Genomic DNA, 114,282 nt, shown 5'->3' with positions numbered 1-114,282 from the left:
CTACCCATTCGGGAAGGCTCGCGATTCGACGGCCGAACCCTCGGCGACACGATGATGCGCACCAAGACAGGTGTGTCGGTCGTCGCGGTCATGCGCGCAGGTCAAGTGCAGCCGTCGCCCACTCCTGATTTCACGCTCACCTCCGGAGATCTGCTCGTCGCCGTCGGTACCGCCGACGGACTCGACGCTGCATCCAGGCTTCTCGGCAAAGCCTGAGAGACGACGGGCTGAGCCGATGGCCGAGAGCGCGCTCGCCCTCACCGAACTCGGCGCGGTGTTCTTCGCGCTCGGCCTCCTCGCGCGACTCGCAGGCAAGATCGGCGTGTCTCCGATCCCGTTCTACCTGCTCGGTGGGCTGTGCTTCGGCAACGGCGGATTCGTCAACCTCGCGGGCATCGACGAGTTCAGCGAAATCGCCAGCGAGATCGGCGTCATCCTGCTGCTCCTGCTGCTCGGGCTCGAATACACCGCCACCGAACTCGTCACCGGGCTGCGCAGATCCTGGTTGGCCGGTCTCGTCGACCTGGTTCTCAATTTCGTGCCGGGAGCTGTCGCGGCCCTGCTGCTCGGGTGGGGAGGCGTCGGCGCGCTCGTGCTCGGTGGCGTCACGTACATCTCGTCGTCGGGAATCGTCGCGAAAGTACTGACCGACCTGGGCAGGCTCGGCAACCGCGAGACACCCGTCGTGCTGTCGATTCTCGTGTTCGAGGACCTCGCGATGGCTGTCTACCTGCCGATTCTGACTGCCGTCCTCAGCGGTGTCAGCTTCCTCGGCGGTCTCGAAGCGCTCGGCGTATCGCTGCTCGTCATCACGATCGTCCTGGTCGTCGCGCTGCGGTACGGCAGCATCGTCTCGGCGATCGTCGACAGCCCCGACCGTGAGGTCGTACTTCTCAAAGTCCTCGGATCCGCGTTGCTCGTCGCGGGCATCGCGTCGGAACTGCAGGTGTCGGCCGCCGTCGGCGCGTTCCTGCTGGGAATCGCAATTTCAGGGTCGACGGCCGACAACGCGACCCGCGTCCTCGAGCCGCTGCGAGACCTGTTCGCCGCGATGTTCTTCGTCGTCTTCGGGCTGAGCACCGACCCGGCAACCGTTCCCCCGGTCCTGGGCTGGGCCATCCTGCTGGCCGCCGTGACGACTGCGACGAAGATGATCACCGGCGCGTGGGCGGCCGGGCGTTAGGGCATCGGGAGGCCTGGACGTCTTCGCGCGGGCGCGGCGCTGGTCGCCCGCGGTGAGTTCTCGATCGTCATCGCAGGCCTCGCGGTGTCCGCGGGAGCGGTCGAAGGCGAACTGGCCGCGCTGGCCACCGCATATGTGCTGCTCATGGCGGTTCTGGGTCCGGTTGCTGCGCGAGTCGTCGAGCCGATCGCGCGGACCATCGTTCGTTCCAAGCCTGCCATGTGATTGGCTAGCGCGATGGCCGAGAGACGTCGAACTGCGACTTCAGGCGTGTCCGCGCTGCGTCGACGACCGCAGCTGTCCGAGGACGTCGCCAACCATGTTCGGCATGTCGTCATGTCCGGCGAGATCCGGCCCGGTGACTTCATCCGGCTCGACGAGACAGCCGCGGAGCTGGGCGTGAGCGTCACGCCGGTGCGCGAGGCACTGCTGACGCTGCGCGGCGAAGGCATGGTCGAACTGGTACCGCATCGTGGCTACGTCGTGTCGCCGTTGACGCCCGACGACATCGTCGACATCTTCTGGTTGCAGGGCCAGATCGCCGTCGAGTTGGTCCGACGCGCGGCTCCCCGGATCACTCCCGACGTGATCGCCGAGCTGGAGAAGTTCAACGCCGAGCTGTCCGACGCGGTCGAGAAAAGTCAGCCGAACGAGGTCGAGATCGCCGAGTTCGAATTCCACCGCGTGCTCAATCGGCTCGCGGAGGCCAGCAAGCTCGCGTGGTTCCTGAACAACGCGACGCGCTACACCCCGACCAGGCTGTACGCCGTCGACCTGGACTGGGGACGCGAAGCGGTCCGCAGTCACGAGCAACTGATCGCGGCGCTGAAGGCGTCCGACGTCGACGAGGCATGCCGGTTGATGCAGCAGCAGTTCACCGATTGTGCGGAGCGGTTGGTCGCGTATCGCGACTCGTGAGTGCGAATGTACAGCGGGCTGTACATTCGCACTCACGTGCGACGAAGTCGCCTACGACCGTAGGGAGTTCGGCGCCTGGAACCGCGGGCCGTACTTCGCCGCGAGCTCGTCCGCACGCTCGACGAATCCGGCCTGGCCACCCTTGTAGCCGACGATGTACTGGTGCACGCCACCGGTCCACGCCGGGTAGCCGATGCCGAAGATCGAGCCGATGTTGGCGTCGGCCGTCGTCGTCAGGACACCTTCGTCGAAGCACTTCTGCGTCTCGATGGCCTCGATGAACAGCATGCGCTCGATGAGGTCCTCGAACGGGATCTCCGCCGTGCCGGACTTGAACGCGTCACGCAGTCCGGGCCACAGGCCGGTGCGCTTGCCGTCGGCGTACTCGTAGAACCCGGCGCCCTTGGCCTTCGACGGCCGCTCGAACTCGTCGACCATCTTGTCGATGACGGCACCCGCAGGATCCTCGGGCGGCGTCTGACCTGCTGCGACGAGCGCGTCGTACGTCTCCTTGCGGATCTTCTGCATGAGCGTCAGCGTCAACTCGTCCGAGAGCTGCAGCGGCGCAGCCGGGTAGCCGGCCTGCAGACCTGCCTGCTCGATGGTCGACGGCTCGACGCCCTCACCGAGCATCGCGATGGCCTCGTTGATGAACGTGCCGATGACGCGCGAGGTGAAGAATCCGCGGCTGTCGTTGACGACGATCGGCGTCTTCTTGATGGCCTGGACCAGGTCGAAGGCCTTCGCCAACGCCGCATCCGACGTCTTCTCGCCGCGAATGATCTCCACCAGCGGCATCTTGTCGACGGGCGAGAAGAAGTGGATACCGATGAAATCTTCCTGACGCTTCACACCCGTCGCGAGCGACGTGATCGGCAGCGTCGAGGTGTTGGATCCGAGCAACGCCGTCGGTTCGACGATGTCCTCGATCTCCTGGAATACCTTCTGCTTCAGTTCCTCGGACTCGAAGACAGCTTCGATGACGAGGTCGGCACCCGCGGTGTCCTGCGGATCGGCCGTCGGATGGATGCGTGCGAGCAGCGCGTCGGACTTCTCCTGCGTCGTCTTGCCACGCGAGAGGGCCTTGGCCTCGATGCCCTCGGAGTAGGCCTTGCCCTTCTGCGCGGCCTCGATGCTGACGTCCTTGAGCACGACGTCGATGCCGGCCTTGGCGCACACGTAGGCGATACCGGCGCCCATCATGCCTGCACCCAGCACGGCGACCTTGGAGAACGTCGTCTTCTCGATGCCGTCCGGACGGGACTTGCCCGAGTTGATGGCCTGCAGATCGAAGAAGAACGCCTGAATCATGTTCTTCGAGACCTGCCCGGTCACGAGCTCGGTGAAGTAGCGGGACTCGATGGTCGACGCGTTGTCGAAGTCCACCTGGGAGCCTTCGACGGCGGCCGCGAGGATCGCGCGCGGCGCGGGCATCGGCGCACCCTTGATCTGCTTGCGCAGGTTCGACGGGAACGCGGGCAGCACCGCGGCGAGCTTCGGGTTCGACGGCGTTCCACCCGGGATCTTGTAGCCCTTGACGTCCCACGGCGCGACGCCGCCCTCGGGGTTGGCCTTGATCCACGCCTTCGCTGCGGGCACCAACTCGTCGATGGTGTCGACGAGCTCGTGGACGAGCCCGATTTCCAATGCCTTCTCCGGACGGAACCGTGTGCCCTGCGCGAGGACGGTCATGAATCCGTTCTGGATGCCGAGCAGACGGGTGATGCGTGTGACGCCACCGCCGCCGGGAAGCAGGCCGAGCGACACCTCGGGCAGACCGAGCTGCACACCCGACACCTTCGCTGCGATGCGGTGATGCGTCGCGAGCGCGATCTCGAGACCGCCGCCGAGCGCGGCGCCGTTGATCGCCGAGACGACGGGCTTGCCGAGCTTTTCGAGGCGACGCAGCTGCGCCTTGATGCCCTGCACCTCGTCGAACACCTGCTGGGCGTCTTCGGGCTTCGCCTGGATCAGGTTGTTCAGGTCACCGCCGGCGAAGAACGTCTTCTTGGCGGACGTGATGACGACGCCGGTGATCGAGTCGACTTCCTTCTCCAGCCGATCGACGGTGGCTCCCATCGAATCCTTGTACAGCTGGTTCATCGTGTTGGCGCCCTGGTTGGGGTCGTCCATCGTGAGCACGACGATGCCGTCGGAGTCCTGTTCCCACTGAATCATGTTCTCGCTCATGGTATTTACCTCAGACTCGCTCGATGATGGTTGCGACGCCCATGCCGCCGCCGATGCACAGGGTGATGAGGGCGTACCGACCGCCGCGGCGCTCGAGCTCGTCGAGCACGGTTCCGGTGATCATGGCGCCCGTCGCGCCGAGCGGGTGGCCCATCGCGATGGCGCCACCGTTGACGTTGAGCTTCTCGTTCGGGATCTGCAGATCCTTCTGGAAGCGCAGAACGACGGACGCGAACGCCTCGTTCAGCTCGAACAGGTCGATGTCGTCGACGGTCAATCCCGCGGTCGCGAGAACTTTCTTCGACGCGGGGGTCGGGCCGGTCAGCATGATCGTCGTGTCGGCTCCGGACGTGGCGGTCGCGACGACGCGCGCACGCGGGACCATGTTCAGATCCTTGCCTGCCTGCTCGCTTCCGACGAGCACGAGTGCTGCCCCGTCGACGATGCCCGAGCTGTTACCGCCGGTGTGGACATGGTTGATCTTCTCGACCCAGTGATACTTCTGCAGCGCGACGTCGTCGAAGCCGCCCATCTGGGCGACGCCGGTGAACGCCGGGTTGAGCTTGCCGAGCGATTCGAGGGTCGTACCGGGACGCATGTGCTCGTCCTGATCGAGGATCAGCAGGCCGTTCTGGTCCTTGACCGGGACGACCGACTTGGCGAAGTAGCCACCCGACCATGCCGCAGCGGCGCGTTCCTGCGACTGCACGGCGTAGGCGTCGACGTCTTCGCGGCTGAACCCCTCGATCGTCGCGATCAGATCGGCACCGATGCCCTGCGGTACGAAGTACGTGTCGTAGTTCGTGGCCGGGTCCATCGCCCAGGCGCCGCCGTCACTACCCATCGGAACGCGGGACATCGACTCGACGCCACCGGCGATGACGACCTCGTCCCAGCCGGATCGCACCTTCTGAGCAGCCAGGTTGACCGCTTCGAGGCCCGACGCGCAGAAACGGTTGAGCTGGAATCCGCCGACGGTGTCCGGCATCTTCGCTTCGAGGACAGCGGTCCGCGCGATGTCGGCGCCCTGATCGCCGACGGGCGAGACGACTCCGAGGATGAGATCGGAGATGCGGTTCTCGTCGAGGTCCGGGAACCGGCGACGTAGTTCGTCGATCAGGCCGGTGACCAGCGAGATCGGCTTGACCGAATGCAGTGATCCGTTCTTCCCCTTACCGCGTGGGGTGCGGATGGCTTCGTAAATGAACGCCTCTGTGGACACAGCGTGCGCTTCCTTTCACCTGCTCGACTCGGCGGCACCGGGGCACCGCAGGACACGAGGAATACACCTCGGCTGCTACCACAGTAGAACGGGTTTCAAGCACTGATGAAGGACCGAAACGAGCGTTGTCCGTGACCGGTGCAATCGTTTGAGTTCGCGCGTGGGAGGGTAGACGACAGGTTCGACGCGGGGGGCATCGAGAAAGCAGGAGATGATGTCCATGGACACCCAGCAGCCGTTCGCGGTCGGCTCGCGCGTCAAGGTGCGCTACAGCGCCGATTCGAAGGCGCCGCGCGACCAGCGGCCCATGGAATCGGGTGTCGTCAAGGAGGACTTCGGCGACCTGTCCGCGGTTGCGGGTCTGAGGACGTGGGCCGTCGCGCATCGTTACGCCGTCGCACTCGACGACGGTCGCCTCGTGTTCGTCGATCCCGACGACATCGAACAGGCGTGAATGCGCGCTTTCGTGCTGGGTCCGCGCGCAAGCTTGTGCAGAGCTAGGACCCAATTCGGGGAGCTAGCACCCATATTGCTGAGCTATCACCCCTGATCAGGTCCGAACAGGGGTGGGAGGTCGCCAGAAAGGGTGCCAGCTCCAGCGCCTGGGCATCACTACTCCTTCAGAGGTGTGGCACCCAGTTCGGCCTGCAGCAATTCCATCGCGACGGTCTCGGGGTCGCGCCGGATCGTCGGGTCGGCGGGTTCGGCTGCGGCCTTGAGCAGCTCTTCCTCGTCTTCGGGTGTCTCCGGCGGCGGAGGCCCCGGCGGTTCGGGGTCGTCCGGGTAGTCCGGCGCCTCGGGCGGGGGAATGTCGTCGTAGTCGCCACCACCCGAACCGGAACGTGCGTCATCGGACGCGGGCCTGCTCTGGCTCGGCCGCGAGAACTTGGTGGGCGCGGACTTCGGCGGCTCGGGTGCCGCTTTCGCAACGGGTGCTTCCTCCACCGGAACCGCAGCTCCGACGACGCACGTCACCGCCCAGTCGACGCCGAAGACGTCACGTAGCGCGTCGCGGATGACGTCGGCGTTGCGCGGCTCCTGCAGTCGCTTCGCGAGCGGCGCGGAGTCGTGGCCGAGCGTGATGGAATTCGCCTCGACCGCACGCACCGATGCACCGGACAGCATGACCTCGACGGTGCGGCTGCGTTCGCGCACCTTGGCTCGCACCTCGGACCACACCGCACGTACTGCGGCGGCGTCGGGAGCGGTCGACCCGACGGGGGCACGCTCGGGTTCCGGCTCCGGTTCAGGCTCGGGCTCGGGTTCCGGTTCGTACGCCGGCTCCTGCGTCGACAGCGGTGGCGGGACGGGGTCCGGTTCCGGCTGCGGCGTCGGCTCGGGTTCGGGCTCCGGCGTCGGCTCGGGTTGCGGAGTGGGTCGCGGCACGGGTGCCGGTTCCGGCGTCGGCTCCGGTTGGGGCGTCGGCTCCGGTTCGGGGACGGGCGCGGGCTCGGGAGTCGGCACCGTGACTGCAGGAGGGGCCGCAGGTGCTGGAGGGGCCGCGGGTTCTGGCGGAGTTACGGGTGCAGGAGGGGCCGCGGGTGCTGCGGCGGCAGCCTCGGCAGCCGCACGTTGCGACGGCCGGACGAACTTCGGCGCGACCTCGTCGGCCGGGGCAGCAGCAGGCGCGGGTGCCGATTCGATCGGGCGACGCGTCGTTGCCTGCTGTACGGCTGCCTGCTCACCGGCGGGCAGAGTCACGTCGAGACGACGCTCGAGACGTTCCAACCGTTGCAGCACAGCCGATTCCGCGTCGGACGCCGACGGCAGAAGCATGCGCGCACACATGACTTCGAGCAGAAGCCGTGGAGCCGTGGCGCCGCGCATCTCGCCGAGTCCGGCGTGCACGATCTCCGCGTAGCGGGCGAGGGTCGCCGAACCGATGCGTTCGGATTCGTCCTTCAGACGTTCCAACACGTCGCCGGGGACGTCGACGAGACCACGCTCCCCCGCGTCGGGAACCGCGCGCATGAGAATCAGGTCGCGGAGACGCTCGAGAAGATCGGTCGCGAACCGTCGCGGATCGTGCCCCGCGTCGACGACCTTGTCGATCGTGCCGAACAGCGACGCACCGTCACCGACGGCCAGGGCGTCGACGGCTTCGTCGATCAGTGCGACGTCGGTGACGCCGAGCAGCGACAGCGCGCGCGAATACGTGACGCCCTCGGGCCCGGCGCCTGCCAGCAGCTGATCGAGCACGCTGAGCGAGTCACGCGGCGACCCACCGCCGGCACGAATGACCAGCGGATACACCGGATCCTCGACCGGAACGGATTCCTGCGTCGTGATCTTCTCGAGCAAACCGCGCATGGTCGACGGCGGCAGCAGTCGGAACGGGTAGTGGTGCGTCCTGGACCGGATGGTCGGCAGCACCTTCTCCGGCTCGGTGGTCGCGAAGATGAAGACCAGATGCTCCGGCGGCTCCTCGACGACCTTCAGCAAGGCGTTGAAGCCAGCCGTCGTGACCATGTGCGCCTCGTCGATGATGAAGATGACGTAGCGCGACTCGGCCGGGGCGTACACGGCCTTGTCTCGGAGATCACGAGCGTCGTCGACGCCTCCGTGGCTGGCCGCGTCCATCTCGACGACGTCGAGGTTGCCCGGCCCACCCGGGGCGAGAGCGACACACGAACTGCAGACGCCGCACGGCGTCGACGTGGGCCCTTCGGCGCAGTTGAGAGACCGCGCGAGAATACGGGCGGACGACGTCTTACCGCAGCCACGAGGGCCCGAGAAGAGGTATGCGTGGTTGATCCGACCTGCGTTGAGTGCGACGCTTAACGGCTCGGTGACGTGCTCCTGCCCGACGACCTCGGCGAACGTCGCTGGACGGTACTTCCGGTAGAGAGCCACGCACAGAAGGGTACCGGCGAGCACCGACACCGGCACTCATGGCCCACGCGCCCCCGCGCGACTCACTTCTTCTTCGCGGCCGCCTTCGCTGCCTTCTTGAACTCCCGGACTTCGAGGAGCGATTTCTCGTCCACGACGTCCGCGATCGACCGACGTGACCCCTCGTCGCCGTACGCGCCGGCGGCCGTGCGCCAGCCGTCGGGAGTGACGCCCATCTGCTTGCCGAGAAGCGCCAGGAAGATGCGCGCCTTCTGGTCGCCGTAGCCGGGTAGCGCCTTCAGTCGCTTCAGCACCTCGGCGCCGTCGGGATTCTCGCGTCGCCAGATCTCGTCGGGCTTGCCGTCGTAATTCTCCACGATGTACTCCGCCAACCCCTGGATCCGCTTGGCCATCGAACCCGGAAACCTGTGCACCGCAGGAGTTTCCGCGCACACCGCCGCGAACTCGTCGGGATCGGCGGCTGCGATGGAATCGACCTTCAGATCACCGAGACGGTCGACGAGCTTCTTCGGACCGGCGAAGGCGGACTCCATCGGCACCTGCTGGTCGAGAAGCATGCCGATGAGCAACGCGAACGGATCCTCGGCCAGCAATGCATCGGCTTCGACATCGCCGGTCAGGTGCAACGTGGGAGACATGGCCCCGATCTTCTCACGCAGCGCTAGGTGATCGAGACCATCTGCGTGATGTCGTCGAACGGCAACGGACCGTCGACGACCGCTCCGACGATCGTGTTGTTCAACGTGATCGCGCCGCCGTGGTTGTCGAGGAACGCCGTGTCGGCGGCGTCGCGCCCCGTCGCGATCCGGACCAGTGTCGACCTCGGTGCCAGGCAGGTGGCGTCGACCACCCGCCATGTGCCGTCGACGAACGCTTCCGCGACAGCGTGGAAGTCCATCGGATCACATCCCGGCGCGTAGACCGCGACGAGCCGCGCGGGCACGCCCACCGCGCGCAGCAACGCCACGACGAGATGCGTGTAGTCGCGGCAGACGCCTGCACCCGCCAGCAGCGTGTCGACGGCACCGTCGATCGGGTCACTGCTGCCCGGTACGTAGTTCAGGCGGGCACCGACCCACGACGACACTTCGGCGAGAAGCTTCTCCGACGGCTCGTAGTTACCGAATTCCGTTGCGGCGAAGCCGAAGAACTTGTCGGTCTCGGCATAGCGACTGGGTCGGAGGTAGAGCGACAGATCGTAGTCGGACACCGGCGCCGGCTCGGCGTGGCCGAGAACCGTCGCCGAATACGACACCTCGAGCTTCCCGACGCCCGCGCGCAGCGTGTGGATGCGGGTGCCGTGCGCACCTTCGATCTCGCGGACCTGAACGGGAGCGCCGTCGAGCGTGAAGGACAACTCCTCGGTGACGTCGGCGCCGGGGTGCGGCGCGACGGCGATCTGGAACTCGAGAACGCTGGCCTCGGTGACATCCACGTCGAGGTAGGCGGACACGTCACGTTTCATCGTGCCGATCCTGCCACTACCAACGAAATTCCGCTGTTCAAGCGTCGTCCGGACGCAGTTCACCGGTGACGAGGAAGTTGACTCGCCTCGCCACTTCGACGGTATGGTCGGAGAACCGCTCGTAGAACCGGCCCAACAGCGTGATGTCGACGGCAGCAGGAACGCCGTGCGGCCACTCCGGCGCCGACGTCAGCTCGAAGAGGCTGCGGTGCAGATCGTCCATCGCCTCGTCCTTGACGCGAAGCTGCTTCGCCAGGTCGGCATCACGGGTCAGCAACACCTCGCGTGCCGCGTCCGCCTGTTCGACGGCGACGCGCCCCATATCGGCGAACACGGCCTCCACCTCGTCGGGCAGCACGTGAGCCGGGTGGCGCCTGCGCACGAGTTCCGCGATGTGAATTGCGAGCCCACCCATCCGCTGCAAATCCGCGACGATATGGATGCCACTGACCATGATTCGAAGGTCGAGAGCCACCGGCGACTGCAACGCGAGCACCGAGAACGCATCCTGTTCCCACTGCGCGGCGAGCACGTCGATCTGTTCTTTGCTGCTGATGGTCGTCTCGGCCAACCCGAGATCCGCCGTCAGAAGGGCCTTCGTCGCCGACGCCATCGCGTCTTCCGCGAGCGTGCACATCTCAGCAAGATCAGCCGACAGCGCGTCGAGCCGGCTGTTGTAGTTCTCACGCACCTCGGACCACCGTCCTGTGCCCCGAAATCGAATTCATGCCCCATGTCCTCACCGTCGCGCCGCCGATTACGCCCTCTTCTGGACGGAACGATCTGCCTACAGACTGACACATCACGGAAAGTGCCGTCGCGCGACGGTGAGATCGGCGTCAGCAGTTGGTCGGAGCAGGCACGCCGTAGAAGCGGTCCTTCATCCAGTTCTGCGCTTCACCGAGGCCCAGGATGTCCGGAATCAGGTGCCCCGCACCTGATCCCGGAACGATGGCGGGAAGCTGCGCACTGCTGAGCTGAACCGTCGCACCCTTCCCGCACCACGCACCGCCGAGTTCGACGGCCTGACCATGAGGCACGATGTCGTCGGACGTGCCGGACTGGATGAGAACGGGCGCGTTCGGTGTCCGTTCTCCGATCTTGTTCTTGGCCAGGATCTCCTGCGCGACGGGCAGCCGGTCGAGCACCACGGACATCGGTTCACCGGTCGTCGTGTACTCCTGGGTCCGATGCAACCCGACGGTCAGAATCGTCTCTCCGACACATTGATTCGCAACGAGGTTCAGCATCGCCTTGCCCGCGTCGTTGATGTTCTCGTCGATGATCGGACGCAGCCCGGGATCCGATTCGAGCAAGCCGTTCAAGGTGTAGCCGATGACGCCGGTGAGAATCGTGCCGTCGACCTGGTCGAGCGTCTGCTTCAGATCCGCCGGGGGTGCGCCCGCGTACGTTCCGGCGATCTCGAGTTCGGGAGCATATTCACCGGCCAGCTCCGCTGCTGCCGCCGTCGCGCCACCTCCCTGCGAGTAGCCGTACAGACCGAGGGGTCCGCCACCGGACACCTTCGTACCCTGGATCTTTCGCGCCGCGCGCGCCGCGTCGAGCACCGCATGAGCTTCGGCCGCCCTGTTGACGTACGTGTGTGCACCGGGAGTACCGAGGCCTTCGTAGTCGGTGATGACGACGCCGTAGCCCTGCGACAACATCGAGTACGCCGCGAGCACCTCGTACTCGACCATGAAGCCGAGCGGCGGCGTGTACGTGATGACGTTGTTGAGCATCTTCGACGGCGCGCACTGATCACCCTGTCCCTGGGTGCCGGGGGCCAGTACGACGAGCGGACGTTCGCCGGGCCCGGTCCAGTTCGCGGCCGGGTCGATGTAGGTGCCCGTCACCACATTGGCATCGCCGTTGGAATCGGTGCTGCGGTACATGATTCGCGTGGCCTCGCCGGGAAGGGTGCCGCCGATACCCGGAACCGACAACGCGAGGTGCGACGGTTCGGTGCGGATCAGGTCACCCGGGGACCCCGCGGGAAGCGGGTTGGGCGGAACGTAGAAATCGGATTCGACGGTCGACCCGGTCGAGGGCGCCGCCGTCGCTATCGGCGTCAATGCCGTGGCGGCGATGACCGCAAGGCCCGCAGCCGATCCGAACACCCGTGACACACGCATGCAACAACCCCCGTCGTCTTCCAAGACCCCGCTTCTTACTCAGCGGTAGCAACACTCTCGACGGACCCTACGTGATGGGAACCACAAATCGGAAGCGTGTGTTTCACCGGCCACTACTACTAGTGAGATCTCACAACACCGATGCGGTACGACGTCGAGCTCCACCCGACACTTCCTGTGCCACCCGACAGTCAGCGCTTGCGACGGTGCATCGCCGTCTTGGCGACGAGAATCTCCTCGGAGGTGAATGCGCGGCCGGGAAGATCGCTCGCTGCTCCCGGTTCGGCGCGAAGGCCGTCGAGCACGAGAGTGAAATACCGTTTCCAATTCGCCGGCTCGACACTGCACGTGAATTCCGATGCTGCCCCGACCATTCCGATCAACGGAAAGAAGTCGTTGACCTCGACGTCGGCGCGGAGCTGACCCGACTCGCGGGCACGTCGGACGATCTTCTCGACGAACGGATCGATCTTCTCGCGCACTTGGGCGATGCCGTGACACCCCTCGTCGTTACCCATGACGACGTCGTTCAGCCCTCGGTCCGCCGAGATCCCCTGGCACAGACTCTCGAGGAACATCACGAGACCGTCCCAGGCGTCGTCGGCCTGTAGTGCCTTCTCCGCGTGGGCGAGCATTTCCTCCAGCCGCTGCTCGAAGACGCCGTCGATCAGCTCTTCCTTACAGGAGAACCGTCGATAGACGGTGCCGACGCCGACCTTCGCATGGGCCGCCACGTCGTCGAGGGTGATGTCGATACCGCGCGACGCGAACAGTTCGCGCGCCGCATCCACGATGCGCCTGCGGTTGCGCTCCGCGTCGGCACGCAACGGCTTTCGGCCTGCGCCGGCGCTGGCTGTGTCGGCTCTCACACTCATTCGATGTCCGTTTCACCCGATAAGCGGAGGACACTCCTCCACTTAGCTGCTACCTGGCCTTCGTTGCCGGTTTCGTCCTGCTGGCGAAGCACAAGTCCGACCACCGTCCTCGCCTCGACATCCCCGGCACGCTGACCGTGTCGGCTGCACTATTCGCCATCGTCTACGGCTTCGCCCACGCCGAGTCCGACGGCTGGGGTAACACCGTCACCATCGCGTTCCTGGTAGCAGGCGTCGGCCTGCTCGGTGTGTTCTTCAGCATTCAGCAGCGCGTCGCGCACCCGTTGCTGCCGCTGCGCATCATCCTCGACCGCACACGTGCCGGATCGTTCCTCGCAGTGTTCGTCACCGGTGCCGGCATGTTCGCGGTGTTCCTGTTCCTCACCTACTACCTGCAGAACACGCTGGGATTCACCCCGATCACCACCGGCTTCGCGTTCATGCCGATGATCTTCTCGCTCATCGTCACCGCGACGCTGTCGACGGCCATCGTGCTGCCGCGGTTCGGTCCGCGCGTCCTGATGACGACCGGCCTGTTCGTCGCCGCGCTCGGCATGGGACTGCTGACGCAGATCGACGTCGACTCCAGCTACGTGACGCACATCCTGCCCGGCTTGATCGTCATGGGTCTCGGCCTGGGCGCGACGATGGCTCCGGCGATGCAGGGTGCGATCTCGGGCGTCGACCCCGGACGACTCGGGTGTCGCGTCGGCGACGGTCAACACGATGCAGCAGGTCGGCGGTTCGATCGGTACCGCTCTGCTGAGCACCATCGCAGCCAGCGCGGCGACCGCGTACGTCACCGACAACATGGCAACCGCGACGGATCCGCTTGCGCTGCAGGCACACGCGGAGATCGCCAGCTACACCACGACGTTCTGGTGGGCCACCGGCATCTTCCTGCTCGGCGCGGTCATCTCGGCGATCGTCGTCAAGCCGGGTCTGCTACCCGCCGCGCCCGAGGGTGCGGTCGTCGTAGGCCACTGACCGGCCCGTGAGTGCGAATACGTAGCGGGCTATGTATTCGCACTCACGAGGTGTGCAGCAGCTTCTCGGCCGCAGCCAACAGAACACAGGTCGCGACGCCGTCCATGGCCTTCTCGAGTTCGTCCAACGACGGGAAACTCGGGGCGAGACGAATGTTGCGGTCCTCGGGATCCTTCTTGTACGGGAACGCGGAGCCGGCCGCGGTCAACGCGATACCGGCGTCCTTCGCCAGCGCGATCGCCCGAGCAGCCGTTCCTTCCAGAACGTCGAGCGAGATGAAGTACCCGCCCTTCGGCTCGGTCCAGGACGCGATCTTCGACGCACCGAGACGGTCCTCGAGAATCTGAAGAACGAGCGCGAACTTCGGCGCCAGGATGTCGCGATGCTTGGCCATGTGCGCCTTGACGCCCTCGGCGTCACCGAAGAAGCGCAGATGGCGCAGCTGATTCAGCTTGTCCGGTCCGATGCTCTTGATGCCGAGATACTTCTGGTACCAGGCGAGGTTCTCGTCGGAGCTGCCGAAGAAGCTGACGCCTGCCCCGGCGAACGTGATCTTCGACGTCGACGCGAACACGAACGGCCGATTCGGGTTGCCGGCTTCCGCTGCCCAGCCGAGGACGTCGTACGCAGGCGCGAATTCTTCCGCGATCGGGTGGACGGCGTACGCGTTGTCCCAGAACAACCGAAAGTCGGGTGCGGCCGTCGGCATCGACGCCAGCGTCCGGACGACTTCCTCGGAGTAGACCGCACCGGTCGGGTTGGCGTAGTTCGGAACGACCCACATGCCCTTGATCTGCGGGTCCGACGCGACCAGCCGTGAGATCTCGGCGACGTCCGGGCCGTCGTGCAGCATCGGAATCGGAATCATGTCGATGCCGAGCGATTCGGTGATCGCGAAGTGGCGGTCGTAGCCCGGAGCCGGGCACAGGAACCGGATGTTCGGCTCGGCGGACCAGGGCCGCGGCGAATCGGGAAGACCGTGCAGCAGGGACCACACGACGAGGTCCTGCATGATTTCCAAGCTGGCGTTGTTGCCGGCCAGGAGGTTCCCGACGGGGATGTTCAGCAGTTCACCGAAGATCGCACGCAGCTCGGGCAGTCCGGTGAGGCCGCCGTAGTTGCGGCAGTCGGTTCCGTTGCCGTCACGAAAGTCGTCTCCGGGAAGCGTCAGCAATTCCGCGGACAGATCCAGCTGCTCGGGCGACGGCTTTCCGCGTGTCAGATCCAGGACGAGCTTTTCTGCCTTCAGCTGCTCGTACCTGGCGCTCTGCCGGTCGTGCTCGGAAACGAGCTCCTCATGGTTCATCAACCCGTACTGGGTCTGCGCTGACATGCGGAGCGGCCTTTCGCAGAAGCTGGTCCTCGAACAAAGGGGACCCCGCGCACCCGGCAGAGCCCGTTGACCCTTGCTGCCTTCCGGCCCTGGGGGAGTTCACAGGATGCGCGCCGCGCGGGATCCACCAGAGAGTGTAGCTGTCCCCGTCGCGGGGACGCATCACCGCCCCGATTTGGGATCTGGAGGGGGTGACCCGGTATGCTTCCCCACGGAGGATTCGCCTAGTGGCCTATGGCGCTCGCCTGGAACGCGGGTTGGGTTAACGCCCTCAGGGGTTCAAATCCCCTATCCTCCGCCAACGGGCAAAGCCCCCTTGCATCACGCAAGGGGGCTTTTCTCGTCTTCAGCTGTTCGCCAGCATCACCACTCCGAGTGGGCCGCTTCCGATGCACACCTCACCGGTGGTCGACGCCGTCACCGCACTTCCGGCGCCGCTCAGCCGCACGTACACGGTGTTCAACCCGCTCCGCAGCGGCACCGACACCGCGTCCCCGGTATCGAGTTCCAGGTCGACGACGCTGTCACCGTCGGAGAAGTAGTTGAGCTGTACCGTCCAGTCCCAGTTCGGAACTGCCGCGTCGAGCGGCATCCGGGTGCGGTTTCCGACGCGATATCCGCACCCCGCCTCCGGACCCTGCGTGATGCTGCGCGACGGGCTCACGACAGCAGGCACGACGTGACCGGAGTCGTCCAGATACTGCAGCACGGGCGTCGACGACGCGAAGTTCGGGTCGAGACTGCCGAAAATCCTCGCAGCGGAGTTCTCGGGATACGCCAGCGGCGTCAGCACCCACGGTGACACGGCCTGGTCCAGCAAGGGAATGTCTCGATGGTCCGCGAGCGAGTGCTTCGCGGTGGCCAGGTAGTCGCCTGCGGGATCGTCCTGCCACTTCGACACGAAGGTGTACGACGACACGAGACTGCTGATCACGAAGACTGCGGCGACGACGATCCATGTGCGGCGCACCGGCCCGCCGGCTCGCGACCTGAGCATCAACGCGGCGCCGACGGTGATGACGACGGAACTGTCGGCGACGTATCGAAGCGTCTGCGCCAGTTCGTTCGCGGTGTCGGGGCCGGAGCGCGACAGCACCATCACCGCGACGGACACGGCGACATAACCCACCACGGCCGCCCAGACCGACCAATGACGTCGAAGCGAAAAGACCGCTGCGACAACGACTGCCACCCACGCCGCCACGACGAGCACGAGCGGCGGCGACGCCCACGGCCCCGCGGGCGGCCAGCGCTCCCACATCCAGGGCCCACCCACCAGTGTCGGCACCAATCCGAGCGATGTTCCGTGATGCACGAGTTCGGCTGTCGTTCGCCACCCGTGGAACGCGAGGCCGGCCCGGACGACGATCAGAAACAGAACGGCCCACACGGCCACGACGACACCGCACGAACACCACAGCGGTGCAGCACGTTTCCACGCCGCCCTGACTCCGAACACGAACGCGACGACACCGAACGCGAACAGCGGCACCACGACCGACTTCTCGAAGAACAGCAGCGATACGGCCGTGACGACCGCACCCGTCACCACATGTCGCCGACGCCTCGTCCTCACGTAGTCGAGCGCGTCACCTGCGACCCAGGCCAGCGCGAACTGCAGAGGGAGCGCGTTGAGCGCCGCGGCCCACCATGCGAACGACGGTAGCGTCAGCGGGGAGAACAGGTAGAACGTCAACGGCAACAACAGAATCGGAGTATCACCGAGGATCTTGCGCAGCAATCGAAGAACCGCGTACGACGCGGCCGCCTGCATGATCAGCGACGTCACGGCGGGCAGGAACCAGTCGAGCGGAGCGATTCTCGCCTGCAGGCCGGCGACGACGAATGCCGCGGGCATGAAGTGTCCGTCGTGGTCGTACAGCAGCAGGTCCGTCGAGAAGAGAGAGAAGGCGCTCCCGCGTCCGGTCAGGATCAGGTCGTCCCAGTAAAAATTTCCCGACGCCACCACGTACGCCCGGACGACCAGTTGGGCGGCGATCAGCACCAGCGCGATCGTCATCACTCGGTGCGTCGTCGTACGGACGGACGGCGCCTCGCGCGCCGCCGTGCTCACGGTCATGGTGGCCCTCCCCCGCCGGACAGTACGACGCCCGAGCGTAGACGACGAGCCGTTCTCGAACCCGATCACTCGATGTCGGGAATCTCCAATCCGTCGGCAACCTCGATGTCGGAGAATCGGCACCATGACTTCCACCGAAACGGTTGCCGACCGCTACCGTCGCCTCGCCGACATCCTCACCCGCCGCATCGACGCCGTGCCGTCGGAGAAGTGGGACACGCCGTCGACCTGCGAGGGGTGGACGGTCCGCGACGTGGTCCAACACATCGTCGACACCGAGAAGGGTGCGCTCGAACCCGTTGGCCTGTCCATTGCCGACGGCCCGTCCGCCGGCGACGATCCCGTCGCGGCCTGGGTTCACACGCGTGACGCCATGCAGGAGATTCTCGACGACCCGTCCCGCGCGAACCGGGAGTACGAGGGCCACTTCGGCAAGACCGACCTCGCGTCGTCGATCGGGTCGTTCTACAGCCTCGACCTGATCGTGCATGCGTGGGACATCGCGCACTCCGTCGGCGTCGAGGACTCCATCGCCGGCGAGGATCTCGATTTCGTCGAGGCGTTCATCGCGCAGATGGGCGACAACATCCGTATGGACGGGGTGTGCGGGCCTGCCGTGGACGTGCCGGAGTCGGCCGATCGACAGACGAAGGTGCTCGGGCAGCTCGGTCGCGACGTGCGCTGACGCACCCGTGCGTGCGTGGTTGCCCTATGGTCCGACCATGCACGCACGGGCGCGGAGCGCATTACCGCGCCGACCACCCACCATCCATCGTGTAGGACGCACCGGTGACCATGCCTGCGTCCTCGGACGCCAGCCACCCGACGAGCGATCCGACCTCGGCGGGTTCGACGAGCCGCTTGATCGCGCTCTCGGTCAACATGACCTTCTCGAGCACCTCGTCCTCGGCGATTCCGTGCGCTGCCGCCTGGTCCGCGATCTGCTTCTCCACCAACGGGGTTCGCACGTAACCGGGGTTCACGCAGTTGCTCGTGACGCCGTGCGCACCGCCCTCGAGTGCCGTCACCTTCGACATGCCTTCGAGTGCATGCTTGGCGGTGACGTAGGCGACCTTGTACTCCGATGCCCGCAGACCGTGCACCGACGAGACGTTCACGATACGACCGAACTCGCGAGAGTACATGCCGGGCAACGCAGCTCGAATCAGCAGGAACGGCGCCTCCACCATCAGCGTCTGAATCCGCCGGAACGCAGCGGGGTCGAACTCGACGATGGGAGCGACGGTTTGGATTCCTGCGTTGTTGACGAGGATGTCGACGTCGAGCTTCAGGGTCTCGAGCGCGGCGACGTCGAGCAGATCGACGGTCCACGCGTCGCCCTGCAGTTCCGACGCCAACTCCTTCGCAGCGACCTCGTCGACGTCGGCGATCGTGACTTTTGCACCGCGCGTTGCCAATTCACGCGCACACGCGGCGCCGATCCCGGACGCACCACCCGTGACGAGGGCGGTGCGACCGGTCAGATCGGTCATCGCTTCACATTCTGGTCGAGCAGACCCGCCTTGGAGAGCTCCGCCTCCGTCGCGAGGTTCTTCGCGTCGGCGATGTCGATGGACTCGAGAGCGAGGCCCTTCGTCTCGCGAGCCGCGATGACGGCGACGAGCGTCACGGCACAGGCCGCGGCGAGGTACCACGCGATCGGGACACCGGAGCCGAAGCGGTCCAGCAGCGCGACGGCGATGATCGGCGCGAGCGAGCCCGCGACGATCGACGTGACCTGGTAGCCGAGCGACACACCGGAGTAGCGCATACGCGTCGGGAACATCTCTGCCATGATCGCCGGCTGCGTCGCGTACATGAAGGCGTGGAACACGAGACCGATGATGATCGCCAACATGATCACGGCGTTGTGGCCGCTGTTGAACATCGGGAAGGCGAAGAAGCCCCACGTGCCCGCGGTGACGGCGCCGATCAGGTAGACCGGTCGACGGCCGATGCGGTCGGCGAGCTTGCCCACCAGCGGGATGACGCAGAAGTGCACGGCGTGCGCTGCGAGCATCCACCACAGGATGGTCTGGGTGTCGGTGCCGACCTCGACCTTGAGGTACGTGATGGTGAACGTGACGACGAGGTAGTACATGACGTTCTCACCGAAGCGCAGGCCCATGGCGGTGAAGACGCCACGCGGGTAGCGCTTGAGGACCTCGAACACGCCGTACGACGCTGCCTTGATGACCTCGGCCTGCTTCTGCGCCTCGACGAAGATCGGGGCGTCGGTGACCTTGGTACGGATGTAGTAGCCGACGAACACGATCACGGCGGAGAGCCAGAAGGCGACACGCCAGCCCCAGCTCAGGAACGCATCCTCGGACAGGACGGTCGTCAGGATCAGCAGCACGACGGTCGCGAGGAGGTTACCGGCGGGCACACCCGCCTGTGGCCAGCTGGCCCAGAAGCCGCGGCTCTTGTTGGGGCTGTGTTCTGCGACGAGCAGAACCGCGCCTCCCCATTCGCCACCGACGGCGAAGCCCTGGATGAAGCGCAGCGTGACGAGCAGCGCGGGCGCCCAGTACCCGATCTGGTCGAACGTCGGCAGGCAGCCCATCAGGAACGTCGCGCCGCCGACGAGTACGAGGCTGAACTGCAGCAGCTTCTTACGTCCGTACTTGTCACCGAAGTGGCCGAACACGATGCCGCCGAGCGGTCGTGCGACGAAGCCGACGGCGTAGGTGACGAACGCGGCGAGGATGGCGTCGAGCTCGCTCGTTCCCGCGGCGAAGAAGATCTTCGAGAACACCAGTGTCGCGGCGGTTCCGTAGAGGAAGAACTCGTACCACTCGACGATGGTGCCTGCCATCGACGCGCCGACGACCTTTTTGAGGCCGCTCGGGGTGGCGTCCGGGTCCTTCCCGGACGGATCTGTGCGTTCTTCGACGCTCATTGCAACTCCTCATGTGAGACGGCATGCGAGGGAGCGGCAATTGTGACCGCTCCCACACATACTGGGTACGGCTGAGTATCGATGCAGAAAGTTGCGCTCGCAATGACCAAGCGTGCAACTGCGATCTGCAAGAATGCACATGTGCCACTCGGTCATCCCGATCACGGTCGGCTGCCCAGCGCGGACGACCTTCTGATCCTTCTCGCAGTCGGCCGGACCGGCAGATACAACACCGCAGCCGACGATCTGGGCGTCAACCACACCACCATCTCGAGGCGAATCGCCGCGCTGGAGGCGACGCTCGGAGGTCGCGTCCTGACCAAGTCGGGCAGCGGGTGGGAGCTCACCGCACGCGGCAGGGACGCGTTGGCCGCCGCCGAGAACATCGAGGCCGCAGTACGGTCCCTGATCGGACCCGACGACGAAGCGGAAGGCGTCGTCCGAATCTCCGCCACCGATGGGTTCAGCGCCTACGTCATCGCGCCTGCAGTCGCGCAGGTGAGGCGTCGACACCCGGGCATTGCCGTCGAGATCGTCGCGACCACGCGCCGGGCGTCGCAGCAGCGGTCGGGCATGGACGTCGAAATCGTCGTCGGGAAACCGCAGGTGCATCGCGCCGAGGCGATCAAACTCAGCGACTACCACCTCGGCCTGTACGCCTCACGCTCCTACCTGCACGAACACGGAGAACCGACCACTGTCGCCGATCTGCAGGCCCATCCGCTCGTCTACTTCATCGACTCGATGCTGCAGGTCGACGACCTGGACATCGCAGCGGGCTTCGCACCACTGATGCGCGAGTCCGTGACGTCGACCAACGTGTTCGTGCATGTCGAAGCCACCCGCGCCCACGCAGGCATCGGACTGCTGCCGTGCTTCATGGCCGACCGTCACGACGACCTGGTCCGCCTCCTGCCCGACGACGTCTCGATCCGACTCGACTACTGGCTGGTCTCCCGCGCCGAAACGTTGCGACGCCCCGAGGTGGCGCGTCTCGTCGACGCCCTCCGCACGTGCGTCACAGAACAACGGGATGCGCTTCTCGGCAAACGGTGAATCACTCGGGCTGGCACGACGGACACCACCACGTTCGACGACGGGCCGGGTCTCCCGAGACCTCGGCCACCACCTTCACGACGGTTCCGCAGCGCAGGCACGGTTTGCCCGCCCGCCCGGCGACCCAGTGCTGCCGACCGCGACGGGTGTCCCCGGTGGTGACCTGCATGGCTCCCGGCACGGTCGCCGAATGCGTCATCGCGCGATGCAACAGCGCAACGAGTGATGGCGCGTCGACCTCTCCCGCCGGTCGCCACGGCCACAGACCCCTGAGGAAGCACAGTTCGTTGGCCCAGAGATTGCCCGGGCCGGCCACGACCCGCTGATCGAGCAGCGCGGAGATGATCGGCGTCCGGTCTTGCGCGACGATGTTGGTCGCGGCGAGGGTGGCGTCGAAGTCGGGGCGCAACGGATCCGGTCCGAGATGGGCGACGAGCTGGTCCATGTCGCGGGTGGTGCCGTAGTCGACGACCGGCAGTGTCAGACCGTACGCGGTGGAACCGTCACGAACCCCCAGTTCGACGCGTACATCCGGCCGGACCCGGGCGGGCAGGTATCTGCCAGGACGTGTCACGGTCCACGAGCCGGTCATCAACAGGTGCGTGTGCAGCGTCGAACCGTCGTCGAAGTCGGTCAAGAGGTGCTTGCCGTGGGTCCGATGCCCCAGCACGGTTCGACCTGCCAAGTTCTCGGTCGCGTGCTTCGGGACGTTCAGCCGCCCTCTGCGTAACTGCGTGCCGTCGAGTGCCGCGCGCAGTCTGATCGCGAGACGGTAGACGGTGTCGCCTTCGGGCATGTCAGAACGCGTATCGGACGGTGAGCCAGGGCGTTTTCCGACCGATGAGGTCGGTCAGCTCGGCGACGGCCCGCGCTTTGACGGCATTGCGGTAGCGCACGTTCATGCCGCCGCTCTGCGACCGCTTGGGCTGTTGGATTTCCGGCGTCCACAACACGCGTTCGGCGCGAGGATGCCAGCCGAGGTTGGTTTCGTGCAGGCCTTCGTTGTGGGTCAGCATGATGATCTCGACGGCAGCTTGCCGTTTGAAGGCGTCGCCGGTGGCGTCGTCGAGCAGGCCCAGCAGTTCGCTCCACCGGTCCTGCCATCCATCGGAGATGACGACGGGTGAGAAGTTGAGGTGCACTTCGTAGCCGGCGTCGACGAAGTCGTCTATCGCCGCGAGCCGATCGTCGATCGACGACGTCCGGATGTCCAGCAACCGGGCCTCGGGTTTGGGCATGAGCGAGAACCGGATTCGTGTACCGCCGCGCGGATTCAATTCGAGCAGATCACGGTTGACGTACTTCGTCGCGAACGACGCCTTCGCGCCGTCCCACCCCGCGAAGGCATTGATCAGGTCGGCGACGTTGTCGCTGACCGTGGCGTCGACACTGCAATCGCTGTTCTCGCCGATGTCGTACACCCAGTCGACCGGATCGCATTGATTGGCTTCGGGTTTGGGGCCCTGCCGCCGAATGTGACGACCGAGGTAGCCGACGATCTGGTCGATGTTGGTGAACACGGTGATGGGATTGGCGTACCCCTTGCGCCGGGGAACGTAGCAGTACGCACACGCCATGGCGCATCCGTTCGCCGTGGACGGCCCGATCCAGTCGGCCGATCTGCCGTTCGGCCTGGCCGAGAGCGACTTCTTGACGCCCAGGACCAGATCTTCCGTCTTCACGCGCACCCAGCGGTCGATGTTGCCCTCGTTGCCGTGCAGCTCCGGAATCTGCCAATGCGACGCGACCTCGATGATCTCGGCGTCGGGAAACCGGGCGAGGACTTGCTGACCGCGCAGGTCGGCGATGGCGTCGGGCTCGGCCCAGATGCGTTGGACCTGCAGCAAGGGTGCGTGAGGTCGTGGCGTCTCGGTGGGCATCACTCGTGTCTATCAGGCCCCACCGACAATCAGTGGGTCAGCAGTTCGTCGACGAGGAGATCCTCGGCGTCGAGAGCCTGGAAGATCATCTTCACCGGTCGCGTCGTCGCCATGACCCGCAGGCGGCCGTCAGCACGTGCCGCGGCAGCGATGACGGCGTTGGCCGCACCCGAGTACATGAACGCCACCGCCGACAGATCCACGTCGACGACCACGCCGGGACGTACGAACCGGTCCAGCGTGGCCACCAGCTCGGAACGCGACGACATGTCCAGCTCGCCTGAAGCCCGGACCACCGCGTACTCGGCGGAGTACAACTCGACTTCGATTGTGTACGAGTACTTCTCACGGATGGATTCGATCACCGTGTCCAGATTCGACGACATTCCCGGGCCTTTCGTTGCTCCGACACAGAGAACTCTGTCAGCGCGAGATCTCCGATCGGCCGGCGCATCCATCACGGATAGGACTCCATGAGATCACGGTTCGATAACGCAGCACGGGCGCCATCGGGGGTCCTTCCAACACCCCCGCTCGGTTAACAGGTGCGGGCGTTGTGAACGAGCATCACCCCACACTCCCCGTCGACGGATCGGTCATTTCCTCGGTCTTGGAACGCAATTCGTCGATGAGAGCCTTGACCGCAGGGCGACGCGTGGCGTCGGGGCGCGTGACGAGCCAGTAGTCGAGCGGTACTCCGACTTCGTCGGGCAGGAGTCGAATCAAGTCGTCGTGCTGCTGGGCCATGAATGTCGGTAGGAGGCCGAGCCCCGCTCCCGCTTTCGTGGCCTGGACGTGCGCGAAGACGTTGGTGGACGTCACCGCGTCGCGCATCTCGGGAACGTAGCGCCGGCCCACGTCGAGTTCGTCGACCTGCAGCATCGACGGGATGAAGTAGACGAGGCCGTGCCGGGTCACTTCGTCGAGAGTGCGCGGCGTGCCCATGCGCTGGAGGTAGTCGACGGATCCGTACAGGCCGAGCGTGTACGCACCCAGCCGCGAGGCGTCGGCACGCAGGACCTTGGGTTCGCCGACGACGATCTCGATGTCCAGGCCGGACCGTTGCAGCGCAGCCCTTCTCGTCGCCGACACGATCTCGACGGTCAACTCCGGATGCTTCACGCGCAGACGTGCCGCCGACGGCGCCGCGATGTAAGCGGTGAACGCGTCGGTCGCGGACATGCGCACGACGTCGCGAAGCACCGGCTCTGCGCCGGGTTCCTTCTGCAACTCGGCGAGCACGGCGTGCAACTTCTCGGCCGCCGCCAGCGCGCGGTGCCCCAACGCGGTCAGCTCCCAGCCGTCGGTCGCTCGAACCAGCACACGGCCGCCGAGCGAGACCTCGACCGCCTTGATGCGTCGGGAAATGGTGGTGTGGTTGAGCCCCAGCGTCTCGGCCGCACGCGTGAACCTGCCCGTGCGAGCCACTTCCATCAGCACCAACAGGTCGTCTGCACTGGTCGTCGACACACTGCATATTTTCGCACACCAATTCTGCCCAACTGGTCATTGCATGTCTGTTCACGCAGATCCAAGCTGGTGAGCACCAGCGAACGAGGAGACAAGGATGCGTACCTTCACCGAGGTCTGGAACGCCGCCGTGCGTGACCACCCCGACAACACGTTCCTCGTCTTCCGCGGCGACGACGGCAGGGTGACGGAGTGGAACTACCGCGACTTCGACGCCATCGTCGCCCGCGTGGCCGGGACCCTGGTCGCGTCCGGAGTCGAGCCGGGTTCGACGATTCATCTTGCACTGAGGAATTCCCCCGCCTTCATCGCCCTGTGGTTGGCGGCGGCTCGAATCGACGCGACGATGGTCCCCGTCGATCCGGCATCGGCTGCGCGGGACATCGCGAACCAGGTATCACGTGTGCGCCCCGTCGTCGGCGTCTGCGCCACAACACGTTCCGACGTCTATCGCGCCGGTGCGGACGCGTCGATTCCTGTCGTCTTCGACCTCACCGAGGACGCGACCGACGTCTCCGACGGCTCGCCGTTGCTCGGTGATGCCGTTCCTTCGGCCGCCCCGACTCCGGACCGGACGCTTGCCATCATGTTCACCTCTGGCACCACCTCGACGCCGAAAGGCGTTGTGTTGACGCAAGCCTGCTACGCGAACGTCGCACAGCGCATGGCCGAGGCGTCGACACTCCAGGCCGGGCACCGCTGGTACGTGACGCTTCCGCTGTTCCACGCGAACGCCCAGTACTATTGCTTCGCACCCGCGATTCACGTCGGCGCGAGCGTGGCTCTGACGCAGTCGTTCTCGGCATCGAAATGGGTCGATGTCGCCGCGGAACTGAACGTCACGCATGCCAGCCTCTTCGCTGCGCCGATCCGAATGATTCTGGCGCGCAACGACTCGCACCGAACTCTGCGCCTGACGCATGTCTGGTTCGCACAGAGCCTCGGGGCCGAGCACTACGACGACTTCGCAACCCTGGTCGGAACGCGTCCCCGTCAGCTCTACGGAATGACGGAGACCGTCGCGATAGTCTGCTGCGACAGCGCCGAGAAACCGACACACGACGTCATCGGCCTGCCGATCCCCGGCCGGGAGGTGAGGATCGACGCAGAAGACGGTCAGCCCGGGCAACTTTCGGTCCGAGGCACGCCCGGCGTCGACTTGTTCGCGGGCTACCTCGACGACGAGGCGACGACGAACAAGTCCTTCCGCACCGAAGGCGACGAAACATGGTTCGCGACGGGCGATCTCGTCCGATCGGACGACGGAGTTCTCCGCTTCGTCGGACGGGTCGACGACGTCATCAAGGTGGCGGGCGAGAACGTCAGCCTCACCGAGGTCGAAGCAGCCGTCGCACAAGCACCGGGCGTACTCGAGGCCGCCGTCGTCGCGAAGGACGATCCGATCAGGGACACGGTTCCGGTCGCCTACGTCGTCCCGAAGGATGCGGCGCACGCTCCGGAACTGTGCGACCTCGACCAGTGGGCCACGAAGAACCTCGCACCCGCGGCACGCCCCCGTGCGTGGCACATCATCGCCGAACTTCCCAGAACGAGTGTCGGCAAAGTGCGACGCTTCCGCATCGCAGAGTAGAGGACCCGTCGTGACCACACCTGTAGCGATCGTCACCGGTGCAGCCCAGGGCATCGGCCGCAGCATCGCCACCCGCCTGATCTCCGACGGTTATTCCGTTGTGCTGCTCGATATTTCGGGCGCAGTCTGCGACATCGCGGCCGCGGGAGCGAAGATCGTCGACGTGCGCGACATCGAAGGACTGCAGAAATCCATACGCGGAGTCGGCGACGACTTCGGTCGGCTGGACGTTCTCGTCAATTGCGCCGGCACGTGCGGGCGCGAGTCGTTCGAGAACCTGTCCGTCGACACGTGGCACCGCGACATCGACACCAACCTGACCGCAACGGCCTTTGCGTGCCAGGCAGCGGTGTTCCCCCACATGAAGACTGCGGGGTACGGCCGTCTCGTGAACATCGCGTCGGTGTCGGGCAAGGTGGGCGGCGTCGGGCCGGTGGATGCAGACGGCTCCGGCGGCCGGTCGGGTGCCGCATACGCGTCGGCGAAGGCGGGGACGATCAACCTGAGCAGGTGGATCGCCCGTCAGGTCGGGTCGTGGGGCATCACGTGCAACGTCGTCGCGCCCGGACCGATCGCGTCACCGATGGCCGCGGGCGCCGAGTACGGGGTCGAGAACATTCCGATTCCGCGGATGGGTCGGCCGGAGGAGGTTGCGGCAGCGGTGTCGTACCTCGTCTCCGAGGGCTCCGATTACGTCACCGGAGTGACGATGCATGTCGACGGCGGCATGGTCCCTGCCTGAGGGTGGGCAGATGACGCTTCCGCGGTAGCAAGACTGGTACACCGTGCCCATCTAGAGTGGAGAAAATGAGCACAGGAGCCGGCCGATTCGCACCGAGCCCGTCGGGCGACCTGCATCTCGGCAACCTGCGCACCGCATTGCTCGCCTGGCTGTTCGCGCGATCCACCGACCGCGATTTCCTGATGCGCATCGAGGATCTGGACCGTGTCCGGGAGGGCGCCGAAGCCCGGCAGCTCGCTGACCTGCGGGCCATCGGCCTCGACTGGGACGGTCCCCTCACCAGGCAGTCCGAGCGCACGGCCCTCTACGACGACGCCATCGCGCGACTCACCGCAGCCGGGATGACCTACGAGTGTTTCTGCACGCGTCGGGAAATTCTCGAGGCCGCATCCGCCCCGCACGCACCCGACGGCGCCTACCCCGGCACCTGCCGCACCCTGACGGCGGAGGAGAAGGCGTCGAAAACTCGTCCGCCTGCGTTGCGACTGCGCGCCGACGTGACCGATTTCTCGATCGACGACGTCGTGCTCGGGCGGTTCCACGGCCAGGTCGACGATTTCGTGCTGCGACGCGTCGACGGCGTGGCCGCGTACAACCTGGCGGTCGTCGTCGACGACGGGGAGCAGGGAGTCGATCAGGTGGTCCGTGGCGACGACCTGCTGACGTCGTCGCCACGCCAGGCGTATCTCGCAACGCTCCTCGAATTGCCAACGCCCACATACGCACATGTTCCACTCGCGCTGAATGCGCAGGGCAAGAGGCTCGCCAAACGCGACGGTGCCGTGACACTCGAAGACCAGGCTGCGATGGGGCTCGGGCCGTTCGACGTGCTCGCGCTGTTGGCTCAGTCGTTGGAGCTCGCGGAGCCGGGTGAGGCCGTCACCGTCGCGGACCTGCTGGCGCGCTGGGACCCGTCGATGCTTCCCACGACGCCGTGGATATTCGAGACATAGAGGACAGCGATTCGGACCTGGGGATTTCCCGTGTTTGGATGAAGCACGTGACAGCTCAGAATTCCGAAGACAGACCCGACGCCGTAGCGCAGTTCGCGCACGTCAGCCGTGGTTACTATCCGACTATCGTGGCCCTCTTCGCGGCAACCCTGATCATCTCGAATGTGACGGCGAGCAAGGGCGTCGCCTTCTTCGGTGGGAGCGATTTCTTCATCGGCCCGTTCCAGGTCCTGCCGATCAACACCGACGGCGCGTTCTTCCTGTTCCCGCTCGCCTACATTCTCGGCGACGTGCTCAGCGAGGTGTACGGCTTCAAGGCCACCAGGCGCGCCATCTACCTCGGGTTCGGTTCCATCTTCCTCGCGGCCCTGTGCTTCTGGATCGCGATCGAACTGCCTGCAGCGAGCTTCTACGAGAACCAGGAGGCGCTCGAGTCCGTCGTCGGTGTCGTGCCACGCCTGGTACTCGCAGGTCTGGCCGGCTACTTCGTCGGACAGATGCTGAACTCGCTCGTCCTCGTCGCCATCAAGGAGCGCACGAAAGAGAAGCACCTGTGGGCGCGTCTGATCGGCTCGACGATCGTCGGTGAATTCTTCGACACCCTGATCTTCTGCTCGATCGCCGCGGGCGTCATCGGTATCTCGACGTGGGAGGACTTCATCAACTACGTGATCGTCGGCTTCGTCTGGAAGACGCTCGTCGAGGTGCTCGTCATGCCCATCACCTACCGGGTCATCGCGTTCATCAAGAAGCGCGAGCCCACCTACCAGGAACCCGTTTCCGTCTAGATCTCTCGCGACGAAGCCCCGGCCCGATGGTCGGGGCTTTTTCGTGTCACCGCCATGTCGTGACCGCCTCCGGGATCGGTGCGACGTAGGTTTTCCCCATGGTGACTGCTCAGGACAGCCGAACTCCGGTCGCGACCGAACGCGTGGTGGCTACGGTGATCACGGTCTGTGCTGCGCTGGCGTTCGTTCTCCGGGGAGTACCGCGGATCCGAGATGCCGCTCTCTTCGCCGAGGACGGACAGATCTTCCTGGCCGACGCGCACAACGACGGACTCGGCGCCGTCGTCGCGCCGTACGCCGGCTACCTGCATGTCGTCCCCAGGATCGTCGCAGCGGTGTTCGAGCCACTCGACGTGACCGCCGCGCCCACCGCGTACGTCTGGGCGGCCATCGTGGTGCATCTGATGATGCTGTTGCCTGCGCTGTCAGCTCGGCTCGAGTGGCTCCTACCGTCGCCGATTCTGCGTGCAGGACTGTTCGCATCGCTGGCGTTGATGCCGCCGCTCTGGGAGCCGTACGGCAACATCGCCAACCTGATCTTCGTCGCGGGTATTTCGCTGTTGCTGCTGACCCTCTCCGCCGATCCCCGGAGCCGCTGGGGTCGCGTCGCCGAGTTTATGGCCGTCGGGGTGATCGGGCTCAGCGGTCCCCTGATCGTTCTGTTCACACCGTTCTTCGTCTGGCGCTGGTGGAGAAACGGTCGAACCACGGCGTCGGCGGGTGTCGTGGCCGTCGCAGTCGTCGCCGCCGCGGTCCAGCTGTCGGTCTATCTCACGTCGAGCCGTTCGACGCCGGGCGGCGGAACTCTGGTTCTGCTGGTCAAGGCAGCAGGTGAAAAAGTCGGTGGGGGTTGGATCGCCGGCGACGCGAACGTGTTCGTCGGAACGCCGCACCCGTGGCTGACGGTGGCCGCGTATCTCTGGCTCGGCACTGTCGCGGTGCTGTCGATCGTCTGCATTCCGCGGACGGCCGTCGTCCTGTGGGTTCTGTTCGGCGGCCTGCTCTATTCGGCGGTGAACGCGTACGGGCCGTCTCTGGTCGGCTCGGCGACCGCATTCCAACGCCACGTCCTCGTCCCGACGGCCATCTGCATCACGCTGCTGTGGGCAGTACTCGGATCGCGCAGTCACCTGTTCGCGAAAGTCGTCGCGACGATCTGTCTGGTCGCAGGCGCGGTCGGCGTCGTGCACGATTTCACTCCCGCGCCCTACCCGCTGAGGCCGGACCTGTCGTCGGTGCAGGAGTGCCTCGACGGAGGCGCACAGGTGTGCCACCAGGACATCTTCGACGACGGCTGGTCGATCGACCTCGACCCGGCCTAGTAGAAGCGGCCCAGAAATTCTTTCTTGAACTCCTCGAACCGACCCTGCTCGATCGATGCACGGATGTCGTCGACCAGTTTCACGGTGAATCGCTCGTTGTGGATGGTGCACAACGTCGACGCCAGCATCTCCTTCGCCTTGAACAGGTGATGGATGTACGCCTTGGTGTAGTGGGCGCACGTGTAGCAATCGCAGTTCTCGTCGATCGGCGTGAAGTCACGCTTGAAGCGTGCGGTGTTGATGTTGAACCGCCCTGTCGGAACGTAGATCGCCGCATTCCGAGCCACGCGTGAGGGATTGACGCAATCGAAGGTGTCGGCGCCGTTCTCGATGGCGGTGAAGAAGTCGTCGGGCTCGCTGATTCCGAGCATGTGACGCGGCTTGTGTTCGGGCAGTTCCTCGTTCACCCACCGAGTGATGGTGCCGAGGTTCTGCTTCTCGAGCGCGCCGCCGATGCCGTAGCCGTCGAATCCGCGTCCCGTCTCGCCTTCGATGGTCTCGAGCCCGCTGGCCGCCTTGCGTCGAAGATCCTCGTACTGCGCGCCCTGCACGACACCGAACAGAGCTTGATAAGGCTTCCCGACGCGTTCTGCCGTCAACCGTTCATGTTCGGCGACACACCTTTTCGCCCATTCGTGCGTGCGGTCCACCGACAGTTCCTGGTATCCACGGGTATTCATCAACGTGGTCAGTTCGTCGAAGGCGAACATGATGTCGGCACCCAGCTGATGCTGGATCTGCATCGACACCTCGGGAGTGAACCGGTGCCGGGACCCGTCGAGATGCGATTTGAAGGTGACGCCGTCGTCGTCGACATGCGCGAGACGTTCCTTGCCCTCGGCGATGACGTCGTCGGATTCGACGCGACTCGCATCCATCGAGATGACCTTCTTGAATCCGACGCCGAGCGACATGACCTGGAATCCGCCGCTGTCGGTGAACGTCGGGCCGTCCCAGTTCATGAACTTGCCGAGACCACCTGCTTCGTCGACGATGTCCGGGCCCGGCTGCAGATACAGGTGATACGCGTTGGCGAGTACGGCCTGCGCGCCGAGTTCCTTCATCGCCTCCGGCAGCACAGCTTTGACCGTCGCCTTGGTTCCGACGGCGATGAACGCGGGCGTCGCGATGTCACCGTGCGGCGTGTGGATGGTGCCCGTCCGGCCCAGACGATCCTCGATCCGGGTGCCGATGCTGAAGAAGGGGTCGTTCGGAGCGCTCACCGGCACAACCTTAGGCGCTACGCGCATGTGAGCAGAAATGTGTAGCGGGCTACACATTTCTGCTCACGTGCGGCGAAGCCGCCTAACTGAACTGCGAGGCATACAACCGGTGGTACGCACCGCCCGCCGAGACGAGCGAATCGTGATCGCCCTGCTCGACGATGTGACCGTCCTCCATGACGACGATGAGGTCCGCGTCGCGGATGGTCGAGAGCCGGTGCGCGATGACGAAACTCGTGCGGTCGTTGCGCAGCGCCGCGGTGGCCTGCTGCACGAGCAGCTCGGTGCGGGTGTCGACCGAACTGGTGGCCTCGTCGAGAATCAGGATCATCGGCTTCGCGAGGAACGCCCGCGCGATCGTGATGAGCTGCTTCTCACCGGCGCTGACGTTGTTGCCTTCCTCGTCGATGATCGTGTCGTACCCGTCGGGTAGCGAATGCACGAACTTGTCGACGTAGCTGACGCGGGCGGCCTCGAGAATCTCCTCCTCGGTGGCATCCGGATCGCCGTACGCGATGTTGTCCCGAATGGTGCCGCCGAACAACCAGGTGTCCTGCAGCACCATGCCCGTGCGTTCGCGTAGTTCGTCGCGCGACATGTCCCGAGTATCGACGTGGTCGATGGTGATGCGTCCTGAGTCGATGTCGTAGAACCGCATGATCAGGTTCACGAGCGTCGTCTTGCCTGCGCCGGTGGGCCCGACGATCGCGACGAGATGGCCCGGCTCGGCCACCAGCGACAGGTTCTCGATGAGCGGCTGATCCTCGCGGTAGCGGAACGAGACGTTCTCGAACTCGACGCGTCCGCAGTTGGCGACGGGCACGATCGTCTTCGCCGGATCCGGCTCCTCGTCGTCGGCATCGAGCAGGTCGAAGATCCGCTCGGCCGACGCGACGCCGGACTGCACGAGGTTCACCATCGACCCGATCTGCGTCAGCGGCTGAGTGAATTGACGCGAATACTGGATGAACGCCTGCACCTCACCGAGACTCAGCGTGCCCGACGCCACCCGCAGGCCACCGACGACCGCGATGATCACGTAGTTGACGTTCCCAAGGAACATGATGGTCGGCATGATCATTCCGGAGATGAACTGCGCCCGGAAGCTCGACTCGAAGAGGCTGTCGTTTCGTTCGCCGAATTCGCGCTCGACCTCGGCCTGACGTCCGAATGCCTTGACGATCTCGTGCCCGGTGTAGGTCTCCTCGATCTGCCCGTTGAGCCGTCCGGTGTGCTTCCACTGGTTGATGAAGTGTGGCTGCGACCTCTTGGCGATCATGGCGGTGACGACCAGCGACGCCGGAACCGTCAGTACCGCAACCAGAGCGAGCAGCGGCGAGATCCAGATCATCATGCCGAGAATTCCGAACACCGTCAGTACGCCGGTGACAAGCTGACTCAACGTCTGCTGAAGACTCGTCGAGACGTTGTCGACGTCGTTGGTGACGCGGCTCAGCAACTCACCACGGGTACGTGAGTCGAAGTAGGACAACGGAAGTCGATGCACCTTGCGTTCGATCTCACCGCGAAGGCGTCGAATGGTCCTCTGCAAAGCGATGTTCAGAATGTACGCCTGCGCCCAGGCGAGCAGCGACGACAGCACATACAACCCGAGGACGAGCAACAGAACGTTTCCGACGGCCGAGAAGTCGATTCCGACGCCGGGGGTGACGTCCATTCCGGCGACCATGTCGGCGAAGGTGTTCTGACCGTCGGCGCGAAGACTGTCGACGGCTTGTTCTTTCGAAACACCCGGCGGCAGTTGATTCCCGACGACGCCGTTGAAGATCAAGTTCGTCGCATGGCCGAGAATGCTCGGTGCCGCGACCGAGAGAACCACGCTCGCGATGGCGAACAGCAACACGGCGACGAGTCGAACACGTTCGGGTGCGAGCTTCTTCAACAGCCGCACGAACGACGCCTTGAAGTGAAGCGCCCTGGTGCCGGGCGCGTTCCCCGCAGGTCTGCCCGCAGGGGCGGGGGCGGCCGGCGCGGCAGGAGTTTCCGACGGCTTGGTAGCGGGCTTGGTCATGACGCCGCCACCGCGTGCTGGGAGTCGACGATCTCGGCGTACGTCGGGCACGTCGCGAGCAGATGTTCGTGCGTCCCGAGTCCGACGGGTTTGCCGTCGTCGAGAACGAGAATCTGATCGGCGTCGACGATGGTCGAGACACGTTGGGCGACAACGATCATGCAGGCGTCGGCGATGACGGGCTTCAACGCCGCGCGAAGCTTCGAGTCGGTGGTCAGGTCGAGCGCGGAGAACGAGTCGTCGAACAGATAGATGCTGGGGCGCCGCACGAGAGCCCTGGCGATGGCCAGACGCTGACGTTGGCCACCGGACACTGTCGTACCTCCCTGCGAGACGGCCGTTTCCAGGCCTTCCGGCATCTTGCGGACGAAGTCGGCGGCCTGAGCGATCTCCAGCGCCTCCCACAGTTCGTCGTCGGTGGCGTCGGGTTTTCCGTAGCGCAGATTCGACGCGATGGTTCCGGAGAACAGATACGGTTTCTGCGGGATGAGCCCGATGTGGCTGCGCAGTTCGTCGACGTCCAGGTCTCGAATGTCGGTGCCCCCGACCAGGACCTGGCCCGCGGTGACGTCGATCAGACGCGGAATCAAATTGATCAGTGTCGACTTGCCCGACCCGGTGCCGCCGATGACGGCGGTCACCTTGCCCGGCTCGGCAACGAAGTCGACGCCGCACAGGACCGGGAATTCGGCGCCGGGGAAAGAGAACTCGGCATGCCGGAGTTCGACGAGGCCCGGCGTCGTCACGAACGGCTTGGGTGACGACGGCAGCACCACAGACGACTCGGTGGACAGCACCTCGCTGATACGGTCAGCGCACACCGACGCGCGCGGAACCATCATCGCGATGAACGACGCCATCATGACCGACATCAGAATCAGCATGATGTAGCTGAGAAGTGCGGTGAGCGAACCGATTTCCATCGTGCCGTTGTTGATCGCGTGGCCACCGAACCAGATCACGGCGACGCTGGTGACGTTGCTGATGAGCATGACCGTCGGGAACATCAACGCCATCAGACGTCCGACCCGCAGAGCCGCCTGCGTCAGGTCGTCGTTGGCAACTCCGAAGCGGTCGATCTCGAAGCGTTCGCGTACGAATGCACGGACGACGCGGATGCCGGTGATCTGTTCGCGCAGAACGCGGTTGACGGCGTCGATGCGCACCTGCATCGCACGGAAACCCGGCACCATGCGGACGATGATGAGACCCATCGAGAGTGCGAGGCCGGGGACTGCGACGAGCAGGACCCAGGACAGGCCCAGGTCTTCACGCAACGCCATCACGACGCCGCCGACACACATGATCGGGGCCATGACGACGATGGTGAATCCCATGACGATCAGCAGCTGCACCTGCTGCACGTCGTTGGTGTTCCGAGTGATCAGCGACGGCGCACCGAACTGGCCGACCTCGCGAGCCGAGAAGGTTCCGACGCGATGCAGAATCGCCTTGCGCAGATCGCGTCCGGCGCCCATCGCAGATTTCGCGCCGATCAGGACGGCGGAGACCGAGCAGACGATCTGCACGAGCGACACCACGAGCATCCATCCACCGGTGGAGAGGATGTAGTTGGTGTCGCCGCGCGTCACACCGTTGTCGATGATGTCGGCGTTGAGGCTCGGCAGATACAGCGCGGCCGCTGTGGCCACGAACTGCAGAGCGATCAATGCTGCGATCGCCCGCTTGTACGGAGCCAGATACGTCTTGAGCAGGGGGATCAGCATGATGGCCGAAGATTACTCGTACACATGTCAAACAGTCTCCACGTTTTCGCGGGTGAACGAGAATCTCCGGCCGTCTGCACGTCAGGCCCTGACCGTCTCTTCCTCGTCCCGCTTCGGTTCTGCCTTGGCGAGCTTCGCGCCTTCGATGTCGACGTCGGGCAGGATCTTGTCCAGCCACTTCGGCAGCCACCACGCCTTGTCGCCCATGAGCGCCATGACCGACGGGATGATGACCATACGCACGACGAACGCGTCGAAGAAGACAGCCGCCGCGAGGGCGAAACCGATCGACTTGATGAACGAGTCGGGTTCGGCCATGAACGCCGCGAAGACGGAGATCATGATGACCGCGGCCGACGTCACCACGCGGGCGCCGTACTTGAAACCGTTGACGACGGCCTCCTTCGCCGGCGTGCCGTGGACGTACTCCTCACGCATGCGCGAGACCAGGAACACCTGGTAGTCCATCGCGAGTCCGAAGACGACACCGATCAGGAAGATCGGCATGAAGCTGACGATCGGCTGCGGATTGCTGATCAGACCCAATCCGCCTTCCTGGAAGATGAACACCGTCGCGCCGAACGTGGCGAGCACGCTGAGCAGGAAGCCGAGAGTCGCCGTCAACGGAACCAGGATCGAGCGGAACACCAGCATCAGCAGCAGGAACGCGAGACCGACGACGACCGCAAGGTAAGGCGCGAGAGCATCCTGCAGTCTCTCCGACACGTCGAGTTCGAGCGCGGTCTGACCCGTGACGCCGTACGACACGTTGTTCGCCTCGGCGAAACCGGATTCGGCATCGCGAAGGTTGGCGACGAGATTCTTGGTCGCGTCGCTGTTCGGTTCGCTCGACGGTGTCACGAGGATCTGTGCGGTGTCCCCCGCCTCGTTGACCGCGATGATCTGCGCGTTGGTGACGTCGTCCTCGGCGGAGATCGACTCGACCAGCTTGGCGAAGCCTGCCGTCCGATCGGCTTCCGGCGCTTCGCTGCCGTCGGCGATGAGGAGCAGTGGGCCGTTCTTGCCGGGACCGAAGCCTTCTTCGACGAGGTCGTAGGCCTTGCGGACCGACGTCGACGGGTCGGAGGTGGCGATGCTCGGCAGTGCGAGCGACAGGCCTGTGGTCGGACCCGCGATGACGGCGAGGAGAACAACGCCGCCGATGAGTCCGATCGCAGGACGCTTGACGAGTGCTCGGGCCCACCGGAGGCCGTTCGTGGCGGGAGCCTTCGGATCCTCGGGATCGGCGGTGTTGACGAACTTGATCTTGCCGCCGAACGCCTTGCCCTTGAACAGGCCGAGGAGTGCGGGCAGGAACGTCAGGGCGATGAGAACCGCGATGAACACCGCGAAGCCGGCCGCGTAACCCATCTGGGACAGGAACGGAATGCCGACGACGCGCAACGCGACGAGGGCGATGAGCACGGTCGCACCGGCGAAGACGACGGCCGAACCCGCCGTTCCCACCGAGCGTCCGACGGCTTCCTCGCGGTCGTCGGTGAGCGTCAGCTCGTGCCGGTATCGGGCGAGGATGAACAGCGAGTAGTCGATGGCGACGGCCAGGCCGATCATGATCGCGAGGATCGGCGTGAAGGTCGACAGATCCGCGAAACCGGACGCGGTCGTGATGGCGAGGCTGCTGATGCCGATACCGACGATCGCGGTGATGAGCGGAAGAGCTGCGGCGACGGCGGATCCGAACATGATGAGCAGTACGACGGCAGCGACGGCGAGGCCGACGAGTTCCGACGTCCCGCCCGGCGGCGACGCGTTCTGCGCGACGGTACCGCCGAGCTCGACGGTCAATCCGGCGTCGCGGGCGGGCTGGGCAGCGTCGTCGAGCTGGGTGCGCAGTTCGTCGGTGACGTCGGCGAGCTCGACCGAGATCGGGACGTCGAGCGTGCCGATCTGCCCGTTCGGACTGAGCGGCGACAACGCTGCGGCATTGGCGGCCGCGACGTCGGGCGGGGTTCCGTCCTGCTGCGCGAGCTGGTTGTACTGCTCGACGATCCCCGTGTTGCCGACGACGGGGTTGACCAAAGGCTGCTGTCCACCGGGCTTGGCGGAGGCGTCGACGTCGCCGATCTTGTCGATCTCCGCGATCGTCGCGTCCATGGCCGCGGTGTACTCGGGGGTGTCGAGCGACTGGCCGTCGGGAGCGCCGAAGACGTACTGGGCAGAGACGGCGCTCAGCGGATCCTCGACCTGTCCGAAGCGCTCGCTCTGCAGGTCGAGCGCCTCCTGAGCAGGTGTGCCCGGGATGTTGAACGAGTTGGCGGTGGGTCCGGACAACGTGCTCGCGCCGACGCCCGCGAGCACGAGAATCGCGAGCCACAGACCCAGGACGATGCCTTTTCGCCGGTAGGCGAACTTTCCGATTCGATAGAGATAGGTGGCCACGTGACGGCTCCTCAGTTGGTTTTCGGTTCGCGCGGGTCCGGGAGTCCGGCCTGCAGTTGGTCGAAAGCGTCCTCGACTAGCTGTTGGGGCGACAGAGCTCCTGTGGGGTCGTTGATCAAGATGGTCAGAGCTGCCGCGACGGCTCCACCTACCGACATTTGCACCAGGTTCGGATAGAGGTCGTGGTCGACGTCGGTGCCGGTGCGCTCGGCAATCGCTTCTCCGAGTACCCGGGTCAGCGAGCGATGAACTTCCAACTTGCGTGCCATGACGCTGGGGTTGGATTCGATGAGCTGTGCGACGGCGAAGGTCTCGGCCAGGTCTTTGTCCGGGTCGGTCACCATCGCGACACCGACGTGCCGTAGCGAGTCCCAGAGCGGCTCGTCCGACGGCCGTGCACGCAGCATCTCGAACCATTCCAACGCAGAAGCCTCGACGTGATGCAGGACGGCTTCTTCTTTGTTGGCGAAATAGTTGTGGAACGTACGCGTGGACACCCCCGCCTCGGCGGCGATGGCATCCGCGGTGACCGCATCCAGGCCTCGAACCTTGGCGAGGTTCAAGGCCGCGAGACCGAGAGCGTCTCTCGTGGCTGCCTTCTTCTGATCACGAAGGCCGGGCGCGTGATTGGTCACGCATTCCAAAGTACGGAAAGTGCAGAGTTCTGCAATATTGCACGAACGTGCAGTTCTGTTCGGTGTGACACAGTGAGGTGAGCACTGTGTCGACGGTCACCGTCGCGCCCACGCCCCCGGATCGCTGGTCAAGTCGTGAACGAAGGACGGAAGATGCTCGTCGACGATGTCGGCCAGCGACACTTCCTCCAGCACAGCACGCAGATTCGCCCGGACCGCAAGCCACACCAGCTGCAACGGCTCGGCGGGCCCGGGATATTCGACATCCTCCGGCCGCTGACCGCGCACCGACGCGAGCGGACCCTCCACGGCCCGGACGACATCGGCGACGGAAATCTCCGCGGGTGGGCGGGCCAGCCAGTATCCGCCGTCGGGGCCGCGTCGACTGCGGACGAGATCGGCTCGACGCAGATCCGACAGCACCGATTCCAGGAACTTGTGCGGAATGTTCTGCGCACCCGCCAGCGCCTCGGCCTTGCCGGGGGCGCCCTCGTTGGCCGCGAGCTCGAGCAGAGTGCGTACGGCATAGTCCGCCTTGGCGGTAATGTGCACGGCAATCTCCTTCGACGGGCTTTCATTAATTCCTACCACCTTGGTAGGGAATAGGCCAATTTCGCGCCGCCCCCTCCCCCTCCCCGGACGGACCGAATGTCACCTGTGGTCACTCAGAGTGACCGGAAAGCCACATTCGGTCCGACCTGGCGCGCGCCCCCCGACCCCACCGACGGCCTCATTCAGTCACTCTGAGTGACCGGAAAGCCACATTCGGTCCGACCCGAGCGCCCAGTCCGACCCGAGCGCCCAGCCCGACCCGAGCGCACCCCGCCCAGCCTATGGCCTAGCTCACAACGACGCGTTACACTGAGACCCCAAGTGTTACGCAAGAGGGGTGCGGTCGGATGTTCGAGTGGATCAGTTCAGCATGGAACTCGTTACCCGAGCCGCTGCGTGACCCCGTCGCCCTGGCGATCCCAGCGTTCGTCGTGCTGCTGGCCATCGAGTGGTTCGCCGCGGCCAAGCTCGAGGAAGGCGAACGCGGCAGCTACACGGGTTCGGACGCACGCGCCAGCGTCAGCATGGGCCTCGTGTCGATTGCCACGACGACGGGCTGGAAGACGCTCGCCCTCGTCGCATATTCGGCGCTGTACGCCTACGTCGCTCCGTGGCATCTGCCTGCCGACGCCTGGTACATGTGGGTGATTCTGATCGTCGGCGTCGACGTGCTGTTCTACGCCTACCACCGCATCGCGCACCGAACCCGGATCATCTGGGCGACGCATCAAGCTCATCATTCGAGTGAATACTTCAACTTCAGTACCGCTCTGCGTCAGAAGTGGAACAACAGCGGCGAGATCGTCATGTGGCTTCCGTTGCCGCTCTTGGGAATTCCGCCGTGGATGGTGTTCGTCGGCTTCGGGGTCAACCTGGTCTATCAGTTCTGGGTACACACCGAGCGGATCGACAAGCTCCCGCGCGCAATCGAATTCGTCTTCAACACACCGTCGCATCACCGCGTGCATCACGGACGCGACCCGCAGTACCTCGACAAGAACTACGCCGGCATCTTCATCATCTGGGACCGGATGTTCGGAACGTACGCCGACGAGATCGAACGCCCCCACTACGGCCTGACGAAACCGGTGGACACGTACAACATCTGGACGCTCCAGACACACGAATACCGCTCCATCGCAAGGGATGTAGCGGCATCGCGGTCGTGGCGTGAACGGTTCGGTTTCGTCCTCGGCCCGCCGGGGTGGACGCCGAGCAGGCCGAGACGGAAGGAAACTAGTTCGAGTTCAGGTTGATCAGGAAGTCCACGGTTCCCGAATCCTCGACGGTGACGAATCCCAGTGAGGGTGGCTGGATTCCGTAGTCGGCCCACGTCGTCGGAATGCTTCCCGACGCGATCAGCGTGTCACCGGACTGCAGCACCTCGATGTCGACGGACACCGGACGCGACTGGTCCTTCAGCGTCAGGGTGCCGTCGGCCTTCACCGTCGTCACGGTGCCGTCCTTCGGAACCGACGACAGGTCGACCGGCGAGGTGAACGTGAACGTCGCCGTCGGGTACGTCGCGGTGTCGAAGATGTTGCCGCGGAACTGATTGTCCCGTCGATCGCTGTCGGTGGTGATCGAGTTGGTCTGCACGACGACTTCGCCCTCGGTCAACTCGTTGTCGGCGATGGTCACATCACCGCTGACCTCGGTCGTCGAACCGACCACGGTCACGTCGGATCCGTTCAGAACCTCGTCGACGGTGTAGCCCGCCGCTGTCGTGTTCGACGCGTCGCCGGGCACGATGGTCCATGATCCGTTCAGATCGTCCGTCGTCGCAGCTTGCGCCCCCGATGTGGAGACGGTCGCAGCTGGGGCGTCGTCACCCTGGAACGACGCGTAGATCTTCGGTCCGAAAAACGCAGCGAGTGCGATCACGACGACCACTGCGCCTGCTATCCACCACTTCTTCGTCATGGCCGCCAATGCTAGTTGCACCTTCAAGTCAATGGGAGGGTCAACAGCTGGCAACTTCCTGAGAAAGCATGCGGCAGCGCCGCGCAGCCGCACTAAGGTGAAACAGTGCCGGACGACGTGCATCTCGTGTCCCTGGCCGTGGGAACGGTGGCGGTGGCGGCCGACGCCACCCGCGGGGCCGTTCGCGCCCTCGGCCGACTGCCGGTGATCGGCGATCGCCTTCGGGCGGTCTCGGCCCGCGGCGAGCGCACGGTCGTCGCCGCCACCGCCCTCGCCGACGCCGTTCTGCGGGCTGTCGTCGTCAAGGTGGTCGCCACTGCGCTCGAAGAAATCGATCTGACGCAGCTGATTCGCGACAACGTCGACATCGATGCCGTCATCGAAGGCGTCGACCTGGACAAGGCCGTCGAGCAGGTGGATCTCGACGCGGCGATCCGACGCGTCGACGTCGACGCCGTCATCGACCGAGTGAATCTGGACGCCGTCGTCGACACCGTCGATCTGGATCGCCAGGTTGCCCGCGTCGACCTCGACGGTGCCATTGCGCGCGTCGATCTGATCGCGCTCGCCAACTTCGTCATCGACGGAGTCGACCTACCCGAGATCATGCGTGAGTCGACGGGCTCGCTGTCGGCGGAAGCGGTGCGAGGTGTCCGCAGCCACGGAATGCAGGCCGACGACGCGGTATCTCACTTCGTCGGCAAGCTCTTCGGTCGCGAGCCAGGACGCGAGGTGACCACGTGACACTCCCGCGCGCCGAGGACATGCGTCCGGCCGGCGTCGTGACCCGCGGGGTAGCTGCCGTCGTCGATCTGGCCGTGGTCGCCGTGCTGATGGGGTCGGTGTACGTCGGAGCGGTGTTCGTGCAGTTGCTGTTCGATCCGCAATCGCTGAGTTTCAGATCGCCCGCCGTACTCATGTCGGTCACGCTCTTCGTCTGTATCGCCATCGGATACCTGACGCTGTGCTGGGCGACGACGGGTCGCACGGTCGGAGCGACCATGATGGGGGTTCGGTTGATCAGCCGCAGCCACGGCCTGCTGCGATGGCCCGCGGCCGCACTCCGCGCTTTCCTGTGCGTCGTCTTCGGCTTCGGCCTGCTGTGGGTGGCGGTGGATCGACGACGACGCTCTCTGCAGGACATCGTGTTGCGCACATCGGTCGTCTACGACTGGCAACCGAACACCGGCATGGTCGATCCGCACACCGCTACTGGACAATAGAGACATGGACCCGATCGAAGCCCTCCGCGAGATCGCCTACTGGCTCGAACGCTCACGCGCGGACACACATCGCGTCAAGGCATACCGGCGAGCTGCCGACGTCGTCGAAAACCTGAGTGCGGCACAGCGTTCCGAGCGTGCGAAGTCCGACTCGTGGTCGGCACTACCGGGCATCGGAGCCAAGACGTCCCTGATCATCAGGCAAGCGCTCGCCGGCGACGTTCCGGACTACCTGGCCGAGAAGCGCGCAGAGGCCGAGCCGATCGGCGAGAACGATCTGCGGGCGGCACTGAAGGGTGATCTGCACACACATTCGAACTGGTCCGACGGCGGCAGCCCGATCGACGAGATGATGCGCACGGCCAAGGAGCTCGGGCACGAATACTGTGCTCTCACAGACCATTCACCGCGGCTCACCGTCGCCAACGGACTCAGCGCCGAGCGACTCAGGAAGCAGCTGGACGTCATCGCCGAACTGAACGAGCAACTCGCGCCGTTCCGAATACTGACCGGAATCGAGGTGGACATTCTCGACGACGGCAGTCTCGATCAGGACGAGGGCCTACTCGCCGAGCTGGATATCGTTGTGGCGAGCGTGCATTCGAAGCTACGCGCGGACTCGGACACGATGACGCGACGGATGGTGAATGCCGTCGCGAATCCTCATGTCGACGTGCTCGGACACTGCACAGGCAGGCTCGTCACCGGTGGACGCGGTACCCGACCCGAATCGACATTCGACGCGGACGTGGTCTTCGAGGGCTGCAGGCAATATGGAACGGCCGTCGAGATCAATGCGCGGCCCGAGCGTCAGGACCCGCCGGAACGCCTCATCGATCTCGCGCTCGAGCGCGGTTGCCTGTTCTCCATCGACACCGACGCCCATGCCCCAGGCCAGCTCGATTGGCAGGGCTACGGCTGCGTCCGCGCCGAGGACAGAGGTGTGCCCGCCGACCGAATCGTCAACACGTGGCCCGTCGAGAAACTGCTCGAATGGACAGGTGACCGTTGACGGCGCGAAAACTTCTGATCGCCCTCGTCGTTCTCGCCTCCGGCTGCGCGTCGCCTGCAGCACCGACGCCCACGCACACGCCCGCACCCTCCCCCGCGCTCGTTCCGGCCGAGTCCGGTCCCGCGATGCGGCTGCTCTACGGACCGGACGCGGACAACGTCGGCGATCTCTACCTGCCGGACAACGACGCCGACTCGCTTCCCGTCGTCGTGATGGTGCACGGCGGCGGGTGGCAGAAGGCCTTGGGCTCGTCGTACTTCGCACCGATCTCGCAGGCCGTCGCCGATCAGGGAATTGCGGTGTGGAACATCGAGTATCGGCGCGGAACCGGGAATTGGGCCGACACGCTCGCCGACGTCGACAATGCCACCGAAGCATTGGCGACGACGGTCCAGGAGGCCGCAGGTGGCCGCCTCGATCTCGATCGAGTGCATGTCGCCGGTCATTCCGCGGGCGGCCAGCTGGCGGCGTGGCTCGCGGGTCGGCACACGCTTCCGGCGTCGGCTCCTGGAGCGCAGCCACGCGTCATGCCGAAGAGCGCGACGATCATGGCAGGCGTGTACGACATGGCACGCGCGGCGACCATCGGCGGCGACAGATTCGTGCCCGCGTTCCTCGGTGGCATGCCGGACCAGGTGCCCGATCGCTATCGAGTCGCGTCGCCCATCGACCATCTGCCCATCGACGTCCGCGTGTCCGCGCTGCACGGCGACAGCGACAAGACGGTGTCGGTGAATCAGAGCACGGCATACGTCGACGCGGCCCGCGCCGCAGGCGATCCCGCCGAGCTGACGGTTCTGCCGGGCGTCGGTCACGACGACTTCGTGCGTTCGGGGTCCGTTGCGTGGACGACGGCCGTCGACACCATCACCGAACACGCCGCGACGCTCGGTTGACCCGTCTGGTACACACGTCCGCATGAAGAGAGTGGTCTGGGTGTTCGCTGCCGCCGTCCTCGTGCTTGCCGGCTGTGGGCAGGAGACGACCGATTCCGGAGCCCAGCCTTCCACCTCGGCGACTGCGGCCGCCGCGTCGATGACTGCACAGCCGACCACGGCTGCCGAACCGTCGGCCGAGCCGCCGGAGGCACCTGAGGAGTCGGTCGATTCCGACCAGGCCGAGACGCCGCCGGTTCCCGTGCCCGCCCCGGAACTCCCCGCAGATTCCACGTCCGACGACATGCCTCACGGCGAACAGCTCTATCTGGAGACGTGCGCGCGCTTCAAGACGGCCATCGACGCGGTTGCCCTCACCGGGGCCGCGTCGCGTGACCAGTCCGTCACCGGCCTGCGCGACAAGCTGCAAGAAGGACCGAGCTGGTCGACGCTGTCCGCCGACGACCAGCAACAGATCCTGCGGGGACTCGACGCGGCCGGCCGCGGCACCTGCTGAGCGTCAGGTGTAGAGACGTCCGATGAATGCGTCCACGTTCTCGCGCACCCGTGAGGTCCGCTCGTCCGGCGTCAAGTTCTCGCGGTACCTGTTACCGAGTGCGGGCGTCTTCTTCCCGCGCGCATACAGCGAGCACAGCAGGTCCGTGCACATGTAGGTGCCGACGGAATTGCCCTTGCGCCCGGACTCGCCGGTCTTGCGTGCCGTCATCAGCGACACGTAGCCACGCGAGTGCATCGTCATGCAGACGGTGCACATCTGGGCACGATCCGAGCCACCGGTTTCGTGCCGCAGCGCGACGCCCACGAGCCCGCCGGACTGCGGCACGACGATGTAACTGCGCCCGGCGTACGACGGGTCGGACCAACCGAGGAAATCGAGTTGCTCCCAATCCTTTTCGGCCAGATCGGCCGGAATGCCCATCCGTTTGGTGTCGCCCTTCGAACAGTTCACGAACGACGATCGAATGTCTTTCTCGTCGACAGGTTCCATCTCGGTTCTCCCTAGGTCTTGTTCGGCCAGTTCGCGAGGGCGTGGTGCAGCACGTCGAGCATCTGCACCCACGACTCTTCGGTCGGCCGTGGCGTGTGGCTGAATCCGCCCGCGGACTCCAAGGCGATGAAGCCGTGAAAGAAGCTGCCCAGCAATCGAACAGCGTCGGTTTCCGCCGGCTCACCCAAGTCGTACGCGCGGAGCACCGCACGGGACATCTGCGAGTGCCGATGCGCGTCGCTCTTTGCCACCGCATCCGAGTCCAGCTCGAAATTCGTTGCCGCATAACGGCCCGGATGCTCACGCGCATAGTCGCGATACGCACCGGCGAACGCGACGAGCGCGTCCTTGCCCGCACGCCCGGCCAACGCGTCGGAAACCCGGTCGGCGAGTTCGGCCAACGACGCCACGGCGACGCGCTGTCGCAGATCCCGCAGATTCTTGATGTGCGAGTACAGGCTGGCGTCCTTGACGCCGAACGAGCGCGCCAACGCCAGCACCGTCAGGTTGTCGAAGCCGATGTCGTCGGCCATCTCCGATGCCACCTCGACCAGACGCGTCGCGGTGATCCCTGCCCGTGCCATGCCGACCTCGCCTCGTTCCTAGCCGTTGTGGTCTATTTCCTAGCCACCCTAGGAAGGGTACAGACACGGCCGTCCCGCCGCCAACCCAATTACGACGGGGCTACTTCCAGTACGCCTGCGCCTTGATGGACTCCTTGGCCAGGCCACGTTCCTTGAACGTCTTGACGATCGACCGAGTCGAGCGGGCATCACACGCCACCCAGGCGAAAGTGCCCGGCGCCGGCGTCAGCGACTCGGCCGCCTCCCGAAGCAGACGGCCGTCGTCGACGCGTTCCAGCCAGGTGACCTGATGCGCGTCGCCCGCGTGGACGGGAAGCGTCGTGTCCGACTCGAACTGCCACTCCAGCCACACCCTGGCCGGGGTGTCGCCGATGGCGTCGAGGATGGAGTTGATCGCGGGTAGCGACGCCGTGTCACCGAACAGGACGAACTCCGGCGGCATCGGATTCGGGATCGAGAAGTTCGACGACCCCGCACTTTTCCCGATCACGCTCGCGTCGAGGATGTCCCCGACTTGCGCATTCTCGGCCCACTTCGACGCAGGGCCGTAATGCAGGGCGAACTCGACGGCAAACGTGTCGGCCGCGGGATCCTGCCGAACGAGGGTGTACCCGCGTTGACGTTCCTTGCCGGTGCCGTCGTCGAACCAGAGGCGGATCCACTGCGTGGGATGAACCGGATGCGCGGCCAGAACGCCGTCGCTGGAGAACCCGATCCGGATGTACTTGTCCGTGACCGGTTCGACGTACGTGACGGTGAGCTTGTAGTTCTCGGCGCGCCACGCCTTCATGATGATGCCCTCGACCCCTTTACTCATGAGGGCAGGGTAACCTAAGAAGCGACGTAAATGCGTTCCATCGGCCTGGTCCCGTCGGCCATGATCCAGCCGGCCGGCCTCCGGTCGACGAGCGACCATCCCGTGCGTTCGTACAGAGCGATGGCCGCACCGGAGCGCTCGATGACGTCGAGCATCAATGTCCGTCCGTCGGCGTAGTCGCGCATCCGGCTCAGCAGCGAGGTCCCGACGGCCGACCCTCGCCCCGATGGCCGCACGAACAGCCGAGACACCCACAGCGCGGCGTCGCGTCGTACCAGAAGGGCATGTCCCACAATGGAATTCGCCTTCTCGGCCACCCACGCCGCATCGGTCTCGGCCGGTGTCAGCCAGGTGGCCGGATCATCGGGCCACCGGTCGGGATAGCCGTCGGACTCGTGGACCTCGCGTAGAGCGCGGACACACTCGGGAAGATCGGAGTTCTCGCGGGGCCGCACCTGCACCGAAACGACGGTACTGGGTCTCGCGGCCCGGACCGAATGTCACCCTCGCTCACTCAGAGAGACCGAAGGCCGCCCTCGCTCACTCAGATGGACCGAAAGCCACATTCGGTCCATGACGGGCGCACAAAAAAACTCCCCACCTGCACGGGGCAAGTGGGGAGCTTTGGCGGTGGCGGAGGGATTTGAACCCTCGGACGGGGGTTACCCGTCACACGCTTTCGAGGCGTGCTCCTTAGGCCGCTCGGACACGCCACCGCGGAAAACTGTACCGCAGTGACGCCCAGACGTTAAATCGCCTGGTCAGACCGGAAATCAGTGTCCGGTCAGCTTGTCCTTGACGGTGGAGGCTGCGTCCTTGATCTTCTCGCCGGCGTCCTTGATGGCAGACGACGCCTGGTCGCCCTTGCCTTCTGCTTCGAGGTCACGGTTGCCGGTGGCCGATCCGGTGGCTTCCTTGGCCTTGCCGCCCAGATCTTCGGCCTTGTTCGAAATCTTGTCGTCGAGTCCCATGATGCCTCCCTGAGGATGTCGATTGCAGAACACGGTGTGTCCCTTGTCGACGGGCTTACCCCTGACCTGATGCCCGAAACATAAGAGTTTCATGAGCGTCGACCCTCGAAGAAGTCCAGCAGCAGGCGGGCGCATTCGGTTTCCAGAACTCCGCCCCGAACCTGTGGCCGATGCGTGAGCCGCTGATCGCGCACCACATCCCACAGCGAGCCCACCGCGCCCGTTTTGGGTTCCCACGCTCCGAAGACGACCTTGGCGACGCGAGCGAGCACCAGCGCCCCCGCGCACATCGTGCACGGCTCCAGCGTCACCGCGAGCGTGCAGCCTTCGAGTCGCCATCCGTCGCCGTGGACCTTCGCCGCAGCGCGCAGCGCGAGGATCTCGGCGTGCGCGGTCGGATCACCCGTGCATTCCCGCTCGTTGGCTGCGCGCGCGAGTTCCTGGCCGTCGGCGTCGAAGACCACCGCGCCGATCGGGATGTCGAGTTCGGACGCCTGTTCCGCCGCCGACAGAGCGGCACGAACGTAGTCCTCATCGGTCACCGAGGTAGCTTGTCCAGGACGGTCGAGAGCTCGTCGGAGAATCCGAGACGCTGCGCGATGGATCCGAGTTGCTCGTCCGGATACAGATCCGTCTCGGCGACGATGATGCCCAGCACCGGTTCCGGCAGCCCCAGATCCGCCAGAAGCGAGAGATCACCCTCTTCCCAGGGTTCGATGTCGTCGAGCTCGTCCGGATCGATGTCGGGGATCTCGATGTTCAACGCATCGAGGACATCGGCGGCGATGTCGTAGTCGATGGCAGCAGTCGCGTCGGAGACCAGCAACCGCGTTCCCGACGGCGCGGGCCGCAGAACGACGAAGAACTCGTCGTCGACGTCGAGTAGCCCGAAGATGGCTCCCGAGCTTCGCATCTCCCGCAGTTCCGTCTCGGCGACCGACAGGGACCCCAACGCCCGCGGGGACAACGGCGTCACCTTCCACTTGCCGTCCTCGCGGACGACGGCGACACCGAAGCCCTCCAGATCGTCGTACGCGCTCGTCTCGGGACCGTCGAAATTCTTCGCCTTGGCGGAGTTGTTCCCGCGCTGTGCAGCCATGCGGGCAACGGTAGTCGCCGAGAGCCCCCGAAATGAAGTCCACCGCGAGAGAACAGGTCGTACCCGTATGCCAACCTGGTGGCGTGACTTCAGCTCCCGTGTGTGTGCTCGGCCTCGGACTCATCGGCGGATCGGTTCTGCAGGCAGCGGTTCGTGCTGGTCGTGACGCGTGGGGCTACAACCGATCGGCCGACGCCATAGCCGGCGCGGCGGAGGCTGGATACGACGTCGGCACCGACCTGGTGGCCGCGCTGACCCGGGCGGCCGAGACCGGCGCTCTCATCGTCGTCGGAGTTCCGATGCCCGCCGTCGATTCGATCCTGGCTGCGGTGGCCGAGCATGCGCCGAGCAATCCCGTCACCGATGTCGTCAGCGTCAAAGCGGAGGTGGCCGTCGCCGTCGCGCGACACGGCCTCGCGCGAAACTACGTGGGCGGTCATCCGATGGCAGGCACCAACGAGTCGGGATGGCAGGCGGCCGATCCGACTCTGTTCGCCGACGCGGTGTGGGTCGTCGGCGTGGACGACGACGCCGACCCGAACGTGTGGCGTCAGGTGGCGTCGCTGGCCCTGGATTGCGGATCGGTCGTCGTGCCGGTCGAGAGCACCGAGCACGACCGGGCCGTCGCCCGAATTTCCCATCTGCCGCACCTACTCGCCGAGACGTTGGCACAGGCAGGAGCGTCGGGAGGCGCGCTGGCCCTGGGCCTGGCCGCCGGGTCGTTTCGCGACGGCACCAGGGTGGCCGCGTCGGCACCCGGTCTCGTGCGAGCCATGTGCGAAGGCAACGCGACGGCGCTGACCGACGTGCTCGACGAGGCGCTCGCGGTGCTCACCCGGGCACGTGCAGAGCTGGCCGACCACCGCTCGACGGAAGCACTGGTGACGGCAGGTCACGCCGCACGAACCGCCTACGAGCAGCACCGCCGGTTCGACATCACCGACATCGAACCGGGTGACGACGGCTGGATCGAACGGCTGCGCGAGGCCGGCCGCGAGGGAGGCGTCGTACGTCAGATCCGCTCGGCGAGCCCGGGGTAGTCGAGTACGAATCCGTCACCGTCGACGGTGACCGACGAGCTGGACACCGGCGAGAGCACGTGGATGCCGTCGGCGCCGCTGCTGTAGGTCAGGGCTGCTTCCTGGATGCTCAGGTCCAGCAGGTTGACGTAGACGACCGGCACCTGCGCCTCGATCGAGTCGGTGCCGAGGCCGAGCCGCCGGATGGGCAGCGTGTTGAAGAACGGGCTCAGAACGACGTCGACGTCGACCGCGCCGTTGTAGGTCGAACGCTGGTGATTCGCCGCGCCCTCGACCATCCAGTAGCCCTCGTTGTCGCGGCTGACCGACGCCTGCTTCTCGCCGCCTGCAACAGCTGTGCGCAGCGAAAGCCTGCGGGTCACGCCGTGCTCGTCGGTCACCAGGTCGTACGACGCGCTGAATGCGGGATGCTCCGAGCAGGCGCCTCCGATGATGCGACCGGACGCCTTGATGCGGTTACCGCTGAGCTGGACACGCACCGACTCCATGCGGGGCGCTTCGTGCGCTCGCCAGGTCAGGATCGCCGGCCAGGACTGCGTCGACGGTGCGGCCTCGGTATCAACGGTGGCGTCTTCTACACCCGATGTTGGAGTGGTCACTCGACTACGGTAAGCGACGAAGGTACCTCGATACCAAGCGGTGGTGACTTTTCCGGGCGTCCACTCACTAGTGTGTGCTTCGTGACAACCGGCGACTTCGACTTCGCGCACTCCGAACAGGCCGCCAAGAGCCGACAGGACAAGGCGACGGCCCTCGCCCGGTACATCTGGGAGCGCGGGATCGGCAGCGCGGAACTCCTAGGCGTCGACGACGCGGTACGACGCAAACTGGCCCGCGCAGCCGGGCTGTCTCCCCCGAGCACGATGGAGACCTGGACCATCGCCGCGGACCTGCTCGACCGCAAGGACCGGTGGGCGGCACAGAATCCGACGCATCCCGCGGCGACACCGTCGCACACGGACGAGAAGATCATGTGGGTGAAGCCGCCGATCGCTCCCTGGTAGTGGGCCACCAGAACGCGCGTCCTTCCAGCGCGGACAGACTCGGCACGAGCAGTGGGGCCATCAGCAACGCAGCGATGCACACGCCGATCGCGACACCGAGACCGAGCTCGGCGAGGTTGGCCAGACCCGTCAACGTCAGCGACGCGAACGTCAGCGCCAGAATGATTCCCGACGCGGCCACGGTGGGTGCGCCGTTCACGACGGCTTCCCTCGCCGCATCGCGAGGTTCGTGACCGTTCTGGAACTCCTCGCGAAGGCGGGACGCGATCAAGATGTTGTAATCCGTTCCGATCGCGACGACGAACAGGTACAGCACGATGGGGATGGTGAAGTCGATACCGTCGTAGTCGAGGATCTTGAAGAACACCAGGACGACGGCACCCAGCGTCGCCGCGAACGTAAGCGCCACGCAGACAAGCAGATTCAACGGCGCGAGCACCGCGGTCAGCAACGCCCCGAGGATGATCGCGATGATGACGGCCGCAACCGGGAACACGGTTCGCGTGTCGGCCCGGAGCTGGTCTCGGACATCGACGAACGTCGACGTCTGACCCCCGACCAACACCTCGGTTCCGGGGATCGCTGCACTGTGGGCCGCGTCGCGCACCGGTCCTCGCACCAGATCGAGTGCGCCGTTCGAGTACGGATCCTCGTTCAGCACAACGGATATCACTGCTGCCGTGCCGTCCTGACTGATTCGCGGCGGTGCCACCGAGGAGACGCCGTCGACTCCGGTGACGTCGGCAGCCACCGCAGCGAGCACCTGCTGCGAGACAGGACCGCTACCGGTCACGTAGATCTGCGTGGGACTCAGCGCGCCGGCCGGAAACGATTGTCCCAGTGTGTCGAACGCCTCTTGCGACGGGGTGTCGGAGGGTAGTTCACCGAGCGTGTCGTAGGTCGAGGTGTATCCGGACGAGAACACCGCGAGCACGACGAGTACGGCACCCACAGCGCCGGCGACGACGGCGGGCCTGCGTGCGATGGTCGTGCCGACGGCCGCGAACGGTGTTGCGTCCCTAGTCTTTCCCGGCCCCCGGGGCCAGAATAGATGACGGCCGAGCACGGTGAACAACGCGGGGACGAGCGTCAGCGCGGTCACGAGCATGACGGCAACCGCGATGATCAACCCGGGCGCAAGCGTGCTCAGCGACCCGAGCTTGGCGAGCAGCAGCGCCGCGAAGGCGCCGATCACGGTCAACGCCGAAGACGCGACGACCTTGCCCACGACGGTCACGGCGAATCGCAGTGCCTCCTCGGTCGATTCACCGCTGCGCAGTCGTTCGCGGTAACGGAACAACAGGAACACCACATAGTCGGTGCCGATCCCGAAGAGCACCACGACGAGAATCGATCCGAGTGTGGTGCTCACGTCGAAACCGAAGAGTGCAGCGACGTCGGCAGTCAGCGCGGTGACGACCAAGAGCACGACTCCGATGACGAGCACAGGGATGACCGCGATGATCGGGCTTCGGAAGATAGCACCGAGCAGCACGAGAATAACGACGACCGTCGCCACGGTGATGATGCGATCCGCACGATCGTAGGCCGCCGTGGTGTCGACGCCGATCGCCGCGTTACCGGTCAAGCCGCTGACGAGGTCCGTTCCCTGCAGGGCAGTCGACGCGTTGTCACGGACGATCGGGACGGCCGCGTCGACCAGATCGTCGCCGGGCTGACCCGCGAACGACACCTGCAACGCCATGGCCGTGCCGTCCTGCGACAGCGACTGAGGCGTCGCCGTCACACCGACGACGGCCGGAATGTTCTCGCCCTGCAGCGTCGACGCGAGGCCCGACGCGGTCTGCTGGTCGCTCGGCGACAGGGCCGCGTCGTCCGATCGGGTGACGACGAGACTGCCCGTGGCTCCCGCAACCGTCGGGAAGTACTCGTTTCCTGCCGCCTGCGCCTGCGACGACTCGAACGAACTCGGCAGGAATGTCTGCTGGTTACCCGTCGTGTAATCGTCGAGGCTCGGTGACAGCACGATCGCGGCGAACGCGAGGACAAGCCACACGACGATGACTTTCCACGGGTTCGCGACCACTGTTCTGGCGACGTAGGCGAACATGATTCCCCGCTTTTAGGAGAACACGACCGGCCTGTCCAGGGTAGTGCGGCGGCGCCACCCGTGTGTGCGTAATCGCCGCAGGTCGCGGTCACACCAGACTGTGTTCCCACGCGTCGTGCAGTTCGGCGAAACGCCCGTGCCCGGCGATGAGGTCGGCGGGCGGACCGTCCTCGACGACGACACCGCCGTCCATGACCAGTACCCGGTCCGCGATCGCGACGGTCGACAACCGGTGCGCGATGATCAGCGCCGTCCGATCACGGAGGACGGTCTCGAGCGCGCGTTGGACGAGCCGTTCGCTGGGGATGTCGAGACTGGACGTGGCCTCGTCGAGCACGATCACCGCAGGTGCCGCCAGGAACACCCGCGCGAACGCGACGAGTTGACGCTGACCCGCACTGAGCCTGCCACCCCTCTTGCGCACGTCGGTGCCGAGGCCGTCCGGCAGAGTGTCGACGAACTCGGTCAGTCCGACGGCGTCGGCCGCGGCGGCCACCTCGGCGTCCGTCGCCGACGGCTTGCCGAGACGGATGTTGTCGGCAATGGTTCCGGAGAACAGGAACGACTCCTGCGTCACCATGACGACGTGTCGACGCAACGTCTCCTCGTCGAGATTCCGCACGTCGACGCCGTCGAGCATGACGGTGCCTGCGGTCGGATCGTAGAAGCGCGCCAACAGCTTCGCGAGCGTCGACTTCCCGGCGCCGGTGGCACCGACCATCGCGACCACCTGACCCGCGGGCACGTGCAGCGAGAACGTCGGCAGCACGACGCGGCCGGCGTCGTAGGCGAAGTGGACGCCGTCGAAGTCGATCCTCCCCGCGGCCTCGTCGAGCTGCACCGGGTTCGTCGGCGCCTGCACCGACGGCTGTTCCTCGAGCACGCCCGAGATCTTCTCGAGCGCGGCAGCAGCGGACTGGTAGGCGTTGAACACCATGGCGAGTTCGTCCAGCGGCCCGTAGAACCGGCGAAGGTACAGCACGTACGCGGCGAGAACGCCGATGTCCATGTGCCCGTGGATGACTCGATAGCTACCGAACACCAGTATGATGGCCAGCGTGACGTTGCCGATCCATCGCACGATGCCGGTGTAGCTCGCCATGCCACGCAGCGCAGCCGTCGTCGCGTCGCGGTATTCGGTGTCTTCGGTTCTCAGGATCGCGTTGTTGCGTCCCTGACGCCGAAACACCTGCACCGCACGGATTCCGCCCATCGACTCGACGAAGTGCACGACGACCTTCGCGATCGCCACCCGCGTGCGTCGGTAACCGGTACGTTGCCGTCGTTGCGACCATCGCGTCACCCACACGAGCGGCACGAAGCCGGCAAGGACGATCAACCCAAGCGGCACGTCGAGATACACGAGGATGATCGCGATGCTGACGATCGACAGGATGGCGGTCAACGCGTCGTTCAACGCACTTTCGAGCAGCGTCTGCAGCGACTCGACATCGCTCGTCAGTCGCGAGATCAAGCGTCCCGACGTGTACTTCTCGTGGAACGACAGGCTCAGCTTCTGGGCATGGTCGAACACCCGCTTGCGCAGGTCGAACAGGATGGCCTGGCTGAGTCGACCCGACACCATCAGGAACGTGTAGGTCGTGATCGAGCCGAGGATTCCGAATGCGATGTATCCGAACACCGTCCACGCCAACGGGACCCAGTTTCCATCGGTCGCCGACGAGATCCCGTGATCCAACGCGTAGGCGATGAACAGCGGCCCCGCAACGAACACCAGGTTGTCGACGAGAATGATCGCGATCGCCAGCAGCGCCTGCGTGCGGTACGGGCGCACGAGCGACATCAGCAGTCGCCGAGACCGTCCGGCCAGGATCAGGTTACCGGTGGAATCGACGTCGGACTCCTCGTTTCCTACTCCGCGCCAGTCCTTGTCGTCCGTAGCCTTCTGCTCAGCCATCGATCGACCCCATCACGTGGCGGTACTTCGACGACGACGCCAGAAGGCGCTCGTGCGTACCCTGCTCCACGATTCTTCCGTTCTCCAGATGAAGCACTCGGTCCGCGAGTGCCGCGGTGGACGGCCGGTGTGCGACCAGCATCGTCGTCGAATGCGTCAGGACGCGTCGCAGATTCTCTTGCACCCGTTCCTCGGTCGAGACGTCGAGAGCCGACAGCGGATCGTCGAGCACCAGAATCCGAGGCCGGCCGAGCACCGCACGCGCCAGCGCCAGGCGCTGACGCTGTCCGCCGGACAGACTCATACCCTGTTCGCCGATGCGCGTGTCGAGGCCCCACGGCAACGTCTCGACGAAATCCCGTGCGTGCGCGACGGTCAACGCCTCCTCGACGTCCGCATCCGATGCATCCGGTCGACCCAGCGTGACGTTCTCGCGCACACTTGCCGAGAACAACACGGGCTCCTCGAACGCCACCGACACCACCGACCGCAGATCTGCCAAAGGCAGTGTGCGGATGTCGATCCCGTCGATCGTCACCGCGCCGCCCGTGACATCGAACAAGCGTGGCACCAGGTTGGTCAGTGCTGTCTTGCCGCTGCCGGTCACGCCGACGAGCGCAACGGTCTCCCCCGGCTCGACGCGGAAATCGACACCCGACAGCAGTGGGGCTTGCGCGTCGGGGAACGTGAAATCGACGTCGTGAAAGGCGAGTTCACCGCGGAGCGGGCGCGGTAATGTCGTCGGCGCGATCGGCTCCCGGATCGTCTCGGGAGTGTCCATGATCTCCCAGTACCGATCCGCAGCGGTGCGCGCATTGTTGAGCTCGGCCAGCAGGTATCCGAACGCTTCGATCGGCCACAGCAGGAACGCGACGATGGCCATGGCCGCGATCAGCGTCCCTGCCGTCATCGTGCCCTGGACGACGGAATACGTTCCGAAACCCAGCATCACGCCGATTCCGACCGGCGGCAGACCCACGATGAGCGACCACAGAATCGCGAGGTACCAAACCTTCTTCAACTCGGTGCCGCGCAGTGTGGTCGCCTCACGCAGAAACCGTCGACCCAGATGTGCGCTGCGGCCGAACGCTTTCAGGACACGGATGCCCTGAATGGATTCCTCCACGGTCGTCGTGACATCGCCCGCCTGGTCCTGCGAATCACGCGCGGCGACGCGGTAGAGCGACTCGAAACGGGTGCAGATGATCATGAGCGGCACGGCCGTCACCAGCATGATGACGCCGAGTTGCCACGCTGCCGCGAAGAGAACACCGAGTCCGACGACGAGGGTGACCGCGTTGATGATGATGAACGGACCGACGAATGCCACGAATCGTCGCAGCAGCGACAGGTCCGCGATGGCGCGCGACAGCAACTGTCCCGATTCCCACCCTTCGTGGGCCGATACCGAGAGGCGCTGCAGTTTCTCGAATACCGTTGCACGAGCATCGATCTCGAACTGACTGGACGGACCCGAGACCAGGTACCGTCGCACCCAGATACCGACTGCGTCGATCGTTCCGAGCAGCAGGACGAGAGCCGCAGGCCACCAGACGCCGCCGAAGTCGCCGTCGGTGATCGGCCCGTCGATGACGGACTGCATCACGAGCGGGATAGCGAGGCCGGTCAGCGTCGCGATGAGGGACACCACGACCGACCCGACGTAGTACCACTTGAACGGGGCGATGAACGGGTAGAAGCGCGCCAGGGAGCTACGTTCGTTCTGCCGCGAGTTCGGCCGATCCACGATGGTCGTCTGCTCTTCGAGTACACCGGTGGACACGTCGATTCCCCTTACTGCTCGCCCGAAGAATGCTGTCACTCGGCGGCCCTGAAGCCAACCGATTTTCCGGCCGCCGCATTCCATCCTGGAACCTGAAGCAATGTCGAGGTCAAGGGCTCGTACCGTGTGTCGGCAAAACCTGTCGGAGTTCTCGAGTAACGTTCTCACCGAGTTTCGGGTGTTCTAGAGAAGGGTGCGGCGTGGGTTCGCGATCGATGGTCGGGCTGTTCGCCGGGATCGGCGGGCTCGAGTTGGGCCTCTCGGAGCAGGGCTGGTCGACGGAACTGCTGTGTGAGATCGATCCGGGCGCCGGCGCCGTACTCGGAGCACACTTCCCCGACGTTCCGCTGCATCGCGACGTCACCAAGCTGCGCGCTCTCCCGTCGGGCACCGAACTGGTCGCAGCCGGTTTTCCGTGCCAGGACCTGTCGCAGGCCGGCCGTACGGCCGGCATCACCGGTGAGCGATCGGGCCTCGTCGACGAGGTGTTCCGGCTCGTCAAACGTCGTAACGGCCCTCGCTGGCTGCTCATCGAGAACGTCCCGTTCATGCTGCAACTCGGCCGCGGCGCCGCCATGCGCCACATCACCGACGCCTTGTCCCAGCTCGGCTACATGTGGGCATATCGCGTCGTCGACGCACGGTCGTTCGGTCTGCCGCAGCGTCGTCAGCGGGTCATCATGCTGGCGTCCCGTACCGAGGATCCGCGCGGTGTCCTCTTCTCCCAGGACGAGGGCCCGATGCCGGAGGGCGATCCCAGCGAGCAACCATGTGGCTTCTACTGGACCGAGGGCACCCGCGGCCTGGGATGGGCGATCAACGCCGTTCCGACGCTCAAGGGCGGGTCGTCGCTCGGCATCGCGAGTCCCCCCGCGGTGCGTCTGCCGTCCGGCGAGATCGTCACGCCGGGCATCGTCGGCGCCGAGAGGTTGCAAGGGTTCGATCCCGACTGGACTGCGCCTGCTCTGAACTTGCCCGGGGTTCGCGCCGGACATCGATGGAAGCTCGTCGGCAACGCGGTGTCCGTGCGTATGGCGTCGTGGGTCGCCGCGCAGCTCGAGCATCCCCTGGGGCACGACGAGTCCGACGACCTCGAAATTCTTCCCGGCCAGGCCTGGCCGACGGCTGCCTGGGGGCGTGGCGGGTCGGCCTACCGCGTCGAGCGGTCCACGTGGCCGGTCCACGAGCCGTACGAGAACTTGAGCGAGTTTCTCGACGACTCGCAACTGCTGTCCGCACGCGCGACGGCCGGGTTCCTCAAACGCGCCCGCATGGGCAATCTGCGGTTCGTCCCGGGCTTTCTCGACGACGTCGAATCCCACCTCGACCGCATGGGCGGCTTCCCCAGCCCGCGAGCCGCATGACCGACCATCTGTTCCCCGATCCACCCGCACTGCTGCGGCCGTTGGCGTTGGCAGGCGACAAACCCGCGCCCGACGCCGACCGCAGCGACAAGAAGAACTACGCGCAGCGACTGTCGAACCACCTCGCGCAGACGGTCGCCGACGCGTTGCGGCCGCACTATCCGAACATCACGCCCGATGCGATGGGCGTCGGGCAGGAGGCGCAGGTCGACGTCGCCAAGGGGCGCAAGCGACTCGACGTCAAGGCGCTCGATCCGACGCTCGGGCTGATCCTGTGCGTGTCGATCAAGACGTACAGCTTCCGCGATTTCAGTCCTCGCACCGGCAAGTTCGGTCGCTGGACCAAGAACATCGTGCGCAACGATCACGAGCTGCGTGGCGAGGCGATGGTGTTGCATCAGCGTCAGCCGTACAGCGTGCTCGTCGCCGTCATGTTCGAGCCGTTGGCCACGTGCGACGACGGCGACCCGTCGAAGGCCAGCGACATCGGCAAGTCGTCGTTCGCGCATCACGTGACGACGCTGTCCAAACGATCGGGCCGCGGTAAGCGTGCCGTCGTCGGCGGGACGAGTCGGATGTGGGTGGACCTGGGCGCCGAGGACACGCGATACGACCTGTTCGAGAAGGTGTTCGTGGGGTTGTACGAGACCGACGGCCCCAACCGCGGGGAGGTCCGGTTCTTCGACGTCGACGAATCACCTCCACGCAACGGACGGCCCACCGAGGCGCAGACACTGTCGTTCGACGAGTTCGTCGCCGTCGTGCACGGGGAGGTCGAACGGCGGAACAAGTTCGCGCCCACCTGGTCCGAGCCGGAGGACAGTGAGGACGGCTAGCCCTTTCGGCATCGATGGACCATTCATACGAATAGATAGCTTGGGTGCGCCATTCATGCAGCGCCAGTAGGTTCGATGAGGTGTCCAAGCCGCTGACCGACGCCGCGACGTCCGCGCGCCTCAGCAAGCAGCGTCGACGCGACACGAAACCGGAGATCGCGCTGCGTCGCGAACTGCACCGTCGCGGGCTGCGATATTTCGTCGACCGCGCACCGGTGAAGGGCATGAGGCGTCGGGCAGATGTGGTGTTTCCGCGTCGCAAGCTCGCGGTGTACGTCGACGGCTGCTTCTGGCACAGCTGCCCGGTGCACGCGACGAAGCCCCGCAACAATGCGCAGTGGTGGGCCGACAAATTGGCCGCCAACGTCGCTCGCGACCGCAACACCGACGAGCGTCTCGACGCCGAGGGCTGGACGGTCGTGCGGGTGTGGGAGCACGAATCGGCCGTCGACGCGGCAGACAAGGTCGAGTCGGCGTTGCGGGATGATGATTTCTGACGTGGGGCGCACCCGGCTTTCGGACCGAAGGTGACATCCGGTCACTCTGAGTGAGCACGGGACGCCCTCGGTCGATCCGGGCGCACGGCTTTCGGACCGAAGGTGACATCCGGTCACTCAGAGTGAGCACGGGACGCCCTCGGTCGGCCCGGGCGCACCGGGCTTCCGGACCGAAGGTGACATCCGGTCACTCTGAGTGAGCACGGGACGCCCTCGGTCGGCCCGGGCGCACCGGGCGCGCACCGGCCCCCGGGCGCACCCGCGCGCACACCGAACCGGCCGCCCGACCATTCCACCTAGAGTTGCTGACGTGTTGCAACGACGAGTCACCGCGCTGTCGGCGTGTCTGGTGCTGGCGGGGGTTCTGTATTCCGCGTGGGTGGCGGAGTTCTTCCTCGACACCGGTCTCGATCCGACGAACTCGTTCCTGAGCGAACTCGATGCAGCCGATCAGCCGTACAAACGTTTCTTCAGCACCGCCGATCTGCTCACCGGCATTCTGCTGATCGCGTCGTCGGGCATGGGGTTGTGGTTTCTCGTGAAACGACGGCTCACGACGATCGGGTGGATCGCGCTGGGGGTGTTCGGCGCCGCGACGATCGCCGATTCGCAATTGCCTATCGAATGCGTCCCAGCGAACGACCCGAACTGTCCCGTGGAACCCAGCGGGTTGTTTCCTCAGCTGCACCACATTCATGCGCTCACCAGCACGATCGCGGTGTTCGCGGTGTTCACGGCGATGATCGCGTTCACCGTCGCGGCGTTTCGCCACCGGATCCTGCCGGTGATGCGCACGTTCGGCACGGCGGTCGTCGCGATCACGTCGTTGTCCACGGCCTGGCTGCTGATCGCGGACAACCTCCCCGGTGACTGGGGCCTCGGTATCGCGCAACGCGTTCAGGTCACCGGGATGTCGCTGTTTCTCGTCGTGCTCGGCTTCGCTGTTCTCGGCCGAAAAGCGGCTCGGACCAGGTAACTTCTGCGAGTATGTCGGGAAGAGATAGAACGGTCGGCTTTCTGAAGACGCACTGGATCTCAATCCTGTTGGTGATCCTCGCGGCGGTGTTCATCGCCGAGAATCGCTACACGACGACCATCGAATTGTTCTGGCTGCGGATCACGTCTCCCCTGTGGCTGATCCTGCTGGTTCTGTTCGCGGTCGGTTTCGCAGCGGGACGGCTCAGCGGACGTCGAAAGCCGGTGAAGAAATAGGATCGACTTCATGTCGTTCACCGCTACCGCCCTCGAAGGCACCAAGGCCGAGCAGTACGAGCAGTTGAGGCTGCAGGCACAGGCACTCGTCGACGGCGAGTGGGACCGCGTCGCGAACGCCGCCAACATCTCGGCGCTCGTGTATCACGCTCTGCCCGAGGTCAATTGGGTCGGCTTCTACCTGTTCGACGGCACCGAGTTGGTCGTCGGCCCGTTCCAGGGGCAGCCCGCGTGCGTTCGCATCGCTTTGGACAAGGGCGTCTGCGGAGCGGCGGCCACGACGCGCGAGACGCAACGAGTTGCCGACGTTCACGCCTTCGAAGGCCACATCGCGTGCGATGCGGCTACGCGTTCCGAGGTCGTCGTTCCGCTGTACGACGGCGACGACCTCATCGGCGTCTTCGACCTGGACAGCCCCGTGCCCGACCGCTTCGACGCCGACGACCAGGCCGGACTCGAGGCCGTCGCCGACGTCTTTCTGCGGTCACTGCGCGGCTGACGCCGCCTCGAAGAACCACGCGATCACCAGCGCACCCGGGTCGACGACGCCTCGCGCCGCGTCACCGACATACGACGCGCGGCCTCGGCTCGCGGTGATCTCCTCGGTCGATTCCGCTCCCTGCGCTGCGGCCTCGGCCGCGGCACGCAGGCCTTCTGTCAGTTCGGTGGCCGATTCCAGGGCGTCGACGGCCGGGGATATGGCGTCGACCATGGTCTTGTCGCCGACGCGAGCGCCACCGATCTCGGTGATGCTGTCCAGGCCGCTGCGAGCTGCCGCGGTGATGGAGGCGAGGTCGACGGACTGCACTGTCCGATAGAACTGCCTGAACCAGATTCCGAACAGCGCACCCGACGTTCCGCCTGCGTGCCCGAGGTAGGCCTCGGATACTGCTTCGAACACCGTTGGCGCCGAATACGTTTCGCGAACCGCGGTCAGGTCGAGCTGGCTCAACGCGGCCACCATGTTGGTGCCGAAGTCCCCGTCTCCGGCCCTACGGTCCAACTCGGTCAACGCGGGCTCCTCGTCGAGCACACGCTGCGCCCAGGACGCGACCCACTCGGACACGAATGCACTTGCTTCACTCGATGTTTCACTCGCCTCGTACGTCGGGCCGAAGCCTCCCCGTTCACCGAGGTCACCGGCCGCGCGCGGTGCGTTGTTCGGCCACCCCGGCGCGCTGGTCGGCGCGTCCCACAGCGTCAGCATCTCGTCGTCGACACGGACGAGCGTGATGGATGCGCCCGCCATGTTCAACGCCGTCACGAAGCTACCGACGAGTGGACGCGCTATGTCTATCCCTTTGTCCGACAGGAACTCTGCGAGCTCTCCGTAGAGCAGCTGCAGTTCCATCGGATGCGTCGCCCCGAGCCCGTTGACGAACGCGATGACCCGTTCGCCACGTTCGAGCCCGAGCGAATCGACGACGGGTTGCGTCAGCGCAGCCACGATCTCCTGAGCGGACATCGTCGGCACGCGCCGAGTCCCACGCTCACTGTGAATGCCGATCCCCAACTCGATCTCGCCCACGGGAAGGTCGAACGACGGCGCGTCGGAACCCGGAAGCACGCACGGGCGCAGGGCAACTGCCATGCTGCGCGCATTCGCGGCAACCCGTCGACCGAGTGCGACGACGGACTGCAGTGAATCACCACGTTCTGCCGCTGCGCCACAGATCTTCTCGACGACGACAGTCGCGCCGGTACCCCGCCGGCCGGGACCGTCCGCTCGCTCGGTGGCGACGTCGTCGTCGACGAGGACGACGTCCGACTCGATGTCGTCCTCGCGCAACAAGTCTCGCGCGATGCCGAAGTTCATGACATCACCGGTGTAGTTCTTGACGATGTGCAGCACACCACCGCCCGCATCGACTGCCTTCGATGCTTCGTGCACCTGCAGCGCGTTCGGCGACGTGAACACCAGCCCCGGGCAAACCGCGGCGAGCATGCCGGTACCGATCATCCCGGCGTGCATCGGCTCGTGGCCCGAGCCGCCACCGGACAGCAACGCGACTCGGCCGTCCTGCAACGGCTCTCGACGTGTCAGATAACCGGGATCGGGGTGCCAATTGATGTCGGGCGTCGACGCGACGAGCCCGCGGATGGCGTCGGCAACGAACGAGGAGGCGGAGTTGACGAACATGGGCTCCACCTTAGGCGCCTCCGGCACCCGTGCGCGCGAATGTACAGCCGGCGGGAGCGTAGCCCGCGGAGCGACCCGAAAACGCTATGCATTCGCGCGCACGAGGGGCGGCGTCGCCTCCTCGACCTGCTCGCGTGTCACGTCCGGCGCCAATTCGACGAGCTCGAGCGTGCCGTCACCGACGACGTCGATCACCGCGAGATCGGTGATGATCCGGTTCACGACGCCCTGGCCGGTCAACGGCAAAGTGCAGGTGTCGAGGATCTTCGGATTGCCGTCGCGGTCGAGGTGTTCCATGACGACGATGACGCGCCTGGCACCGTGCACGAGGTCCATCGCGCCGCCCATGCCCTTGACCATCTTGCCGGGGACCATCCAGTTGGCGAGGTCACCGGTACGCGAGACCTGCATGCCGCCGAGTACTGCGGTGTCGATGTGACCGCCGCGAATCATGCCGAACGACAACGACGAATCGAAGTACGCCGCACCGGGATTGACGGTGACGGTTTCCTTGCCTGCGTTGATCAGGTTGGCGTCGATCTCGTCCTCGGTCGGGTACGGACCGGTGCCGAGGATGCCGTTCTCCGAGTGCAGCACGACCCTGATGTCGTTCGTCAAATATCCGGGAATCAAGGTGGGCAAACCGATTCCGAGGTTGACGTACTCCCCGTCGACCATTTCGGCAGCGGCACGCTGCGCCATCTGTTCGCGAGTCCAACTCATGCCTGGCCTCCTGCACTGACGGTGCGCTTCTCGATGCGCTTGTTCTGAGGTCCGGTGTGCACGATGCGCTGCACGAACACGCCGGGGAGATGCACTGCGGCAGGATCGATCTCGCCGGGCTCGACCAACTTCTCGACCTGCGCGACGGTGATCTTCCCTGCCATCGCGGCCAGGGGATTGAAGTTCATCGCGGTCTTGTCGAACACGAGATTGCCTTCGGTGTCGCCGAGTTCGGCGTGCACGAGCGCGAAGTCGGCATTGATCGCCTCTTCGAGAACGTACCGCTTCGACCCGAACACCCGAGTCTCCTTGGGCGGCGACGCGATCGCGACGGAACCGTCGGCGTCGTATCGCCACGGCATACCGCCGTCGGCGATGGGGCTGCCGACACCAGCCGGGGTGAAGAACGCCGGGATGCCGGTGCCACCTGCGCGAAGTCGCTCGGCGAGCGTGCCCTGCGGCGTCAACTCGACCTCGAGTTCACCTGCGAGGTACTGGCGCGCGAACTCCTTGTTCTCACCGACGTACGACGCCGTCACGCGGCTGATGCGGCCGAGGGAAAGCAGGATTCCGAGCCCGTGATCGTCGACGCCACAGTTGTTGGAGAAGACCTCGAGCTTGCTCGCGTCGGTCTCGGCGATCGCCTCGATCAGCGCATCAGGGATGCCGCACAATCCGAAGCCTCCGACGGCGAGTGTCGCGCCGTCTCCGATGTCGGCGACGGCGGCGGCCGCGGACTCGTACACCTTTCCTGCCACAGAACTGCTCCTCACCTGTTCACTCAGCAAACGCGCTGACGTATGCGATCAGTGAAGCGTGTGTCTGCGGTCACTGGCCACCCCTGCAGCGAAACCGGTCGCTGGCCGAACATCGATGAGGCACGCGTTCACTCAGTGAACGCTACAGTCGTGACATGGCTCCGACACCCAACGTGATCGCGCGGTCCACCGCGCTGATGCGTGCCGTGGGCGCCGCGGAACCCGCGGGTGCATCGACGACGGACTTGGCCCGGGTCACCGGCCTCGCGCGCCCTACCGCGCATCGCCTGCTCAGCTCGCTGACCGAGGAAGGGTTTCTCGACAGGGATTCAGCGACCGGGCGATGGTCGCTCGGTCCCGAGATGTATCTGCTCGGGTCGGCCGCAGCGAGCCGGTACGACATCACCGGACCCGCGCGTGGCGTCGTCCACAGGTTGGCCGAGGAGACGGGCGAGAGCGCATTCCTGTCGACGCGGCGGGGCAACGAGACGGTGTGCCTACTGCGCGAGGACGGCAGCTTTCCGCTCCGGTCGCACGTGCTGTACGAGGGGCTGCGACTGCCGCTCGGGGTCGCGTCGGCTGGTCTCGTGATCCTCGCGCACCTCCCGGACCGGGAGATCGACGAGTATCTGCGCGACGCGGATCTCGTCCCCGAGTGGGGAGCCGAGCACGCACCCGACGCCATTCGCCGACGCATCTCCTCGACACGTGAGACCGGGTACGCCGTCAACCCCGCCCTGCTCGTCGAGGGCAGTTGGGGCATCGGCGCCGCCGTGTTCGACCGGTCCGGCAGACCCGCGTGGGCATTGAGCCTGACCGGAGTCGAGACGAGGTTCCGGCCCGAGCGACATCACGAACTCGGCGCCATCCTGCTCGCGCAAGCCCACCGCCTGACGGGTCTCCTCCGGCCCGGCCGCTGAGGTAGGTCAGGCCGGCCGCGCCGAGCGGTGCTGCTTCAGCAGCTCTCGGTAGACGGCCGCGTTCAGTCCGTTGTGGGCTACCTCGTCGTCGGTCAGTTCCCGACGCACCTTGGCCGGCACGCCCGCCACGAGCGACCGCGGCGGCACCTGCGTGCCTTCGAGTACGAGCGCGCCGGCTGCGACCAGACTGCCCTCGCCGACGACGGCACCGTTCATGACGACAGCGCCCATGCCCACCAGGCTGCCGTCACCGATCGTGCACCCGTGCAACACCGCGTTGTGGCCGACGCTGACGTCCTTGCCGACGGTCAGCGGGAAACCCGGGTCGACGTGGGCCGCGACGCCGTCCTGCAAGTTGCTTCCCTCGCCGATCGTGATGTCCTCGAACTCCGCACGCAGCACGGCGTTGTACCAAATCCCCGACGACGCAGCGATCTTCACCCGCCCGACGACGGTTGCCGTCGGAGCCACCCAGGCTTCCGCGTCCACCTCGGGGCTGCCGGCTTCCAGAGCCCAGAGCGGTCCTGCGGTCGTCGAATTCTCGGTCACGTCACGGTTCCCTTCGTCGAGGCGAATGTCGGCCTTCACTCTGCCCGACGACGCGGCTGTCGCCCAGACCCGGCCCGGCTCGTGATTTCATCGGAAGACACTTCGGACCCGAGGAGCGCACATGCCGACAGTCACCACCAGCGACGACGTCACGCTCAGCTACATCGATCAGGGCAGCGGACCGGTCATCGTGCTGATCGCCGGTTTCTGTGCTCCGGCCACGAGCTGGGCGCTGCAGCAGCAAGTCTTCGTCGACGCCGGCTACCGAGTGCTCTCCCTGGATCGACGCGGACACGGCGACTCCGAGGCCCCGGACTTCGGTGCGACGATGGCCCGCCACGGGCAGGACGTCGCGGACTTCCTGGCGGCCCTCGATGTCGACGACGCCGTCCTGTGCGGCGGATCGATGGGCGCCAGCACCGTCTGGTCGTACGTCTCGCAGTTCGGGACCGCGCGGGTGAGAGCAGTCGTGTCCGTGGACCAGACCCCGAAGATGGTCAACGACGCCGAGTGGACGAACGGCTTCTACGGACTCACCGAGGCGAACAAGGAGACGTTCTTCGCGAACGGTGTTCCCGACACGGGTCAGGGGTTGCCCAAGCGGAAGTCGCTGGTCGCGGCGACGAAGCTCGTCGCCAAGCTCGGAGGCCTGCCGAAGATGGCGTCACCGGACACTCCTGCGATGAAAGCTCTGTTGCACGACCATGCGATTGCAGACTGGCGGAAAGTCGTTGCCGGCGTCGACGTTCCGGTTCTGATGGTCGCGGGGCGGGACAGCCAGTACTGGCCGTTCACGCACGCAGCCGATGCCGTCGCAGGTAATCCCCGTGGCCGCTCGGTAGTCCTCGAGAAATGCGGGCATGCCGCGAACATGGACCGCCCCAAGGAGTTCAACGCGGCGATGCTCGACTTCCTCTCACTTTCCGAGTAGGTCGGCGCTGCGCCGCAGCCGCATCAACACCTGCAGATCGATGGCCTTGTCCGGGTCGCGCCACTCGGTGCCGATGAGACGGTCGACGGCATCGAGCCGCTGGTACAGAGTGTTGACGTGGACCCCGAGTCGCGCAGCCGTCGCCGCATGATGCCGTCCGAGAGCGAGATACGTCGACAACGTGTCGACCAACGGAACGCCACGTTTGCTCTGCTCGACCAGCAGCGGCCCGAGCTGCGCCTCGGTCAACTCGTCGAGGTGCTCACGTGCCATGTGGCTCAGCAGTATTCGATAGATACCGAGCCCGCGCGCCGACGAGACCTCGCCGTCGCGGCCCAGGGTCTTCAGCACGTGCACAGTCTGCTGAGCTTGGACATAGGCCGCGGCGAGGGCATCCACACCGCGCACGGGCTCGGACACCCCGACGGTGGCATTCACACCGAACGCCTGACACACCACGGTCGAGTCCGTAGCGGGAACGGCCACCAGCACCTGCGAACCATGCTCCGCCACAACTGTTCCGGCCGGAAAGCCGATGTTCCGAACGGAGGCACGGGCAGCGTCTTCGACGACCGCGATGCAGTACGACTTCTCGAATGCCAGCCCGGCGAGCCGCAGCTGCCGCCGTTCCCCGTCCGCGGATTGCGCCGGGTGGGTCAGCAGGTCGACGAGAAAGGCGTCCTGCGCCCGACGAGCCGCCTCCCCCGCAGCCCGTTCCGCGGCCAGCGACAGCGCGATTGCCGGCGAGGCGCGTTCGAGCAACAACCGCGTCTCGTCGTCGCCGACGCCCACCGAGATCAGCACGCCGAGGAATGCCCCCGCCGCCGCCACGCGGTGGCCCGTCACAGCGTCCGTCGTGACATGGTCGGAGTCGGACTCGAAGACGGCCGTCACGTCGTCACGGACCGCGCTCAAGCCGTCGGGCACGGACGCGATGTCCGCGACGAAGTACGTCGGTTTCCCGGACAGCGACGCGACCTCGTGCACCAGCCTCTGCACGCCGCCCCCGGCGAGCACGACCTGAGTGAGCGTCCGATCCCACTGCAACGTCTGTTCCAGTTCCAGTGTGCGTGAGGTCAATTCGGCGTTCAGCGACTCGGCACGCTCCAAGGCCCGAACATTCGTGATCGCCATGGCCGCATGCGCTGCCAGTGCCGACAGCAAGGCGATCTCGGTGTCGGTGAAGGCACGCTCCTGCCTCTTGCATGCGAACAGCGCGCCGATGACGTGGTCACCGACTCGCAGGGGCACGCCGAGCAATCCACGCATGTTCTCGGCCTGCGCCGCACTGTCGGCGCCGGTGATGTGTCGGAATGCAGGCTCGCTCTGATAGTCGGGAGTCCACGACGGCGCCCGGCCTCGCACGATCAGACCCACCAATCCCTCGTCGAGCGACAGTTCGATGCCGAGAAGACTCGGGGTCAGAGCGCCACTGGTGACCTCGATGACGAACGTCTGGTCGTACACCGATCCCATGTAGGCCAGATCCACTCCGAGAAGCCGTCGAGCCTGATCCACCACCTCCTGCAACAGGAGCCGATCGTCGCGGACGGTGGGCAACCGCACTGCGATGTCGTTGAGAGCCGACAGCTCGATGGTGCGCTGCCACCGCTGATCGAGCAGGGTCCGCAGCCGCAGCGCAGCGTGTGCGTCCTGCTCGATCGCGGCCGACAGTTCCGAACCGGATTCCTGCACGAGCCGACGCCGGTACGCGTCGAGATCATCGGCCGACGCGTCGTCGAGCAGCATGTGCATCCACTTCGAGGTCACTGGTTCCACCGTCCATCGGTAGTCGACTCGGATAGACGAAACCTACATTGGCGGAGATTCAGCTCACAGTTAGGGTCGTATACATGCCGCTCGTCGAAGATCTGCTCGAAGTCCTCCCCTCCGATCGCGTCGTACTCGATCCCGATGTGATCGCGTCCTATCAGCACGACGAGGCCGAATGGGCGCCCTACGCGGCACCCGCGGCAGTAGTACGACCCCGTACGGCCGAGGACGTGCAACTGGTCGTGAAGGCCTGTCTGGCGCACGACGCGGCCGTCGTCACCCGTGGGGCCGGGACGGGACTGTCGGGCGGCGCCAATGCCACGGAGGGATGCGTCGTCCTCGCTCTCGACGGCATGGACGCGATCAAGGAGATCGACCGGCTCGAGCGCTATGCCGTCGTCGAACCGGGTGTCGTCAACGACCACTTACGGGCCGCATGCGCCGAGCACGACCTCTGGTACCCGCCGGATCCCGCGAGCGCACCGTGGTCGACCATCGGCGGCAACGTCGCGACCAATGCCGGCGGGTTGTGCTGCGTGAAATACGGTGTGACGCGCGACTACGTCATGGGGATGCAGATCGTCACCGGCACAGGCGAACTGGTCCGGCTCGGACGCAAGACCGCGAAAGGTGTTGCAGGGTACGATCTTGCGGGCTTGATGGTCGGATCCGAAGGCACATTGGGCATCATCACGGAGGTGACGGTCAAGCTCAGGCCATTGCAGGACCCGCAGCGGACGATTGCCGGCTACTTCGACTCCATCGTCGACGCAGGACGCGCGGTGGCAGCCGTTGCTGCGGCAGGCCTGACGCCGTCGGCGCTCGAACTGATCGACAAGCAATGCCTCATCGCAGTGGACGCATGGAAGAACATGGGGCTGTCGGTGGAGGCGAACGTCGTGTTGCTCGGACGCATCGACACCCCGGGCGTGATCGGCGATCAGGAAGCGGAGAAGATGCTGTCCTGCTTCGACGAAGCGGGTGCCACCTGGTCCGCCGTGTCGACCGATCAGGAGGAAGCCGACGCGTTGTTCGCGGCACGCCGTCTCGCGTACCCCGCGATGGAACGGCTCGGACCGGTACTGACCGAGGACGTGTGCGTACCCAAGAAGCATGTGCCGGAGATGCTGTCACGGATCGAACAGATCGGAATTCGGCACGAGACCACGATCGCCAACATCGCGCACGCCGGCGACGGCAATCTGCACCCGCTCCTGATCACTCCGCACGACGACCCCGACGCGCGCGCCCGCGCCCAGGCTGCGTTCGCGGAGATCATCGATGCGGCACTCGAATTGGGCGGAACGGTCACCGGCGAGCACGGCGTCGGATTGCTCAAGATGGACGGCCTCGTGCAGGAATTGAATCCGGTGGTCCTCGACATGCACCGGGCCGTCAAGCACGCTCTCGATCCGCGCGGAATCCTCAACCCCGGCAAGGTCTTTTAGGCGGTTTCGCCGCACGTGCGTGGAAATGTATAGCGGGCTATACATTTCCGCGCACGTGTGCCGGAGGCGCCTAGTGGGAATGCAACGGCTTTCCAGCGAGCGCGAGGTGTGCTTCCCCGAACGCCTCGGACTGCGTCGGGTGCGCGTGGATCAGGTGCGCGACCTCCTCCGGGTACGCACCCCAGTTCACGACGAGCTGCGCCTCGCCGATCAGCTCACCGACCCGCGCCCCGACCATGTGGATCCCGACCACCGCGCCCCCGGCACGCACCAGCTTGACGCCGCCCGAGGCCCCGAGGATCTGGCTCTTCCCGTTGCCCGCAAGGTCGTAGACCGCAGTGTCGACGGTCCCGAATTGCTCGACGGCCTGGGCCTCGGTCAGCCCGACGGACGCGACTTCCGGATTCGAGTACGTGACGCGAGGAATCCCGGAGTCCGGCACTGCTTTCGGATTCAGCCCCGCAATCTGCTCGGCGACGAAGATCCCGTGTTGAAAACCCCGGTGCGCCAACTGCGGACCGCGCACGATGTCTCCCACGGCATAGACGCCCTCCGCGGACGTGGCGAGCGTCGAATCGACGTCGACGAACCCCGCCGACAACGCCACATCCCCGAGATCGCCTGTGTTGGGCCCGCGCCCGACGGCCACGAGCAACACATCGGCATCGAGGGTTTCACCCGACTCCAAGGTGACGGTCACCCCGTCGTCCGTCTCCTTCACGCCGGAGAACGGCGACGACGTCCTGGCCGTGATGCCGCGCTTACGCAGACCGCGGGTCAGCTGCTTGGACGACCACTCGTCCTCTCCGGCAATCAACCTCGGTAGCGCTTCGACGATGGTCACGTCTGCGCCGAACGACGCCCATACACTGGCGAATTCGACGCCGATCACACCACCGCCGAGGACGATCGCCCGGGTCGGCACACGGTCGAGCGTCAGCGCCTGATCACTGGTGAGCACTCGGGGCCCGAGGTCGATGCCCGGCAACACCTTCGAATACGACCCGGTTGCCAAGACGACGGACTTGCCGGTGATCCGACGCCCATCCACCTCGACGGTGCGGTTTCCGACGTATCGTCCTGTCCCGCTGATCATCTCGACCTGGTGCGCCGAGACCAGACCCTGCAAACCCTTGTACAGCTTTGCGACGACGCCGTCCTTGTAGGTGTGAACGCCGGCCATGTCGATGCCCTCGAAGGAACTCTTGACGCCCACAGCAGCACTCTCGCGTGCCGTGTCCGCCACTTCTGCCGCGTGCAGCAGCGCCTTGGTCGGAATGCACCCGCGATGCAGGCACGTCCCGCCGACCTTGTCCTTCTCGATCAGCATGACGGACAGGCCGAGTTGTGCCGCACGAAACGCGCACGCGTACCCACCCGAACCGCCACCGAGGATGACGACGTCGCTCATGCCAGAGCCACCAGGTTCATCGGATCGGCAAGAATCGCTGCGATGTCGGTCAGGAACCGTGATCCCTGCTCACCGTCGACGAGTCGGTGGTCGAACGACAGACTCAAGGTCGTCACGGATCGCAACGCGATGTCACCCTCGAATTCCCAGGGCTGACGACGGATTGCGCCGAAACAGAGGATCGCTGCCTCGCCGGGGTTGAGGATCGGCGTTCCCGAATCGACCCCGAAGACACCGACATTGGTGATGGTGATGGTGCCGTCGGCAAGATCTTCGGGTCCGGTCTTGCCCTCCTTGGCCGTGCTCGTCAGGCCGTTCAGTGCCACAGCGAGATCCTTGAGCCCGAGCGCGTGCGCGCCCTTGATGTTCGGCACCATGAGCCCTCGGGGAGTCGCGGCCGCGATACCGAGGTTGACGTACTTCTTCGTGACGATCTCCTGGTTCGCCTCGTCCCACTCGGAGTTCAGACTCGGGTTGGAGCGCAGCGCCACCAGCAACGCCTTGGCGACCAGCGCCAAGGGTGTCAGGCGAACGTCCCGAAAGTGCTTGTTGGCGCGCAACTTCTCGACCAACTCGACCGTCGGAGTCACGTCGACGGTGACGAACTCGGTGACGTGCGGAGCAGTGAACGCGCTCGACACCATCGCTGCCGCCGTGTGCTTGCGCACCCCCTTGATCGGGGTGCGGGTCTCGTCCGTCGTCGCCTCGACAGGTTTCGGACGCGTCAGATACGCCGCGATGTCGTCGCGCGTCACCTCACCGTGTGTACCCGTCGCAGGCACATCCGCGAGGTCGACGCCTTCCTGCCGTGCCACGAAGCGAGCAGGTGGCGACGCCAGCGGCCTGTCTCCCGGCTCGGGTGCTGCTGCCGCTTTCCTACCGCCACGACGGCTCTTTCCTTCGCCTGCGACGCCGTAGCCGACGAGAACCGGTGTTCGCTCCTCGGCCACTGCGTCCTCGCCTGTGTCGATGTCGATGATCGTGCTTCCGACCTCGACGGTCGAACCTTCCTCGGCATGCAGTGCGAGGACCGTGCCTGCGAAGGGCGACGGAAGTTCCACGGACGCCTTGGCCGTCTCGACCTCGGCGATCACCTGATTGAGCTCGACCGTATCGCCGACCTGGACGAGCCACGTGATCAGTTCGGCCTCGGTGAGTCCCTCGCCGAGGTCCGGGAGCAGAAAGCTCTTCGTCATACCGGGAAGCTCCTGTCCACTGCGTCGAGAATTCGGTCCACATCGGGGAGGAAGAACTCCTCGAGCTTCGCCGCCGGGTACGGGACCGCGAAACCGCCGACTCGCTGAACCGGTGCTTCGAGGCTGTAGAAGCACTGTTCCTGTACTCGCGCAGCGATTTCGGCGCCGATACCCATGAAGGTCGCCGCTTCGTGCGTGACGACGAGTCGCCCGGTCTTGCGTACCGATGCCGCAACCGTGTCCATGTCGAGGGGCGACAGTGACCGAAGGTCGATCACTTCGAGCGAACGCCCCTCCCCTGCTGCAACTTCCGCGGCTTGCACGGCCGTCGCGACGAGAGGCCCGTAGGCGACGATCGTGGCGTCGCGACCCTCACGGACGACACGAGCCTTGTGCAGCGGGTATGCCCCGTCGAGGGATGCGGTGACGTCGACCTCGCCCTTCTGCCAATAGCGTCGCTTCGGCTCGAAGAACAGCACCGGGTCGTCCGACGCGATGGCCTGCCGCAGCATGACATTGGCGTCGGCGGCATTGCTGCAGCTGACGACGCGCAAACCCGCGGTCTGCGCGAAGTATCCCTCGGGTGACTCCGAATGATGTTCGACGGCACCGATTCCGCCGCCGTAGGGCACCCGGATGGTCAGAGGCATCTTCACGTTGCCACCCGTCCGGTAATGCAGCTTGGCCACCTGGGACACGATCTGGTCGAATGCTGGATAGATGAAGCCGTCGAACTGGATCTCGACGACCGGTCGGTACCCCCGGAACGCGAGACCGACTGCTGTGCCCATGATTCCGGACTCGGCGAGTGGCGTGTCGATGACGCGGTTGGGGCCGAAGTCCTTCTGCAGCCCGTCGGTGATCCTGAAGACACCGCCGAGCTTGCCGATGTCCTCTCCGAGAAGGACGACCTTGGGATCGTCCTCGAGGGCACGGCGCAGGGCCGCGTTGAGCGCTTTACCGAGCGGCAGCGCAGTGGGAGGAGCGAGCGTTGCGGTCATGACTGAACTCCTTCGAATCCGGCGAGGTACGCGGCGTAACGTTCGCGCTCCTCGTCGATCAGCGGGTGGGGGCCGGCATAGACGTTGTCGAACAACGCCATCGGGCCCGGTTCGACGGTCCCGAGGCATCCGCGTCGTAGTTCGGCGGCGGTGGCGTCGGCGCGCTCCTTCACCCGAGCGCGGAAGGCGTCGTTCATCGCACCCTCACGCCCCAGCAACCTCTCGATTCGATCGATCGGGTCCTTCTGCTTCCACTCCTCGTCCAAGGCTGCGGGACGATAACGCGAAGGGTCGTCGGACGTCGTGTGCGGGCCCATCCGGTACGTCACGGCCTCGATCAACGTCGGACCGCTCCCCTCCCGCGCCCGTGACAACGCCGTTCTCGTCGCCGCGAGTACCGCGAGCACGTCGTTGCCGTCGACGCGGAGCGCGGGAATGCCGAAGCCGCGGCCTCTTTCGGCGATCGACCCGTGCGTCTGCACCGTCACCGGCTCGGAGATCGCCCACTGGTTGTTCTGGCAGAAGAACACGACCGGAGCCGCGAAACTTGCTGCGAATCCAAGGCCTTCGGAAATGTCACCCTGGCTCGTCGCGCCGTCGCCGAAGTAGGTGATGGCAGCGCCCTCGGCCCCGTCGAACTTCATTCCGAGGCCGTATCCCGTTGCGTGCAGCGCTTGCGCTCCGACGATGATCGCAGGCGTTGTCATGTTGTACTCGTACGGGTTCCAGCCGGATTGCGTCGATCCACGCCAGAATCGCAGCATCTCCGTCGGGTCGACGCCCCGGCAGTAGGCGACGCCGTGCTCGCGGTAACTGGCGAACACGAAGTCGTCACGATGCAGCGCACGAGCGGAGCCCACTTGCGCCGCCTCCTGTCCGAGGAGCGGTGCCCACAGGCCCAGCTCGCCCTGGCGCTGGAGCGCCGTTGCCTCCGCGTCGATGCGCCGTACGACGACCAGATCTTCGTAGAGATCCTGCAGCTTGTCGACCGTGATGTCGGCGACCAGTTCGCTGTACTCCGTCGGCTCGGCGCGCTGACCGTCAGGGGTGATGACCTGTATGAGTTCGTCGTTGTCGTTTCGAGAGAATGCAGTATCCATGTCGGCCTCCGTACAGGTTGCACTGTTACCTGGAACACAATCAGTTTCGAACACGGCGCGCAATAGATGCATCCTCGACTGAGCAGCGTGCACGGTTCAGGGCGTCGATCAGTGTTGATTCTGCGCTCGATGATTCATTTCCGGCGTCTCGTCTCCGCTAGCAGCGGCACCCACGCGAGAGCGAAGTACGACCACCAACACGACAGCCAGAAGCATGACCCCACCGACCACCCACAAGCCCGCTCTGGCGTTGCCGGTGGCGTCGAACAACCAACCGGTGACATACGGTGCGCCGAAGCCCGACATGTTGCCCACCGAGTTCACGATCGCGATGCCTGCGGCTGCCCCCGCGCCCGTCAGGAACGTACTGGGGAGGTACCAGAAAACCGGAAGTGCACAGAACACTCCGACTGCGTTCACCGTGACCGCGAGCATCGTCGTGAACGGGGAATCCATGTACAGCGCAAACGGAATGGACACCGCGCCGATCAGTGTCGGGATGGCGACATGCCAGATTCGTTCACCGGTTCGGTCGGAGTGCCGACTCCAGAACACCATCGCGACGGCACCGACGGCGAACGGCACCGCGACGATCAGTCCGGTCGTGACGAGCGAGAAATCGGTGTCGAATGTCTTCTTGAATCCGGCGACGATGCTCGGCAGGAAGAAGCTCAGGGAGTACAGCCCGTAGGTGATGCCGAAGTACACGAGGCCGAGCACCCAGACCCGCGCATCGGTGAGTGCGCGTCGCACGGAGCCGGAGACATGACCGACCTTTTCGGAATCCTCGGACTCCAGTTCGGCCGTCAGCCACGCCTTTTCGTCGTCGTCGAGCCAGGTCGCCTGCGACGGCCGGTCGGTCAGATAGAACCATGTGACGACGGCGAGCAGCACCGCGGGGAGGCCTTCGACGAGGAACATCACGCGCCAGCCGGACAGTCCGAACAGCCCGTCCCAGTACTGGATGATCGCACTCGACAGGGGTGCACCGAGGGCCGACGAAACGGGAAGCGCCAACAGGAACAAGCCCATGAGCCGCACTCGGTACGCGCGTGGGAACCACATCGTCATGTACAGCAGAACTCCGGGGAAGAATCCGGCTTCGGCGATTCCCAGAAGTATGCGAAGGCCGTAGAGCCATTCCGCGGTCGGAACGAACGCCATCGCTGCGGCGATCACGCCCCAGGTCAACATGATTCGTGCGATCCACCGTCTGGCGCCGAACTTGTGCAATGCCAGGTTGCTCGGCACCTCGAACAGCAGGTAGCCGATGAAGAACAGGCCCGACGCCAAGCCGAACATCGTCTCGGTCAGTCCCAGTTCGTCGCTCATCGTCAGTTTCGCGAGACCGATGTTCGTGCGGTCGAGGTAGTTGACGAAGTAGGCAAGCCCCAGGAACGGGATGATGCGTCGAGCGACCTTCTTCACGACCCGAGATTCGATCTCGGGCTTCAGTACTTCTGCAGACATGAACTCGACTTCCGTGAGCGACGGGGATAGTGACCTGGGACACGTTATTCACGCCCCGCCCCATCCGCTATGGAGGAACTCCCCATCGCGACGTGGGTGCAATGGAGGTCGCGCGTCACTGCACGCAGTCGTTACGACTACTGGCTCGTCACAATCCCAGTCCGGCGGACAGCGTCGGCCAACTCTTCGGCAGCTGATCGACCCAGTACGCCCACGAGTGCGTGCCGGTGTCCTCGAAGTCGAAGGTCACCGGGATCGAAAGCTGCCCGAGCCGGCTCTGCAGACTGCGCGTGCAGTGATTCGCGCCCACCTCGATAGCGCCCCCGACGAGCACGATGTCCCAGTCGGCGACCGTCTCGAAACGCTCGTGGACACCGGGCGCTCCCGACCCGACGGACACGTAGATCGCTGTGCCGCGCAGATTCTCGGCCCGAGCGAGCACGTCGTGCTGAGCCCAAGCCGGGTCGAGTGGCCCACCGAACATGTTGTCGGCATTGCCTCCGAACGCAGACACGATCGCCCGCATGTGCCCCTGACCGACGATGTCGGCCGACTCGAAACACCCGCTGTAGGCAGCGACAGCGGAGTACAGCTGGGGGTTTCGCGACGCCAGCATCATCGCCGACTGCGCGCCCATCGACAGACCGGCGATTGCGTTGCGTCCGTTGCCGTCGAACCGGGCGTCTATCACGGGAGGCAACTCCTGCGTCAGGAACGTCTCCCACCTGTTCCGTCCGAGTGTCGGGTCGTCACGCTGCCAGTCGGCGTAGAAACTGCCTGGGCCCGCGAGCGGTAGGACGACGGTGACGTTCTTGTCGCGGAAGAACTCCGCGGCACCGCCTTTTCGAAGCCACATACTGTTCGACGGATCCTCCTCACCCACACCGCTCAGCATGTACAACGTGGGCCGAGGGCCTCGGTCGACGGCAGGCGTCAATACTTGGACGGCGATGTCTCGGCCCATGCTGGGCGAGTACACCGACAGCGTCGACACCCTGCTCTCCGGCTGGGCCCCGGAGACACCCGCCGACATGGCGGTCACCACGAGTACGGCACCGCACACGGCCACGACGCGTCGCCACCAGAGCATGAATCCCCCACCAGGAAGGGCGGTTCCGTCGACCGCGCTGACGGGAGTGTTACACAGGATGTGCACGCGGGCGCAGTCACGCTGCGACTCGCGCCGAGAAACCGACTCGTTCGTGGGATACGGCGTCGGGAACGGGCTTCTTCGACGGTTTCTCGCGCCCCGAGGATGCACGTCGTCGACGATTCAAGGTAGTACTGCCGATCCCTGAATACGCGGGCGCAGCGCCCTTACCGTGAAGGTATGGAACTTGGACTGCACATCGCCGATTTCACCTTTCCGGGTGGCCCGCCCGCACTTGCCGACGACCTGTCCCGCATCGCCACCACCGCCGAGGACGTGGGGTTCGCCAAGATCAGCGTCATGGACCATCTCTGGCAGATCGAGCCCGTGGGACCGATCGACACCGACATGCTGGAGGCGTACACCACCCTCGGATACCTCGCGGCCGTCACCACGAAGGTCGATCTGCTGGCCTGGGTCACCGCAACCGTCTACCGCGAGCCCGGCCTGCTCGCCAAAGCCGTCACGACTCTCGACGTCCTGTCGAAGGGTCGGGCCTACCTGGGCATAGGCGCGGCGTGGAACGAGGACGAGAGCGTCGGCCTCGGCCTCCACTTCCCGCCGACGGCCGAACGGTTCGAGCGTCTCGAGGAGACGCTGCGGATCTGCCTGCAGATGTGGAGCGACGACGACGGCCCGTTCGAAGGCAAGCACTACACACTCGGCCGCACGATGAACGTGCCGCAGCCGCTGCGTCGTCCGCACCCACCGATCCTGATCGGTGGCGGCGGCGAGAAGAAGACACTTCGGCTCGTCGCGCAGTACGCCCAGGCGTGCAACCTGTTCGGCGGTCCCGAGGTCGCGCACAAGCTCGAGGTCCTGAAGGGGCACTGCGACGCCGTCGGCACCGACTACGACGCCATCGAGAAGACCGTCATGTTCCCCCTCGACCCGGGTGCCGACGGCGAGAAGGTCGACGAGCTGCTCGGCCAGCTGGAGGGACTCGCGAAGCTCGGCATCACCCATGTGCACGGGTGGGTGCCGCAGGTTTCGACCATCACGCCGCTCGAGATTCTGGGCAAGCGCGTCGTGCCTGCGATTGCGGAGTGGTAGAGGATTCTCCGGCAGCGTCGGTGGTCCGCGGCAGCCGATGGACAGCTGCCACGGGCCATCGATGCCAGAAGTCCTAGGCCCCCAACCCAGCCCCTGCCCTCGTGACGACGATGCGCGGTACCACTGCGCGCGAGGACAGGTTCAGCACACTGGTGGCCAGTTCCACGATGTCGCCGACGCGAATCATGGACTCGGCCGGGATCTTGTCCTTGGTCCAGTCGCTCATGTCGGTGTCGACGTATCCGGGTGCGATGGCAGTTCCGGTGATGCCGTTGCCACTCTCCTCGGCGTTGAGGGTGTCGACGAGCGACAGCATGGCCGCCTTCGTCGCACCGTAGACCGCGAGCCCGGCTTCGGAGTAGACGCCCGCAAGCGACGCCAGCGCAACGACTTTCGCGCCTCGCTCCTGGCCCTCCTGCGCGACTTGCCGTAGAAGCGGCATCGACGTCTGCAGGATCTGGAAGGGGGCGCGGAAGTTGACGTCGAGTGTCTTGTCGAATCGGCGCATCGGGTAGTCGGCGATCGAACCTGCCGTTCCGACGCCCGCGTTCAACACGAGGGCGTTCATCGACCCGAAGCGCGACTTGTGCGCGTCCACGATCGTGTCGGCCGCATCGCGATCGGCGAGATCGACTGCGACAGTGGCGACATCGGGTGCGCCCGCGGCAACGAGGCTTTTCGCCGATGCTTCCAGAGCGCCCTCGTTGCGCGCAGAGATGGTCAGTCCGTACCCGAGTTCGGCGAGACGCGTCGCGATTCCGAGACCGATTCCGCGCGAACCACCCGTCACCAGTGCGGTTTTCATTGCTTACCCTCCATCGCTCGTAGGCCCGCGGCCATGAACTCGTGCGTCGCCTCGGCTGCACGCTCGGCACCCGATCCTGCATCCGACCCCGCCCGCGCGCGGTGCGAGATGCCCTCACCGATGACACCGAGCTTGAAGTTGGCGAGCGCGATGTAGAAGTTCCAGTCGGACAACTCGGCGTCGGCTTCGCGGCTGTACATCTCGGCGAGTGCATCTGCCGACGGGTACCTGTCGCTCGTCCACGCCGCGCCCGAGCCGAGCAACGCGTCGAAGAACGGCTGTCGATACACACACATCAGCGCGACGTCGGTGAGCGGATCACCCAGCGTCGACAGCTCCCAGTCGACAACGGCCGCAACCGAACCCGGATCGCCGGCCTCGAGGATGACGTTGTCGACCCGGTAATCACCGTGCACGATCGACGCGGCTCGACTTTCCGGGACTGCAGCCTGCAGTTTGTCCCGCAGCTTTTCGACGTCGGGCAGGTCCCTGGTCTTCACCTGCTCCCACTGGCGCGCCCAGGTCTTGACCTGTCGGGCGACGAAACCGTCGGGCTTGCCGAAGCTCCCGAGACCGACCGACGCGTAGTCGACGCGATGCAACGAGGCGAGGACACGGACGAGTTCGGATGTGTTGGATGCGATCTCGTCGTCGGACAGGCTTTCGAGGTCCTCCCGCGTTCGGATCACGCGGCCCGGGTCGAATTCGACGACGGTCGTCGGCGCACCGAGTGCCGTGCCTTCGGGGTCGAACGCGACGGTGACAGGAACCGGCACATCGGTCGTCTGCAGGCCACTCATGACGGACCACTCACGGGCCATGTCGTGCGCCGACGGTGTCAGACCACTCGTCGGCGGTCGGCGAACGACCCACGCGGATTTCTCGTCGAACGCCTTGAACGTCAGGTTCGATCGGCCACCGCTGATCAACTCGACCTGCAGGTCACCGACGAGCTGAATTCCGTTGTCGATCAGGAACTTCGCCAGGGCCGGAACGTCCATTCCGGGAAGCTCGGTCATCGCGCAGCCTTCTTGGCGGCACCGACGACGCGCTTGGCGATGGCCCAGCGATGAACCTCGGACGGGCCGTCGTACACGCGGAACGGACGCACTTCGCGCGACAGACGCGCGAGCGGAAGGTCATCGGACACGCCGAGTCCACCGCACATCTGAATGCTGCGGTCGACGATGCGGAAGATCGCTTCTGCTGCGAACGTTTTCGCGATGGACGTCTCGTTGCCCGCATGCGAGCCCTGGTCCAGCGCGAAGCACGCCTGGACCAACAGTGCGCGCGTGGCGGCGATGTCGATTTCGTTGTCGGCCACCATCTTCTGGATCATGCCGAGGTCACCGAGCTTGGATCCGAATCCCTCGCGTTGTGCGACGTGCGCGACGGCGATATCGTGCGCCCGACGCGACGCACCGAGCCACCGCATCACATGCGTCATGCGCGCCGGGCCGAGACGCACCTGCGCGTAGGCGAACCCCTCGTCGACGGCGCCGAGAACGTTCTCGTCCGGCACGAAGACGTTGTCGAAGTACACCTCGCAATGACCACCGATCATGGCCTTGTCGAGGGTGCCGATATGGCGGCCGACCTTGATGCCCTCGGTGTCCGCGGGCGCGAGGAACATCGTCGCACCGCCGCGATCACCGGGCTTGCCCGCGGTCCGGGCCATGATGATGAAGAAGCCGGCGCCGTCGGCACCGGTGATGAACCACTTGTGGCCGTCGATCTTCCAGCCGCCGTCGACCTTGACCGCAGCGGTCGTGAGCGCGGACGGGTCCGATCCCGCACCCGGGGCTGGCTCTGTCATGGCGAAGGCCGAGCGCATGTCACCCGCCGCGAGCGGTGCGAGGAACTGCTCCTTCTGTGCGGCCGAGGCGATGTGCGCGAGCATGTGGACGTTGCCCTCGTCCGGGGCGCCGATGTTCAGCGCGACGGGACCGAACAGCGAGTACCCGCCCTCCTCGAAGAGCGGTGCCCGATCGCTCATGTTCAGCCCGGCGCCGCCGTACTCGACGGGCGCATGCGGGGCGAACACCCCGGCGTCCTTCGCTGCCTGCTGCATCTGGACGCGCAGCTCGTCGCCGCCTGCGTCGGCGATGTTTCCGAAGAACTTGTCCTCGATGGGCAGCACTTCGCCGCGCACGAAGGTTCGTGTCTTGTCGATCAATGTCTGGACTTCGGGCGAGTACGTCAGATCGATGGACACGAATGTGCTCCTCGGGCTCGTTACGCACCGAGCGATCGCTCGGTCGGACTGTGCGCTCAGGTTCGCACGGTCGAGCGCACCTCGTCAAGGCGCTCCGCACCCGTGCGGATAGTAGGAGCCGGTTGCAACTATTCGCGCACGGGCGCCAAGCGCATTTGCAGATCGTCGAGCACCAGCATCGCGCCGGTCGGCCCGAGGGCGAGGAACCACAGCTCGTCGCTGACTTCCTGTGCTCTGCCCGCGGCGACGGCCGGAATGGTGGCCCACAGAGGGCTGCCGACGACCGTCGACTGATCGGTCGCGCTCGGGCTGCCGTAGCTGGAGTAGAAGATGCGGTCACCGTCGGCGTCGACGATGTTCTCCGGCGAGGTCTCGACGGCGAGTTCGTCGATGTCCTGGATCGCAGGTCGCGGAAGTCCGACATCCTTCAAAATGACCCCGATGAACGAGAGGTTGCCGTACAACCGAATCTTGCCGGGCAGGAAGCGGACCATCGAAATCGTCGGTGCCCCGTCGAGCGAGGCACGGACCTCGTCGGCTTTCGCTTGATAGTCGTTGAGCACCTGCACAGCCCGGTCTTCCTCGCCGAGAGCGTCCCCGACGAGCAGGAAGTTCTCCTTCCACGGAAAGCCGGGCCGGATGCTGAAGACGGTCGGCGCGATCGCAGAGAGCTGGTCGTACAACTTGTCGACGCGCAACTTGCTGCCGAGAATCAAATCCGGCTTCAGCGCGGCGACGGCCTCGACGTCGGGGGTACCGATGGCGCCGACCTCGGCGATGCCGTCCAGCTTGTCCTGCAAGTACGACGGTTGTCCGTCGCCCTCCGGGACGACCATGCCGACGGGAGTGATGCCGAGACTCAGCACGTCGTCGAGTTCACCAGTGTCGAGAACCACCACTCGTTCCGGCTTGGACTCGATGACGGTCTCGCCCGATGCATGGGTGACGGTCCGCGGGAACTGGCCCGGCTCCGCGTCGGTGCCGAGTCGAGCGGTTTCCTCGTCGGCGGTGGAGAACTGCTCACCGCCGGTCGCCACGTCGGAGTTACCCGGACCGGAGGAGGACTGCTGGGTGCCAGAACTGCACGCAGCCACGACGAACAGGGGGAGAAGGGCAATCAATGCGCGTTTCACTCGGTAAGGCTAACCTCATGCGCTCCGCACCCGTGCGCGGATAGTTTGAGCCGGTTGCAACTATCCGCGCACGGGTGGGAAGTGCACGTCGAGCAGGACAGTCTGCGCGGCGAGCAGCTTGACCCGCGCGTCCGCGAGCGCGAACCACTCGATGCGGTCGATCTCGGGAAACGACTGCATCTTCCCCGACTTCGGTGGCCACTCCATCTCGAAGGTGTTGCTCACCGCGTCGGTGACGTCGATGTCCGCTTCGATCGCGAAGACCGTCACCACCTTTCCGCCCCGCTGCCGCACCTCGGGCAACGGCACGAACTCCCCGACGGGCACCGCGAGGCCGGTTTCCTCCACGAACTCCCGCTTCGCTGCGACCAGCGGTTCCTCGTCCGTGTACTCACCTTTGACGACCGACCACGCCCCGTCGTCCTTGCGCGCCCAGAACGGCCCGCCGGGATGCGCTATCAGGACCTCGACGACGTCGCCACGCCGCCGGAACGGCAACAGTCCCGCGCTCGTTCTCGGCATCGACACAGCATAGGGCTCTCGGCACGACGAGCACCGCTATGTACGGTGGGTCGGACTGACCTGACTCGATTTCGCCGACGGAAAGGACCTCGTATGCCGCAGCCCACCCGCCTGGAGAAGAATCCGGAGAAGGGCTACGTCGCACTACTGGGCTGGAGTCTGGCTGCGGTCGAGGCGCTCGACGCCTTCGACCGGCGATACGTCGTCGTCGCCCCCGAATGGGCCGAGGAATACTGCACCGAGCACGACATCCCGTACATTCCGTGGAACTTCGAGCGGCTCAACGACCGCTCCCTGGAGATCGCCGAGACACTGCAGGACAAGGGAGTCGACGTCGCGATCCCGCTCTACGAGGAGACCGTCGAATGGGCGGGTGCGATCAACTCCGTGCTCCTCGGCAACCCCCGATTGTTCGGCCAGGCCATGTTGTTGCGCGACAAGTCGCTGATGAAGCGCCGCGCTCAGCTGGGCGGCATTCGCGTCGGCATCTTCGAGGAAGCGCACGACCGCGAGGACGTCATCCGATTCCTCCGACGGGTCAACCAGACACTGCTCAAACTCGACGGCGATCCCAACGACCCCATCCACTTGAAGGCCTTCGACAAGGCGGGGTGCCTCGGGCACCGCGTCGTCAGGACGCCCGACGACGTCGACGCGATCCCGGACGAGGAGTTTCCGGTGCTGATGGAATCCCACCTCGACGGGTGGGAGTTCGCGGTGGAAGCGTGGATCCACGACGGAAAGATCAAGTTCCTCAACATCTCCGAGTACGTGACGCTCGGTTACTCGGTGTTCGTGCCCGCGACACCGGAGCTCGAGCAGTACCGGCCGCAGATCACCGCTCAGATCGAGAAGCTCATCAAGACGTTCGACATCGAGTTCGGATTCATCCATCCCGAGTACTTCGTCACGAGTGACGGTGAGATGTACTTCGGTGAAGTCGCCTATCGGCCACCGGGTTTCAAGGTTTTCGAACTCCTCGAGCGGGCATACGGATTCAACGCGTACCAGGGCCTCGCGCTGGCGTTCGACCCGAAGACCACCGAGGAGGAAATCGACGCCTTCTTCCCGAAGGAGGTCGTCGACGCGACGGGTCATGCCGGATGTTTCGGTGTCTATCCGCGTAGACGCGTCGTCAGCCAGCTGGAAATCCCCACGGAGACAGCCGAACACGACTACTACGAGACGAACGATCTGTCGGCGCCGGTCGAGGAGACCGTCACCAAGCGGACGGCCTTCGGCACGCACTGGGGTCTGCTGTACTTCTTCGGCGACGACCCGTACCGGATGCGCGACCTACTGAAACATCAGGAAGAACTGGACTTCTACGTGTGAGGCAGGATTTCGGGAACGCCGAGCAAGGTCCATCGCAGACGATGGATCCCCCCGTCGACCAGGCATTGCTGTCACGCGTCGCTCAACTCGATCACGCGACCGAGACGATGGCAGCCGCGCCCGACTTCTCCAAGGCCACGAAGGTGCGCCGGGTCCTCGACGCCCTGCATCGGGTCCTGATGCAGCCGGGTGGGTGCGCCGCGGTGCGCGAGCGTGCCGCCGGTCTCGAGGACGCCGGGCTGTTCCTCGGAACGGACTGGGCGCAGCCCGACATCCTGGTTCCCGCATACGTCGGACCGAGTCTGCGCAGTGGCGTCGTCGACACGGTGGTCCTGGAAGCGGCCAGCGAACTCCGGTTGGTCGCCATCGCCGCCGGCGACTACGAGCATCCTGCGATCACGGCCGAGGATGCGAAACGCTTTCTGTCGCAAATCCTTGCGATGAATCTCGACGTGCTGTTCTCACCGCCGTCCGAGGCAGAGCGAGTCCGGCTCGGACGCGTCGCACATCTGATCCGCGACCTGTTCGGGTACGTGGCAGACCAGATCGGCTACGAGAGTGTGCTGGGTGAGCTCACCGAGGAGATCTGGCGCATGTTGCGCCAGAGGCCTATTCAGGTCGATCACGTCAAGGCGATGGTCACTCGGATCGCGGTCTACCGCGAGGATCCCGACGTCGAATTGAACGCAGCGGGCCAGGGACTCGACCGATTGATCTCGGCTCTGTTCGGCCCGACCGAGGCGTGCCGCGAGGATCCGGGCGTCGACGTCTACCGCTCCCGTCTGGGTGCGATGGACGCCGAAGGCCTCGAATTCGAGGCGCGTGGATTCGCACGAGCAATGCACGACACGGGTCTCGTGTCGCCGTACCACGCGACGCTGACGCGCTTTCTGATCGAACACAATCCGTATCTTCTCGCCGAGGCCCTCGGCGTCTCGGAGACCGGTCGAACCTGCCTGCAGCGATATCAGGATCTGATCCACGCCCTCGTCGTCGAGGCCGTCCACCCCGAGACTGCGCAATGCCTCTACGGAATCGCACTGATGCTCGACCGCGGCATCCTCCACGCGCCGCCGGTCGTCCCGTCGCTGTGGCGTCAGCTGGCCTTGAAACTCGCGCCCGACGTTCGACAGCGTCTCGTCGACGTCTTCGGCCCGACGCCGGAGCCGGAGTCGCGACTGCTCGGCGGGTTGCTGTCGATGCTGGGCCAGCCGCTCGGCATCGGTCAGGGTGACAATCCGACGTGCCAGTCGGCACGCGCCCTGTCGATGTGGGCGTACAACGACCCCGACTACCTGCTGCAGATGGTCGTCTGGGCTGCACGCGACGACGAGATCGTCATGCACTTCGAGGGCCGACCGCTCTCCTCCAAGGACAGCGAAGGTGGAGTCGCGACGACGTCACCGGTCGACCTCGACCCCGTGTCCCAACTGTTGGTGCCTCACCTGGACCGGATCTATGCAGAGATGGGCCGACGGTGCGCGGACCGGCCGGGCGACCCTCATCGCTGGATCAATCCCGAGTTCCACGGGTGGTGGTCGGCGCGCGGTTTCCACATCGACGTGGACGTGGCGACCGGCAATCTGATCGACGTCGAGGATTTCCTGCGGCGGTTCTACGCGTCGTACCACCTGGACTACAACGGCGGGCAGCGTCTGATCCACCCACAGCCGGCAGGTATCGCGGTCACCGACACCGCGGGGCGCTACGTCGGCTGGCATGCCATCACGATCCTGCGCGTCGCGCTCGATCCCGATGCCGTCATGCGTGTCTACTTCTTCAATCCCAACAACGACAGCGGCCAGGACTGGGGCGACGGCGTCGTGGTCGGAACGGCCGGGAACGGCGAGCGCCCCGGCGAAGGTTCACTTCCGTTCGAGCAGTTCGCCTCCCGGCTCTACATCTTCCACACCGATCCGCTCGAGAACGGCGAGCCCGACAGTGTTCCCGCAGCCGACATCGAGTCCGTCGTCGGCTACATCGAACGCAGCTGGGGCGTGGGCCGAATGCCGATCGGCGACGAGGTCACGGAGTAGGCGTCGGCACTGCCGGGGTCGACGGTGACGTGCTCGGCGCTTCGGTGCTGGACGAGGGCGTCTGATCGTCCGTGCGCTCGGGAACACTCGCCGGGTTGCCGCCGGTGACTGCTCCCTCACCGTAGAACGTCGGGATGATCGCTTTCAGCAACACGAGAGCCGACCCCTCCCCTGTCGGGACGGTCGCGAGGTTGGTAGCGATGACGATGGTCAGATCCGAGTTCGGGTCGTTGACGGCGACCGTCATGAAACCTGGAATCTGCCCGTCGTGGCCGAGCAACGCAGGGCCGAATCTTGCGATGCCCAATCCGTATCCGGCGGTTTCCGGGGCTTGCGGCTCGATGGGCTGAATGCTGTCCAACCTCGTCTTCTGCATGTCGTCGTTCAGCAGACCGCCGTCGACGAGAGCTTTGGTGTACGTGACCATGTCGCCGACCGTGGAGATCGCGCCGCCCGCCGTCCAGGTCCACGACGGGTTCATGTCCGTCTCGTCGTTCGGTTTCAGTGTTCCCTCCAGAGCTTCCGTTCGCTGTGGTTCGGGCAGCTCGAACGTGTCGATCGTGGACACGTTGGTGCCGAACGAATACCCCTGCGGGTGCGGATCGGGTATCGACGAATCCGTGGCGACGGGAAGAGACGTGTGACTCATGCCGAGTGGTTCGAAGATCCTCTGCTGCAACGCTTCTGCAGCCGTCATGTCGGTCAGCTTCTCGATGACGAGACCGAGAAGGACGATATTGGTGTTGCTGTATTCGAACTCGGCACCCGGTTCGAAGTTCACCGGATGCGAGTACGCGATCGCGAGCAACTCGTCCGGCGTCCACGCTTTCTGCGGATCGTTGTCGAGCGTCGCGTTGAACGCGGGATCGAAACTGTAGCTGTACAGTCCGCTGCGCATCTCGGACAACTGCGCGATGGTGATGCGGTCACCGTTCGGGACGTTCTCCACGTACTTGGCAATGGGGTCGTCGAGTGCGAGTTTTCCCTCCTGCGCGAGTTGAAGAATGACCGTCGACGTCATGGTCTTGGTGTTGCTTCCGAACCGGAAGTACTCGTCCGCCGTGATCGGGCGATCTTCACCGATGACCTGTGTTCCGAACGTACCCGTCCAATTTCCTTGCGTCGGCGACTCGATGGTCACGACGGCGTCGGGGATGACGTTGTCGGTCATCGCCTTGTCGATACTCACCTGCACTTCTGCGACGTAGGACGGCTCGGCTTCCGCCGTCGAGGACTCGGTGGTCGAGGATTCGGCCGCCGAATTGCCGCCGCTGTCATCGGATTCCGACGACGAGCTGCACCCAGTCGCGGCGACCAGGACGAGCGACACTGCCGACACGATCCATTTCGAACGACGCCGCATGGCTTCCCCTTACCGAATCTCACGCCGCTACCGAGCGGCTCGATCATAATGAAATGTCGGGCGGAAATGGTCGGTTCGGAAAAGCTCGATGGGCTCTTTCGTCCCGAACGGTGGGACGGAAGTCCCTATCGCGCCGGGCGAGCGTGGCCTCAGGATGAATCCATGACACACGGGAGCACCGCGGAAGAGAACGCGACTGTTGTCGGTGTCGACGATTCTCCGGCGAGTCTCGGTGCAGTGCGGTGGGCTGCAGCGGACTCGGCGTCGCGCGGCGGCACGCTGGTGTTGGTGCACGCCGACCCGGGAATCGAAGGATCGTTCTCCGATGCGATCAACTTGCGCGGCGGCCGTGTGTCGAGCGCACGATCCCGCGCACGTTCCACTCTGGAACGAAGCCGCATCGCCGCGGAGAGCGTTGCAGGCGAGTCGCTTTCGATCGAGAAAGTGCTCGCCGCGGGACGTCCGGCGGACGTTCTGACCGAATACGCGCGCGACGCGTGGATGGTCGTCGTCGGGTCGAAGGCGGCCGGCTCGAGGGGTGCCGGCAGCCTCGCCCGCGGCGTACTCGGTTCCGTGTGCGATCACGTTGCCGCACACGCACACTGCCCTGTCGTTCGCGTTCCGGAGGGGTATCGGCAGACGAAACTCGACTCGGCGAACCTCCCCGTGGTGGTGGGCCTGGACATCTCCGTGAACAACGACGCGATCCTGGCGGTCGCGTTCGATCAGGCGTCGCGCCGCGGCGTCGGCCTGAGAGTCGTCCATGCGCGTGCCGACACCGAATACCGCCTGGATCCCGGTCCGCCGGTGGAGTCGTGGCTCACCGAGGTCACGGCGCCGTGGTCGGAACGCTACCCGTCGGTCCTGGTATCGCCTGCCGTCGTCACGGACAAGGCGCCGCATGCGATCATCGAGGAATCGGGGCACGCGCAATTGATCGTCGTCGGGTCACCGAGCCGGGGCGCCATGGCCTCCGTTTTCACCGGATCCACGAGTCGCGCTGTGTTGCATCATTCTTCGGTGCCCACGATCGTCGTCCCTGTCGCCTCCCTGCACCACGCCCACTAACGGTGAGTCGGACGGGACACCCGCTGACGGGGCCCCTCGATCGACAGAACCGACGACACCTTCTGTCGCGGCGTACGGATCACAGGCGTTCCCGCCGTAGGGGTGCCGATGCGAACGAGGACCTGCGGAATTCCGCCGTGCGGCGCGAGCGACGCAACGATCGCTCTACTGGTGGATTGTTCCGTCAGATGCGTGAGGGGGCACGTCGCGAATCCACGCACGGTCGCCTCGAGAAGCACCGCGGACAGAGCTCGTCCGCACCGCAGCCAATCGAGGGGTTCGTCGCCCCTGGTCGCCATCAACAAGACGGTCGACGCGTCCTCGGGCGGGACCTGGTCACCGCCGTCGCGAACCGGGAAGTCGCGGCCCATCTGCACGGCGGTCGCCGTCGCGCGGTCCGAAAGAGCATGGGGCGGAACACCGTCCACGTCGAACGAGTGACCGGACCACCACTTCAGTTCGGCCTGATACGTCGCGTCGTACTTCCTCGTGTTCGCGCTGGTCTTGGACGCCTCTTCGAGAACCTGCCTTGCACCATCGGTCAACGCGGTCAGAATCGTCTGGTTGACGTCGGCTGCGCGACGCATCTCCGCGCCGACGACCAGATCCCGACGCACCGCGCCGAACGGTCGACGGTCCGTGTAACGCCGATTGATCGCCGTCAAGAGGTCGAACTCGTGCGAACGAGGACGAGCGCCCGGCACGAAACGAACACGCGCGAGATGACGCGAACCACCGGGTGTCGGGAACGTCTCGATCTCCGCCGTCCACCTCGATGCTTCGGCGGCCTTCTGCAGATGATCGAGCGCCGCACCGCAACTGATCAGCATCTGCCGACCCATGGGATCGATCACGTCCAACAACCTGGTTCGGTCGGAGTAGAGATCGAGGCACCCGTTCGAGTACTTCCACGTCCATGGCTGACTGTTGTGTACCGAGGGTGCGCGGCACGCGAGTTCGACGAGCATCGCGACCACGGCCGCATCGGGTCCGACGTTCACTGGCGACCTCCTCGAATCGACACGACAGCCGAATCGGCGCGACGGGGCGCCGCCGACTTCTCCACTGTCGACGCGGCCCGGAGACCTCGACAGGGGCCATCGTCATCGAATTCGGGGACTTGTTCCAGCGTGCACCGCCGGGTACGTCAGTATGCTTTCCTCCACAGGTGAATCTTCAGGAGCAGCCGTGATCTCTGTATTCCTGGTCGACGACCATGAGATCGTTCGTCGTGGTCTCATCGACCTCATCGATTCGGACCCCGAGCTGACCGTCACCGGTGAGGCCGGTTCGATGAGCAATGCGCTGGCCCGCATCCCGGCATTGCGCCCCGATGTCGCTGTACTCGACGTCCAACTGCCCGACGGTAACGGCGTCGAGCTGTGCCGCGAGCTGATGTCGACGATGCCGGGTCTGAACTGTCTGATATTGACGTCGTTCACCGAGGACCAGGCCATGCTCGACGCGATACTCGCCGGCGCCAAGGGATACGTCGTCAAGGACATCAAAGGGATGGATCTGACGTCGGCGATCAAGGACGTCGGAATGGGCAAGTCGCTGCTCGACAATCGAGCCGCCGCGGTGTTGATGGAGAAGCTGCGATCGACCGACGAGGGGCAAGGACCACTGGCAGATCTGACCGACCGCGAGCGAACTCTGCTGGGGTTGCTCGGTGAAGGCCTGACCAATCGCCAAATTGCCGAGCGTATGTTTCTCGCGGAAAAAACTGTCAAGAATTACGTTTCACGACTGCTCGCCAAACTCGGAATGGAGAGAAGAACGCAGGCAGCAGTCTATGCGTCGAAATTGCACGACTGATCTCTCGAATTCATTTCCGACGCCGTTCCACCGTCCATTCTTCACGCGCATACTGAAGCGATGGCGGGTACAGGGGGTGCCGACCGGCAGGTGGCTGCTCAGGATCTGCAAGACACACTCTCGCAGATGCGTCTGCATGAGCTCCTGGGCGAACTTGGTGACCACATCGGCAAGATCACGCAGGCTCGTGAGCAGTTCGACGGTCTGCTGCGGTCCATGCTGGCCATTTCGGCGAGCCTCGATCTCGACTCGACGTTGCGCTCCATCGTCGCGTCGGCGATCGAGTTGGCAGATGCGCGGTACGGGGCTCTCGGAGTTCGCGGGGAAAATCACGAACTCAGTTCCTTCATCTTCCACGGCATCGACGACGAGACTGCAGCAAGAATCGGACCTCTGCCGACCGGAGGAGGTGTGCTCGGTCTACTGATCGACGAACCGAAGTCGATTCGTCTGAGCAATCTGGCAGCACACCCGTCGTCGATCGGCTTCCCGCCGCACCATCCACCCATGACGTCGTTTCTCGGTGTGCCCATTCGTATTCGGGGCGAGGTGTACGGCAATCTCTATCTGACGGAGAAGAACGGTGGCCGAGAGTTCACCGACGACGACGAAGCCGTCGTGCAGGCCCTCGCCTCGGCCGCCGGTACCGCCATCGAGAATGCCCGGTTGTACGAGGATGCGCGCACGCGGCAGTCATGGCTCGAGGCCACCCGGGACATCGCGAACGAACTTCTCGGCGGGTCGGCTCCGGACGACGTGCTCCAAACGGTCGCCGACAAGGCGCTGGACCTGACGTCGGGAGATCTTGCGTTCATCGCGGTTCCCTACGATCCCGACGAGCGAGCCGACGACGTCACCGAACTCGTCGTACATGTGGTGTCGGGTAAGCAGGCTGCCCATCCGAAGGCCGTAGTCGGAACCTTGCTGCCGGTACACGGTTCGACGTCGGGCGAATCGTTTCGTACCCGCCGCCCGATCCGCACCCGCCGACTCAGGTACAACGCCACCGCCAACCTCCCCGACGAGTACGGTCCGGCCCTGATTTCGCCACTGCGCGCACCGGACCGGGTGACCGGAGTACTCGTCGTCCTTCGCCGCGACGACGCGGAGCCGTTCACCGACACGCAACTCGATCTGGTCACGGCGTTCGGAGACCAAGCGGCACTGACGGTTCAGACCGCCGACTCGACTCGTCAGCTTCGTGAGCTCGACGTGCTCGCCGACCGCGACCGCATCGCGCGAGAACTGCACGATCACGTCATTCAACGCATCTTCGCTGCCGGCCTGTCACTTCAGGGCACAGCCCAGCGTGCGGTTCTGCCGGAGATCAAGAGCCGGCTGGCGACGACCATCGACGACCTCCAGGACACGGTGCAGGACATCCGGTCCGCAATCTTCGATCTGCAGTCGGAAGACCATGGCGCCAACGTACTTCGACGACAGTTCAACGAAATCATCGACGAGATGGTCGACGACTCGGGACTGCGCACGACGGTGCGAGTGAGCGGACCGCTGTCGGTCGTCGAGCCTCCGCTTGCCGCGCACGCGCTCGCCGTTCTTCGAGAGGCGATCAGCAACTGCGTACGCCACGCGCAGGCCAAGACGGTCGCCGTCACCATCACGGTCGGCGACGATCTCGCTATCGACGTAACCGACGACGGGCGCGGCATTCCCGACAGCGTGTCCGCGAGCGGATTGAGGAATCTACGCAGCCGCGCTGAGGAATGCGGCGGTGACATGACGATCGGTCCGGCGAGCGAGTCGGGCGGAACGACGTTGCGATGGTGGGCGCCCCTCCCCTGAGCGGCGGGACCTTCGGCCCTAGCTCGAATCTCGTTGTGGGAGTTGGCTTGGACAGTACGTGATACACGTGTGGGCCGACCCACGTCGATCGACCCCTCCACCCCCTCGAGGAGATGAGATCCATGTCGACATCGACGAATCTATCCATGCACGATCATCCCGACATCGCGGCGCTACGCGATCACTACGACGAAGCATTCGGACGGCCGACAGGACAGGTGACCGACGGCCTGTTGATGCTGTCCGGGTTGTACGCGGCAGCCTCGCCCTGGATCGTCGGTTTCGGCGGGTTCGACAATGCGGGCGCGTTGATACCGTCCATAGCCGGCGCCAACAACCTCACGTTGTCGAACCTCATGTGCGGACTGACGGTTGCCGTCCTGGCCTTGGCTTTCGGCGCTGCTTACGGACGCACACACGGAATGTCGTTCGTCGTGCCGATTCTCGGGATCTGGCTCATCGTCTCGCCCTGGGTCATCTCGGACGTGTCGACGACACCCGGAATGATCTGGTCCAACGTCGTCGCCGGTGCCCTCGTCCTCGTGCTCGGTGCGATCACGACGGCGATGGGGATGACCCGCTTGTTCGAGTCACGGCGTCGTCACGAACCGTGAGGTGAGTCGCTTCCCGTCGGCCACGGTGGCGCGCGTTCAGTACGACGACGGTGCACCTGCGGGTTCGATCCCGTGGTGCAGCTTCGCGACATCGGGGTGCGCCCTGGTTCGCGATTTCCACGCGTTCTCGCCGTACGTGTCGTAGATCGGATTGTCCGGGTCGGCCTCGACGCCGCGCGAGTGCGCTGCCAGGTCCGACGGGAGCTCGATGATCTCGATCTTCGCGTCGAGCGCCGGGTTCAGGAAGTACGGGATCGACAGACGGTCCGTACCCGGACGGGGCGCGCGAACGCGGTGCTGCGTAGCGCGGAGGTAGCCGTTGGTCGCCACCTCGAGCAGTTCGCCGATGTTGACGATGAACGCGCCGTCGACCGGCGGCACGTCGACCCATTCGCCCGGTGCGAGCTCGACCTGCAGACCCTCGGATCGGGGTTCGACGAGCAGCAGCGTGAGCACGCCCGAGTCCTTGTGTGCGCCGACGCCCTGGGACGTGTCCGAAGTACCCTCGTAGCGAACGACTTTCAGCAATGTCGCCGGTAGATCGGCGAAAGCGTCGTCGAAATGCCCTTCCTCGGCACCGAGTGACACCGCCCAGTGACGCAGGAGCCTGAGCCCGACGTCGGACAGCGTGTCGTTCCACGCCTCGAACGCCGCCTGGAATCGCGGAAGCGCCGACGGCCACAGGTTCGGGCCCTGCAGATTCCAGTAGCCCTTCGCGTCGACGACGACGTCTCGTTCGGGTCCGATGTCGATCTGTTCACGCCAGTCGACGCGGCCGTTGGTCAACTCACCGCCCAACCTCGAGTACCCCCTGAACTGAGGGCTTTTCAGCTGACTTATCTCGTCTTTCGCTTCCTGCGGCAGTGCGAAGAACTCACGTGCCAGTCCGAGCACCTCCTGAATGCGGTCGGCGCCTACGCCATGGCCGATGAGATAGAAGAATCCCGACTCATGCGCTGCCTCACGGAGCGAGACACGAAACGCATCGGGGTCGGTATCGGCGGTCGACAGATCGAGAACAGGGAGCATGTCGTCACTGTCCTCTCGGTGACGTTTCACGGCAACTGGTCGCCGTCCATTGACGTCGCAGTCGAGATGCCCGTTTACGTCTGCATCGGTGCGGGTTCGGCGTGAGCTAGTTTGAAACCGATGCGAATCGCAGTGGTGGAAGACGATGACGGCGTAGGTGACGCGCTGGTCGATGCCCTGCGAGAAGTCGGCCACACACCGACCCGGATGCGGCGCGGCGCGGACCTGCTCCTCGGATACCGCACCGTCGATCTCGTACTGCTCGACCTCGGTCTCCCGGACATGGACGGGTTGGAGACCTTGCGCAAGCTCCGCACGCTGAGCGCTGTGCCCGTCGTCGTGTTGACCGCGCGCGACGACGAGCGCTCGGTGGTCCGCGCGCTGCGGGGCGGGGCCGACGACTACGTCGTCAAGCCTGCTCGACTGGGCGAGCTCCATGCTCGACTCGAAGTCGCAGCACGCAAGCATGCAGCGTCGACGGAACCCGATGCCGACGCGCTGGTTCTCGGTGACATCGTCGTCGATCTCGCGGGACGTGGCGTCGAAGTCGGCGGCCGGCCGGTGTCGCTGACGAACAAGGAATTCGAACTCCTGGCGCACCTCGTCACGCGGCGCGGTGAAGCCGTCAGCCGGGAACAACTGATGGACTCCATCTGGGGCGACGCGTACGTGGCCATCTCACGGACGCTCGACGTCCACATGACGGCGTTGCGTTCCAAGCTCGGACGCCCTGGCGCGATCGTGACGATCCGCGGGTTCGGCTACCGCTGGGACACCTGACGTGCGCCTGCGTGTTCTTGCGGTACTCGTGATCTTCTCGACGGTCGTCGTCCTCGGGCTTGCCGCGCCTCTCGCAGTGCTGGTCGGGCAGGAACGCGCACAGAGGTTCGGCGAGAGCCGCGACGCGGCGGCGACCTTCTTCGCCAATCTCAGTTCACGCGAGGGTGATTCAGGGCTTCCACGACTGCGAGAAGCAGTGGAGCGTTACCACGATCTCTACGACGAAGGAGCGGCCGTCGTCGACCGCACCGGGGCAGTTCGTGCGTCGTCCGGACTCGACGTGAGCAGCCCCGAGATACAGGAGGCCATCACCGGGGCACTGCGCAATCAACGAGGAGACGTCCCGTCGAGTCTGACACCGTGGTCTCGATCCTCTGTGTTGATCGCGGCCCCGGTCGGGGTGGGTGCACAGGTCGACGGCGCCGTCGTCATCGATGCGTCCACCGACGCCGCACGCAAGGACGTCGCCCGCGCCTGGCTGGTCATCGCGCTGGGAGCAGTGCTGGTACTCGTCGCCGTCACCGCCATCGCTGCGGCTTTGTCGCGCTGGGTGATTCGGCCGTTGACCCAGTTGTCCACTCGGGTCCATTCGTTCGGCGACAAGTTCGTCGAACAGTTTCCACCGCAGCTCGACCTACCTCGTGACCGCACCGAATCTCGTGCCGGGAACTACCTGGGACCGCCGGAGGTCCGCGAACTGACCGAGGCCTTCGACGCCATGGCCGACGACGTCGAGGCAGCAACCGCGGCCCAGCGTCGACTCGTCGCCGACACAGCGCACGCACTTCGAAACCCGTTGGCAGCGGTGCGAATGCGGCTCGACCTGTTGGGCATGAAGATTCCGGAATCCGCGGCCGACGTCCATCGCAAGACGACGCTCGAAGTGGACCGTCTCGATTCCATCGTCGCGGACCTTCTCGCACTCGCCGCGGCGGAAGCGCCGGCACACCGCGACGATTCCCCCGCAGAATGCGACGCGGCAGCGGTGATCAGAGATCGCGCCGAATTCTGGTCGAGCACAATGACTTCTGCGGGCATGGACGTACACGTCGTCGTCGACGAGGCACGCCAGGCCGCGCTCCGCGAGGACGACCTGGTCCGTATCCTCGACGCGCTGCTGAACAACGCGGCGAAGTACGCCGGCGCCGGCGCGCGCGTCGAGATCGGCTGCCGTTCCACCAACTCTCGCACCTCGATCTGGGTGGCCGATACCGGACCGGGAGTGCCGGAGACAGAACTGCCCATGCTGTTTCGCCGCTTCTACCGGTCGTCCGACGCGCACGGCTCGGGAACAGGTCTCGGTCTTGCCATCGTGCATGCACTCGTCGAGCGGGCAGGCGGAACGTCGACGGTCAGCGTGAACGAGCCGTCGGGACTGCGAATCGATCTCGAGATTCCGGTCGGCGACGTACTTTCCTAAGGGACTGTTAGGAAAGCCGGAATGATTTCCGTCGAGGCTGTGGCTTCGTTCACAGTGGTGGCACCTGAGTTAGCGGCCTCGTCCGGAAACTCACCCTCTCACCCGCATCACGTGGAAGGAACGCCTCATGGCCAACCAGGCCACCCCGACCGCAGGTTCACCGTCGAACCCGCCGGTCTCGTCCCCAGCCGCCACCCGGCGGGCAGTGTTCAACACACTGCGCGGGTCGTCGGGCAACCTCGTCGAGTGGTACGACGTCTACGTCTACACCGTCTTCGCGAGCTACTTCGAAAGCCAGTTCTTCGACTCGGAGGACAAGAACTCGACCGTGTACGTGTACGCGATCTTCGCGGTCACGTTCCTGATGCGACCCGTCGGATCGTGGTTCTTCGGACGTTACGCCGACCGCAACGGTCGACGCGCCGCCCTCACGTTCAGCGTCTCTCTGATGGCGGCATGCTCGCTGGTCATCGCTCTGACGCCGGGACGTGAGAGCATCGGCGTCTGGGCCGCGGTGATCCTCGTCCTGTGCAGGCTCGTCCAGGGCTTCGCCACCGGCGGCGAATACGGTGCGTCGGCGACGTACATGTCCGAGGCAGCGACGCGTGAGCGTCGCGGATTCTTCTCGTCGTTCCAGTACGTCACCCTGATCGGTGGGCACGTCCTCGCCCAGGTGACGCTGCTGCTGATGCAGGTCTTCCTCGATCGCGACCAGATCGAGGAGTTCGGTTGGCGAATCGCGTTTCTCATCGGTGGTGTCGCAGCGGTCGTGGTGTTCTGGCTGCGTCGCAGCATGGACGAGTCGCTCACGAAGGATCAGCTCGACGCCGTCAAGGCCGGGCAGGACACGTCGTCCGGCTCGATGAAGGAACTGCTCGTCCGGTACTGGCGTCCGCTGCTGGTCTGCTTCGGCGTGACGATCGGTGGCACCATCGCGTTCTACACCTACAGCGTCAACGCGCCTGCCATGGTCAAGACCGCGTACGAGGACCGGGGCATGACCGGCACGTGGATCAACCTGTTCGGTCTCGTCTTCCTGATGCTGCTGCAGCCCATCGGCGGACTCATCAGCGACAAGGTGGGACGCAAGCCGCTGCTCGTGTTCTTCGGAATCGGTGGCGTCGTCTACACCTACGTGCTGATCACCTACCTGCCGACCGCCACGTCGGTCGTCGAATCGCTCGCACTCGTCTGCGTCGGCTACGTCATCCTGACCGGTTACACGTCGATCAACGCGATCGTGAAAGCCGAGCTGTTCCCGTCACACATTCGCGCCCTGGGTGTCGGACTCGGATACGCCCTCGCGAACTCCGCGTTCGGTGGCACGGCTCCGTTGATCTACCAGGCCGCCAAGAACAGCGGGCACGTTCCGTGGTTCATCGTCTACGTGACGGTCGTCATCGCCGTGTCGCTTCTCGTGTACGTCTTCGTGCTGCGCAACAAGTCGGAGACCGTGCTGGACCGAGAGCAAGGTCGGGCGTACGCGAGCCAGTCCTAGAGTAGAGACCATGTCCCGACCCGCAGAGCTGTTCGATCGCCGAACAGCTCTGCGGGCGGCGGCGCTTCTGGCGGCGACTGCAGCCGCCGCAGCATGCTCATCGGGGTCATCTCCCGAGTTACGTCTCGCCGCCGGAGAAGTCGGCGGGTTCTTCTGGGAATTCTCCGGCCTTCTCGCCGACGCTGCCGCCGCAGCGAACGCGGCACGAATCGTTCCGATCATCACGGCGGGTTCCGTCGACAATCTCGACGCACTCCGGTCCGGAAGTGCCGATCTGGCAATGACTCTCGCCGATACCGCCTACGAGAGCATCGGCGACGACCTGACAGCCATCGGCTGCGTCTACGAGAACTACTTCCAGATCGCCGTGCGTCACGACTCACCCGTCTACGCGGCGAGCGATCTCCGCGGCAGAACAGTCAGTGGCGGGGCCGTCGGATCCGGCGCCGCGCTGGTGACGGAGAGAGTGCTCGACGCGGCCGGCCTGTCCGCGCCGGGCACCGTCGAGGTGATTCAGCTGTCGATGCAGGATGCCGCACGAGCCTTGTCCGACAACGAGATCGACGCGGTCATGTGGGCGGGTGGACTACCCACCCCTGCGTTCGCGGATCCGCCCATCGACATTCGACTACTCGACCTGAGCACTGTTGTCGCCGATCTGAGGCGCAGGTTCGGAACCGCATACGAGGCTGTTCCCGTGCCCGTCGACGTCTACGGACGGCACGCGGCCGTGACGACGGTCGGGATACCGAACCTGCTGCTCGCACGTTCCAGCGTTCCCGACCGGACGGCCGCGCGCCTGGTGGATCTGTTGCTCGATCGATCGTCGGCTCTGGTTCCTCGGCAGGCGATCGGGAGCCAGTTTCTCGACGCCCAGTCGTTGATCATGACGGGCGCTGTCCCCCTGCACCCCGGCGCTGAAGCGGAGTACAGAGGGCGGCACGGGTAGGCGCGTATCAGGACGTGGCTTCGGCTGCGAGTCGCCCGAGGGTGTCCGTCAGCTGCTCCTTCGTGACGAGGGGGAACTTCACCTGCTCGAGCAGCTTCTTGTCGGTCACGTTCGACCAGTCGTAGGTGTGGCGCACCAATGTCTCGTTCGGTCCCTGAGACTCCAACTCCCACAACCATTCCCATCCGGGAGGCTCGGTTCCGGCGGGAGCGGTCTTCCACGCCAGCAGCTTGTCCTTCGCGTAACCGGTGACGTGGTTGTCGGTCTGGTATTCGCCGCCCATGTGGTCACCCTGCATGTTCATCGTGAATTTCTCGCCGACGGCCTTGATCCGATCGGCGTGATCGACGCTGCGGACGAAGCCGGAGCCGTCGAGCGCCGGGTGACGCTCCGGATTGGACAGGACATCGAAAACCGCGTCGACGGGCGCTTCGATGACGCGTTCGACAGTGACTTTGGTGTTGTCGCTCATGACTGGACTGTGCCCGGTTCGGGATTCCGGCAAACGCGCGTGGCCGCCGTGAGACATAAGTACCGCGCCTTCGGGTATCCGCTTCGGACGTACGTGGACTCGAAGGAGGAACACCGTGACGGACAAGATCGAACGAGCACAAGAGGCCATCGACGAAGCCAAGCGCTACACCGACGAGGGGCTGCCCGAGTCGAGCGTGTCCAAGAGCGACCCGGACACACGGGACGACGACGAGTCCGGTCCCGCGGAGGCTGTCTCGAACGTCGCCGACGAGTTCCAGAACAACGATCGGGACGAATAGAACGAAGAAGCCCCCGAGCCGCTGATGGCAGCTCGGGGGCTTCTGTTGTGCGCCCGAAGGGATTCGAACCCCTAACCTCTTGATCCGTAGTCAAGTGCTCTATCCGTTGAGCTACGGGCGCATCTTCTGTTGTGCTGGTTCTTGCGAACCAACCGTACTACATGCTGACTCTCGCGAATCAGCGTGGCGGAGGCGAGAGGATTTGAACCTCCGGACCCGGTGAAGGGTCAAGTCATTAGCAGTGACTCCCATTCGGCCGCTCTGGCACGCCTCCTAGGCTGCCGGCCCTCTCGGACCGCCGGGGTGAAAGATTACACATGCTTACGCCACGAACGCAAAACGCCTGGTCAACCTGCCGTTCACCTCAGAAATGAGTCGAACCAGTCGAAGATCCGCGCCTGAGCTTCGACGAGGGCGTCGGAGGCGGGGTCGGAATACTCGGCGCTACCCGGCTGCCCCTTGACCGCGTCGGCTCGATGACGCAGTCCGCTGTAGCTGACGATGTTCGTCGCCACCGACGCCCGCGTCGCCGCCTCGCGAAGAGTCTCGATGTGCTCGGGTGGTGTCTTGGGGTCGTTCTCGCCGTACAAGCCCAGCCACGGCGCCTGCAACGCCGGGGCGGCCTCGACCAGAGCCACCGCGTCGGCATTGAGCGGTTCGACGATCCCCGCGGCAGCGACGCTGACCGCCGCGCCGATGCGACGGTTGGTCGCGACGATGAGCGCGGCGGTGCCCGCGTCGTCGAATCCGATGACGCCGACGCAATCCGGGTAGACGCCTCGCGACGTGAGCCAGTCGAACGTGGCGTCGAAGTCCGCGAACAGGTTCTCGCCGAACACCTCGCCGTCGGCGCCGTCACGATGGAAAAGGTCGGGCGCAACCGCCAGCCAACCTTCGAGGGCCAACGCACGCAGCAGATCGATGAGACTGTCGGGCACCTCGCGCGATTCGTGGAGAACGACGATGCCGCCCCGCACACTGCCCTCGGGCGAGATGGCGGTCAAGGGCACCGTCTGTGGATCGTCCGGCGGCCGCGGGGGCTCGTCGCCGTCCTCCCCGGTATCCACATCGACCCGCAGTACAGCGACATCCGTGAAGATTCCCGACATAGCACCAAAATAGTGCCGACGCGCTCGCCCCGGGCCATTACCGACGGACACACTGAAACGTACTCACCGGTGTGAGCGCATAATGTGTGCCGTGACCGCCCGCATTCGCACCGACCTCGACGCCATTCCCGCCTACGTCCCGGGACGGAACTTTCCCGGTGCGATCAAGCTGGCCAGCAACGAGACCACGCAGGGCCCATTGCCGAGCGTCCGAGACGCGATCGCCGACGCCGTGGCGAACGTGAATCGCTACCCGGACATCCTGTCGACCGCCCTCGTCGCGGAACTCGCGAGGATGCTGAACGTCGCGCCGGAGAACGTCGCCGCTGGAAACGGCTCCGTCGCACTGTGCCAGGAGGTCGTGCAGATCACCTGCAACCCGGGCGACGAGGTCGTCTTCGCGTGGCGGTCGTTCGAGGCGTACCCGATCATTGCCCGCGTCGCAGGTGCGACGCCCGTCGAGGTGCCACTCGACGAGAACCATGTCCATGATCTCGACGCCATGCTCGCCGCGATCACCGACCGCACCCGCGTCGTGTTCGTCTGCAACCCCAACAATCCCAGCGGAACCGTCGTCACGCGATCCGCGCTCGAGAAGTTCCTCGATGCCGTGCCCGCCCACGTCCTCGTCGTCCTCGACGAGGCCTACTTCGAGTACGCCCGCGAGAACCCCGAAGGCGAGTACACCGACGGCGTCGAACTCGCGCGCGGACGAAAGAACGTACTGGTGCTGCGCACGTTCTCCAAGGCCTACGGCCTCGCAGGCCTGCGCGTCGGATATGCCGTCGGCGACCCGTCGATCATCACCGCGCTCGGCAAGGTACGCATCGCCTTCGCGGTCAATTCCGTTGCCCAGCAAGCAGCTCTGGCATCGCTTGCAGCCAAGGACGAACTGCTGGCACGGACCGACACACTCGTCGTGGAGCGCGAGCGTGTGCGAACTGCGCTGATCGAGATGGGGTACGACGTCGCGCATTCCGACGCGAACTTCGTGTTCATGCCGCTCGGCGACCGCTCCGGAGCGTTCGCGGCGGCAGCGGCCGAGGCGGGAGTCATCCTGCGTGCCTACGGAAGCGACGGGGTGCGGATCACCATCGGTGATCCGCACGAGAACGACGCATTCTTGAAATACGCTGCCGCAGCGGCCCGTTAGAGGCCGAGAGCCGTCTTCAGCGTCGGCCATGCCTCACGCAGGTCATCCTGCCAGTACGGCCACTGGTGGATTCCGTAGGGGCGGTACGTGACCGTCGCCGGAATGTCGAGGTAACGCAACCGCGTGTCGAACAACGTGGTGCAGTACAGCGAGGCGGCTTCGAGCGGTCCGCCCTGCGCCGCGTCCTGCAAACCCTTTCCGCCCGGACCCAATTCGTACGGACCGGGAAGGCCGGTGCCGGCGGAGACGTAGATGTCCTTGCCGCGCAATGCTTCCGCGTTGCGTGACGGATCGTGCTCGACCCACTTCGGATCGACGTTCTCGCCCCACATGTTGGTGGCGTTGCCACCGTTCATCGCGACCGTCGCGCGGACGGCGTCCTTCAGGTTGGGCTGCGAGTTGTCGTAGCAGCCACTGAGCCCCGCGACGCCGGTGTACAGATTCGGGTGGCGGGTGATGAGGTCCATCGCCGCTTGTGCGCCCATGGACACGCCTGCGATCGCATTGGTGCCGTTGCCGTCGAAACGGGCGTCGATCAGTGGCGGGAGCTCCGACGTCAGGAACGTCTCCCACATGTTGACCCCGAGAATCGGGTCGGGCACGTTCCAGTCGGTGTAGTAGCTACTGGAGCCGCCCACCGGCAGAACCACGTTGACATCCTTGTCGGCGAAGAAGTCGACGATGTCCGTCTTCTGAGTCCACGTGCTTTCGGCGTAGTTGGACTCCTTGCCCGCGCTGACGCCGTCGAGCATGTAGAGCGTCGGCCGAGACGTGTTCTGCCGAGCCGGCAGGAGCACCTGCACCTGGATGATCTTGTTCATCGCGGGCGATTCGACGAAGACCGCCGCACGACGGTCGGTGATCATGTCGACGCGGTCGATCCGCGCGCTCGTGATCGGTGACGCACCCACGAACGGAGGAGCGCCGTCGGAGCTTCCGGTGCCGGGCAGCGGCTGGGCCGACACGACCCCGGTTACCGACAACGACAACGCGATACTGACTCCCAGCGCTGCCAGGACACGACGGTGCATCGACTGATCCATCCTCCCCCGCCGCGCCGCGAGCGGCGCTGGCACGAACATCGGTCTCGCACCTTACCCGCCGGTAGGTTGGGGGCGCCGCAAGCCGTAACTGCGGCCAGGATAGTCGCGACAACCGTCGTACAAAAGTTTCACGCGATCTTTGGGATATCTACAGAAGGCCTCATGAGCAGGGCCGCGACCAGGAAACACACAGCTCCCACGAATGTTCCGAAGTTGGCTATCGCTGCGTTCGAGAGCTCCCCTGTCGACGGATCCACGAACGCCGCGATCGCCGACACACCGAAGGCGACCGACCCGATCATGTTCAGCCACGTCGTCCGCCAGTTCCGCGCGGCAGGGTCCCACAGGGCATCGGTCTCGGTCGTCGCGAGGACTGCGAGTCCGCTCGCGATGAGGAAGGCCGCAGACCCGAAGACGTCCGGACGCCACACCCATTTGTCCGCCTGTTCCGCCGTCAGACCGCTCACCATCGCGATGCCGGTGCTGACGTTGAACAGCAGCGTGCCGACGAACTGGATCGCCGCTGCCCACCAATCGAACAGTTCGACCCTCCTCGATTCCTCCCCCGGCACCGGCCTGCCGCTCAGTCGCAGAGCGATGAACCCGGCTGCGGTGAAGAAGAGCGAACCGACGAAATACGTGACGTTGTCGCTGTCGACGCCGACCCACTGCGCGTAGCCGGGCACCGCAGCAAGTGCGAACAGCACCGAGCCGATGACGAATCCCCAGGATTCGCGTCGCAGCATGCTCAGATTCCTGCATGTGCGACGATCCGGCCGTTGTCGATGGCCGTCACGAGTGCCGCGTGATCGGCTGCGTTCTGCACCGCGTAGACCTCTGCGAAATCGGTGATCGCGTCCTCGAACCTGGTGCTCGATCCCAGGTAACCCGCGATCTCGACCCGGTCCCCTGACCTGGCGTGCGCGTAGGCGAGTACCTTCCCGCACAACTGTCCGTACAGTTCCATGCCGCTCGGCTCCATGGCCTCGACGACGGCCGATCCCTTGCCGTCGCGCAACTGACGCAGATAGAAGTCACGCGTCGCGCCGTCGGGGTCGGCGCCACGTTGCCATCCGAGAAAGATGTCACTCGACGCCTGCATCAACCGCTGCCCATCGACGACGCGTCGGCCCTCGTTGTCGTACGCCGGCCCGGGCCAGTAGCGCGCGATGACGGACTGCTGCGCTTCCTTCGCCTGAAGGAACAGCGGGTCGGTCTCGTCGGCGCCCACCATGAGCAGGATCCAGGCCCGCGTCCCGACACTGCCGACGCCGACGACCTTGCGGGCGAACTGTACGAGCCGGAACGAGTCGAACAGCACCTGCTTGTCCTGCTGAAACGTGGAACGGTATGCCTGTAAACGAGTTTCGAGTTCGCGATAGATCGCTGCCGGGTCGTCGTTCATGTCCTCGATCGGAACGACGAGCGGTGGGTCGGCGATGATGCGCCTTTTGCCGTCGACCACCTCGGTCAGCTTGGCCAGGGCTTGAATGTTGTCTCGTGAACGCGCTTTTCGCACCATCTGCTGGGTTCGTTTGCGCTGCACGGGATCGAGCTCGCCCTGCACGGACTCGAGCTCGTCGGTCACCTCGACGTTCGAGTACCACACAGCGAGATTGCCGAGTTCGGCTTGCCGCCTGATGGTTTCGCGGTACGTACATGCCGACGACCGAACGATGCGCCGACGTTGCTTGCCCGAGAACCCGCGCGACTCGGCCGCGATCGCGAGACTCGCTGCGAGTCGCTTCACATCCCACTCGAACGGGCCGGGATGGGTCTCGTCGAAATCGTTGATGTCGAACGCCATTCGACGCTCCGGCGTCGCATAGACGCCGAAGTTGCTCAGATGCGCGTCGCCGCACAGCTGAGTCTCGATGCCGGAATTCGGGGCGCGAGACAGATCGTCGGCCATCACCAGCGCGGCCCCGCGGAAGAACGGGAACTCCGCCGCAGCCATTCGGCCGTATCGAATCGGAACGAGGTCCGGTACACGCGTCGCCGCCTGCTGTTCGAGCAGCGCCACCGGGTCACGACGGACGGCGCGATGCTCGGCGAGAGATTCGAGGGGCGTCGCGCGTCGCGCAGTCTTGCCCCGTTTACGCCGGGCATCGCGATCGAGCGTCAGGGTCATCGATCGATCGTGACGCCCGTCCGGCCGCTCGTCGTCATCCGCTACGGGTGGATTTTCGAAGGTCAGCCGCGGCCGGTCTCGTCCTGCAGCTTGTCGATCATCTCCGACGCCTCCGCCTTGGTCAGGCCCTCGGGCACTTCCTCGTCGGCCTCCTGCGCCAGCGTGTTGAGGTAGCTCTCCTGCGGGCCGGTGGCCGGCTCACCGCCGGTGACCCACTTGTCGGGATCCTTCTCGGGGTTCTGACTGACCTGGGTGTTTTCGCTCATATGTTCGTATACGCCATCGGTGCCCGGCCTAAACCCGTTCATTCGCGGAGATGAATCCGATTGACTGTTCAATCTTCTGGCCCGAAAATCAGACCCTTACCCCCTTTTCGTCAGGAGCACGACATGAAGAGCAAGAACCTGCTGGTGCGCGCCGGACTCGGTGGCGTCGTCCTTGCGGCCGCCATGGTCACCACGCCCGCCGTCGCAGCCGCAGATCCGATCACGGATTTCCTGTGCAACTCGGGATCGGCGCAGTTCTGCCCGCCGCCCCCTGCCTTCGTGCCGCCGCCCGCGCCTCAGGCTGCGCCCGCACCTCAGGCTGCGCCCGCGCCTCGGCCGGCACCCGCGCCGAGCGCATTCCAGTACAAGAACTGCACCGAGGCTCGTGACGCCGGCGCAGCTCCCGTCTACCGCGACGAGTACGGCTACGGCCCGCACCTCGACCGCGACAACGACGGCATCGGCTGCGAGTAACCCCTGGACCCGCGCTCGTGCAGGCCGGAAGGCCACTTTTGCCTGCACAAGCGCGGACTCGATACCGTCGCCTACGTGAGACGACGCCAGCAACCGCCGCTACCGAAGCGGCATGGGCTGGACCCGGCCAGAGTGCGGATGCCGGAGGACGGGCACTGGAGCACGGTCCGCACATTCTTGTCGGACAGCCAGACTCGGATATCGGGTGCACGCCTCGACGAGATGTTCGCGGCAGGCGAGATCGTCGACATGTTCGGGCCCCTCTCGGTCGACGCTCCCTATGTTCCCGGCGACGCCGTGTGGTTCCACCGCGACCTCCCGGACGAGACGCCGGTGCCGTTCGACATTTCCGTCGTGTATCGCGACGAGACGATCGTGGTCGTCGACAAGCCGCATTTCCTCTCGACCATTCCGCGCGGCGGCCACGTGCTGGAAAGCGCGTTGGTGCGGTTGCGTCGAGACCTCGCACTGCCGTTCTTGGTGCCCGCACACCGATTAGACCGCGTCACAGCGGGATTGGTGCTGTTCGTCGCCGACCCGAAGGCTCGTGGGGCGTATCAGTCGCTGTTCCAGGACCGCAAGGTCCGTAAGACGTACGAGGCTGTTGCTGCGTCGTCGAATCACGACTTTCCTCTGACAATCGAGAGCCGAATCGTCACGGAGAAGGGCACTTTCGACGCTCGCGAGGCCGACGGTGAACCGAATGCGAAGACCGTCGTCGAACTGCTGGACGTTCGAGAAGGGCTGGGCCGCTACCGATTGCATCCGCACACCGGGCGCACCCACCAGCTACGGCTGCACATGAACTCGCTCGGCACCCCGATCGTCGGCGACGACCTGTACCCTGAACCCACGGGACGCGCGGTCGACGACTTCACCGATCCGCTTCAGTTGCTCGCGTCGGAACTCGAGTTCGTGGATCCGGTCTCGGGTGCGACGCGGCGATTCGAGACCGGCCGCACTCTGCAGGCTTGGGACGAAACGAACGAATCCCCCTCCTGAATCGAAGGGGGATTTCGCCCGCGGAAGCGGAGGGATTTGAACCCCCGGACGCGGTTAGACGTCTCTCGCTTTCAAGGCGAGTGCATTGGGCCGCTCTGCCACGCTTCCTGGCCTCGCTACTACGTGGGAGATACTAAACGCTCCGCGAGTAGGGAGCCAATCACCCCTCGGCGCCGGAGCTCGACATCGCCGCGTCGACCTTCTCGAAGATGTCCCCCAACACCGCGAGTTGATGAGGCGTCAGCAGATCCACCAGATGCCTCCGGACGCTGGCCACATGCGTCGGTGCCGCGTCGGCGAGCCGTCGTCGACCCTCGGTGGTGATGACGGCCAGGACGCCCCTGCCGTCGTCGACGCACGTGCTGCGGCCGACCATGCCGTCGGCCTCCATCCTCCGAATCTGATGGGTGAGCCTGCTGCGGGAGGAGAGAACGCCGTCGGCGAGATCGCTCATACGCAACGACCCGTCCGCCGATTCGGACAACATCACCAGGATGCGATATTCCGCCATCGTGAGGTCGTGCCCATCCTGCAAATCCTTGTTGAGTACCCCCATCAGTCGTTGGCCGCCGTCGACATAGGCGCGCCACGCTCTCATTTCCGCAGCATCGAGCCACTGCGGGTCCCCCCCGGGACCAAAGGATCGTTCGGCCGTCACCGGACCATATTAAGCAACGAAGCTACCGATGAGTAGCACGCCACGGGGATGTCCGCTTCCGACGGTTACGCCTACTGTCGTGGGATGTCCCAACCACACATCGATCCCCCTTACGTCGCCGCCGACGACCGCTACGAGTCGATGCAGTATCGACACGTCGGCAGTAGCGGACTGAAACTTCCGGCGATCTCGCTGGGCCTGTGGCACAACTTCGGCGACGACACTCCGCTCGCGACACAACGAGCCGTGCTGCGTCGCGCATTCGATCTGGGTGTCACGCACTTCGACCTCGCCAACAACTACGGTCCGCCGTACGGCAGTGCCGAGAAGAACTTCGGCCGCATCATCTCCGAGGACTTCGCCGGGTACCGCGACGAGCTGATCATCTCCAGCAAGGCGGGCTGGGACATGTGGCCGGGCCCGTACGGATTCGGCGGGTCGCGGAAGTATCTGCTGTCGTCGCTCGATCAGTCACTGCAGCGCATGGGCCTCGACTACGTCGACATCTTCTACAGCCACCGGCCCGATCACGACACGCCGTTGGAAGAGACCGCGGGCGCATTGGTCAGCGCCGTCGAGCAGGGCAAGGCGCTCCACGTCGGCATCAGTTCGTACACGCCGGAAGGCACCGCGACGATGGCGTCGTTGCTCGAGAAGGCCGGTGTTCCGCTGCTGATCCACCAACCCAGCTACTCGATGGTGAACCGGTGGATCGAGGACGGCCTTCTCGACACACTCGAACAGGTCGGAGCAGGCGCCATCGCGTTCTCGCCGCTCGCGCAGGGAATGCTGACCGACAAGTACCTGAACGGCATTCCCGACGGCTCCCGCGCGACACAGGGCAAATCGTTGAACCCGGACTGGTTCACCGACGAGCACGTCGGAGAACTGAACGCGTTGAACGACATCGCGTCGTCGCGCGGCCAGTCGTTGGCGCAGCTGGCGCTGAGCTGGGCATTGCGTGATCCACGCGTCACTTCGGTGCTCGTCGGCGCATCCAGCGTGCAGCAGCTGGAGAACAACATCGGCGCGTTGCAGAACCTGGACTTCTCGGACGACGAGCTGAGCCGAATCGATCAGCACGCCAAGGACTTCGGAATCAATTTGTGGGACATCTGATGCGCTACGCGCCCGTGCGCGGATAGTTGGACTCTGGGCCAACTATCCGCGCACGGGTGGCGTAGCCGCATAGGGTGGACGCATGCATGCGATAACACTGACAGAGTTCGGTTCCCCCGACGTCATGCAGTGGACCGAGGTCCCCGATCCGACGCCTGAACCAGGACAGGTCGTCGTCGACGTCGCCGCCACCGCAGTCAACCGCGCCGACCTGATGCAGCGTCAGGGCAAGTACCCGCCTCCCCCCGGCGCGAGCGAAATTCTCGGTCTCGAATGTTCCGGCGTCATATCGGAATTGGGCGAGGGCGTACACGACTGGAAAGTCGGCGACCGCGTGTGCGCCCTGCTGGCAGGCGGCGGTTACGCCGAGAAAGTCGCGGTCCCGTCGGTCCAGCTCTTTCCGATTCCGGCAGGCCTGGATCTGCATGCGGCAGCGGCGCTTCCGGAAGTGGCGTCGACGGTGTGGTCGAATCTCGTGCAGTTCGGCGGTATGCGATCCGGCCATACGGTGCTGATCCACGGCGGTGGAAGTGGAATCGGAACGCACGCAATCCAAGTCGCCAAAGCCCTGGGCGCGACGGTGGCAGTGACGGCGGGGTCGAAGGAGAAAATCGACTTCTGCGCGTCCCTCGGCGCAGACATCCTGATCGACTACAAGAACCAGGATTTCGTCGAGGAGCTACCCGATGGCGCCGACCTCATCCTCGACAACATGGGCGCAAAATACCTGGAGCGCAACGTGAATGCGCTCGCCAAGGACGGAAAGCTGATCACGATCGGAATGCAGGGCGGTGTCAAGGGTGAACTGAACTTCGGCGCCCTGATCGCCAAGCGTGGGACCATCCACGCGGCCGGACTCCGCGGCCGACCGGTGACCGGGCCGTCGAGCAAAGCCGACATCGTCGCCGACATGACCGAGCGCCTGTGGCCGATGATCGAGGAGGGACGCGTCGCACCGATCGTGCATGCCGAACTGCCGATCACCGAAGCAGCGGAAGCACATCGGCTTCTCGACGCGGATGCCATCGGCAAGGTGATTCTGCGGGTGAGCTGACCCATGTGCGCGAAAATACATAGCCCTCTATGTATTTTCGCGCACGGGCGCCGGCTAGCGAAGCGCCGCCAGCGCCTTCACGAGTTGATCGATCTCGTGCCGCGTCGTGTACGGCGCGAGGCCGATGGTGACGGCACCGCCTTCGTCGTTGACGCCGAGGGCGTCGAGCAGGCGACTCCCACTGTGGATGCCGCTGACCGTTCCGATGCGGTTCTGCGCGAGATGCTCGGCGACCTTCTCGGCGGAGGTGTCGGCGACGGTGAAGCTGAGCGTCGGGATCCGGCTGGGCGCGTCGCCGAGAACCATGACGTGGTCGAGCTTGCCGAGCGCGCGAAGCAGGTAGTCGAACAGGCGGTCGTGGTAGTCCTGCAGCGATCCGATGGACAGCTGCAGGCGTTCCCGACGCGTCCCCGTCGCCGCTTCGTCGAGGTTGGCGAGATAGTCGATCGACGACACGACGCCGGCCAGCAACGCGTACTGGTGACCCGAAACCTCCAGTCGCTCTGCGCCTTTCGCGAACGGGTTGAGCGACATCGACGGAATGCGATCGAGCAGACCGGGATCACGGAACACGAGGGCGCCGACCTTGGGCCCGCCCCACGCAGCTGCACTGACCGCGACGACGTCGGCGGCGAGTTCGTCGATGTCGACGTGCGCGTACGGTGCCGCGCCTGCCGCGTCGACGACGATGAGTCCGCCGACGGCGTGGACACGGTCGGCTGCGACGCGGACGTCGGGCGCGGATCCGACGATCGGCGACGCGGCCGTCATCGCGACGAGACGGGTGGTGGAGGTGATCAGTTCCTCGAACTGCCAGCTCGGAAGTTCACACGTGTCGATCTCGACCTCGGCCCAGCGGACCTGTGCGCCGTAACGATTGGCGATGCGTAACCACGGCGCGACGTTCGCTTCCTCGTCGAGCCGAGACAACACCAGACCGGTCCCCAGCCCGAGCCGAGACGACAGCGACTCGGCGAGCCAGGCGAGCATCGTCGCGCGGTCCGGACCCAACACGACGCCGGCCGGGTCGGCGCCGACGAGGTCCGCGATGGCAGCTCGGGCGGCGTCGAGAAGTCCCGCGCTGCGCCTCGACGACATGTGGCCGGAGGTGTGAGTCGGCGCGCTTCCGCGAAACGCCGTGGACACTGCCGTCGACACACGGTCGGGTATCTGCATACCGTTCTGCGGATCGAGGTGGATCCAACCGTCGCCCAACGAGGGAATCGATCCCCTGACTCGTGCGACGTCGTACCCCATGCCGGACACTCTAGGCGTTGACAACGCGGGCGCGTGTGCCACGCCCCTCGTTCGACAGGACGGCATTTCCTTCGAGCACGCTTGTCTTCCCTCCATGTCCTAAGCCCCTGAACAGGATAATCGGCCCCGCTCGTCGCGCAATCCCTCGTGACGCGTAAGGATGGCTGTATGACGCAATCGGACTCGTTCCCGAATTCCGACAACGGCGACCACGTCGTCGTGATCGGCCCGAACGGACAGCCTCTCGCATTGAGCCGCGAGGAGGCAACCGCTGCCGCCGCCAGGGCGGCAGGAACCGAAGCGCCGTCGAACGACGAACAACCGCTCTCCGAGATGGTCGAGCAGCCGGCGAAGGTCATGCGCATCGGCACGATGATCAAGCAGCTGCTCGAAGAGGTCCGCGCAGCTCCTCTCGACGACGCCAGCCGGGCTCGGCTGAAGGAGATCCACCAGTCGTCGATCCGCGAGCTCGAACAGGGCCTGGCTCCCGATCTGCGCGACGAGCTCGAGCGTCTGGCACTCCCCTTCGGCGAGGACGCCATCCCGTCGGATGCGGAACTCAGGATCGCGCAGGCCCAGCTCGTCGGCTGGCTCGAAGGACTGTTCCACGGAATCCAGACGGCACTGTTCGCGCAGCAGATGGCAGCGCGCGCTCAGCTCGAACAGATGCGGCAGGGCGCACTGCCGCCGGGGGTGAGCATCAACCCCGGTGCAGGCGGTCCTAGTGGCGGCGGTACCGGCCAGTACCTGTAGCCGACCAGCGGAATGACCCGTGGTTCGCTGGGCGGGTAAGGTCGACCGTCGTGTCAGCCCCAGCGAAGAACCCCGAGAACGAAGCAGGAGAGCGCGTGCCCGTTCCCGTTTCGGACTCGCAGACCCTCAAACGCGCGTTCGGCGACCTGAAGACCGGGTTCCGTCAGCGCGAGCTGTGGCTGCACCTCGGATGGCAGGACATCAAACAGCGCTACCGTCGGTCGGTCATCGGTCCGTTCTGGATCACCATCGCCACCGCCGTCCAGGCCACGGCAATGGGACTGCTGTACTCGGTGCTGCTGGACATGGACCTGAAGACGTTCCTGCCGCACGTCGCCGTCGGCCTCATCATCTGGAACTTCATCAGCGCCGCCATCCTCGAAGGTGGCGACGTCTTCGTGGCCAACGAAGGCCTGATCAAGCAGCTGCCGTCGGCGCTGTCGGTCCATGTGTACCGGTTGGTGTGGCGTCAGGTGCTGCTGTTCGCGCACAACCTGATCGTCTACGTCATCATCATCGCGATCTTCCGGCCCACGTTCCACTGGACCGACCTGTCGGCGTTCCCGGCGTTCGCACTGCTCGCGCTCAACGCGGTGTGGGTCGCGCTGCTGTTCGGCATCATCGCGACGCGCTACCGCGACATCGCACCGATCCTCGCGTCGATGGTCACGCTGCTGTTCTTCATGACGCCGATCGTCTGGACGACGCAGGGTCTGCTGAACCAGGGCGGGCAGGCGGCCGAACGTGCACGCCTCGTCGAGATCAACCCGCTGTTCCACTACCTGGACATCCTCCGCGCCCCGATGATCGGGGAGCCGCAGGAGGCGTACCACTGGTACATCGTGCTCGGCTGCACGGCCGTCGGCTGGTTGCTGACGATCGTCGCTCTCAAGAAGTACCGGGCCCGCGTGCCCTACTGGGTTTAGGGGACTTTCATGTCAGTGAGCATCACGACGCACGAAGCCTGCGTCGACTTCCCGATCTTCGACGCCAAGACCAGGTCGCTGAAGAAGGCGTTCCTCGGCAAGGCCGGTGGAGCGATCGACCGCAACAGCTCCGACGTCGTCGTCGTCGAAGCCCTTCGAGACATCACGATGAATCTGAAGGAAGGCGACCGCGTCGGCCTCGTCGGACACAACGGAGCAGGCAAGTCGACGCTGCTGCGACTGCTGTCCGGCATCTACGAGCCGACGCGCGGCTCCGCGTCGGTCAAGGGCCGCGTCGCCCCCGTCTTCGACCTCGGCGTCGGCATGGATCCCGAGATCTCCGGCTACGAGAACATCATCATTCGCGGGCTGTTCCTCGGGCAGACGCGCAAGCAGATGCTCGCGAAGATGGACGAGATCGCCGACTTCACCGAGCTCGGCGACTACCTCGACATGCCGCTCAGAACCTATTCGACGGGTATGCGCGTGCGCGTCGCGATGGGCGTCGTCACCAGCATCGATCCGGAGATCCTGCTGCTCGACGAGGGCATCGGAGCCGTCGACGCCGAATTCATGAAGAAGGCGCGCATCCGTCTGCAGGAGCTGGTCAAGCGTTCCGGCATCCTCGTGTTCGCGAGCCACTCGAACGAATTCCTCGCCCAGCTGTGCGACCGCGCGATGTGGATCGACCACGGCCAGGTGCGTCAGGAAGGCGGTATCGAAGAAGTCGTCCGGGCGTACGAGGGCGACGACGCCGGTGACCACGTCGCGACGATCTTGAAAGAGCTCGAACGGGACGACAAGAGTGCCTGACGTCGTGGCGCAGGACAAGATCGTCGGAGTGATCGTGACGCACAAGCGTCGCGAGCTCCTGGCTCTTTCGCTCGACGTCATCACCAAGCAGACACGCCCACTGGACCACCTCGTCGTCGTGGACAACGCGCACGAGGATGCGGTGCGCGAGCTCGTCGAGTCGGCGTCGATCCCGACGACCTACCTTGGGTCCCATCACAATCTGGGTGGAGCCGGTGGATTCGCACTTGGAATCCTCTACGCGCTGTCACTCGGCGCGGATTGGGTTTTCCTCGCCGACGACGACGGCCGTCCCGAGGGCCCGCACGTTCTGGAGACGCTGTACGACTGTGCGTCGAAGCACGGCCTCGACGAGGTCTCTCCCGTCGTCTGCGACATCGACGATCCCGACCGTCTGGCGTTCCCGCTGCGGCGAGGTGTCGAGTGGCGTCGGCTGCGGTCCGAGTTGATCGACCCGCGCGATCCCGACGACGATCTGCTCGAAGGAATCGCGTCGTTGTTCAACGGCGCCCTGTTCAAGGCGTCGACGATCGACGCCGTCGGCGTGCCGGACCTTCGATTGTTCGTGCGCGGCGACGAGGTGGAGATTCATCGTCGGCTGCAACGGTCGGGCCTGAAGTTCGGTACTTGCCTGACGACGGCGTACGTGCACCCGAACGGCGCCGACGAGTTCAAGCCAATCCTCGGCGGGCGGATGCACACGCAGTATCCCGACGACGAGACCAAGCGGTACTTCACCTACCGCAACCGCGGTTACCTCATGTCACAGCCCGGAATGCGGAAACTGCTGCCGCAGGAGTGGATTCGGTTCGGCTGGTTCTTCCTCGTGACGACTCACAATCCGAAGGGGTTGGTGGAGTGGTTGCGTCTGCGACGTCTGGGGCGTCGGGAGTATTTCAGGCGCTGACGCGCATGTGCGTGCGAATGTATACCCCTCGCTACATTTCTACTCACGAGCGCCCAAGGCGCCGTTCTCGGCTACCGTGTGCGCATGACGGAACCGCGGAAGCTGACCGATCGCATTCGACAGTCCGCGCGCGAGAAACTCCAACGCGCGCTGGGTGAAGTTCTCGACAAGCAGACCGCGCAGCTGGCCGAACAGACGAACGATCAACAGGCGAAGCTTCTCGACATCCTCGAACGTCAACGCCGCGAGATCGACGATCTGCACGCCTTCATCCGCGGCCTCGAGATGCGGATGCGTCGGGACATTCCGTATGCCTCCGACGTCGAAGCGGCCGCGCAGAGCGCCGAGTTCGCCGAGGAGATGATGCCGAAGGCGCCGACGTTCCTCCGGCCGCACGCGACGCTCCGCTTTGCACTCGGCGAGGTGACCGTGAAGGGCATGGCGTTGGAGTTCGGCGTCGCCAGCGGGACGACGCTCGAGATCATCGCGGAGGAGCTGGCGTCGAACAACGATGTTTCGATCGTCGCCGGGTTCGACGTGTTCTCCGGCCTACCCGAGACGTGGCGTACCGGTTTCCCGAAGGGACTGTTCGAGCAGGAAGGCGAGCCGACGGTTCCGGGTGCCGAGATCGTGCCCGGTCTGTTCGAGGAGTCGCTACCCGGGTTTCTGAAGTCGCACACCGAGGATCTGGCGTTCCTGCACCTCGACGCGGACCTCTACTCGTCGACGGTCACCGTGCTCGATCTGGTGGCGGATCGCTTGGCCGTCGGCACCGTCATCGTGTTCGACGAGTACTTCAACTTCCCCGGCTGGCGGAACCACGAGTACCGCGCGTGGACCGAGTTCGTGGGCCGTACGGGTACCGAGTTCGACTACCTGGGCTACACCGCGGACAACGAGCAGGTGGTGGTTCGGATCAGGAAGGCGCCTTCGGCGCATGTGAGCAGAAATGTAGGCGGTCTCAAGCAGTCATCGCAACGTGCCTGATCATTGAGGGATGGTTGCGATGGGACGTCCGGTGTACACCAATGAGGTGCGGATGCTGTTCTGGGTTCTGTTGGGTTTGGGCTCGACGGTGAAA

At 65.2% G+C, this 114,282-nt stretch carries 110 protein-coding genes, 5 tRNA genes, 1 other RNA gene and 2 pseudogenes (1 of these 118 only partly in view); 52 read left to right on the top strand and 66 right to left on the bottom strand.

Annotated elements, in window-relative coordinates; genetic code table 11:
- The 3 genes and pseudogenes from DK926_RS10830 to DK926_RS10820 all read left to right on the top strand — a co-directional run.
- Positions 1–216: the 3' portion of a cation:proton antiporter regulatory subunit gene (locus tag DK926_RS10830; RefSeq protein ID WP_114330405.1), read on the top strand. The gene continues 267 nt to the left of window position 1, outside the view; only the last 216 of its 483 coding nucleotides appear in the window; its start codon lies beyond the left edge, outside the window; its stop codon occupies positions 214–216.
- Between the two features lie 19 nt (positions 217–235).
- Positions 236–1,408: pseudogene (locus DK926_RS10825) on the top strand (cation:proton antiporter).
- A gap of 12 nt (positions 1,409–1,420) precedes the next feature.
- On the top strand, positions 1,421–2,101 hold the full coding sequence (locus DK926_RS10820) for a GntR family transcriptional regulator (RefSeq protein WP_068423554.1): 681 nt from the start codon (positions 1,421–1,423) through the stop codon (positions 2,099–2,101).
- Between the two features lie 51 nt (positions 2,102–2,152).
- Here the strand turns inward: DK926_RS10820 and DK926_RS10815 are convergent, their stop codons facing one another.
- Both DK926_RS10815 and DK926_RS10810 read right to left on the bottom strand, forming a co-directional pair.
- Positions 2,153–4,291 (bottom strand): 3-hydroxyacyl-CoA dehydrogenase NAD-binding domain-containing protein, encoded by a 2,139-nt coding sequence (locus tag DK926_RS10815; RefSeq protein WP_068423556.1) that lies wholly within the window; start codon positions 4,289–4,291, stop codon positions 2,153–2,155.
- 10 nt (positions 4,292–4,301) lie between these two features.
- Positions 4,302–5,513 carry an acetyl-CoA C-acetyltransferase gene (locus DK926_RS10810; protein ID WP_068423558.1) on the bottom strand — a complete coding sequence of 404 codons (1,212 nt, stop codon included), beginning with the start codon at positions 5,511–5,513 and terminating at the stop codon, positions 4,302–4,304.
- A 211-nt stretch (positions 5,514–5,724) separates the two neighbouring features.
- Here DK926_RS10810 and DK926_RS10805 point away from each other — a divergent pair, with 211 nt between their 5' ends.
- Positions 5,725–5,967: a hypothetical protein gene (locus tag DK926_RS10805; RefSeq protein WP_114330404.1), complete on the top strand. Its 243-nt coding sequence runs from the start codon at positions 5,725–5,727 to the stop codon at positions 5,965–5,967.
- Between the two features lie 158 nt (positions 5,968–6,125).
- On the opposite strand, the gene DK926_RS10800 is transcribed toward DK926_RS10805, so the two are convergent.
- The 6 genes from DK926_RS10800 to DK926_RS10775 all read right to left on the bottom strand — a co-directional run bounded on the left by DK926_RS10800 (position 6,126) and on the right by DK926_RS10775 (position 12,841).
- On the bottom strand, positions 6,126–8,366 hold the full coding sequence (locus tag DK926_RS10800; RefSeq protein ID WP_114330505.1) for a DNA polymerase III subunit gamma and tau: 2,241 nt from the start codon (positions 8,364–8,366) through the stop codon (positions 6,126–6,128).
- A 62-nt stretch (positions 8,367–8,428) separates the two neighbouring features.
- Entirely contained in the window at positions 8,429–9,004 is a 576-nt protein-coding gene (locus DK926_RS10795; protein ID WP_114330403.1) for an HhH-GPD-type base excision DNA repair protein, read from the bottom strand.
- A 23-nt stretch (positions 9,005–9,027) separates the two neighbouring features.
- Positions 9,028–9,831: a transglutaminase family protein gene (locus DK926_RS10790; RefSeq protein ID WP_114330402.1), complete on the bottom strand. Its 804-nt coding sequence runs from the start codon at positions 9,829–9,831 to the stop codon at positions 9,028–9,030.
- A gap of 37 nt (positions 9,832–9,868) precedes the next feature.
- Complete coding sequence (gene phoU / locus DK926_RS10785) at positions 9,869–10,522, bottom strand: phosphate signaling complex protein PhoU (RefSeq protein WP_114330401.1); 654 nt, start codon at positions 10,520–10,522, stop codon at positions 9,869–9,871.
- 148 nt (positions 10,523–10,670) lie between these two features.
- On the bottom strand, positions 10,671–11,966 hold the full coding sequence (locus DK926_RS10780) for a lipase family protein (protein ID WP_114330400.1): 1,296 nt from the start codon (positions 11,964–11,966) through the stop codon (positions 10,671–10,673).
- Between the two features lie 191 nt (positions 11,967–12,157).
- Complete coding sequence (locus tag DK926_RS10775) at positions 12,158–12,841, bottom strand: TetR/AcrR family transcriptional regulator (RefSeq protein WP_114330399.1); 684 nt, start codon at positions 12,839–12,841, stop codon at positions 12,158–12,160.
- A 74-nt stretch (positions 12,842–12,915) separates the two neighbouring features.
- Here DK926_RS10775 and DK926_RS10770 point away from each other — a divergent pair.
- Positions 12,916–13,828, top strand: a pseudogene (locus DK926_RS10770) (MFS transporter); the annotation flags it as partial.
- 43 nt (positions 13,829–13,871) lie between these two features.
- Here DK926_RS10770 and DK926_RS10765 read toward each other — a convergent pair.
- Together DK926_RS10765 and ffs are read right to left on the bottom strand one after the other, a co-directional pair.
- Positions 13,872–15,161, bottom strand: coding sequence for an aminotransferase class I/II-fold pyridoxal phosphate-dependent enzyme (locus tag DK926_RS10765; RefSeq protein WP_114330398.1), 1,290 nt, complete (start codon positions 15,159–15,161; stop codon positions 13,872–13,874).
- A gap of 34 nt (positions 15,162–15,195) precedes the next feature.
- Positions 15,196–15,290, bottom strand: an RNA gene (ffs, locus tag DK926_RS10760) — signal recognition particle sRNA small type.
- Between the two features lie 84 nt (positions 15,291–15,374).
- Between ffs and DK926_RS10755 the strand changes: the two genes are divergently transcribed.
- Positions 15,375–15,462: transfer RNA gene (locus DK926_RS10755), tRNA-Ser, on the top strand.
- Positions 15,463–15,507: 45 nt separating this feature from the next.
- Here the strand turns inward: DK926_RS10755 and DK926_RS10750 are convergent.
- Complete coding sequence (locus DK926_RS10750) at positions 15,508–17,241, bottom strand: hypothetical protein (RefSeq protein WP_114330397.1); 1,734 nt, start codon at positions 17,239–17,241, stop codon at positions 15,508–15,510.
- 124 nt (positions 17,242–17,365) lie between these two features.
- Here DK926_RS10750 and DK926_RS10745 point away from each other — a divergent pair, with 124 nt between their 5' ends.
- Positions 17,366–17,926 (top strand): TIGR03086 family metal-binding protein, encoded by a 561-nt coding sequence (locus DK926_RS10745; protein WP_114330396.1) that lies wholly within the window; start codon positions 17,366–17,368, stop codon positions 17,924–17,926.
- 61 nt (positions 17,927–17,987) lie between these two features.
- Here DK926_RS10745 and DK926_RS10740 read toward each other — a convergent pair whose 3' ends face one another.
- Positions 17,988–18,734: a 3-hydroxybutyrate dehydrogenase gene (locus DK926_RS10740; RefSeq protein ID WP_114330395.1), complete on the bottom strand. Its 747-nt coding sequence runs from the start codon at positions 18,732–18,734 to the stop codon at positions 17,988–17,990.
- Entirely contained in the window at positions 18,731–20,143 is a 1,413-nt protein-coding gene (locus DK926_RS10735; protein WP_114330394.1) for an MFS transporter, read from the bottom strand. Before DK926_RS10735 ends, DK926_RS10740 begins: the two co-directional genes overlap by 4 nt.
- A gap of 102 nt (positions 20,144–20,245) precedes the next feature.
- On the opposite strand from DK926_RS10735, the gene DK926_RS10730 reads away from it, so the two are divergent.
- Positions 20,246–21,199 carry a LysR family transcriptional regulator gene (locus DK926_RS10730; protein ID WP_114330393.1) on the top strand — a complete coding sequence of 318 codons (954 nt, stop codon included), beginning with the start codon at positions 20,246–20,248 and terminating at the stop codon, positions 21,197–21,199.
- A 1-nt stretch (position 21,200) separates the two neighbouring features.
- On the opposite strand, the gene DK926_RS10725 is transcribed toward DK926_RS10730, so the two are convergent.
- The 4 genes from DK926_RS10725 to DK926_RS10710 all read right to left on the bottom strand — a co-directional run bounded on the left by DK926_RS10725 (position 21,201) and on the right by DK926_RS10710 (position 24,549).
- Positions 21,201–21,995, bottom strand: coding sequence for a DNA-formamidopyrimidine glycosylase family protein (locus tag DK926_RS10725; RefSeq protein ID WP_114330392.1), 795 nt, complete (start codon positions 21,993–21,995; stop codon positions 21,201–21,203).
- Position 21,996: 1 nt separating this feature from the next.
- Positions 21,997–23,079 (bottom strand): spore photoproduct lyase family protein, encoded by a 1,083-nt coding sequence (locus DK926_RS10720; RefSeq protein ID WP_114330391.1) that lies wholly within the window; start codon positions 23,077–23,079, stop codon positions 21,997–21,999.
- Positions 23,080–23,108: 29 nt separating this feature from the next.
- Positions 23,109–23,465, bottom strand: a complete 357-nt coding sequence (locus DK926_RS10715; RefSeq protein WP_068423582.1) for an STAS domain-containing protein — start codon at positions 23,463–23,465, stop codon at positions 23,109–23,111.
- 181 nt (positions 23,466–23,646) lie between these two features.
- The gene (locus DK926_RS10710; RefSeq protein ID WP_279387076.1) at positions 23,647–24,549 is read right to left on the bottom strand and encodes a LysR family transcriptional regulator; all 903 of its coding nucleotides are present in this window, start codon (positions 24,547–24,549) and stop codon (positions 23,647–23,649) included.
- Between the two features lie 97 nt (positions 24,550–24,646).
- On the opposite strand from DK926_RS10710, the gene DK926_RS10705 reads away from it, so the two are divergent.
- From DK926_RS10705 to DK926_RS10685, 5 genes are all read left to right on the top strand, one after another.
- On the top strand, positions 24,647–26,140 hold the full coding sequence (locus DK926_RS10705; protein WP_114330389.1) for an AMP-binding protein: 1,494 nt from the start codon (positions 24,647–24,649) through the stop codon (positions 26,138–26,140).
- A gap of 10 nt (positions 26,141–26,150) precedes the next feature.
- Positions 26,151–26,882, top strand: coding sequence for an SDR family NAD(P)-dependent oxidoreductase (locus DK926_RS10700; RefSeq protein ID WP_165839555.1), 732 nt, complete (start codon positions 26,151–26,153; stop codon positions 26,880–26,882).
- Between the two features lie 65 nt (positions 26,883–26,947).
- Entirely contained in the window at positions 26,948–27,835 is an 888-nt protein-coding gene (gene gluQRS, locus DK926_RS10695; RefSeq protein WP_114330387.1) for a tRNA glutamyl-Q(34) synthetase GluQRS, read from the top strand.
- A 47-nt stretch (positions 27,836–27,882) separates the two neighbouring features.
- Entirely contained in the window at positions 27,883–28,623 is a 741-nt protein-coding gene (locus tag DK926_RS10690; RefSeq protein WP_068423668.1) for a queuosine precursor transporter, read from the top strand.
- 98 nt (positions 28,624–28,721) lie between these two features.
- Positions 28,722–29,945 (top strand): hypothetical protein, encoded by a 1,224-nt coding sequence (locus tag DK926_RS10685; RefSeq protein WP_114330386.1) that lies wholly within the window; start codon positions 28,722–28,724, stop codon positions 29,943–29,945.
- Here DK926_RS10685 and tgt read toward each other — a convergent pair.
- From tgt to DK926_RS10655, 6 genes are all read right to left on the bottom strand, one after another.
- The gene (gene tgt, locus DK926_RS10680) at positions 29,942–31,168 is read right to left on the bottom strand and encodes a tRNA guanosine(34) transglycosylase Tgt (RefSeq protein ID WP_114330385.1); all 1,227 of its coding nucleotides are present in this window, start codon (positions 31,166–31,168) and stop codon (positions 29,942–29,944) included. The two genes, DK926_RS10685 and tgt, sit on opposite strands and share 4 nt — an antisense overlap.
- Positions 31,169–31,250: 82 nt before the next feature.
- The gene (locus DK926_RS10675; protein WP_114330384.1) at positions 31,251–33,200 is read right to left on the bottom strand and encodes an ABC transporter ATP-binding protein; all 1,950 of its coding nucleotides are present in this window, start codon (positions 33,198–33,200) and stop codon (positions 31,251–31,253) included.
- Positions 33,197–34,927 (bottom strand): ABC transporter ATP-binding protein, encoded by a 1,731-nt coding sequence (locus DK926_RS10670; RefSeq protein WP_068423601.1) that lies wholly within the window; start codon positions 34,925–34,927, stop codon positions 33,197–33,199. The genes DK926_RS10675 and DK926_RS10670 overlap by 4 nt, the downstream gene beginning before the upstream one ends.
- Before the next feature lie 81 nt (positions 34,928–35,008).
- The gene (locus DK926_RS10665) at positions 35,009–37,327 is read right to left on the bottom strand and encodes an MMPL family transporter (RefSeq protein WP_114330383.1); all 2,319 of its coding nucleotides are present in this window, start codon (positions 37,325–37,327) and stop codon (positions 35,009–35,011) included.
- An 11-nt stretch (positions 37,328–37,338) separates the two neighbouring features.
- Entirely contained in the window at positions 37,339–37,962 is a 624-nt protein-coding gene (locus tag DK926_RS10660; RefSeq protein WP_243636747.1) for a TetR family transcriptional regulator, read from the bottom strand.
- 96 nt (positions 37,963–38,058) lie between these two features.
- The gene (locus DK926_RS10655; RefSeq protein ID WP_114330381.1) at positions 38,059–38,514 is read right to left on the bottom strand and encodes an Rrf2 family transcriptional regulator; all 456 of its coding nucleotides are present in this window, start codon (positions 38,512–38,514) and stop codon (positions 38,059–38,061) included.
- A 347-nt stretch (positions 38,515–38,861) separates the two neighbouring features.
- Here DK926_RS10655 and DK926_RS10650 point away from each other — a divergent pair, with 347 nt between their 5' ends.
- Positions 38,862–39,770, top strand: coding sequence for a sterol desaturase family protein (locus DK926_RS10650; RefSeq protein ID WP_114330380.1), 909 nt, complete (start codon positions 38,862–38,864; stop codon positions 39,768–39,770).
- Here DK926_RS10650 and DK926_RS10645 read toward each other — a convergent pair.
- Positions 39,751–40,437, bottom strand: coding sequence for a YceI family protein (locus tag DK926_RS10645; RefSeq protein WP_114330379.1), 687 nt, complete (start codon positions 40,435–40,437; stop codon positions 39,751–39,753). The two genes, DK926_RS10650 and DK926_RS10645, sit on opposite strands and share 20 nt — an antisense overlap.
- Positions 40,438–40,542: 105 nt before the next feature.
- Between DK926_RS10645 and DK926_RS10640 the strand changes: the two genes are divergently transcribed.
- From DK926_RS10640 to DK926_RS10620, 5 genes are read left to right on the top strand one after another with little or no spacing between them, the layout of a single operon-like run.
- Positions 40,543–41,181, top strand: a complete 639-nt coding sequence (locus tag DK926_RS10640; RefSeq protein ID WP_114330378.1) for a hypothetical protein — start codon at positions 40,543–40,545, stop codon at positions 41,179–41,181.
- A gap of 20 nt (positions 41,182–41,201) precedes the next feature.
- A complete protein-coding gene (locus DK926_RS10635) occupies positions 41,202–41,660 on the top strand; it encodes an RDD family protein (RefSeq protein WP_114330503.1) in 459 nt (152 codons plus the stop codon).
- A gap of 4 nt (positions 41,661–41,664) precedes the next feature.
- On the top strand, positions 41,665–42,672 hold the full coding sequence (locus tag DK926_RS10630; protein WP_114330377.1) for a PHP domain-containing protein: 1,008 nt from the start codon (positions 41,665–41,667) through the stop codon (positions 42,670–42,672).
- The gene (locus DK926_RS10625; protein WP_243636746.1) at positions 42,669–43,568 is read left to right on the top strand and encodes an alpha/beta fold hydrolase; all 900 of its coding nucleotides are present in this window, start codon (positions 42,669–42,671) and stop codon (positions 43,566–43,568) included. The genes DK926_RS10630 and DK926_RS10625 overlap by 4 nt, the downstream gene beginning before the upstream one ends.
- A gap of 22 nt (positions 43,569–43,590) precedes the next feature.
- Complete coding sequence (locus DK926_RS10620; protein ID WP_125833396.1) at positions 43,591–44,064, top strand: hypothetical protein; 474 nt, start codon at positions 43,591–43,593, stop codon at positions 44,062–44,064.
- A 3-nt stretch (positions 44,065–44,067) separates the two neighbouring features.
- Here the strand turns inward: DK926_RS10620 and DK926_RS10615 are convergent, their stop codons facing one another.
- From DK926_RS10615 to DK926_RS10580, 8 genes are all read right to left on the bottom strand, one after another.
- Positions 44,068–44,556 (bottom strand): FBP domain-containing protein, encoded by a 489-nt coding sequence (locus DK926_RS10615; RefSeq protein WP_114330375.1) that lies wholly within the window; start codon positions 44,554–44,556, stop codon positions 44,068–44,070.
- A gap of 11 nt (positions 44,557–44,567) precedes the next feature.
- Entirely contained in the window at positions 44,568–45,140 is a 573-nt protein-coding gene (locus DK926_RS10610; RefSeq protein WP_114330374.1) for a TetR/AcrR family transcriptional regulator, read from the bottom strand.
- 100 nt (positions 45,141–45,240) lie between these two features.
- Entirely contained in the window at positions 45,241–45,957 is a 717-nt protein-coding gene (locus DK926_RS10605; protein WP_114330373.1) for a siderophore-interacting protein, read from the bottom strand.
- A gap of 14 nt (positions 45,958–45,971) precedes the next feature.
- The gene (locus DK926_RS10600; protein ID WP_114330372.1) at positions 45,972–46,418 is read right to left on the bottom strand and encodes a GNAT family N-acetyltransferase; all 447 of its coding nucleotides are present in this window, start codon (positions 46,416–46,418) and stop codon (positions 45,972–45,974) included.
- Positions 46,419–46,582: 164 nt separating this feature from the next.
- A tRNA-Ser gene (locus DK926_RS10595) sits at positions 46,583–46,673 on the bottom strand.
- 57 nt (positions 46,674–46,730) lie between these two features.
- Positions 46,731–46,928 carry a CsbD family protein gene (locus tag DK926_RS10590; protein WP_114330371.1) on the bottom strand — a complete coding sequence of 66 codons (198 nt, stop codon included), beginning with the start codon at positions 46,926–46,928 and terminating at the stop codon, positions 46,731–46,733.
- Positions 46,929–47,017: 89 nt separating this feature from the next.
- Positions 47,018–47,470 carry a nucleoside deaminase gene (locus DK926_RS10585; RefSeq protein ID WP_114330370.1) on the bottom strand — a complete coding sequence of 151 codons (453 nt, stop codon included), beginning with the start codon at positions 47,468–47,470 and terminating at the stop codon, positions 47,018–47,020.
- The gene (locus tag DK926_RS10580; RefSeq protein WP_114330369.1) at positions 47,467–48,027 is read right to left on the bottom strand and encodes a tRNA adenosine deaminase-associated protein; all 561 of its coding nucleotides are present in this window, start codon (positions 48,025–48,027) and stop codon (positions 47,467–47,469) included. The genes DK926_RS10585 and DK926_RS10580 overlap by 4 nt, the downstream gene beginning before the upstream one ends.
- Positions 48,028–48,059: 32 nt before the next feature.
- Here DK926_RS10580 and DK926_RS10575 point away from each other — a divergent pair, with 32 nt between their 5' ends.
- A complete protein-coding gene (locus tag DK926_RS10575) occupies positions 48,060–49,067 on the top strand; it encodes a prephenate dehydrogenase (protein WP_114330368.1) in 1,008 nt (335 codons plus the stop codon).
- On the opposite strand, the gene DK926_RS10570 is transcribed toward DK926_RS10575, so the two are convergent.
- Positions 49,040–49,555, bottom strand: a complete 516-nt coding sequence (locus tag DK926_RS10570; RefSeq protein WP_243636753.1) for a putative glycolipid-binding domain-containing protein — start codon at positions 49,553–49,555, stop codon at positions 49,040–49,042. The two genes, DK926_RS10575 and DK926_RS10570, sit on opposite strands and share 28 nt — an antisense overlap.
- Before the next feature lie 192 nt (positions 49,556–49,747).
- Between DK926_RS10570 and DK926_RS10565 the strand changes: the two genes are divergently transcribed.
- Positions 49,748–50,071, top strand: coding sequence for a hypothetical protein (locus DK926_RS10565; RefSeq protein WP_207890795.1), 324 nt, complete (start codon positions 49,748–49,750; stop codon positions 50,069–50,071).
- Here DK926_RS10565 and DK926_RS10560 read toward each other — a convergent pair.
- From DK926_RS10560 to DK926_RS10550, 3 genes are all read right to left on the bottom strand, one after another.
- The gene (locus tag DK926_RS10560; RefSeq protein ID WP_243636745.1) at positions 50,037–52,142 is read right to left on the bottom strand and encodes an MMPL family transporter; all 2,106 of its coding nucleotides are present in this window, start codon (positions 52,140–52,142) and stop codon (positions 50,037–50,039) included. The two genes, DK926_RS10565 and DK926_RS10560, sit on opposite strands and share 35 nt — an antisense overlap.
- An 88-nt stretch (positions 52,143–52,230) precedes the next feature.
- Entirely contained in the window at positions 52,231–54,060 is a 1,830-nt protein-coding gene (locus DK926_RS10555) for an ABC transporter ATP-binding protein (protein ID WP_114330364.1), read from the bottom strand.
- Entirely contained in the window at positions 54,053–55,843 is a 1,791-nt protein-coding gene (locus DK926_RS10550) for an ABC transporter ATP-binding protein (RefSeq protein WP_114330363.1), read from the bottom strand. The genes DK926_RS10555 and DK926_RS10550 overlap by 8 nt, the downstream gene beginning before the upstream one ends.
- A 215-nt stretch (positions 55,844–56,058) precedes the next feature.
- Between DK926_RS10550 and dcm the strand changes: the two genes are divergently transcribed.
- From dcm to DK926_RS10520, 6 genes are all read left to right on the top strand, one after another.
- On the top strand, positions 56,059–57,207 hold the full coding sequence (gene dcm, locus DK926_RS10545; RefSeq protein ID WP_114330501.1) for a DNA (cytosine-5-)-methyltransferase: 1,149 nt from the start codon (positions 56,059–56,061) through the stop codon (positions 57,205–57,207).
- Positions 57,204–58,043 (top strand): hypothetical protein, encoded by an 840-nt coding sequence (locus tag DK926_RS10540; RefSeq protein ID WP_114330362.1) that lies wholly within the window; start codon positions 57,204–57,206, stop codon positions 58,041–58,043. Before dcm ends, DK926_RS10540 begins: the two co-directional genes overlap by 4 nt.
- 80 nt (positions 58,044–58,123) lie before the next feature.
- A complete protein-coding gene (locus DK926_RS10535; protein WP_114330361.1) occupies positions 58,124–58,540 on the top strand; it encodes a very short patch repair endonuclease in 417 nt (138 codons plus the stop codon).
- A gap of 310 nt (positions 58,541–58,850) precedes the next feature.
- Positions 58,851–59,516: a DUF998 domain-containing protein gene (locus DK926_RS10530; RefSeq protein WP_114330360.1), complete on the top strand. Its 666-nt coding sequence runs from the start codon at positions 58,851–58,853 to the stop codon at positions 59,514–59,516.
- Positions 59,517–59,527: 11 nt separating this feature from the next.
- Positions 59,528–59,752, top strand: coding sequence for a hypothetical protein (locus DK926_RS10525; protein WP_068423448.1), 225 nt, complete (start codon positions 59,528–59,530; stop codon positions 59,750–59,752).
- Between the two features lie 10 nt (positions 59,753–59,762).
- Positions 59,763–60,251: a GAF domain-containing protein gene (locus DK926_RS10520; protein WP_114330359.1), complete on the top strand. Its 489-nt coding sequence runs from the start codon at positions 59,763–59,765 to the stop codon at positions 60,249–60,251.
- Here DK926_RS10520 and DK926_RS10515 read toward each other — a convergent pair.
- From DK926_RS10515 to DK926_RS10505, 3 genes are all read right to left on the bottom strand, one after another.
- Positions 60,237–61,901: a dihydroxyacetone kinase family protein gene (locus DK926_RS10515; RefSeq protein WP_207890794.1), complete on the bottom strand. Its 1,665-nt coding sequence runs from the start codon at positions 61,899–61,901 to the stop codon at positions 60,237–60,239. The two genes, DK926_RS10520 and DK926_RS10515, sit on opposite strands and share 15 nt — an antisense overlap.
- A gap of 75 nt (positions 61,902–61,976) precedes the next feature.
- Complete coding sequence (locus tag DK926_RS10510) at positions 61,977–62,615, bottom strand: 3-oxoacid CoA-transferase subunit B (protein ID WP_114330357.1); 639 nt, start codon at positions 62,613–62,615, stop codon at positions 61,977–61,979.
- Entirely contained in the window at positions 62,612–63,373 is a 762-nt protein-coding gene (locus DK926_RS10505; RefSeq protein WP_207890793.1) for a CoA transferase subunit A, read from the bottom strand. The genes DK926_RS10510 and DK926_RS10505 overlap by 4 nt, the downstream gene beginning before the upstream one ends.
- A 155-nt stretch (positions 63,374–63,528) precedes the next feature.
- Here DK926_RS10505 and DK926_RS10500 point away from each other — a divergent pair, with 155 nt between their 5' ends.
- Complete coding sequence (locus DK926_RS10500; RefSeq protein ID WP_068423440.1) at positions 63,529–64,293, top strand: IclR family transcriptional regulator; 765 nt, start codon at positions 63,529–63,531, stop codon at positions 64,291–64,293.
- A 6-nt stretch (positions 64,294–64,299) separates the two neighbouring features.
- Here the strand turns inward: DK926_RS10500 and DK926_RS10495 are convergent, their stop codons facing one another.
- On the bottom strand, positions 64,300–64,842 hold the full coding sequence (locus tag DK926_RS10495; RefSeq protein ID WP_068423486.1) for a gamma carbonic anhydrase family protein: 543 nt from the start codon (positions 64,840–64,842) through the stop codon (positions 64,300–64,302).
- A 121-nt stretch (positions 64,843–64,963) separates the two neighbouring features.
- On the opposite strand from DK926_RS10495, the gene DK926_RS10490 reads away from it, so the two are divergent.
- Positions 64,964–65,773: an alpha/beta hydrolase gene (locus tag DK926_RS10490; RefSeq protein ID WP_114330356.1), complete on the top strand. Its 810-nt coding sequence runs from the start codon at positions 64,964–64,966 to the stop codon at positions 65,771–65,773.
- On the opposite strand, the gene DK926_RS10485 is transcribed toward DK926_RS10490, so the two are convergent.
- Positions 65,759–67,528: a GAF domain-containing protein gene (locus tag DK926_RS10485; RefSeq protein ID WP_114330499.1), complete on the bottom strand. Its 1,770-nt coding sequence runs from the start codon at positions 67,526–67,528 to the stop codon at positions 65,759–65,761. The genes DK926_RS10490 and DK926_RS10485 overlap by 15 nt on opposite strands.
- 98 nt (positions 67,529–67,626) lie before the next feature.
- Here DK926_RS10485 and DK926_RS10480 point away from each other — a divergent pair, with 98 nt between their 5' ends.
- Positions 67,627–68,994: an FAD-linked oxidase C-terminal domain-containing protein gene (locus DK926_RS10480; protein ID WP_114330355.1), complete on the top strand. Its 1,368-nt coding sequence runs from the start codon at positions 67,627–67,629 to the stop codon at positions 68,992–68,994.
- Positions 68,995–69,064: 70 nt separating this feature from the next.
- On the opposite strand, the gene lpdA is transcribed toward DK926_RS10480, so the two are convergent.
- From lpdA to DK926_RS10450, 6 genes are all read right to left on the bottom strand, one after another.
- Positions 69,065–70,405 (bottom strand): dihydrolipoyl dehydrogenase, encoded by a 1,341-nt coding sequence (gene lpdA, locus DK926_RS10475; protein WP_114330354.1) that lies wholly within the window; start codon positions 70,403–70,405, stop codon positions 69,065–69,067.
- On the bottom strand, positions 70,402–71,601 hold the full coding sequence (locus DK926_RS10470) for a dihydrolipoamide acetyltransferase family protein (protein WP_114330353.1): 1,200 nt from the start codon (positions 71,599–71,601) through the stop codon (positions 70,402–70,404). Before DK926_RS10470 ends, lpdA begins: the two co-directional genes overlap by 4 nt.
- The gene (locus DK926_RS10465; protein ID WP_068423430.1) at positions 71,598–72,602 is read right to left on the bottom strand and encodes an alpha-ketoacid dehydrogenase subunit beta; all 1,005 of its coding nucleotides are present in this window, start codon (positions 72,600–72,602) and stop codon (positions 71,598–71,600) included. The genes DK926_RS10470 and DK926_RS10465 overlap by 4 nt, the downstream gene beginning before the upstream one ends.
- Entirely contained in the window at positions 72,599–73,702 is a 1,104-nt protein-coding gene (gene pdhA / locus DK926_RS10460; protein ID WP_114330352.1) for a pyruvate dehydrogenase (acetyl-transferring) E1 component subunit alpha, read from the bottom strand. Before pdhA ends, DK926_RS10465 begins: the two co-directional genes overlap by 4 nt.
- 108 nt (positions 73,703–73,810) lie before the next feature.
- Positions 73,811–75,172 (bottom strand): MFS transporter, encoded by a 1,362-nt coding sequence (locus DK926_RS10455; RefSeq protein WP_114330351.1) that lies wholly within the window; start codon positions 75,170–75,172, stop codon positions 73,811–73,813.
- A gap of 148 nt (positions 75,173–75,320) precedes the next feature.
- On the bottom strand, positions 75,321–76,262 hold the full coding sequence (locus DK926_RS10450; RefSeq protein ID WP_114330350.1) for an alpha/beta hydrolase family protein: 942 nt from the start codon (positions 76,260–76,262) through the stop codon (positions 75,321–75,323).
- A gap of 240 nt (positions 76,263–76,502) precedes the next feature.
- On the opposite strand from DK926_RS10450, the gene DK926_RS10445 reads away from it, so the two are divergent.
- On the top strand, positions 76,503–77,375 hold the full coding sequence (locus tag DK926_RS10445) for an LLM class F420-dependent oxidoreductase (protein WP_114330349.1): 873 nt from the start codon (positions 76,503–76,505) through the stop codon (positions 77,373–77,375).
- A 73-nt stretch (positions 77,376–77,448) separates the two neighbouring features.
- Here DK926_RS10445 and DK926_RS10440 read toward each other — a convergent pair whose 3' ends face one another.
- From DK926_RS10440 to DK926_RS10420, 5 genes are all read right to left on the bottom strand, one after another.
- Positions 77,449–78,180 carry an SDR family oxidoreductase gene (locus DK926_RS10440; protein ID WP_114330348.1) on the bottom strand — a complete coding sequence of 244 codons (732 nt, stop codon included), beginning with the start codon at positions 78,178–78,180 and terminating at the stop codon, positions 77,449–77,451.
- Complete coding sequence (locus tag DK926_RS10435) at positions 78,177–79,199, bottom strand: phosphotransferase family protein (protein ID WP_114330347.1); 1,023 nt, start codon at positions 79,197–79,199, stop codon at positions 78,177–78,179. Before DK926_RS10435 ends, DK926_RS10440 begins: the two co-directional genes overlap by 4 nt.
- Positions 79,196–80,395, bottom strand: a complete 1,200-nt coding sequence (locus tag DK926_RS10430) for an acyl-CoA dehydrogenase family protein (RefSeq protein WP_114330346.1) — start codon at positions 80,393–80,395, stop codon at positions 79,196–79,198. Before DK926_RS10430 ends, DK926_RS10435 begins: the two co-directional genes overlap by 4 nt.
- A 128-nt stretch (positions 80,396–80,523) precedes the next feature.
- On the bottom strand, positions 80,524–81,528 hold the full coding sequence (locus DK926_RS10425; RefSeq protein ID WP_114330345.1) for an iron-siderophore ABC transporter substrate-binding protein: 1,005 nt from the start codon (positions 81,526–81,528) through the stop codon (positions 80,524–80,526).
- Between the two features lie 60 nt (positions 81,529–81,588).
- The gene (locus DK926_RS10420; RefSeq protein WP_114330498.1) at positions 81,589–82,050 is read right to left on the bottom strand and encodes an NUDIX domain-containing protein; all 462 of its coding nucleotides are present in this window, start codon (positions 82,048–82,050) and stop codon (positions 81,589–81,591) included.
- A gap of 93 nt (positions 82,051–82,143) precedes the next feature.
- Here DK926_RS10420 and DK926_RS10415 point away from each other — a divergent pair, with 93 nt between their 5' ends.
- Both DK926_RS10415 and DK926_RS10410 read left to right on the top strand, forming a co-directional pair.
- Positions 82,144–83,385, top strand: a complete 1,242-nt coding sequence (locus tag DK926_RS10415) for a carboxylate--amine ligase (protein ID WP_068423415.1) — start codon at positions 82,144–82,146, stop codon at positions 83,383–83,385.
- Between the two features lie 41 nt (positions 83,386–83,426).
- The gene (locus DK926_RS10410; RefSeq protein ID WP_114330344.1) at positions 83,427–85,421 is read left to right on the top strand and encodes a hypothetical protein; all 1,995 of its coding nucleotides are present in this window, start codon (positions 83,427–83,429) and stop codon (positions 85,419–85,421) included.
- Here DK926_RS10410 and DK926_RS10405 read toward each other — a convergent pair.
- Positions 85,411–86,784: a serine hydrolase domain-containing protein gene (locus tag DK926_RS10405; RefSeq protein WP_114330343.1), complete on the bottom strand. Its 1,374-nt coding sequence runs from the start codon at positions 86,782–86,784 to the stop codon at positions 85,411–85,413. The two genes, DK926_RS10410 and DK926_RS10405, sit on opposite strands and share 11 nt — an antisense overlap.
- A gap of 162 nt (positions 86,785–86,946) precedes the next feature.
- Between DK926_RS10405 and DK926_RS10400 the strand changes: the two genes are divergently transcribed.
- Positions 86,947–87,852 carry a universal stress protein gene (locus DK926_RS10400; RefSeq protein ID WP_165839554.1) on the top strand — a complete coding sequence of 302 codons (906 nt, stop codon included), beginning with the start codon at positions 86,947–86,949 and terminating at the stop codon, positions 87,850–87,852.
- Here the strand turns inward: DK926_RS10400 and DK926_RS10395 are convergent.
- On the bottom strand, positions 87,849–88,853 hold the full coding sequence (locus tag DK926_RS10395; protein WP_243636744.1) for a hypothetical protein: 1,005 nt from the start codon (positions 88,851–88,853) through the stop codon (positions 87,849–87,851). The two genes, DK926_RS10400 and DK926_RS10395, sit on opposite strands and share 4 nt — an antisense overlap.
- 187 nt (positions 88,854–89,040) lie before the next feature.
- Between DK926_RS10395 and DK926_RS10390 the strand changes: the two genes are divergently transcribed.
- From DK926_RS10390 to DK926_RS10380, 3 genes are all read left to right on the top strand, one after another.
- Positions 89,041–89,670 (top strand): response regulator transcription factor, encoded by a 630-nt coding sequence (locus DK926_RS10390; RefSeq protein ID WP_114330341.1) that lies wholly within the window; start codon positions 89,041–89,043, stop codon positions 89,668–89,670.
- Between the two features lie 60 nt (positions 89,671–89,730).
- Complete coding sequence (locus DK926_RS10385; RefSeq protein ID WP_114330340.1) at positions 89,731–91,473, top strand: GAF domain-containing sensor histidine kinase; 1,743 nt, start codon at positions 89,731–89,733, stop codon at positions 91,471–91,473.
- A gap of 122 nt (positions 91,474–91,595) precedes the next feature.
- Positions 91,596–92,087: an SPW repeat protein gene (locus DK926_RS10380; protein WP_114330339.1), complete on the top strand. Its 492-nt coding sequence runs from the start codon at positions 91,596–91,598 to the stop codon at positions 92,085–92,087.
- 36 nt (positions 92,088–92,123) lie between these two features.
- On the opposite strand, the gene DK926_RS10375 is transcribed toward DK926_RS10380, so the two are convergent.
- Complete coding sequence (locus DK926_RS10375) at positions 92,124–93,116, bottom strand: 2-oxoglutarate and iron-dependent oxygenase domain-containing protein (RefSeq protein WP_114330496.1); 993 nt, start codon at positions 93,114–93,116, stop codon at positions 92,124–92,126.
- A 120-nt stretch (positions 93,117–93,236) separates the two neighbouring features.
- On the opposite strand from DK926_RS10375, the gene DK926_RS10370 reads away from it, so the two are divergent.
- The 4 genes from DK926_RS10370 (at position 93,237) to DK926_RS10355 (ending at position 97,763) form a co-directional block, all read left to right on the top strand.
- A complete protein-coding gene (locus tag DK926_RS10370; protein ID WP_068423401.1) occupies positions 93,237–93,896 on the top strand; it encodes a response regulator transcription factor in 660 nt (219 codons plus the stop codon).
- A gap of 1 nt (position 93,897) precedes the next feature.
- Positions 93,898–95,316: a HAMP domain-containing sensor histidine kinase gene (locus tag DK926_RS10365; RefSeq protein WP_114330338.1), complete on the top strand. Its 1,419-nt coding sequence runs from the start codon at positions 93,898–93,900 to the stop codon at positions 95,314–95,316.
- 127 nt (positions 95,317–95,443) lie between these two features.
- Positions 95,444–96,814 carry an MFS transporter gene (locus tag DK926_RS10360; RefSeq protein WP_114330337.1) on the top strand — a complete coding sequence of 457 codons (1,371 nt, stop codon included), beginning with the start codon at positions 95,444–95,446 and terminating at the stop codon, positions 96,812–96,814.
- Between the two features lie 10 nt (positions 96,815–96,824).
- The gene (locus DK926_RS10355) at positions 96,825–97,763 is read left to right on the top strand and encodes a TAXI family TRAP transporter solute-binding subunit (RefSeq protein ID WP_114330336.1); all 939 of its coding nucleotides are present in this window, start codon (positions 96,825–96,827) and stop codon (positions 97,761–97,763) included.
- A gap of 7 nt (positions 97,764–97,770) precedes the next feature.
- Here the strand turns inward: DK926_RS10355 and DK926_RS10350 are convergent, their stop codons facing one another.
- Positions 97,771–98,235, bottom strand: a complete 465-nt coding sequence (locus DK926_RS10350; protein WP_068423394.1) for an SRPBCC family protein — start codon at positions 98,233–98,235, stop codon at positions 97,771–97,773.
- A gap of 115 nt (positions 98,236–98,350) precedes the next feature.
- On the opposite strand from DK926_RS10350, the gene DK926_RS10345 reads away from it, so the two are divergent.
- A complete protein-coding gene (locus DK926_RS10345; RefSeq protein WP_068423393.1) occupies positions 98,351–98,536 on the top strand; it encodes a hypothetical protein in 186 nt (61 codons plus the stop codon).
- Positions 98,537–98,584: 48 nt separating this feature from the next.
- Here DK926_RS10345 and DK926_RS10340 read toward each other — a convergent pair.
- The 3 genes from DK926_RS10340 to DK926_RS10330 all read right to left on the bottom strand — a co-directional run bounded on the left by DK926_RS10340 (position 98,585) and on the right by DK926_RS10330 (position 99,645).
- A tRNA-Arg gene (locus tag DK926_RS10340) sits at positions 98,585–98,657 on the bottom strand.
- A gap of 63 nt (positions 98,658–98,720) precedes the next feature.
- Positions 98,721–98,810: transfer RNA gene (locus DK926_RS10335), tRNA-Ser, on the bottom strand.
- Between the two features lie 85 nt (positions 98,811–98,895).
- Positions 98,896–99,645: a dienelactone hydrolase family protein gene (locus tag DK926_RS10330; protein ID WP_114330335.1), complete on the bottom strand. Its 750-nt coding sequence runs from the start codon at positions 99,643–99,645 to the stop codon at positions 98,896–98,898.
- 91 nt (positions 99,646–99,736) lie between these two features.
- Between DK926_RS10330 and hisC the strand changes: the two genes are divergently transcribed.
- Entirely contained in the window at positions 99,737–100,798 is a 1,062-nt protein-coding gene (gene hisC / locus DK926_RS10325; protein ID WP_114330495.1) for a histidinol-phosphate transaminase, read from the top strand.
- Here hisC and DK926_RS10320 read toward each other — a convergent pair.
- From DK926_RS10320 to DK926_RS10305, 4 genes are all read right to left on the bottom strand, one after another.
- Positions 100,795–101,829, bottom strand: coding sequence for an alpha/beta hydrolase family protein (locus DK926_RS10320; RefSeq protein WP_114330494.1), 1,035 nt, complete (start codon positions 101,827–101,829; stop codon positions 100,795–100,797). The two genes, hisC and DK926_RS10320, sit on opposite strands and share 4 nt — an antisense overlap.
- 140 nt (positions 101,830–101,969) lie before the next feature.
- Positions 101,970–102,587 (bottom strand): hypothetical protein, encoded by a 618-nt coding sequence (locus DK926_RS10315; RefSeq protein ID WP_068423361.1) that lies wholly within the window; start codon positions 102,585–102,587, stop codon positions 101,970–101,972.
- A 2-nt stretch (positions 102,588–102,589) separates the two neighbouring features.
- Positions 102,590–103,972 (bottom strand): DUF2252 domain-containing protein, encoded by a 1,383-nt coding sequence (locus tag DK926_RS10310; protein ID WP_114330334.1) that lies wholly within the window; start codon positions 103,970–103,972, stop codon positions 102,590–102,592.
- 62 nt (positions 103,973–104,034) lie between these two features.
- Positions 104,035–104,238, bottom strand: a complete 204-nt coding sequence (locus DK926_RS10305) for a DUF3072 domain-containing protein (RefSeq protein WP_068423357.1) — start codon at positions 104,236–104,238, stop codon at positions 104,035–104,037.
- A 123-nt stretch (positions 104,239–104,361) separates the two neighbouring features.
- Between DK926_RS10305 and DK926_RS10300 the strand changes: the two genes are divergently transcribed.
- Together DK926_RS10300 and DK926_RS10295 are read left to right on the top strand one after the other, a co-directional pair.
- Positions 104,362–104,712, top strand: coding sequence for an excalibur calcium-binding domain-containing protein (locus tag DK926_RS10300; protein ID WP_114330333.1), 351 nt, complete (start codon positions 104,362–104,364; stop codon positions 104,710–104,712).
- Positions 104,713–104,787: 75 nt separating this feature from the next.
- Complete coding sequence (locus tag DK926_RS10295; protein ID WP_243636743.1) at positions 104,788–105,714, top strand: pseudouridine synthase; 927 nt, start codon at positions 104,788–104,790, stop codon at positions 105,712–105,714.
- A gap of 21 nt (positions 105,715–105,735) precedes the next feature.
- Here DK926_RS10295 and DK926_RS10290 read toward each other — a convergent pair.
- Positions 105,736–105,822: transfer RNA gene (locus DK926_RS10290), tRNA-Ser, on the bottom strand.
- Positions 105,823–105,874: 52 nt separating this feature from the next.
- A complete protein-coding gene (locus tag DK926_RS10285) occupies positions 105,875–106,312 on the bottom strand; it encodes a MarR family transcriptional regulator (protein ID WP_114330331.1) in 438 nt (145 codons plus the stop codon).
- A 144-nt stretch (positions 106,313–106,456) separates the two neighbouring features.
- Between DK926_RS10285 and mgrA the strand changes: the two genes are divergently transcribed.
- Entirely contained in the window at positions 106,457–107,491 is a 1,035-nt protein-coding gene (gene mgrA / locus DK926_RS10280; RefSeq protein ID WP_114330330.1) for an L-glyceraldehyde 3-phosphate reductase, read from the top strand.
- 82 nt (positions 107,492–107,573) lie between these two features.
- Positions 107,574–108,545: an NAD(P)H-quinone oxidoreductase gene (locus DK926_RS10275; RefSeq protein ID WP_114330329.1), complete on the top strand. Its 972-nt coding sequence runs from the start codon at positions 107,574–107,576 to the stop codon at positions 108,543–108,545.
- Positions 108,546–108,599: 54 nt separating this feature from the next.
- Here the strand turns inward: DK926_RS10275 and DK926_RS10270 are convergent, their stop codons facing one another.
- A complete protein-coding gene (locus DK926_RS10270) occupies positions 108,600–109,802 on the bottom strand; it encodes a cysteine desulfurase-like protein (RefSeq protein WP_068423350.1) in 1,203 nt (400 codons plus the stop codon).
- Positions 109,803–109,970: 168 nt separating this feature from the next.
- Between DK926_RS10270 and DK926_RS10265 the strand changes: the two genes are divergently transcribed.
- The 5 genes from DK926_RS10265 to DK926_RS10245 all read left to right on the top strand — a co-directional run bounded on the left by DK926_RS10265 (position 109,971) and on the right by DK926_RS10245 (position 114,188).
- Positions 109,971–110,555 (top strand): bacterial proteasome activator family protein, encoded by a 585-nt coding sequence (locus tag DK926_RS10265; RefSeq protein ID WP_068423348.1) that lies wholly within the window; start codon positions 109,971–109,973, stop codon positions 110,553–110,555.
- A 50-nt stretch (positions 110,556–110,605) separates the two neighbouring features.
- A complete protein-coding gene (locus DK926_RS10260; RefSeq protein WP_068423346.1) occupies positions 110,606–111,481 on the top strand; it encodes an ABC transporter permease in 876 nt (291 codons plus the stop codon).
- 9 nt (positions 111,482–111,490) lie between these two features.
- The gene (locus DK926_RS10255; protein WP_068423344.1) at positions 111,491–112,294 is read left to right on the top strand and encodes an ABC transporter ATP-binding protein; all 804 of its coding nucleotides are present in this window, start codon (positions 111,491–111,493) and stop codon (positions 112,292–112,294) included.
- Positions 112,295–112,298: 4 nt separating this feature from the next.
- Entirely contained in the window at positions 112,299–113,201 is a 903-nt protein-coding gene (locus DK926_RS10250) for a glycosyltransferase family 2 protein (protein ID WP_114330493.1), read from the top strand.
- 84 nt (positions 113,202–113,285) lie between these two features.
- Complete coding sequence (locus tag DK926_RS10245) at positions 113,286–114,188, top strand: TylF/MycF/NovP-related O-methyltransferase (RefSeq protein ID WP_114330328.1); 903 nt, start codon at positions 113,286–113,288, stop codon at positions 114,186–114,188.
- Positions 114,189–114,282: the final 94 nt, after the last annotated feature.

Source organism: Rhodococcus sp. Eu-32 (assembly GCF_003336925.1).
GTDB lineage: Bacteria > Actinomycetota > Actinomycetes > Mycobacteriales > Mycobacteriaceae > Rhodococcoides > Rhodococcoides kyotonensis_B.
This window is presented reverse-complemented; position numbering and strand designations above follow the sequence as displayed.

Bases quoted from the DNA above. Each gene is read 5' to 3' on its own strand.
- DK926_RS10405 (WP_114330343.1), bottom strand. From the start codon at position 86,784: ATGCGGCGTCGTTCGAAATGGATCGTGTCGGCAGTGTCGCTCGTCCTG.
- DK926_RS10520 (WP_114330359.1), top strand. From the start codon at position 59,763: ATGTCGTTCACCGCTACCGCCCTCGAAGGCACCAAGGCCGAGCAGTAC.
- DK926_RS10540 (WP_114330362.1), top strand. From the start codon at position 57,204: ATGACCGACCATCTGTTCCCCGATCCACCCGCACTGCTGCGGCCGTTG.
- DK926_RS10275 (WP_114330329.1), top strand. From the start codon at position 107,574: ATGCATGCGATAACACTGACAGAGTTCGGTTCCCCCGACGTCATGCAG.
- DK926_RS10465 (WP_068423430.1), bottom strand. From the start codon at position 72,602: ATGACCGCAACGCTCGCTCCTCCCACTGCGCTGCCGCTCGGTAAAGCG.
- dcm (WP_114330501.1), top strand. From the start codon at position 56,059: ATGGTCGGGCTGTTCGCCGGGATCGGCGGGCTCGAGTTGGGCCTCTCG.
- DK926_RS10485 (WP_114330499.1), bottom strand. From the start codon at position 67,528: ATGCACATGCTGCTCGACGACGCGTCGGCCGATGATCTCGACGCGTAC.
- DK926_RS10735 (WP_114330394.1), bottom strand. From the start codon at position 20,143: ATGAGCGTCGAAGAACGCACAGATCCGTCCGGGAAGGACCCGGACGCC.
- DK926_RS10360 (WP_114330337.1), top strand. From the start codon at position 95,444: ATGGCCAACCAGGCCACCCCGACCGCAGGTTCACCGTCGAACCCGCCG.
- DK926_RS10450 (WP_114330350.1), bottom strand. From the start codon at position 76,262: ATGCTCTGGTGGCGACGCGTCGTGGCCGTGTGCGGTGCCGTACTCGTG.
- DK926_RS10745 (WP_114330396.1), top strand. From the start codon at position 17,366: ATGACTTCCACCGAAACGGTTGCCGACCGCTACCGTCGCCTCGCCGAC.
- mgrA (WP_114330330.1), top strand. From the start codon at position 106,457: ATGTCCCAACCACACATCGATCCCCCTTACGTCGCCGCCGACGACCGC.
- DK926_RS10805 (WP_114330404.1), top strand. From the start codon at position 5,725: ATGATGTCCATGGACACCCAGCAGCCGTTCGCGGTCGGCTCGCGCGTC.
- DK926_RS10635 (WP_114330503.1), top strand. From the start codon at position 41,202: ATGCGTCCGGCCGGCGTCGTGACCCGCGGGGTAGCTGCCGTCGTCGAT.
- DK926_RS10245 (WP_114330328.1), top strand. From the start codon at position 113,286: ATGACGGAACCGCGGAAGCTGACCGATCGCATTCGACAGTCCGCGCGC.
- DK926_RS10620 (WP_125833396.1), top strand. From the start codon at position 43,591: ATGAAGAGAGTGGTCTGGGTGTTCGCTGCCGCCGTCCTCGTGCTTGCC.
- DK926_RS10750 (WP_114330397.1), bottom strand. From the start codon at position 17,241: ATGACCGTGAGCACGGCGGCGCGCGAGGCGCCGTCCGTCCGTACGACG.
- DK926_RS10740 (WP_114330395.1), bottom strand. From the start codon at position 18,734: ATGACCGATCTGACCGGTCGCACCGCCCTCGTCACGGGTGGTGCGTCC.
- DK926_RS10795 (WP_114330403.1), bottom strand. From the start codon at position 9,004: ATGTCTCCCACGTTGCACCTGACCGGCGATGTCGAAGCCGATGCATTG.
- DK926_RS10490 (WP_114330356.1), top strand. From the start codon at position 64,964: ATGCCGACAGTCACCACCAGCGACGACGTCACGCTCAGCTACATCGAT.
- DK926_RS10330 (WP_114330335.1), bottom strand. From the start codon at position 99,645: ATGTCGGGAATCTTCACGGATGTCGCTGTACTGCGGGTCGATGTGGAT.
- DK926_RS10380 (WP_114330339.1), top strand. From the start codon at position 91,596: ATGTCGACATCGACGAATCTATCCATGCACGATCATCCCGACATCGCG.
- DK926_RS10580 (WP_114330369.1), bottom strand. From the start codon at position 48,027: ATGGCTGCACAGCGCGGGAACAACTCCGCCAAGGCGAAGAATTTCGAC.
- DK926_RS10285 (WP_114330331.1), bottom strand. From the start codon at position 106,312: ATGAGAGCGTGGCGCGCCTATGTCGACGGCGGCCAACGACTGATGGGG.
- DK926_RS10645 (WP_114330379.1), bottom strand. From the start codon at position 40,437: ATGACGAAGAAGTGGTGGATAGCAGGCGCAGTGGTCGTCGTGATCGCA.
- DK926_RS10725 (WP_114330392.1), bottom strand. From the start codon at position 21,995: ATGCCCGAAGGCGACACCGTCTACCGTCTCGCGATCAGACTGCGCGCG.
- DK926_RS10780 (WP_114330400.1), bottom strand. From the start codon at position 11,966: ATGCGTGTGTCACGGGTGTTCGGATCGGCTGCGGGCCTTGCGGTCATC.
- DK926_RS10455 (WP_114330351.1), bottom strand. From the start codon at position 75,172: ATGTCTGCAGAAGTACTGAAGCCCGAGATCGAATCTCGGGTCGTGAAG.
- lpdA (WP_114330354.1), bottom strand. From the start codon at position 70,405: ATGAGCGACGTCGTCATCCTCGGTGGCGGTTCGGGTGGGTACGCGTGC.
- DK926_RS10370 (WP_068423401.1), top strand. From the start codon at position 93,237: ATGCGAATCGCAGTGGTGGAAGACGATGACGGCGTAGGTGACGCGCTG.
- DK926_RS10510 (WP_114330357.1), bottom strand. From the start codon at position 62,615: ATGAGTTGGACTCGCGAACAGATGGCGCAGCGTGCCGCTGCCGAAATG.
- DK926_RS10355 (WP_114330336.1), top strand. From the start codon at position 96,825: ATGTCCCGACCCGCAGAGCTGTTCGATCGCCGAACAGCTCTGCGGGCG.
- DK926_RS10615 (WP_114330375.1), bottom strand. From the start codon at position 44,556: ATGGAACCTGTCGACGAGAAAGACATTCGATCGTCGTTCGTGAACTGT.
- DK926_RS10790 (WP_114330402.1), bottom strand. From the start codon at position 9,831: ATGAAACGTGACGTGTCCGCCTACCTCGACGTGGATGTCACCGAGGCC.
- DK926_RS10560 (WP_243636745.1), bottom strand. From the start codon at position 52,142: ATGTTCGCCTACGTCGCCAGAACAGTGGTCGCGAACCCGTGGAAAGTC.
- DK926_RS10270 (WP_068423350.1), bottom strand. From the start codon at position 109,802: ATGGGGTACGACGTCGCACGAGTCAGGGGATCGATTCCCTCGTTGGGC.
- DK926_RS10305 (WP_068423357.1), bottom strand. From the start codon at position 104,238: ATGAGCGAAAACACCCAGGTCAGTCAGAACCCCGAGAAGGATCCCGAC.
- DK926_RS10255 (WP_068423344.1), top strand. From the start codon at position 111,491: ATGTCAGTGAGCATCACGACGCACGAAGCCTGCGTCGACTTCCCGATC.
- DK926_RS10375 (WP_114330496.1), bottom strand. From the start codon at position 93,116: ATGCTCCCTGTTCTCGATCTGTCGACCGCCGATACCGACCCCGATGCG.
- DK926_RS10605 (WP_114330373.1), bottom strand. From the start codon at position 45,957: ATGAGTAAAGGGGTCGAGGGCATCATCATGAAGGCGTGGCGCGCCGAG.
- DK926_RS10820 (WP_068423554.1), top strand. From the start codon at position 1,421: ATGGCCGAGAGACGTCGAACTGCGACTTCAGGCGTGTCCGCGCTGCGT.
- DK926_RS10705 (WP_114330389.1), top strand. From the start codon at position 24,647: ATGCGTACCTTCACCGAGGTCTGGAACGCCGCCGTGCGTGACCACCCC.
- DK926_RS10675 (WP_114330384.1), bottom strand. From the start codon at position 33,200: ATGACCAAGCCCGCTACCAAGCCGTCGGAAACTCCTGCCGCGCCGGCC.
- DK926_RS10440 (WP_114330348.1), bottom strand. From the start codon at position 78,180: ATGAAAACCGCACTGGTGACGGGTGGTTCGCGCGGAATCGGTCTCGGA.
- DK926_RS10320 (WP_114330494.1), bottom strand. From the start codon at position 101,829: ATGCACCGTCGTGTCCTGGCAGCGCTGGGAGTCAGTATCGCGTTGTCG.
- DK926_RS10500 (WP_068423440.1), top strand. From the start codon at position 63,529: ATGGCTCCGACACCCAACGTGATCGCGCGGTCCACCGCGCTGATGCGT.
- DK926_RS10720 (WP_114330391.1), bottom strand. From the start codon at position 23,079: ATGCCCACCGAGACGCCACGACCTCACGCACCCTTGCTGCAGGTCCAA.
- DK926_RS10685 (WP_114330386.1), top strand. From the start codon at position 28,722: ATGGTGACTGCTCAGGACAGCCGAACTCCGGTCGCGACCGAACGCGTG.
- DK926_RS10350 (WP_068423394.1), bottom strand. From the start codon at position 98,235: ATGAGCGACAACACCAAAGTCACTGTCGAACGCGTCATCGAAGCGCCC.
- DK926_RS10650 (WP_114330380.1), top strand. From the start codon at position 38,862: ATGTTCGAGTGGATCAGTTCAGCATGGAACTCGTTACCCGAGCCGCTG.
- DK926_RS10525 (WP_068423448.1), top strand. From the start codon at position 59,528: ATGTCGGGAAGAGATAGAACGGTCGGCTTTCTGAAGACGCACTGGATC.
- DK926_RS10480 (WP_114330355.1), top strand. From the start codon at position 67,627: ATGCCGCTCGTCGAAGATCTGCTCGAAGTCCTCCCCTCCGATCGCGTC.
- DK926_RS10435 (WP_114330347.1), bottom strand. From the start codon at position 79,199: ATGACCGAGCTTCCCGGAATGGACGTTCCGGCCCTGGCGAAGTTCCTG.
- DK926_RS10765 (WP_114330398.1), bottom strand. From the start codon at position 15,161: ATGTCAGCGCAGACCCAGTACGGGTTGATGAACCATGAGGAGCTCGTT.
- DK926_RS10775 (WP_114330399.1), bottom strand. From the start codon at position 12,841: ATGAGTGTGAGAGCCGACACAGCCAGCGCCGGCGCAGGCCGAAAGCCG.
- DK926_RS10315 (WP_068423361.1), bottom strand. From the start codon at position 102,587: ATGCTGCGACGCGAATCCTGGGGATTCGTCATCGGCTCGGTGCTGTTC.
- DK926_RS10555 (WP_114330364.1), bottom strand. From the start codon at position 54,060: ATGGCTGAGCAGAAGGCTACGGACGACAAGGACTGGCGCGGAGTAGGA.
- DK926_RS10630 (WP_114330377.1), top strand. From the start codon at position 41,665: ATGGACCCGATCGAAGCCCTCCGCGAGATCGCCTACTGGCTCGAACGC.
- DK926_RS10670 (WP_068423601.1), bottom strand. From the start codon at position 34,927: ATGCTGATCCCCCTGCTCAAGACGTATCTGGCTCCGTACAAGCGGGCG.
- DK926_RS10815 (WP_068423556.1), bottom strand. From the start codon at position 4,291: ATGAGCGAGAACATGATTCAGTGGGAACAGGACTCCGACGGCATCGTC.
- DK926_RS10730 (WP_114330393.1), top strand. From the start codon at position 20,246: ATGACCAAGCGTGCAACTGCGATCTGCAAGAATGCACATGTGCCACTC.
- DK926_RS10265 (WP_068423348.1), top strand. From the start codon at position 109,971: ATGACGCAATCGGACTCGTTCCCGAATTCCGACAACGGCGACCACGTC.
- DK926_RS10610 (WP_114330374.1), bottom strand. From the start codon at position 45,140: ATGGCACGGGCAGGGATCACCGCGACGCGTCTGGTCGAGGTGGCATCG.
- DK926_RS10445 (WP_114330349.1), top strand. From the start codon at position 76,503: ATGGAACTTGGACTGCACATCGCCGATTTCACCTTTCCGGGTGGCCCG.
- DK926_RS10420 (WP_114330498.1), bottom strand. From the start codon at position 82,050: ATGCCGAGAACGAGCGCGGGACTGTTGCCGTTCCGGCGGCGTGGCGAC.
- DK926_RS10415 (WP_068423415.1), top strand. From the start codon at position 82,144: ATGCCGCAGCCCACCCGCCTGGAGAAGAATCCGGAGAAGGGCTACGTC.
- DK926_RS10470 (WP_114330353.1), bottom strand. From the start codon at position 71,601: ATGACGAAGAGCTTTCTGCTCCCGGACCTCGGCGAGGGACTCACCGAG.
- DK926_RS10575 (WP_114330368.1), top strand. From the start codon at position 48,060: ATGAAGTCCACCGCGAGAGAACAGGTCGTACCCGTATGCCAACCTGGT.
- DK926_RS10570 (WP_243636753.1), bottom strand. From the start codon at position 49,555: ATGGAGTCGGTGCGTGTCCAGCTCAGCGGTAACCGCATCAAGGCGTCC.
- DK926_RS10400 (WP_165839554.1), top strand. From the start codon at position 86,947: ATGACACACGGGAGCACCGCGGAAGAGAACGCGACTGTTGTCGGTGTC.
- DK926_RS10385 (WP_114330340.1), top strand. From the start codon at position 89,731: ATGGCGGGTACAGGGGGTGCCGACCGGCAGGTGGCTGCTCAGGATCTG.
- gluQRS (WP_114330387.1), top strand. From the start codon at position 26,948: ATGAGCACAGGAGCCGGCCGATTCGCACCGAGCCCGTCGGGCGACCTG.
- DK926_RS10310 (WP_114330334.1), bottom strand. From the start codon at position 103,972: ATGACCCTGACGCTCGATCGCGATGCCCGGCGTAAACGGGGCAAGACT.
- DK926_RS10410 (WP_114330344.1), top strand. From the start codon at position 83,427: ATGGATCCCCCCGTCGACCAGGCATTGCTGTCACGCGTCGCTCAACTC.
- DK926_RS10590 (WP_114330371.1), bottom strand. From the start codon at position 46,928: ATGGGACTCGACGACAAGATTTCGAACAAGGCCGAAGATCTGGGCGGC.
- DK926_RS10715 (WP_068423582.1), bottom strand. From the start codon at position 23,465: ATGTCGTCGAATCTGGACACGGTGATCGAATCCATCCGTGAGAAGTAC.
- DK926_RS10300 (WP_114330333.1), top strand. From the start codon at position 104,362: ATGAAGAGCAAGAACCTGCTGGTGCGCGCCGGACTCGGTGGCGTCGTC.
- pdhA (WP_114330352.1), bottom strand. From the start codon at position 73,702: ATGGATACTGCATTCTCTCGAAACGACAACGACGAACTCATACAGGTC.